The sequence below is a fragment of the Paenibacillus amylolyticus genome, from assembly GCF_003719335.1.
Classification (GTDB): Bacteria; Bacillota; Bacilli; order Paenibacillales; family Paenibacillaceae; genus Paenibacillus; species Paenibacillus amylolyticus_D.
In genome coordinates this window covers 1-115343 of sequence record NZ_RIAS01000006.1, presented here as the reverse complement: position 1 = coordinate 115343, position 115343 = coordinate 1, and the positions used below count along the sequence as shown (strand labels likewise).

Below are 115343 nucleotides of genomic sequence, written 5' to 3'. Positions count from 1 at the left end.
CAGCAATGAAGCAGTCGATGAGGAAACTCGAGCAGCCAAAAAAAGTCCCAAAGAACAAGTTGAAGAATTCGAAAATAAACTTGTAAAGATTTTTAAAGATGTATTGTCGATCCATGATGTAAACAAACATGATCGTTTCTTTGAAATAGGAGCAACTTCTATCCAATTAACGGAAATTGCTACTCAAGTAGAAGATGAATTGAACATCGTTATTCCGACATCTGACTTTTTCTCGTATCCAACGATTAATCAGTTAGCGAATTACCTCTTAGGTACTGAAAGTCAGGAAATAGATGTTAAATCGAAAACAAAGCGACAAAAGGAAGTTAATGACCTCCCGCACTTTAAGAAAAGTGATATTGCGATCATTGGAATGTCAGGTGAGTTTGCTGGAGCGGCTGATTTAGATGAATATTGGAGAATAGTTGCTACAGGGCAAGATGCGATCGGTCCATTGAGTGAGGAGAGAGCTAAGGATGCGCGTCAGTTCATTAATAGAAAGAACAACGATTTCACATTTGTTGAGGGAGGATTTCTCAAAGAAATCGATAAATTTGATTATTCATTTTTTGGAATGACACCCAAAGAAGCAGAACTTATGGACCCTAATCAACGATTATTTTTACAAACGGCCTGGCACACCCTTGAAAATGCGGGATATGGAGGAGGACAGCTATCCGGACGTCAAGTCGGTGTCTTTGTTGGGGCGTCAAAAATCGGCCAAACCTATGAGCAATTAGTAATGGAAGGTGATAACGCCTCCATAGCACAATATGCTGTTGGTAACCTTTCTTCCATCATATCAGGTCGAATTTCATATTTACTGAATTTTAAAGGGCCAGCAATAACAATCGACACGGCCTGCTCTTCTTCACTAGTAGCTGTGCATATGGCATGTGAAAGCATTATACGAGGCGAGAGTGAACTGGCTATTGCTGGAGGTGTAAGGACACTTCTCCTCCCAATCAAGTCAGGGATTGGTATGGAGTCCTCAGACGATCGAGCTAGAAGCTTCGATGATGATTCAGATGGTACGGGAACTGGAGAAGGAGTAGCCTCTATTTTGTTAAAGTCGTTGGAGCAAGCCGTTGCGGATGGGGACTATATCCACGCAGTGATCAAAGGAAGTGCAATTAATCAGGACGGAGCAACCGTAGGTATGACCGCTCCTAATACAGAATCTCAGACCAATCTTATTTTAAAAGCGTGGCAGAACGCTGAGATTGAACCAGAGACCATTTCATATATTGAAACGCATGGTACAGGTACTCCTTTAGGTGATCCTATAGAGATTAACGCGATAAGTCATGCGTTCCAGAAACATACTTCCAACAAACAGTTCTGTGGAATTGGATCAGTCAAGGCCAACATTGGACATCTTTATGAAGCAGCGGGTATTGCCAGTCTAATTAAAACCATCCTTTGTTTGCAGCATACAGAAATACCGCCACTAACCCATTTTAAAAAACCTAACCGGAACATTCATTTCTTGGGTACTCCATTGTACGTTCCGACAAATTTAACAAATTGGCAAACGAATAACATCCCTAGACGCAGTGGAGTAAGTTCGTTTGGGTTCAGTGGTACGAATTGTCATGTTGTTTTGGAAGAATACAACCGCCTGGAGCAGCCTGTTCCCACTGAAGTAGACGACTATCAATTATTTACCTTGTCAGCTAAGACTCATGACTCGTTGTACGAATTGGTGAAAAAATACACGGAATTTCTTTCGTGTAATGTTAATTACACACTAAAAGAAATTTGTTATACGGCTAATATAGGTAGAACTCATTTCCCACTGCGGATCGGTATTGTCGCGCGCACACTTGAAGAGTTGAGATCGAAACTAACAGAAGTTCTAATTGCAGGAGGACTCATTCCAAAAGAACATGTGGATGAGCAATCACTTATTCAGGATTTTTCTAAACAAGCAAGCGAGATCTTAGGCAAATATGACACCCGGACTCCAATAAACAAAAAAGATATAGAAATCTTACGTGAATGCTATATCCAAGGTGCAAATTTCGACTTGTCTAAAGGAGATTCCAAACCAAACAAAGTGCCGCTGCCTGTGTATCCGTTCATGAAAAAGAGATGCTGGGTAGAACGAACTGAAACTTCAAGAGAGAAGATGGTTCGTAATGAGGCCGTGGTGGAGGAGGATCGAAGTGTGAAAAAAACATTAAAAAATACTGCGGATCATAGAGAGCTTCTTAAAGATATATTTCAAAAAATAACTGGATTCTCCAGGGATGAGATCAACACAGACTCCCATTTCTTAGAGATGGGTATCGACTCTATTATGTTGAATCAAGTCAAAATCAGTATCATGAAACAATTCTCAGTAGATATTCCCGTAAATTTGTTATTTGAATCCGTTACTAGTTTGAACAAGTTAAATAAATATATTATGGAGCATGCTCCATTGATGGAATCAGATGATGTTCAACACTCAAAAGAAGCATCTCAAATCATAACTCCGAAAAATGTTATTAGATCAGCACCGGCAAGTCGCTCAACTGATTCAAGCTTCTTAAGTATTATGGAACAGCAAATTAATCTGTTAAATAATCACCAGAAAAATTTAAATGAGATTTTCACTCAACAATTAGATCTAATGAGAATGGAACAGGGTGGTGCTGTAGAACAGGTTTCAACATCTGTTTCGATGAACAGCAACAGTGATCGCGGAGAAATAAGCATTGAACATATTAAGGAGCATAGAGATACTACGCTTCATGCTGATCTGCAACCCAAACAAAAGGTATTTGTACCATTCCAACCTATTGTTATTCGTTCCGAAAGTGGTCTGTCTAAAGAGCAGCAGCACTTTATGGATTCTTTCATCGAAGAATATACCAAGAAAACAAAGCAGTCTAAAAAATATACACAGACTTATAGAAAAGTACATGCTAATAATCGTAATGCCTCAGGTTTTCGTTCATATATGAAAGAAATGGTATACCCCGTGATTGCAGAAAAATCAATGGGTTCGAGACTATGGGATCTGGATGGTAATGAATACATTGATCTTACGATGGGGTTTGGCGTGAATTTGTTTGGTCATAATCCCTCATTTATAACAGATGAGTTGAAAATTGAAATTAGCAGCCAACCCGCTCCTCTTGGGCCTATGTCTAATATAGCTGGTCAGGTATCCGAGCTAATACGAGAGATAACAGGATGTGAAAGGGTTGCTTTCTATAATTCTGGAACTGAAGCGATTATGGTGGCTATCCGATTGGCTAGAGCACAGAGTGGACGTTCCAAAATAGTGCTATTCTCTGGATCATATCATGGAACCTTTGACGGAGTTCTTGGCGTTGCCGATATGAATGCAGATGATGGAGAGGCGTTGCCGATGGCCCCGGGTATCCCTGAAAGTTACTTAAAGGATGTTCTCATCCTAAACTATAATAGCCCCCATGCGTTAGAAGTTTTAGAGCGATATAAAGATGAAATTGCTGCAGTGGTAGTAGAACCAATCCAGAGCCGCAGACCCGATCTACAACCTAAGGCCTTTATCCAAGAGATAAGAACCTTAACAGAGCAGTCTGGTATAGCCTTGATTTTTGATGAAGTTATCACGGGTTTTCGGATTGATATTAGGGGGTCCCAAGGATGGTATGATATCGAAGCTGATATCGCTGTCTATGGAAAAGTTGTTGGTGGTGGGATGCCAATCGGTGTCGTTGCGGGAAAATCAAAATATTTGGATGCAGTAGATGGAGGATATTGGGAATTTGGGGATGATTCCTATCCGCCTCATGCTGAGATCAAAACATTTGTAGGCGGGACATTCTGTACTCATCCGATAACAATGAAGGCGGCATTGAAAACGTTAGAGTACTTAAAGGACAGAGGGCCGGGTCTGCAAAGGGAATTAAACGAACGCACCAATAAACTTATGCATACCTTGAACGAGTTCTTTAAACAAGAAAACGTTCCTATTCATATGGTCAACTGTGGATCACTCTTCAGGTTTGTATCGTTTGTGGATATTGAACTGTTCTATTATCTAATGATCAAAAACGGCGTATACATTTGGGAGGGGCGTAACTGCTTTTTATCAACAGCACATACTGAAGAGGATATAAATAAAATTGTGCGAGCTGTATATATGAGTATATATGAGCTAAAAAGAAATACGTTCTTTCAACACCAGCCTGACCTAGACAGTCCACTAAGGGAAGTGGAAAAAACAAGTGAAGTTTACCCCGTTACAAGTGAACAAAAACAATTATGGTTTGCATCCAAAGCAAGGCAGCACCAGTCTGCTGCGTTTACTGAACGAGTAGCTCTGGAATTGAAGGGTTCTATAGATGTGGAGAAGTTAACGAAGGCCCTCCAGACCATCACGGGTAGACATGAAGCGCTTCGAACCGTTATAGACCACAGTGGAGAGCAACAAATGGTCTTAACAGATAAAAATGTAGAGATTAATACCACAGATCTTACAGCAGACCTAAGAACAGCGAAAGATCTCGTATTTAAGGAATGGATGGCTAAAGAGAGTGAGAACCAGATGGAACTTAGTCCAGACTCTACGCTGACGAAATACCACTTGCTTAAAATGGAAAAAAATTATCATATTTTTGTTATGTCTTTTCATCATATTATTGCCGATGGCTGGTCCATTTCTGTCGTTGTAGACGAACTTCATAAGTTGTATAGCGCGTATTGCAGCCATGAACATGATCTTATTGAATTACCTGCGCCGGGTCAATTTAGAGAATATCTAGATTGGCGTGAGAAGCAGTTTAATACTTTAGAACATACAAAGGCAGTACAGTATTGGAAATCAATTTTTGCAGAACCGGTTAAGAATATTGTCATTCCGTCGATTACCGAAGACATGTTAAAGAGAGAATTTCAGGGTAAAAGGATTCATTTCAAATTGGAAAAATCGGTAACTGACAAACTCAGAAAATTGAGTATTCACTCTCAGAACAGTCTTTTTGTTACTTTATTTGCTGTATATAAAGTCTTTGTCCATCGTTTAACAGGCTATTCAAAACTTGTTATAGGTATCCCTGTGTCTGGTCAGGCACAAATGCAAAATTACAATTTGATTGGGAATTGCGCAAGCGTTCTACCGGTGGTCAGTAAAGTAAACAAGGGAGGCTCTTTTAGGGATTATTTAGCATCCCTCAAAGAAGCGATAAAGGAACTAGAAGACGTGAAGAAGTTCCCATTCTCTATGTTTATTGACTCATTAAACTTTAATCATGTACCTGAATTAAATGTTTTATTTAACATGGACAGGCCGATTTCAAAAACAAAATTGCATGATCTGGATGTTAAACTCATTCCAACTCCAATTCAGTACTCCAAATATGATCTCTTCATGAATGTGATGGACGTAAACGGAGAGCTTTGGTGTGAATTAGATGTAAATACACAGCTTGTTCAGGAGCATGAGATAGATCTGTGGGTGAGTTATTTTAATGAACTTGTTTCCAAAATCACGGAAAACGAAGATTCGCATTTAGAAAACATTATCATTGACCACGAGTTAGAGCACAGGATGAAGGCGTTAGTTTCTAAGGAGCACACGTTAAATAGCTGCATATCACAACAGGATGATTCCGTTCAAGCAGTTGAATCAAACTCGGAAAATATATCGATTACTGAAGAAAAATTAACTGCAATTTGGAAAGAGATTTTATCCATTAGAAAGATTGGAGTACACGATAGTTTTTTTGAACTCGGGGGGAATTCATTACAAGCCACAACGATTTTCTCTCGAATTCATAAAGAATTTAATATATCTATTCCTTTAAGTGAATTGTTTATTTCTACAACCATTCGTGCAATGAGTAGATATATTGAAAACTGCGAAGGCTCCGATCGAACAGAATATACACCTATCCCTAGTAGAGATATACTTTTGGCGGAAAATGAAAATAAATTACTTGAACCCCATTGTTATCCTCTCTCGAACGCTCAAGAAAGAGTGTGGTTTAGGGCACAGTTTACTGGGCATGCATACGGCGACGTATATCTGTATGAATTTAAAAATGGATTGCATATCGAGATTTTTCAGCAGGCTGTAAACATCTTAATTGAGCGGCATGAAATCATGAGAACCACAATTTCCGAAGTAGGTGGAGTATTCTATCAAAAAGTTCATCATCTTTTGAAGGTTCCCTTTGAGTACGCAGATCTGGCTCATTATTCAGATGAGGAACAGCGTGAGCGTATTGCTGAAGACGCACAGAGACAGAAAATTACAGAATTTGATTTAACCGTGGAATCCTTTTACCGTATGAAATTATATCATTTAGCTGATCAACAATTTATATTTTTGCTATCAGTACATCATATTGGTCATGATGGCTGGTCCCATTATGCCTTTTTGAATGACTTGTTCAAAATATATTCCTCTTTAATTCGAGGAGAAGATCCTCATAAAATAGCTCAACCTCGTCAATATGCAGATTTTTCGTTATGGCAGCATAAGCAAATTACAACTAAACGAGTTGAGAAACAGAGGGAATATTGGAAAGAAAAGTTGCAGAGATCTGCCCCTGTCCTTCAATTGCCAGGCGATTCTGAGGAGAAGATAAAAGAACAGGAAACGATCTCAGAGATATGCAGATACACCCTCACACCCGAATTGACTAAAAAAATATATGATTTAAACGTTTCAAGTGGGAGAACTACCAATTTTATTACAGTCCTCGCTGCTTTGAAAATCTGGATGGCTCATGTAACGGATGAAACTCTCATAACGATAGGATCGACTCTTTCTGGCCGTACACATCCAGACTTGGAAGGCATGATCGGTTTATGCATTAATCCGGTTGCTATGCGTACTGAGTTATCTGGAAATCCAACAATGCAAGATGTTCTACAAAGAGTCGCAGATACATGTGTTGGAGCATACACGAACCAAGAGTATCCTTTTGATTTGGTTATGCAGGATCAGTATGTTATGCATGACCAGATTAAGTCGTTATACTCCGTATGTCTGATCGGACAAAATGCCCATACGACGAAACTTCAGAACGATGAGATTGATATTCGATTCTGCAACTTGGATGAGTTTCAGACCAAGGGAATGGATATCACGGTTGGTAATTATGAAATGGATCACAATGAAAAAACAAAATTAGATTTGTTGATTTATTTGTTTGATAATGATGATCAACTCTTGTTTGAAATCTATTATAACCACACTAAATTTTGTACAGATACGATCCAGAATTTTTTTGAGCAGATGGAGCAAGTTCTCGATCAAATGGTGAATTCCCCGAGCATGAGGTTATCACAAGTTAAGTTAAATGATGATACGTTGTTGCAGGAACTGTTCAACTAAAAAATTTACCGGCAGAGGGTGTATCTATTTCATGAACTATCTATCGAAAGAAAATGTTTCAGAAGTTCTGGAATTATCTCACATTCAAAAAGAGTATTTACAACAACATGCTGTAAACCAGCTTGTATTCGAACTCCCCTTGAATATAGACAGAAGCCAAATCCAAAGGACATGGGATACATTGGTTGAAGATTCACCTGCACTACGAACCATTTTTCGTTCTTTAAAAAATAGAACGGTACAAGTTGTACTCAAATCGATACCTATTGAATTGCATTGGATGGATAGAGAGGCTGTATCTTTGGCAGATCAACAGGTTGAGATTGAACTTGTTGCAAAAGAGTACAGAGGTGAGTTTCTTATAAGCGAAGAACCCTTGCATAGAGTAGCTATCCTTACCTTTGGACAAGCGAGAACGGTTTTAATATGGACATTTAATGTTCTGAGCATAGATATGTATAGTTGTGAGCTTTTATTTGACAAATGGATGGTGCAAGCGAAGGCGATTCAAGATAAGGACTTACGTTACGGGGATATAAAAAGTTATCTTCAATGGGAAGCAGAGCAAGATGGGAAGCCTGCTCAGGATTATTGGTCCGATAAGATGGGGCAATACTCCTTTTCAGCTCTCCAAGTGCCTGAGACTCAATCAAGTTCTGAAAACCAAAGTATATATAAAAAAATGAATGCAGACCTTCCGGAAGATCTGGTTGATTTGATTAAAGAGTGTAGCCGTCAACATAACACTTCTTTGAATAGCATAGTGTACTCTGCCTGGTTGCTCGCATTACATGTGTATACAGGAGATGTAAACGTCGCTTGCGGCTCGACTCTGACAGCAGATTTAGAAACATTCCCCACCACCGATGGGATGATAGGGTCATTTAGTCATTCTTTACCTATACAAGTCAGATTGGACTCCAGTCAGAAGTGTATCGATGTAATTCAAGATGTGGAATACCAATTGAAATCGATAAGAACTTTCGGTAGTACAACAGTTACGATGGTCAAAAATAATACTTCTTCTCAACAGGACAGATTGTTATTTGATACAAATTTAACGATTAATCATGACCGATCTATAGAGAAATCACATGGTGTTTTGTTTAAGGAGAGCCAGTCCTTTTTGGAAATCTTCATTACCATGGGGACGAAATGGAATATTGAATTTCATAATTCAAGCGGAGCATCACTGGAACAACTAGAACATATCATGCTTCATTTTCAAACCATCCTGAGAAGTGTGGTTGTAGGAATGAATCATTGTCTTGATACGTTAACTTTACTGCCAGAGACTGAGCGTAAACGCTTAGTGCATGACTTTAATCAAAGTAATATTGCTCCGTTTTCAGTTAGCCATACGGTAAATGAGATTATTGAAGAGCAAGTAAGAAGATATCCAGATAAAATTGCGGTCGTATGTAATGAGAAGTCACTGACATATCAGGAGATAAACGATAGAGCAAACCGATTGGCAGGTTGGCTTCGAGATCAACATCTCAAGCCAGATGATCTAGTAGGCATATGGGCTGATCGAAGTATAGAAATGCTAACAAGTATAGTTGCTGTGATGAAGGCAGGAGGAGCGTATGTACCACTAGATATCTCTTATCCTGATAAGCGTTTGCAGCATATTGTGGAAAATGGAAATATTTCTATTATGCTTATTGATCATCAAGCGAAAAGCCGGTATTTTGATGTTTTTCAGGATTCGAGCGAACGGCCAAAGTTTCTTACCATTCAAACAGTAGTCGAAACCATAGAGGGGGATCATCCCCTTTATCGTTTTCCAACGGATAATTTAAATGTTATTCATACCAACAACAATCTAGCAAATGTGTTTTTTACATCGGGTTCTACAGGTCAGCCCAAAGGAGCCATGATAGAACATGAGGGCATGCTTAACCATTTATATGCCAAAATCAACTTGTTGGGTTTGAATGAAGAGAGTATTGTTGCGCAGAATGCTTCCCACTGCTTTGATATCTCTGTGTGGCAATTTTTAGCCCCTCTTATGGTTGGGGGACAGGTTATTATATATCCAAATGAGGTTGCAATGGATCCTCTCCGTTTGTTGGAATCGGTATGCACATACCAAGTTAATGTACTTGAGATGGTGCCTGCAATTAGTGAATTATTTCTTCAAAGTGCAACAGAGAACCAATTCAAGCTTGAACATCTGCATTATATGATTTCAACAGGAGAAGGCCTTTCGGTTCCATTGTTGCAACGCTGGCAGAGTAGCTACCCGGATGTGAAAGTTGTTAATACATATGGGGCTACTGAATGTTCAGATGATACGTCCCATATCGTTATTGACAAGAATTATCACCATAATGACCATTATGTTGAATTAGGCAAGCCGATCCCCAATATGAAGCATTACGTATTGGATTCATGGAAACGGATGGTTCCTATCGGATGTAACGGCGAAATATATATCAGCGGAATCGGAGTAGGCAGAGGATATTTAAATGACATCGAACGTACAGGTGCTGCCTTTTTTAGTTATAAACTGCACGGAGAGGATATGCAAAAATTTTATAAAACGGGAGACTTGGGAAGATATACGCCAGAAGGCAGGCTTATGTTTATTTCAAGAAGTGATTTTCAAGTCAAAATTAGAGGCTTGCGCATTGAATTAGGTGAGATTGAGTCGGTGTTACTGAAACATGATGAGGTAAGACAAGTCATTGTGGTTGCCGAAGCAAGGGATCATGGGGAACATGAGATTGCAGCGTATCTTGTTTTAAACTCCAATATTAGTGAAAAAGAATTAAGAGACTACATGGGAGCATTATTACCCGTCTATATGATACCGCAACGAATGATGATACTGGAGGAAATGCCTCTTAACCAAAATGGAAAAATTGATAGGAAAGCCTTGCCTCTCATTGGGGATAACTCATTTTCGGAGGAACATTATGTTGCCCCGGAGGGATATTGGGAAAATACGGTTACAAAAATATGGTTCGATGTATTGGGTCTAGAAAGAATCAGCGTTGAGGCACCCTTCTTCTCATTGGGTGGAAACTCACTAAAAACGATTCAAGTTCGCTCGCGTTTTAAACAACATTTAGGGATTGATGTATCAATTAAGTCTCTTTTTGAACATCAGACGATCCGGAAGCTTGCTATCTTTCTTAATCAAACTTCCACCACTGAGGGTCATGAGCAACAAAGCATAGAGAAACTAGAGCCAGCTACATCCTATGCGATGTCGAACGCGCAACATCGGCTCTACTTTTTAAATTTGTTAGAACCACACAATCATTCATATAATATGTTAGTTTCTTTAGATTTTAAAAGGGAAATGAACCAAGCTATTTTCCAAAAAGCGGTTGTAGCCTTGGTAGATAAACATGAATCGCTTCGCACAACCTTTGTGCTCAACGATGGGGTTCCGGCTCAACGGATTACTGCCCAAGCGAACATAGAGGTGAAGTTCGAAGACATCTCAGGACTGAATCAGACTGCTCAGATGAAGAAGATTGATCAAATTGAACGCGAAGAGAAGAGCTTTTCATTTGATTTAGAACAAGGACCTTTATTCAAAGTACAAGTCACCGAAGTGTCCGTTAATCATTTTATTATTTGGATGAGTATGCACCATATCATAAGTGATTACTGGTCTTGGCAGATTATCGTTAAGGACTTAATGGAGTTGTATGAGTCTTATGAAAAGAATAATAAGTTCCCTTCTGTAAAGAATGCAACTGTGTACCATTATAAAGAATATGCGAATTGGCAGAATAAGCGATTTGAAAATGGAGAATTGCAAGGTATGAGAACCTACTGGCTTAATCAATTGACAGGGGAACTACCTACTTTAAATATGCCTATTGACTACGCAAGTTCGGTTACTTCCAATTTTAGCGCTAGTCAGGTAGACGGCTTTATTCCTAACGCTCAACTAGAGAAATTTAAAAAAATGTCATTACAACATAACACTAGTTTATTTGTGACCCTTTTATCTCTATATGGTGTGTTACTAACTAGGCTTAGCCAACAGAAGGATTTGATTATTGGCACACCAGAGGCGGGAAGACATCAAATGCAATTTGAAGACGTTGTGGGATTTTTCGTAAATAATTTAATCCTTCGAATGAACTTTGAAGGTGATCCGTCATTTTTGGATGTATTAAAGAAAAATAGAGATATGACAATAGAGGCTTATTCAAACAGTGAATATCCTTTTAATTTATTGGTTGAGGATCTGAAATTAGAGCGGGATTTTAATCGACCTACACTATACAATAGTCAATTTCAACTTATCCCATTAGAAGATGGTCTTCTGACGGATCAAATGAACATCCAATTACGTTCGACTAAAAATTATTACATGGATGTAGATCTCTCTTTATTGGCAACTGAGGTCAAGGAGGGACTCAAACTAGAGTTGCAATATAGAACGGATATCTTTAATGAAGCTACGGTAAGTCGATGGATGAATTATTTTACACATATCGTTGAATTTGTTTTGACAACTCCAACGACCAAAATTGATCATATTCCTTTAGTTACTGGTGAAGAACGAGATCTACAGCTTTATCAATGGAATCAAACTGAGCGAAAAAATTCAGGCAGGTATACTGCAATCCGGCGTTTTGAAGAGATGGTTGAGCACTATCCAAGCCGCATTGCGGTAGAGCATCATCAGGAGCAGTTTAGTTATCAGGAACTTGCCCAAAAAGTCGATCAGTGTGCGTCTGCTTTGTGTGCCAAAGGTATGAACCGAGGATCAAAGGTAGCTGTCAGTATGCGGAACTCTGCTAATCTGGTTGTATCACTTCTGGCTATCTGGAAAACCGGGGCTGCCTATGTGCCTCTAGATCCGTATTTCCCGCAAGAACGTTTAGCGTATATGTTGGCCGATTCGGACGCCCAGTTGTTACTTGTTGATAATACAACATCGGGAACGTGGGAATCCCATGACATTCCAAGCTTGAATGTACAGACTCGGTTGGCATCATCCGCGATGACCGGAGGGAGTGCCATCGTGGATCGTTCTGAGCCAGAAGGATTAGCCTATATTTTGTACACATCAGGTTCGACAGGGAAACCTAAGGGTGTGGAGATTTCACATCAAGCATTGAGCAATTTTTTAACAAGTATGTCCGAAGAGCCGGGGATGAGTAAGGAAGATCGGTTACTGTCCGTAACATCGATTTCTTTTGACATCAGTGTATTGGAGCTGTTTCTTCCTCTCACAACAGGTGCGAGAGTCCTCTTGGTAGACCGAGAGACAGCAACGGATGGCATCTCGTTATCACGTCTAATCCAAGAAAAAGAACCCACCATGATGCAGGCTACCCCGTCAACATGGCAGTTGTTACTCGCATCTGGATGGGAAGGAAGCCCGGAATTAAAGATTCTGTGCGGCGGGGAGAGCTGGTCGAGAGAGTTGGCTGGTCAATTACAGGCCCGAAGCAAGGAGCTTTGGAATATGTACGGGCCTACCGAGACAACCATTTGGTCGGCAATTCACCATGTCCGAGAACAGGAAGGAAGGATTCCTATTGGGCGCCCGATTGCCAATACCCAGATGTATGTACTGGATCGCGGCAAGGAACCGGTGCCCATTGGTGTAGCTGGTGAGCTCTATATCGGCGGAGAAGGTGTAGCGAATGGATACTGGAACCGGGGAGAACTAACGGAAGAGAAATTTGTAGACAATGTGTTTACGGGAAAGGGCAAGATGTATGGAACGGGCGATTTGGCCAGGTACAATGCGGAAGGTATTTTGGAATGTTTGGGGCGGATAGATCAGCAAGTGAAAATTAGAGGTTACCGGATTGAATTATCTGAAATTGAACACCAGCTGCTGCAACATGAAGCCGTTGAAAATGCGGTTGTAGTCTCGGTACAAGTAGGTGAAGCAGCGCAGCTAGCCGCGTACCTTGTACTCCAGCCGGGCATGTCTTGGCCTGGGCATCAGGCAATACGGCAACATTTGCAACAAACCCTTCCTGAATACATGGTGCCTGTATTGTATAGGGAAATCGAGAAATTACCGTTAACACCCAACGGGAAGATAGATCGAAAATCATTACCGATGATCATAGACTTGCAACATGATAAATCTTATGTACCTCCTCGTGATCTGCAGGAGTTAAAAATGACAAAAATCTGGGAGAAAATTTTGAAAGTCCACCCAATTAGTGTCACCACTAACTTTTTCTCGATTGGTGGACATTCCTTAAAAGCTATTCAGTTATTACATGAAATTAACGCGGAATTTGGTACGGAATTACGTCTTGCTAGCCTTTTGAAAGAGCCGACAATTGCAAGTATTTGTGCACTTTTGGGCGGGGAAAAACAAAATTTGGCTTCTTCTTATCTTATTCAACTTCAAGAAGGTGAGAATCGTTCAACAAGCCCACTAATCCTGATCCATCCCCAAGGAGGAGGCATACTTCACTATTTCCATTTGGTTAATTCATTGGGAACGTCAGAGTGTATTTACGGAATTCAAGCCCCTGGTTATGAATCGGATGAAGAGCCATTAGATAGCATAGAAGAAATGGCAGAACTCTATGTTACAGAGATCAAAAGAAAGATCCCAACTGGTCCGTATAAACTGATTGGTTGGTCTTTTGGTGGAATGGTTGCTTACGAGATGGCACGAATGTTTGAAAAGATGGGTGAGAAGATTGAATTTATTGGTTTATTTGATGTTCAGCCTCTCGACCAATCTATGAATATTTATGATGAATTTACAGAGCAAGATGCAATTATGTATTTTGCTACTTTATTCGATCTAGATCCCCTCCAATTTGACAGAACAGATAGCGAGACTGCACTAAATCTACTACTGGATGAAGCAAGGAAACGTGAGGATTGGCCGGTAGGCATGAGTTCCAAACAATTAAAACAAAAAATGAATGTGTTGGTAGCTGCGGGACAAGCGATGAGGAAATACAGATATGGCAATCCGATTAATTCTGATCTCCAGTTATTTTATGTACAAGAGGTATCTAAACATCTTCATAAGCTAATTAATCCAAGCCACTGGAAACATCGAACCAAAGGCACGTTAAGCACATTCCTTGTGCCTGGGGATCATAATACCATGGCGTTACCACCTCACGTAGACGAACTGGCTCAGATGATCATGACTTATTGGAATGAATACTCTGCAGAGGGTGGGAGGGAGACTATTGATATCGGATCTCAAAAATAATGTAATATCCAAAGAAAAGATAGGAATTGGGATGGCTTATGGTACTTTTGGAGAGTTATTACAAGGCATGACAGTGGAGAGTAACCAGGATTTTTTGGTTACTTTCCCTATCCAAAATTTCACTAAAGTCGTGTTTTGTCCTGATTCAACCCCACGATTGAAAGTCATACCGGAGTTCAAACAAAAATCAGCAAGACTGGCAACCGAAATTTTAAACATATTCAAGCTGCCGCCAGGTGGAACGATTTGTATTGAAAGTGATTTACCCGTGGGAAAAGGATTAGCAAGTTCATCTGCAGATCTGGTAGCTACTGCGAGGTCGATTGAATCCTATTATGGTATAACGATTCCCTTACAGCTACTGCAGAAGGTGATGAAAGATATTGAGCCGAGTGATGGAGTGATGTACCCGGAGGTCGTAGCTTTCTATCATAGAGAGGTCGAACTATTTGAAAAATTAGGTGTTCTTCCAAAACTTACGGTACTTGCCATAGACGAAGGCGGGGAGATTGATACGATCCAATATAATCGGAATAAAAAAGAATTTACGATCGAAGAGCGTACCCAATACACAGATTTAATGATGCAGTTAAAGTTTGCCTTTTGTAATCAAGATGTGCATTCGATCGGTCAGGTTGCAACGAGAAGTGCCCTGTTGAATCAAGAGAGGCTAGCAAAGCAAAGTATCTCACACTTACTTGAAATATCGAATAACTATAACGCATTGGGTGTTATCATCGCCCACAGCGGTACGTATATTGGTATTTTACTCTCCGATGATGAGACTGATTACAAAGACAAATTAGAAGCAATCCATGTAGATCTGAGAAACGTCTATGGAGAGGTTAAAATATTTCATTCCGTTTCTACGATTAGTAATGCGATGGACAAATAAGTGTTTTCACCAAGAAGGTGTAACAGTTCTGAGCTAGGAAAGGACGATGAATTTGGGGAAAATTAAGTTTTTACAGCCCTTAAAAAACAAGCGATTTTCTTTATTGTTTTCAGGACAATTGTTATCTGACTGTGGCAATTGGCTTGACTATATTGCCATATACACGTTACTGGTGTATACATGGCAACTTGGTCCTGATGCGGTGGCTGCTCAAGTTATTGCCGCAGGTGTCCCCTGGATATTTCTTGGGCCATTGATTAGTGTATGGGTGGATCGTTTGCCTACTAAAGTAACTCTTGTTGTATCAGATATACTTCGGGCAATCATTGTATTTTGTTTGTTTTTTACGACCTCGCTTTGGTTATTGTTAATGCTGGTTTTTCTAAAGAATTCAGTTGCTACAGCTTTTGAACCAGCAAGGATGAAAACAATTAAAAGTGTTATCCCTCATCAAGAACTTTCTCAAGCCATTTCACTTAGTCAAACTTCTGTTTATTTAATGAAAATTATTGCTCCTATTGTTGGCGGAGTAATTGCTGCTCAGACTTCCTCATCATTTATCTTTTTAATTGAAGGTGTACTCTTTCTCATCTCTTCAGTGTTACTTTCGTTTATTCCAAATGATTTGAACCAAACACAATCTGTTGATAAGCCGAAGTTTTGGAAAGAACTAACAGGTGGGATCAAACATTTAAAAACGACAGCTACACTTCTAATGGCAGTGATTCTAGTATCGGTTTCCTTGTTCTTGATTTTTCTCTTTGAAGGTCTGTTTGTATTGTGGGCCAAGGAACAACATCTGTCAGAGCAGGCTTATGGCATGCTTATCAGTGCAATTGGTCTTGGTAGCCTCGTAGGTGTATTGGGCGGGGGGAGTTGGGAGGGATGGAAGAAGAGTCCCTTATCTAGTATAAGCAGTGCTGTCTTCATTTCAGGAATTCTAGTTACTATACTTGGAATAGGCGGTATGCTGTCATTTCAGCTTCCAACTCTTGTTTGGAGTGCCATGGCATTTTGTGCGGGTGTATGTGCCGCATTCACGACTGTACCGTTCGGATATATATTACAGACAGAAACACCTTCCCATTTAATTGGGCGGGTTACCGGGAGTTCTAATGCACTTCAGAATGTATCTACGTTTCTCGCGCCATTGCTGGGTGCATCTTTGGCAGCGGCATTCTCGACTAACTTTGTATTTTTAGGAGCTGGAGTTGGTCTCGTGCTTCTTGGGGGGATCTCGACAATGACTGTACTCACCAATAAATCGAGAGATTCCTCCAATATAGAGCAGAAACAGGAGAATTATTAATTACTAGACACCTGTTTTAGATTTCATCAAACTTGAGGGTGATTGAATGGAGAGGTGCAAATATGGATACTTCCAAAACTTCTTTACTTGAGAATCAAGCCAATGAATATGAGAATTTTATTAGGAGTAACCGACATATTGTTTTAACAAGCAAGGAGCTGGATGAATTAAGTGTGATTTGTCGACTTGCACAAGTGACGCCACATGATATTTTGAAATTAACCTTTTATTTCTTATTGCAAAAATACAATTTTAATCGAGAAAATCCAGTCTATACTTTGACTGGAGGGCAACTAGAGTCAGTATGTATTGATTATGCTGACAGTGATTCTTTCAATGACATCATAAAAGGGTTTTCAGATGGAAATGTATATCGACAAACAGTAGAATTTTCACAATTAAATAAACAAAACCATAACAATTTCTTATTTGAGGATAGGGAATTCGAGGAGAATATGGAGTGGTTTTTAGCCCCAGGGATCTCTTATGATATGGTGATGAGTTACAGATTTCAGGGGATGAATCTAAACTGTTCTCTTTTGTGCGGCAAACAAACGAAACAGAGCTTGGATTTTATTAACCAGATGTTATCTCATTTTGAGAGACTATTAATAAACCTGATTGGTAATATACATAAGCCTTTTGGGAAAGTCGGCATATTAGATGAGAACGAACGCAATCGACAGTTGATCGAGTGGAATCAAACTGAGCGAAAAAATTCAGGCAGGTATACTGCAATCCGGCGTTTTGAAGAGATGGTTGAGCACTATCCAAGCCGCATTGCGGTAGAGCATCATCAGGAGCAGTTTAGTTATCAGGAACTTGCCCAAAAAGTCGATCAGTGTGCGTCTGCTTTGTGTGCCAAAGGTATGAACCGAGGATCAAAGGTAGCTGTCAGTATGCGGAACTCTGCTAATCTGGTTGTATCACTTCTGGCTATCTGGAAAACCGGGGCTGCCTATGTGCCTCTAGATCCGTATTTCCCGCAAGAACGTTTAGCGTATATGTTGGCCGATTCGGACGCCCAGTTGTTACTTGTTGATAATACAACATCGGGAACGTGGGAATCCCATGACATTCCAAGCTTGAATGTACAGACTCGGTTGGCATCATCCGCGATGACCGGAGGGAGTGCCATCGTGGATCGTTCTGAGCCAGAAGGATTAGCCTATATTTTGTACACATCAGGTTCGACAGGGAAACCTAAGGGTGTGGAGATTTCACATCAAGCATTGAGCAATTTTTTAACAAGTATGTCCGAAGAGCCGGGGATGAGTAAGGAAGATCGGTTACTGTCCGTAACATCGATTTCTTTTGACATCAGTGTATTGGAGCTGTTTCTTCCTCTCACAACAGGTGCGAGAGTCCTCTTGGTAGACCGAGAGACAGCAACGGATGGCATCTCGTTATCACGTCTAATCCAAGAAAAAGAACCCACCATGATGCAGGCTACCCCGTCAACATGGCAGTTGTTACTCGCATCTGGATGGGAAGGAAGCCCGGAATTAAAGATTCTGTGCGGCGGGGAGAGCTGGTCGAGAGAGTTGGCTGGTCAATTACAGGCCCGAAGCAAGGAGCTTTGGAATATGTACGGGCCTACCGAGACAACCATTTGGTCGGCAATTCACCATGTCCGAGAACAGGAAGGAAGGATTCCTATTGGGCGCCCGATTGCCAATACCCAGATGTATGTACTGGATCGCGGCAAGGAACCGGTGCCCATTGGTGTAGCTGGTGAGCTCTATATCGGCGGAGAAGGTGTAGCGAATGGATACTGGAACCGGGGAGAACTAACGGAAGAGAAATTTGTAGACAATGTGTTTACGGGAAAGGGCAAGATGTATGGAACGGGCGATTTGGCCAGGTACAATGCGGAAGGTATTTTGGAATGTTTGGGGCGGATAGATCAGCAAGTGAAAATTAGAGGTTACCGGATTGAATTATCTGAAATTGAACACCAGCTGCTGCAACATGAAGCCGTTGAAAATGCGGTTGTAGTCTCGGTACAAGTAGGTGAAGCAGCGCAGCTAGCCGCGTACCTTGTACTCCAGCCGGGCATGTCTTGGCCTGGGCATCAGGCAATACGGCAACATTTGCAACAAACCCTACCTGAATACATGGTGCCTGTATTGTATAGGGAAATCGAGAAATTACCGTTAACACCTAACGGGAAAATAGATCGCAAATTGCTAATGTTACAAGAAGTTCAGATAGAAGATTCAGATAGTAAAGTAATGCCTAGAAATACAGTTGAACAAATGCTCGCAGATATCTGGAAAGAAACTCTTAATCTTCAATCCGTCGGAGTGTATGATAATTTTTTTGAACTAGGGGGTCACTCTTTAGCGGCAACTAAAATGATGGTGCGTATCAATAGAATCATTCAAGGTGATTTGTCCTTGAGTGTAATCTTCAATGGGCCAACCATTGATGAAATGGCTCATTTTATTCATACTTTAGGTATTAAACCATTGGCCGAACCTGCAATTGAGACAACTTCAAAGCGAGAAAGAATAAAGCCGTCATTTGCACAAGATAGGGTGCTCTTTTTGGATCAACTACTTGAAGAGAGATACGTGTATAACGTGCCTTTTTTTATGGAGCTGGAGGGTGAACTGAATCCGCTTATTTTTGAAGAAAGCATACTTGAAATTGTGAAAAGGCATGAAGTTCTCCGTTCCGCTTTTAGTTATAATGCAGGATTCTCAGAGGTTCAAGTTCTTGAAGCTGAAATTTCGTATAAGTACCATGATTTTACAAGGTTTTCAGAGCAGCAAAAGGTTACTCAGACCGATACACTTCTTCAAGAGCTGATTTGTATGGAGTTTATATTGAATCATCCGCCTTTGTTTCATGTTTCATTAATTCGTCTAGAGAGAAAGAAATATATAATGGGTCTTGTGTTCCATCATATCATTAGTGATGATTGGTCCATTGAGTTGTTTATGAAAGAATTCTCCATGTTTTATGAAAATAAAGTGTTAAATAGAAAGAATGAAATGACTCCACTTACTATTCAATACGGAGATTATGCACTCTGGGAACAATTGCCGGTGCAATCTAAACAAATGAATGAGCATTTGGAGTATTGGAAGAAAAAGCTGAATCAGGATTGGTCTGCTCTCGCTTTACCTTCCGATCGTAAGCTTGTGAAGAAAGCATCACATAAGGGAAATGTATTTAACTTTGTTATACCTAAAAATATAACCGCAAGACTCCTGAGCCTTGGCGAGGAAAATAACAGCACAATGTACATGGTTTTACTCACGTTGTTTCAAATTTTGTGCTATAAATATTCTGGTCAATCTAAGTTTCTAATTGGATCACCTGTTAGTAACCGAAATCGAATTGAAACTGAACATGTTATAGGTTTTTTTGTGAATACGGTTATTATTTCTGCTGATGTAGGGGGAGATCCGACATTCAAGCGGCTTCTACAGGATGTACGTCAAACGGTATTGGAAGCTTTTGAACATCAAGTTCCATTGGATAAGTTAGTGGAAGTCCTGAAACAAGATCATTCCAGAGGGGATCATTCTTTAATCCAAGCAATGTTTCAAGTTGCCCCAGAAATCAGACTATCCATCGAAGGGATAGATATGCAAGAAAAATCAGTCGGGATAAATACATCCAAGTTTGATATTAGTTTAAATATGAAGATCAGTCATGAAAGTTTATATGGACAAATCAATTATCGAACAGACTTATTTAGCGAAGAGTGGATAGGCCAATTCAGCAAACATTTTCAGAAATTAATCATAAATGCCGTTGAAAACCCTGAGATTCAGATTAGTCAGTTACAACTTCTTGGTCCTGATGAGTTAAAAACAATCGCCATTCAAGCTGATGTTGAAGGAGCACACTTGGCAGGAGCGCATGTTATAGATTTATTTGAAAAACAGGTTCGTGAAACCCCTCAACATATCGCAGTAACTTATGAATTGGAAAAGATAACGTATGAACAATTAAACCAACGCGCAAATCAAATCGCACACTTTTTAATAGAGGAACAGGCAAGCAAAAAGATAGACATTGTAGGTATTTGTATAGAAAGATCGATCGATATGATTACTGTATTACTAGGAGTTTTAAAGGCAGGGATAGCTTATTTGCCCCTCGATCCGGCGATTCCTAAGCAAAGATTGCAATATCAACTTCAAGATTCGGGTGTCGAGTCTGTGTTCACTAGTGGATTCTCAGATGCATTTCTCTCGATAAAAGACGCTATACGAACAATAGATTTGGATAGCGAGTGGACTCAATCTCAATTGGGTCGTCAGCCTACAACGAATCCAGCGTGTCCTGTTGAGGGGACCGATCTAGTTTATTTGATATATACTTCAGGCTCCACAGGGTACCCTAAGGGAGTTATGGTGGAACATCGAAATCTTATGAATTACTTATCCGGTACGCAAAAATCCATTCGTTTAGAGGTGGGTTCTAGTTATGCGACAGTATCTACTCTTGCTGCTGATTTAGGGAATACGATGATATTTCATTCTTTAATTAGTGGGGGTGTGTTACATGTCATAAGCAAAGAAAGAGTGTCAGACCCTGAACAATTCGCAACCTATTTTCGTAATAATCCAGTAGATTGTTTGAAAATCGTCCCTTCACATTTGAATTTTCTATTGTCCGCTACTGAACCCAAAGATATTCTGCCTAAGCGGCGCATCGTCTTAGGGGGAGAAGCATTATTATGGGAGCAAGTGGACATCATATGGAGCTTACAACCGGAATGTGAGGTCATTAACCACTATGGTCCAACGGAAACGACAATTGGGGTGGCTACGCATACACTGAAGAAAAATATGCCTAGATACTCTTCTGCCGTTCCTTTAGGTTATCCCATAGCTAACACTGAATTCTATATATTAGACGAAGCGTTCCAACCTGTACCGAGAGGCGTTAGGGGCGAACTATATGTAGGAGGTCCTTCACTATCTCGCGGATATAGAAATCAAGATGAAATGACAGCTAAGAACTATGTTTCATTCCAGCATCATCTTCATAATAGTAAGCGGTTATACCGTACAGGAGATTGGATCAGGCAGCTCCCAGATTCTTCGGTGGAGTATTTAGGGCGGCAGGACGATCAGGTGAAAATTAGAGGTTATCGCATTGAAATACCTGAAATTGTATCGGCATATAAAAAACATCAACTTGTCCGTTCAATTGTTGTACAGATCGAGAACCATCAAACCCATGAATTAGTTGCTTATATTGTCTCTGACCATCCTGAATTATTGCAATTAGTTGAATTAAGGGATTATGGATTGCTTCATCTGCCTAATTACATGGTGCCTGCTAAATTTTATGTATTGGATGCTATTCCTCTCAACATGAATGGCAAGATAGATACATTTGCTCTAGCTAAGGCTCCAGGTATCAAAGAGCTTAAGCCACAGAGACAGAATGATAAATTCACAGAAGATGAACAAACAATCAGAAAAATATGGGCTGAAATCCTTCAATTACAGCCTGCTGAAATCGGACTCTATGACAATTTTTTTGTGTTGGGTGGACATTCTCTGTTAGCTACACAAGTCATAGCAAGCATTAGGAAGGAGTGGAGAAAGAATATTCCACTGTCTTTTATTTTTGAATATGCTACTATATTTGATTTGACGAAGAAGGTTGTGAGTACGGAGGCACCTACCATTGCTACATCTCTAGAGCAACTTGAGAAAGTTCAGACGAATGGAAAACTATCCTCTGCTCAACAAAGACTATGGTTTCTGGATCAATTGGAAGGCAACACTGCATTGTACAATGTCCCTAAGGTAATTCGGATCGAAGGCAATTTTCAGATGGATATTATGGCGAGAAGTCTAAAGAAAATTGTGAAACGTCATGAAATTTTACGTACAAGCTATGAAGAGGTGTATGGAGAACCTGTGCAAACGGTGCAAGAAGACAACGATTTACCGATCGTTGTATTGGATATGCGCAACAGAACAAATAGTATACAGTGTGGTTTAGATTATTTGAAAAATGAAGCCAAAGTTCCATTTCATTTGAAAGAGGATTCTTTAGTTCGTGCCTACATGATTCAGACCCAAGATTCCGAATTTCTGTTTATGTTAAACTTTCATCATATTGCTGTGGATGCCTGGTCACTCAGTATCATTTTTAAAGAAATTGAGTATTATTATGGCGAGCAGTTTAATGGTGGACAACGGGAGCGTCTCCTGGAACCTCTTCAATACGAGGAATTTGTAAAGTTAGAGCAGTATAAGTTAAATAACCAATATGTCAAAGAACAACTGAGGTATTGGAAAGATACATTAGAGGGCAGTAACGCTAATGTGACATTACCTACAGATCATGCGAGACCGGATAAGTTATCCACCCAAGGAGCTACGTATTATATTTCAGTTTCGAACCAATTGTACAATGAACTAATTCATTTCAGCCGATCCCAAGGTGTCAGTTTATTTACAACGACTTTATCTGCCTTTGGTGTGTTGATGTATACAATTACAGAGCAAGAAGAGATTTGTATAGGTACTCCTATAGCTAACCGGACGGATAAAGAAGTTGAGGGGATTGTGGGATTTTTCGTTAATACAATTGTCATTAAAATGGAGCTTTCTTCGAATCCATCTTTTATGCAACTCCTTAGACGTATTCAAGGAAGAACATTAGAAGCGTATGATTATGCTGATGTTTCTTTTGAACAATTAACCGAAATGTTGTTAGAAGAAAGAGATACAGCCTACTCTCCTTTCTTTCAGATGATGTTTGAAACAAGTAAAGAATTAATGTTAAATCTCCCTCACGTGGAATGCACATCTCAGCATCTAGATGCTGGTACGTCCAAATTTGATCTGAGTATCAATATAATTGAACAATCTAACAGCATGCTTATAGCACTGGAGTATAATACTGATTTGTACGATAATGAAACGATCTGTTTGTTCTCAGATAAATATATTCGGATTATGGAATCAATTATGGCGAATCCGAATCAAAGGTTAAAACAGTACAGTAGCACTGTGAATGCAATTTCAACAGAAGAACTGGATGATTTATGGAACTAGTATATGCATTGAAGGGTGTGGGAGTATGGAATGGAACGCTAGGTTCGGAGATGATCCATTTATTGCCGAACTGGCAGAGAAGCTACATGTGCATGGATATAAGGCTTTCTATGGCGAGCATTATAGTGAGAATGATATGGAGCGGTATCGCAAACAATTGTTTCCGATTTTCCAAAATGTCATGTGGGTTGAGGTGGATTCGAGCAAAAAGTATTTAATTGTAGATTATCGTGGGCGAAACACAGTGATTAAGCTCATTAATGGGATGCTGAATACTCGACGAACGCTTAAGGCTAATCAAGCGATGAATGGAATTAATAAGACGGAGACACAGCAAGAAATCACACAACTGACGCGGCTTGTACATTTACTACAGTTCGCGACATTTCGAACCTAAACACACCAAGCATATCAGATAAGTAAAATGTAGTATTAATCTTAAGCAGTCGATCCAATCTGGACCGACTGCTTTGTTGTGTATAATTATTTTATAGGAGTTGAACTTCATTTAACTTAACGTATTTTATTGTTCTTATCTGAACGAAGTCACGAAACTGCTGAACAGCGTGCGAACGTCGTATTGATATTGATGGATCGGCTCAACCGGACGGTTGATACCAAGTAAGGTATAGACGGCGATGCGTGCGGCGCGTACCGAATATTCCTCCGTGAACACCACATCATCTGGAATCTCGCAAAATTGACTGATAAATGCCAGATTTGTTGAACCTTCAGGCACGACTTGAGGGCGGTCACTGTTCAGCCTTGGCATGAATTGTGCGGTGATGTAAGGCATCATACAAGGGATACAATTGGCTGTAGCCATGATCTGCTCTTGATTCTCCTGGAAATGAAGATGGCCTATCAGTTCCTGCATAATTTCTTCACCCGTGCAATCACACATTCTTTTTTTCACATAGTCCCCTACGTTGTCAGGATATAAACCATAGCCCCAGAATACTTTGACGTGGTCAGGCTGATTCCGGAAATGCGGCTGGAAGGCCAACACTACAGACATGAACCAGCTCGAATCTTTGAATGTAACAAGGGCTCCAGTACCTGCACGGTTGCGTGTGAATTTTTCCATCAGATCAAAGAAAACGGAATCCTGAAAAGTGACGGTGAATGATTCCCATTTGGACTCGTCGACATGATCATTAAACGAAGAAGGGTTGCCCAGCATCGGTTTTTTCGCCGCAATGTTCTCCCACAGCTTCCAAGAGCTGCCCTTGCCGTTCAGTTTGGGAGCGGAAGTCATCGAACCCAGGTCAGCACCTTCGGTCATCGATCCATTCGTAACAATGACCAGATCACCCTCATGAATGTCGATCATTTCCTCGACACCGTTCCGCCGCACATGCATACTTGTAACCGTAATTCCGTCGCCCTCTTTGAAGTCCAAATCCGTAACAGTGCATTTCAGCGTGAAATCTACGCCGTACGGCTCCAAATATCGGTGCAGCGGCAGAATGATGGAGTCATATTGGTTGTAGGGCGTGCGTGTAACCCCTTCGAGCGTTTGAATTCGTGGAAACTCGTGAAAAAAGCGAAGCATATATCGTTTGAACTCCACCGCACTGTGCCAAGGCTGAAAGGCAAACGTCGTCGCCCACATGTACCAGAAGTTCGTTTGGAAAAAGTGGGGTGCAAACCAGTCGTTGATCCGCAATTTGCCCAGCGTCTCTTCAGGCGTAATGATGAGTTTGCCCATCGCCAGTCGGTCAGCCATATCAAAACCCATGGACAATACGTCTTCCACCTGACCATCGCGGTTAATTAACCGTGCATTGGAATGTGTGGGGTTAGCGTTGTCAAAGGCCGTAATTTCTTCTCTGACCGACATACCCGGATGTTCGATAGAAGGAATGGTCTCCAGCAGCTCCCACAGGTTTTCATATGCCTCATCATTGAGCATCCGTCCACCGCGAATGACGTAACCTTGTTCCGGATTACCTGCACCGTCATTACTGCCCCCGAGAATTGGCATTTCCTCAATGATGTGAATATTTTCGCCGGGGAAGTCACAGTCTCTGACCAAATAAGCCGCTCCCGCGAGGGATGCAATACCGCCGCCTACAAAATAAACCTGTTTAGAGCCATGTTCTTTTTTCACGATCAATCGCCTCCAAAAGATGGTGTGTTCTTCACATTTCCAATGTAAACCTGCACCGGGAAAGAAGGTATGATCAAAAGAAGACAGCTGTCTGTTTTTTAGTCACTTTTGGAAAAATGTCTAGTTTTAGGTCGGGAGATCGAGCGATGGCTTGATGCTAATCGTGTATACTTTATCCATATTAATAGGGCAATTTCTGAATTCCTGGTATAGGGTAATTCGCCCGATGATAGACGCGATCATAGAAAAACAAGCTGCACATCCTTAACGGGATGGCCGCTTGTTATTTGCCTTCTACGCCTTTTCAAATTTATTCGTTTCTGCTGGTATAATTTAATCGTACCTCTATTTTTGTTAATTTAACTTTTTTCTCTTATCTGCACGCTTATTCGTTCTTTTATTCTTTAATCAGTGCTGATACTTATGCTCATACTTATACAGTGCTCTGACTACATTTCCTTCAATCAGTTCGCTCAACTTGTCGATGATCTGTTTGGGTGGTTCTTTCATGTCATTCCGCATCCATTGGATAATGAGGCCCGTGAAAGCCAGCGTATAGAAATTGGCAATAAACTCTTTATCCTCTCCGCGAACCTTGACTCCGCAAGCCAGCTCATCAATGACACCCATAATCAGATCATGTGTCACTTGATAGAGATAACCATCCAGATGAGAACGTCCAAGGGATTCCAGTGTATTGCAGCAAAAGGCCTTATTATTTTCGATGTAACAGAAAATTTTGTAGAACCCTTCTGTCCAGGTATCATAACTGCGATATTCATGGATACTTTCCACCGCTTCCGTTTCGTAAATCCATCCAAGCAGGGCATAAATATCTTGAAAATGATAATAAAACGTTTGCCGGTTTACACCGCAGCCATCCACCAGATGTTTCACTGTAATTTTATTGAGAGGCATGTGTTCCATCAGGCATTTAAGTGAATGAGCCAGCGCGGTTTTGGTCAAATGGGAAGCAGACATTACCGTTCACCTCATCATTCAGATTGTAGTCATCATACGACGTTAGTTTACTACTGCAAATGTACATAAGAAGACTACCACATTTTACCTAAATATGGTATTGCAATGATCACTGCAAACACAGAAAAATAAAAACGATGACCGTTTAGGCCACCGTTTTGACGTTATTACATTATTGAAGCGAGAATAACAGCGATCGAAAGAAAACGATTCGCCACCGGAACGAACACTCACACGTGCCCTGTTTTATTCTACACATCCCTGTAAAAGCTGGATTACGTTTTTAAAACGACTTATGGGAACGCGCATAACGTAGTGGAGGGGGCGAAATCGATTCTAAAGAAGCGAAGCGCTCGCCTTTATTCCCGGATTTCTCCCTTCGGAAAGGGAAACAAAGAAATCTGGGAATAACAGCGATCGAAAGAACGATTCGCCACCGGAACGAACACTCACACGTGCCCTGTTTTATTCTCCACATCCCTGTAAAAGCTAGATTACGTTTTTAAAACGACTTATGGGAACGCGCATAACGTAGTGGAGGGGGCGAAATCGATTCTAAAGAAGCGAAGCGCTCGCCTTTATTCCCGGATTTCTCCCTTCGGAAAGGGAAACAAAGAAATCTGGGAATAACAGCGATCGAAAGAACGATTCGCCACCGGAACGTCTACACAAGCGCGCCCCACATCCGTTTTAATTGTTAAGCCAAGCTTTTCATAAATTCCACGACCGTCAGCAACCCTTTATCAAAGTTCTCCAGGTTAAAATGTTCGTTTGGTGCATGCAGATTTTCGTCTGGCAGACCAAAGCCCATCATCACGGCAGGCACGCCAAGCACGCGGGAAAGCTTCTCAACGATTGGAATGGAGCCGCCGTCCTTGGTGAATAGGGCACGCACGCCATATACTTTTTCGTAAGCGTCTGCGGCTTTTTGCAGGATCGGATCAGTCGGGTCGGTATTGAACGCAAAAGCCTTCTCAATTTGTTTGATCTGCAATGTCGCTCCTGGTTGGACGTGTGCACGCAGGTGAGCTTCGATGCTATCTAATACATGCTGCGGATCTTGGTCAGCGACAAGACGGCACGTGATTTTAGCGTGAGCTTCTTTCGGAATAACGGTTTTACTGCCCTCGCCCTGGAAACCGCCCCATACGCCGTTCAATTCGAGTGTTGGGCGGGCGCCGACACGTTCTACAAAGGAATACCCTTCCTCACCATACAATTGCTCCAGTCCGAGATCTTGACGAAGCTGTTCTTCATTGAAGCCTTGCTTCACGAATTCTTCTCTCATCCCTGGAGACAACGGCAGAACGCCATCATAGAATCCATCCACGCTCACGCGGCCTTGCTCATCGTGCAAAGATGCCAGCAGGGAGACGAGGGCATGAAGCGCATTCGGGACACCGCCGCCGAAGGAACCGGAGTGCAGGTCGGTATTGGCGGTGAACAGATCCACATGCATCGAGCACAGGCCGCGCAGGCCCGTGGAGATAGCAGGTTTTCCTTTTTCCAAAAGGGATGTATCCGAGATTAACACCATGTCTGCTCTCAGTTTGTCCGTATGATCGTTGAGATAGATTGGCAGGTTCGGACTGGAGATTTCCTCTTCGCCTTCGATGCAGAATTTCACGTTAATCGGCAACTCTTTATTTTCGGCAATCAGTGCTTCGACGGCTTTGATATGTATAAAAATTTGTCCTTTATCATCCGTTGCACCCCGGGCATACAGCTTCCCATCACGAATCGTTGGTTCGAAAGGTGGCGTCTCCCACAGGTTAAGCGGATCAACAGGTTGTACATCATAGTGTCCATAGATCAGGGCTGTTGGTTTGCCCGGTGCGTGCAGGTGGTCTGCATAAACAATGGGATGGCCAGCCGTTTGGATAATCTCGACATTTTCCATACCCGCACGTGTAAGTGCATCCGCTGCCCATTGTGCCGCACGTTGAATGTCTTCTTTATGCTCAGAAATGGCGGAAATACTTGGAATGGATAACCATTCGTTCAGTTCTGCCAGATGTTTGTCCCGGTTTTGCTCAAAATATGCTTGTTCGTTCATTGAAAAAGGCCTCCTTCAAATCTGCTTTCAATCTATTGTAATCCATTTTGCCCTGTTAATAAAACATTGGTTAAAAAATGCTTCCTAAATGCTGGGTTCCCATAAAGGGGCAAAGATGAGTTAGTGTCTGTCTCAGCATCTATTGAGATAAATTTATCCGAGTCTATGTCAGCTATGACTATACTTCATCAATTAGAAAAGTATGGTTGGACGTATAACGACCACAGAGGAGTAGCTTTTTTATCTGTTGGATCAACGTAAGCTCACTGCAATAACATCCGAGCTTTTTATTTTACCTGATCCGTTGATGGAAATACGCAGTGTTTGGATATCTAAAGCTTTTAAAGAGCGCTATTCAAATGATGCTTTTAATCGAATTAGAACTGTTTATCCTGAGGTGCGAACCCTAAGCTCACAGTGCGGAATTACGGAACATTTTCGTTTGTGAGACGGTTTAAACGTTATTTTTCGCTGTCCACTCTACACGAGTAAGTTGAGTTATTTACAAATATCTTGCTGTTATTTTTCAATGCAATACTCTGTGATCTTATGTTCTGGTTCTAAATCAGATTTCGTGTAGTCCCATCAGTGGAAGAGCACCTGTTTTTGAAGTTACACACGATATGAACACCTAGTGGCATGCTGAGTTCACTAACATTTGAGAGGGAACGGGTACAATAGCGATCCTATAGTTAATCTTTTTAAAACCTTATTGCATCAGGGTTTGTGGCTTAACTGCGTTGAGAGTACATTATGCGTAAACGACGTACATAAGGGAGCATTGGATATGGGGAAAATGAAAGGGAGTTGGTAATCAATGTAACCGTACTTCATTCATTTTAAGTGCATTGTACGGTTTTTTCGTTACCAATACAAACAATACAATAGTCTCGACCTCAGACAGCATAAGCGATCAGGGTGGATTCGTTGTGTTTGGGTTACTCTTTTTATGGATGTATTTGTTTCATCTCATCATTAGTTATCTAAATTTTGTAGTAGCAAAGATTGCAGGGATGGAACTACCAAAGAGGCTTCTAGCTTTTGAACTAGAACATCCCGTTCTGATTTTCTTTTTGTGAACAAAAGTGCTCTAACTTTTATGTTAGAGCGCTTTTATTATGTCAGTAGGGTATATTCGGAGAAGAATTCAACTGTCATTATGTACGCAACTCTTGATACATACTAGTGGAGCTTCAATATACATCGCAAAAATTAACTCCTTTGATCCATTAAGTTATTGATAGTTCTTTTTACTTATGTATTAATGAAAGAGTAAGAACAATACTTTTATATGGAGGAATATGGTGTTGCAGAAAAGACCAGCATATCAAAAATTCACTACAATTCTTGGCATTTCGTTCTTGGTACTTATTGCGTCAGTACTTATGTTGCCGAGGGTTGCGCTAGCAACAAATGAACCAGCTTATCATGAGTGGGACAAGCAACAGGAACATGTGGGATTAAGCCATCTGTGGTTTACTGATCGAGCTGCCAATGGACTCATCCCGGTTCGTCAAAACTGGAAGTGGGGATTCATCAATTATCAGGGCAAATTTGTTATTAAGCCACAGTTTCAATTAGCAAGAGATGCGTTCAATCAGGGTGTAGCAGTCGTAAATAGAAATCAGTTAATAAATAATAAAGGTAAAGTGATATTTCAGGACAAAAGCATTGAATATATTAGCTGGTTTGATTATGGGCTGGCCATCGCTAAGAAAAATGGGAAGATTGGTTACCTGAATACTAAAGGCAAATTTGTTATTTCTCCTACATATGAAGAAGGAACAGGCTTTTACAATCAAGTCGCAATGGTAAAAAAGAATGGTAAGTGGGCATTAATCAATACCAAAGGGAAATTACTAACGACATTTAACATCGAAGAAATAGATTATAGAATAGATTATCGTAAATCAGGGGTATTTCCCGTAAAGATCGATGGACTGTGGGGGAGTATGAATTATAAGGGTCAGCTCGTGGTACCTGCAGAGTTCCAAAACAAAATTGAATTTAAAGGTAATACATTAGATTGGGGGCTCCGCCGCGATAACCATAGCGCTATTGTGAGGCAAGATGGATTAATTGTTTCGTTAAATGAATATTATTCCAAGTCAGGCGAGCCACAGAGTGGACTTTGGAAAATCCAACACAATGGCGAAGGCATCGTGGATGTATCCGGGCGTATGGTTGTAGAACCTCAAAGTGACCAAAAGGTTATCCTTTCAGGAGATGGAAGTTACGCGGTAAGAGATATGAAAGATGAAAGTTCCGGGTGGACTTTTTATAAAAAGGATCAAACCCTACTATTTGAGTCCAGTTATACAGATATGCAGGCTTTTTCAGAAGATCTGGCGGCTGTGAAAGTTAATCAAAAATGGGGATATGTTTCGAAGAATGGAGACATTAAAATACCCGCTCAGTACGAAGAGGCTAATCTGTTTCAAGCGGGAAGTGCGGTCATTCGTAAGAATGGTAAGTATGGATTGATCGGAACTCGTGGTGAGTCCATATTAGCTACGAAGTACGATGAAATGATTCCACTTATTGAGCGAACGAATTACATGAATAACCAGATTGAGAAATTGACCACAAATAATCCACTATACCGAGTAAAGTTAAATAAAAGCTATGGGATTGTAGATAGTCGAGGGAACATCGTGATGGATGTGAAATACGAAATGATTGATCTTGATCGTACCGACTATTATCACGATATTGATCCGATCGCAACAGTCCAATATGCATTAAAAGCTAAAGATGGTTCAATCTCGGCATCAATCAATATTAAAACGGGTAAACGGATATTCCCAGCATATTCCATGGTAAACTACCTTGGTGACGGAATGTACAGCGGGGTTCCGGTAGGGAAGAAGAGTCAGTATGTTATTTTCAATGCAAAAGGAAAAGAAGTATTCCGCTCAGGTTTTGAAGGTTAGATCTTTTCGTTACATCAGTGTTTTGGGATTATGAGCCGTAGTATAGTTACCATGTCATTGGCTTTCATATGATTCGTTGTATGGGAGCCAAGACAAGATACCATCTCAGAACCCGGTTGAATTGGTTTAGACACACAACGCATCAAAATGAACTTGGAAAGGGAACTACATAATGAAATCCATTACTCGATTATTTTTACCGTCGGTCTTACTGCTAATTATATCTCTACTCACCGTTTTTGAAGGTAATACGTATGCTTTAGGTGCGAATGAAGACATAACTAGCTCATCCACTGTTAAAAGTGGAACTGAAAAGATTAGAGATAGGTCGACCTACATGTTTGACCAAAAAAACAAGCAAGTTACGATCCGAACCAATCGAATCAGTTTCGCTACCGGGATGCAAAAGATCAACGAATACAACTTTACCGATCCTTCTTTGCTTCCATCGTACTACGAGTTTGATTCCACAAACGGTTTCAATCATCAAGATGGTGTAGTTGTGGATACACCTAAAGGAATCAAGGCTTACACCGTTGCAGTACAAAGTACCCTGAAGGGGAAAAATGGAGTAAACATCATCTACGAGTTTGACTATTCCAACCTTACGCTCAGAAAGATAAAAGAGATCCCGACTCAGAAAAGCGTACAGCTAGATGCCGTTCAGCTCGGATTGTACTCTGTAGAGTCAGACAAAGAGGGTGTTCAATACTACTCCTTGGAAAATAACAAGCAAGTGTTGTCAGGGGGGAAACTTATCACTTCCAAGGATGTGACTGACACCACCTTTAGTCTTTCACCGGCTCCGGCCTCTCAGACATTTGGCGTCTACTGTCCTAAATACCAGTATACGAGCTGCTACAATATCGAATTTGGCGGAGTCAAAGGTAAAGCCGTTAAAGTCACTAAAAATAATGTGATCGAAGATGCAAGGCAAGCTTCTTCCAAAAGCTTCATGGCAGGAGGTACGAAAATAAAATGGAACCAGAGTAGTTTTCAGATGAACACTCCATATCAATGGAATGTGACTGCTACTCGAAATGGAAAAGCGGTATCTTTGTTTAATGGAAAGGCTTATGAGTTGGATACCTTTGTATCTCCAGGGGGAAAGTATTTAGTTATAAATGTAGATCCCTCGTATCATTTCAAACGGACACAAGCAAGTACGATATATGTTTATGATTTAAAAACGATGGTACAAGTTCAGAAATACAAATCTTCGTATAATACGAATGTCACAGGAATTCAATGGCTTTCAGATGATCTCTATATCATGGAATATTATTTTTCTAATCCTGGTGCGTATCCGCCATCTTTCTATTACATACCGGAAGGAAAACATTTTAAGATTGAGTACTCTCAATATCAAGATTGGGCAAACTATCTGGATTCCTTCACCTATGATGATCTTTTCTTTTTGACACTACCCGTTGCGGTAACGTCTGGTGAAGGGGTTCTGCATTATGAAGGACAGCCCACGTTCTATATGAATGGACTCTATTACGTTCCGCTGAAGGAGTTTATGAATGCATTCCATGTCCAGTTGGAAGAGAAGGATAAGACCTACTTGTTTAAGCGTCTTGATCGGACAAGTAAGCTAGCCGTTAGCCAAAGTAAGAGACTGATTGTTAAAGGGAAAGTATTCCTTCCACTAGGACAATGGAATAAGGAGCTAGGATTAAAAGTTGCTCAAGTCGGTATGCATTCGATGAGTTATGAGATTCTAATTAGTGACGAATTAAGAAAAACTGAAGCAGCTATGAAGGAAGAAACACCTGAGTTTCAAGCCATTCTAAAACGTCTCAAGAAGTCTGAGGACGGATCTGGTGGATTTATTGCAACAGAGACATCATTTACTCAAAAAAACTCAGATCGTGCGAGTTTTAGAGGTGTCAAGGCTGTATTAAACCATAATCGTAGTTTGAGCTTCAGTTTCTCTCCATTTGATTCATACGGCGAGAACTTACAGATATACATCACTAGTAGAGACAGTAGTAAGGTTCTTATGGAGCTACCAGTTAAGGTTACAGGAAAGGAGTATACAACTGCTGCTTTACCAGAGCGTGTATTTGAAGAGGGAATATTGACTTTTGCATTTCCTGAGCCAGACAATGAAGTTGTAGAACATTCACATTTGGGTTTTACATTAAAACTCCCTGAGTTTAGTAAAAATAGGCTTTAGGAGTAGCCGAGAGTGGCCAATCGGGAGAGGGGATTTCGAGAATATACTCTTACTCCTATAGAAAACGACGAAAGCTCTTTTCAAGATAAGGTGCCTCAACAGAGGCACCTTTTTAGGTTATTTATTTTAAATATTTTGAGTTCTGATATGAACACTAACTGATTTAACTATAGGTGAGTCCAAATTTACTATCTTTCTCTTCTCGCTTTGGATTGTCAACATTAAATCAGACAACTTTTTTATGGGCTTCCTGGCGATACTGAACAGGCATCACATATCCCAGTGTCTAAAATAACTCCAGCTGCTCGGGGCCTTCTTCCTTCTCTGGCTCGGTGCGGTCGGGGAATGGTTTGATAGGCTGATCTAGCAGTTCCATCATCATCTGGGCGTTGGTTGCAGCATCTCCGGCAGAGTTATTGTTGAAAATAACAAACACATCCTCGCTCTGCTCCTGCAACTGTTCCAGATAAACTTTCCATTCCGACAGTTCCTGTTCGTTGTAACGGTACAGATAACGTGTCTCACGCCAGTTGGGTGCGCCGTTTTGCTGCCAGCCGGATACGTTGCGTCCATGCATGCGAACGAGTGTCATCCGGGAATCCGTTGCGATGGGCACAATGGGAATAGAGCCTGGCCCTGCCTGGGGTTCATCACAGACACTATGAATCCATCCTTGCTCTTTTAGAAAATAAAGCGTGCGCTCACGCATATTGCCTGCATACCAGCTTTGGTGACGAAACTCGATTGCGCATGGAATACCTTCCATACGGAGCTTCACTTCCCGTAGTTCATTGACATTGTCCCGGTTGCATTCAAACCAGGGTGGATATTGAAACAAGGCAGCCTGCATTTTACCTGCTTCGATCACAGGTTCAAGCGATTCACGAAAAGCTTTGTACATCTCGGACGTACTGGTAAAATACGGCTTGCCACGTAGATGTCCCGTCATTCCCTGATAGGCTTTCACGATAAATGAAAATGATTCAGGCGTTTCCGCAGCCCAGCGGGCCATACGGTCGCGAGGCTGCACAGCGTAGAAGGAACTGTCTACCTCCACCGTGGAGAAATATTGTCCGTACAGACGAAGCTTGTCCTTCGCTTGGGTACGGTTTGGATAGAGATCTTCTTGATCGCCCCATCCCGTAAGTCCGATACGAATCATAAGAACACCTCCTGTTGTATGTATTTAACCGATTCGCAGGAGCATGATATATCTAACATTATATCTTGCGTTGTAAAGGCGTTCAATGAGGATGGCAGACGATCATTTTGAGTTTGGGTACTAAAGCGTTACAATAATTTGAAATGATTCTAAACAGACACCAGTTTTAGCTTAGCGTGGGGGTGGTCTGGCCAGCAAGATCTGCACAATGCGGATAAGGGTCAATGATGATATGGAGGGCGAAGATTGACATGACGGCATGGTACGAAAAAAGTTTTGGCGAAGATTATCTGCTCGTATACAAACACCGGGATGTGCATGGTGCTTATGAGGAAGTACATAAAATGATTAGCTGGCTGAAGCTTCACCCTCGTGCAGAAGTGCTTGATCTCTGCTGTGGGATGGGCAGGCACTCTCTTGCACTTGCGGACGCTGGCTTTCAGGTGACGGGAGTAGACTTGTCCGATGTGCTTCTGCGTGAAGCCAGAGAACTGGATACCGATCATCGGGTTAGATGGTGTCATGCCGACATGCGCAGAATCCCCTTGGGCGGTGGATTCGATGCTGTAGTTAACCTGTTCACTTCCTTTGGATACTTTCCCGAGGATATTGAACAATTGAAGGTTCTGCGTGCCATCCATCGAATGTTGAAGCCTGGAGGCAGTTTCATTCTTGATTTTATCAATACAGCCTATGTGCAAAAACATCTGGTGCAGCACTCTGCTCGTGAAGATGAAGGGCAACGGATTGAGGAATTTCGCAGGATACAAGACGGGTTTGTGCAAAAGGAAATACATATCACGGACATCTCTGCCGGGACTGAACCGCGAATCTATAAGGAAAGTGTCAAGCTCTACTCGCGTGAGCAACTGAGTGAAATGCTGGAGGATGCAGATCTTCAGGTCGATCAGGTTCATGGGGGTTACGATGAAGAGAAATATGATGAGCAGACTTCGCCGCGCATGATCTTTGTGGGACATCGTCCTGCCGACTAAAAGTATGTTCAGTGTGAATATCTTTAGTTCACTTAAGAATGAGAGAGGGGAAAGGCCATGAAACGTACAAGAACCGAATTTTTATCTATGCCAGAAGGGATGCACCGTATTCAAATCACGATGTCTTTTCCACTTCGATGGGTAAACAGTTATCTTTTAACCGAACCGGATGGCAAGGTGAGCATTATTGATCCAGGACCGCGTACAGCGGAGACGGAGCAGGAGTGGCATGAAGCATTGGCCGGACTCGGCTTGACCTTTCAACATATTCATCAGATTGTACTGACCCATCATCATCCTGATCATCTGGGATTGTCTGGATGGATGCAGCAGATGTCGGGTGCACCAGTGTTAATGTCAGCACGCTCCCGCCAGGAAACAGATTTTATGTGGGGAACAGGGGCCAGTATTGAAGAGAGACTGCCGGAGTACTACCTTCTTCATGGCATGCCGCAACATAAGACGGTTGAAATTAAGGAACATATGAAAACATTTATCTCACAAATTACACCGCTCCCGGAGGTAACCATCGTTGCAGATGGTGAAACCGTCCATATGGGTGGAAAAGCATGGATCGCTGTGGAAACGGGCGGACATGCCCCGGGTCATCTATCGTTCTATGCTCCTGAATCAAGAGAGATTTTGTGCGGAGATGCTGTTTTACCCCAAATTTCGCCCAATATCAGCTTGCAGCCGGGCAGTGATGCAGAACCGCTGCAATCCTACATGGATGGCTTGCGGCGTCTGAGCACTTTTACAGTGGAACGTGCATATCCGGGGCATCGAAATCCGTTTACTCGTTTTACGGAACGCACCATCGAATTGCTTGCTCACCATGAAGAGCGTCTGGCAAAACTAGCAGAACGATTGCAGGAAAGCCCTGCTCACGCATATGATGTCTGCTTGCATTTGTTTGGTGATCGGCTTGGCACACATCAATTGCGCTTTGCCATGAGCGAAACACTGGCGCATCTGCAGGAATTAGATCGGCGTGGCTTGGCGAGACAGGTACAACAGGCTGACGGCATCATTTATTTTCAACAATTAAGTAGCTAGTAGTCATAGAATGCCTATAGACACATTTGCACAGTTGTTCATAGCTATTTCCGAATCGTGATCTTATCGTTATCCCTGAGCAGGATATACCTGTTCGGGGCTTTTTTTTGTGAGAAAAAACGAAAAGCTTTAGGCACGGTTAACCGTTTATTCAGCTTCTTTTAAGCCAGGGAGCCTATCATACAACTATGAACTTCGCTATAGAAAGCAGGGATCAGCGATGACAAGACGTAAACGGAACCAATGGCGGAAATGGCAAGCTTCGGCTGCGGCTACATTAACTGTGGCTGCACTCTTTCAATATGTAAGAACCTCGGATGCATTTGACGCAGCTTATGCGGCGGCGAATGGGACAGACACTGGAATAACAGCTTCCACACGGGTGGATTCACGTGACGATGTGATGGATGAATGGTCTCCAGACGGTGCGGATCAGTACAATTGGGATACAGACGGATACTCGGTTGGGTCAAATCAGGATCAGGCCAATTCGCTGCGCTCGGGCTCTGAAAGCAATCATGGCAATTATCAGTCACGCACAGGTGCATCATGAGCCGCACAGAGCAGGCTGTACGTCCCCTCCGATTTTATTTTCACGCGATGAACACGAAGGTGGAAGTACAGTTGTTGGCAGATAGAGAACAAGCGGAACACGCCGCCTCCCTCGTCAAAAACTGGTTCGAAACACAGGAGCAGCGTTTTAGCCGTTTTGTGGCTGATAGTGAATTAACTCGTCTGAATGAGAGTCATGGATGGATCTCTGTCTCGGCTGCGATGGATGAGGTGCTCAGCTTAGCATATGGATATATCGGACAAACGGAAGGCATCTTCCAACCCAGCATCATGAAGGCTCTTCGTTCATCGGGATATGATGTAAGCTTTGAAAAGATACAGCAGCGACCATCCCAGCGACCTTTGGTGGAGCGTCTGATATCTACAATAAAATCGGAAGCGGCTGGCATGAGTGAAGAGCCGTTTGACTACAGTCGTCCAAGCTGGATACAGCGGGAAGGGAGCCGGATGGTGCATCTCGACCCGGGAACGGAGCTCGATCTTGGCGGTATTGTAAAGGGCTGGGCTGTAGAGCGTATCGCGGACTGGCTGCAGAAGAGAATGAACATTCCTGCGGGAATGATTAATGCAGGCGGTGACATTCAGGTATGGGGTACAACAGACCACCCTCATTGGACACTGGACGTAACTAACCCGTCTCCACAGACGCAAAATGTGTTGGGAGCGGTACGGTTACAACGAGGGGCTGTCGCTACATCAGGGGTTACACGTAGACAGTGGCAAGATAACAAGGGTAATAGAGCACATCATCTGATTGATCCACGGACGATGAAACCGGCAGACACAGATATTTTACAATGCACCGTCGTTGGTCAGCATGCTTCACAGTGCGAAATTATAGCCAAGACTGTATCGATCTTGGGGAGCGCAGAAGCAGTGAACTGGCTTAATCGTCATTATGACCGACATGATGTTCTCTGGATTACCGGGCAGGGAAACGTTTATTTTAGAGGGAATTCATCAACACTTGCTGAGCGCTGGCCTGGATTCGACCCGGATCATCGTTTTAGCTTGATCGAATAGGAACGAGACAAGTCTAATAGATTTGGGGGAACCGGTTATGGCACAGTGGATTGTAGATTACCTGCCAACGTGGAATATCATTCGTATCAGTGGAATTGCTGCGTATGTACTGCTTTTTGCGGGTGTGTTTCTAGGCATTGCTCAAGGGATGCCGATTGCGAAGGGGAAACCAAAAGCTGTCATGTTTGAGTGGCATACACGAACAACCTGGCTTGCCTTTGGACTTGGCATCACACATGCACTTATGCTGGTTATTGATCACTACAGCCCGTTTACCTGGAGAGAACTGCTGATTCCTTTTACAGCGTCGGTGCACCCGATTGGCACTGGACTGGGAACGTTAGCTTTCTACGGCCTGCTGATCGTGTTGTTGTCCAGTGATCTGCGCAACAAGCTGGGGCGCAAATGGTGGTTTATGTTCCACATGTTGTCTTATCCGGTATTCGCCGGGTTGTTGATTCATGGCATGGTAACGGGAAGTGACTCGGGTCATGTGCTCATGCGCCTGATGTATGTATTTACCGGAATCAGCATTATTGGTATCACGGTATTGCGTGGTCTGATGCGAGAGCGAAAAGGACCTGAGATCACGATTGGACCCAAACGGACCGAATCAGAATCGATGAAGGATCGAAAATGGGCAGAAACCTGCGGATTGGCTGTGCCTTTGGGGCAAGAGCAGCTCAAATAACTGTTGCAACCTGGGTCAGCTGCCTAGCATGCTTCTTGACATGGTGCACAACTAATCAATAAGCCATTAAATTAGCCATATGAAATAGAGAAGCGGCCTGCACAGGCCGCTTTTTTTGACTCGTTTTCCTTCGACTAATGTTCCTGCAACGTGGTTCAGGCAGATATGTACCCATGTGAAAATGAAGCAATTTCATGCCTTTGGTTGCTGTTACTGCCAATCTAAACTAAAACTAAATCTTGTCGTCGCTGACCGGTTTTTCTCCCAATGCTTCTTCAAGCTCGGATTGTTTGCGATGAGCAATACGACTGCTGGCGGCTGAAGCGATGGCACCGACAATATCGTCGAAGAACGTATGCACAGGTCCAAGGCTTTTGTCGTTGAGACGTTCCAATACCCCGGGTTTCAGCTTGTCCACATAACCGTAATTGGTAAATCCGATACTGCCATATACATTCACAATCGAGAAGGCGAGAATTTCATCTACGCCATACAGTCCTTCATCATTCTCAATCATCTCTTGCAGAGGAGAGATCAGTTGTCCTTGTTCCGCCAGCAGATCAAGCTGAATGCCGGTTAACACCGCATTTTGTACCTCGCGTTTTTTCAAAACCATCTCCACGTTCTCAATGCATTCTTCCATCGTCAGTCCAGGATAGTACTTTTTCTGAAGCAACATGACCAGTTCTGCGATCTCAGGGATCGTGACGCCCCGTTTGTGCAACCATTCCCTTGTGGCTTCGGCAACTTTGCGGCTATTCAGACTGTAAGGGATTTTTTCCTGCTCCGGATGTTCCATGGGCGAATCCTCCTCTGGTGTAAATATAAATTGAACGAAGAGGTTTACACGGGAACACTTCGATGACAGAATAACCTTGAGAGTAGCGGTTATCCCCGGATTTTTTTGATTCCTATTTTCAAAGGGGGAAATCCGGTGATAAGCGTATGCTTTAAAAGTAGCTTTCTTGCAGAAAGCTTTAGGCGACAGCTCCGCTTTTCCAGGTTTTTTCTGTCCTCTCCGTTAACGTGTAAAAATTCATTCAAGTTATATATCGATGATTGTATACATCTAACTTACATACGTTATTAACCGTATTGCGTTGCTTTTATGTTGGTATCACAAGAAGATTGCCAGATTGGGTAAGAACTTGTGCAAAAAGTAGTTATTTTTTGAACGAAGGCTCGTATACATGGTAGTACAAACTGTAAAAATGATGAGGGGGAACGTGATCATGAGAAAAATCCCATCTTTACGTAAGGCATCGGCAGCGGCATTGCTTGGCATTCCTGTCGTATTATCTGGTTGTGGAATGTTCGGTGCCCAATCTTCAGAAGCGATTGATCCGCCGCCGCGTATTCAGGAAGCCGCTATGATTCAGGCCGCTGAAGGTGATGGAAAGCTCGCAACGCTTCCGCTCACGACGGTGTATTTGCAGGACCAGCAAGGTATGCTTGCTCCAGTCTCGTTAACCCTTCCATCCGGAACCGATGTAAGCAGCCCGAAGACAGCTTTGGATACATTAGTTACAGGCGGAGCATATGCTGGAATGTTACCTGAAGGATTCAAGGGTGTATTGCCACAGGGAACGGTAGTGCAGAATGTAACCATTCACTCCGATGACAAGCTGGCTGTTGTCGAGTTCTCGGGTAACTTTGCCAAATACGATGCCAAAGATGAGCGTAAAATGCTGGAAGCCGTGACATGGACGCTGACAGGTACGCCTGAGATTAACAATGTACAGATTTGGGTGGATGGCAAAAAGCTGAGCCAAATGCCTGTCAACAGTACACCTTTGCCGGAGCCGCTGAATCGTGCAGTAGGCATTAATCTGGATTTAGGTGAGTCCTTCACAACGAACAGCAGTCCGGTGACGGTTTATTTTTCAGCCGCTTCTCCTGCTGGTGTGCAGTATTATGTTCCTGTTACACGGCTTGTGGCTCCAGGTGGAGACCGCGTTCAGGCCGCTTTAAACGAATTGATTAAGGGGCCAGCCAAGGACGGAGAACTGGAAGAAGTGATGACAGGTGGAACGGAGTTACAGTCCGTTAAGACGTCTGAAGATGGAACGGTGACGGTTGCACTGAAGGATGATATGTTCACGGAAGGGGATATTGTACCTAGTGAGTTGTTGCAGTCCGTTGTCCTGACAACCGCAGAGAATACAGTCAGCAAAGATGCCAAAGTGCAGATTGAATGGAACGGGCAAAAAACGGTCAAAGGTGATGATAACCGGGATTACAGTGCGCCAGTGTCCAAGCCGGAATACATTAACGAAATCCCGATTTAACAGATAAGAGAGCACCGAGGGTGCTTTTAACTGAACTCTTTGGTAAAATATAAAGGATTGTTGTTAAAGAGAACAAGTTCAACATTACAGGATGCTTAAGTCGTAGGAGGCAGAAAATATGAGATCTAACGGACGAACTAGCGAACAGCTGCGCCCGATGAATTTAACAATTAACACGAATAAATACGCCGAGGGCTCCGTATTGATTGAAGTCGGTGATACAAAGGTAATCTGTACGGCAACGGTGGAGGAACGTGTTCCGCCTTTTATGAAAGGGCAGGGCAAGGGCTGGGTTACAGCGGAATACTCCATGCTTCCGCGTGCCACGCACACTCGTAACCAGCGTGAAGCGAATCGCGGCAAACTGACAGGACGCACAATGGAGATTCAACGTCTGATCGGCCGTGCTCTTCGTTCGGTCGTGAATTTGCAGGCACTTGGGGAGCGTACCATTACGCTGGACTGTGATGTTATTCAGGCAGATGGTGGCACACGCACAACGTCCATTACCGGTTCATTTGTGGCACTCGCGCTCGCTGTGAACAAAATTTCGCAGCAACATAAACTGCAGGTGTTCCCGATCACAGATTTCCTTGCTTCCGTGAGCGTAGGTGTTGTCGGAGAACAGCCGGTACTGGATCTGAATTATGATGAGGACTCCAAAGCCAAAGTGGACATGAACCTGGTGATGACGGGAAGCGGGAAATACGTGGAACTTCAGGGAACAGGTGAAGAAGCACCATTTGACCGTCGTGAATTGAATGCGATGCTGGAACTTGGCGAACAGGGAATTTTGGAAATGATCGAGCGGCAAAAAGAAGCCCTTGGACCGATCGCGCTGAAGATTGGTTCACGTGGATTGGGTGAGGCTTAAGATGAGTCTGGACAGCCCGGTTATCATTGTTGCCACCCGCAATGCAGGAAAAGTGCGTGAATTCGCGCATGCTTTTGCTCCACTGGGCAAAGAGGTCAAAAGCATGTTTGATTATCCAGAACTTCCGGATGTTGTGGAAGATGGTGTTACCTTTGCCGAGAACGCGTGGAAAAAAGCAAAGACCGTCGGTGATGCGCTTGGGCTACCTGTTCTGGCAGACGATTCAGGACTTTGTGTAGATTTGCTGAATGGAGAACCGGGTGTATATTCCGCAAGATATGCTGGTGCAGGTGCGACTGATACCCAGAACAATGCCAAGCTATTGGATGCACTTGCTGCGTTAAAGTCTGGTGAGGATTCCCAGCAACCGCTGTTAAGTCCTGCACAATTTGTGTGCGCACTTGTGTTATACGATCCAGCAAGCGGAGACAAGTATGAAGCCGAAGGTTCGGCTGATGGCTGGATTACAGCTGATGCTGCAGGCGAAGGCGGTTTTGGATATGATCCGCTCTTCTATGTGCCGGAATATGAGAAGACGATGGCAGAACTTACGTTGGAACAAAAACAAGCGATCAGTCATCGGGGTCATGCACTGCGAGCACTCGTTTCCCGCTTGAAAGCATAAAAGGCGAGGTTGGCTACATGCTTCGCTAGTGTGCTGAATCGATTGACTTTCTTTATTGCATGAAGCAAGCAAGAGAAGCATTGAATTCATCAAGGCGTTAATGGAAACAACTTTCATTCCTGTGGGATAAGGTTGTCACTCTGTTAACGTCTTTTTGATATGCGTTGTTGAGCTAATCAAGTGTGGTCCTTCCATGTACCTAGATATCATGACTGATAAAGGATTTCAGATATGGGGAACATGCGTTCTTTTTCCTATACCGAACAGGAGGTGGTTTGCACGATTGGGAATGGCATTGGGACTGGGGTTGGAAGAAGTTGCAAGTCAGCCCGGGTATGGGTTAACATTCAGATTAGTGAAAGATGATACACCTTATACGGGAGGGATTTGGCATGCAAGAAGTGAAGCTGGTTGTAAATTACGATGACTATGAAGAAGGTATACGAATGGAGACACTTCTTCAAGATTTGGCAGCGAAACCGGAAGCGGCTACGCTGGAAAGTTTGATCATTGGAGATTGGGGACAAGCTTATGAAAATTCTCCGCAGGAATTCAAAGATACGTTAATTCAGCTTGCACCAAGTTTTCCGGCTCTAAAACAATTGTTTATCGGAGATATGGAGTCCGAAGAATGTGAAATTTCATGGATTGTTCAGACGAATCTAGCGCCAATCCTGCATGCCTTTCCTAATCTGACTTCCTTTGTAATCCAAGGGAGCAGCGGACTGGAACTTGAACCTCTGAAGCATAACAAGCTGGAAGAATTAGTGATTATCTGTGGCGGTCTGCCGAAAAAAGTGTTACATTCCATTGCTGCGGCTGAATTGCCTGAATTGCGCAAGCTCGAACTGTATCTGGGTGTGGAAGATTACGGGTTTAACGGTTCATTAGAGGACGTATTGCCTTTGATTGAAAAAGGGCGTTTTCCTAAACTGGAGTACCTTGGCCTGAAGAACAGCGAAATACAGGATGAGATCGCAAAGGCTGTTGCAGATGCACCGATTCTGGATCAAATTCAGGTGCTTGATCTTTCGGATGGAACGTTATCTGATGAAGGTGCAGAAGCGCTGATTGCCAGCGATAAAATTAAACAGTTGAAATATCTGGACTTAAGCTATCACTTCATGACGGATGAAGTCATGGAGCGTTTTAATCAATTGGGCATATCCGTGGATGTTAGTGATCAGCAGGAAAGTGATGAAGATGACTGGCGTTTCCCGATGGTGACAGAGTAAACGATGTTGAAGTTGGATGAAAAGCCTTTGTTATTAATCGGCAATCCGGATAATCGGCGTACAGCAGGTCTACAAGAAGCCAGGAAACGAATGGGCATGAAACCTGCGGCCGTGTTGGCTTATGAGAAGTTGCTCCAAACCTGGAGACATGGCGGCAGTCTGGCTGAACTTGTTCCATCGATCTCGCCTAGCCTGCTTATCCGACTGGATGCTCCCGGAGAACATTGGGAGGTAGAGCGGGGCCTGTTGCATCTCGGGGCTGTCGACTACGAAGGCTTTGGCGGTATAGTATTGAGCAATCCATCGACGAGCTTTGAGAGCTCGAATCTTAGCGTGCCGAATGACCTGACATCTTCGATGAATCAGGCAACACGGGAATCTTTCTCCGCCGAAGCAGCGCTCACATTAGAGCAACAATGGGGCAGAATTTACGCACCTGCCCAATGGTTCAGGGGCTGGAAGGCTTGTCTTGACCGAATTGCCCGAGAAGCGCGTGAAGTATGGCCTGATGTGCAATTCTGGAATGATCCTGATGAGATTGGCATGATGTTTGATAAAAGACAATGCCAGCTTCACCTCACGCGTCACGGGATTTCAGTGCCACCGATATTACCTTCTTCCGAGCCAATTCAGTGCTGGGAACAGTTGCGAGCGGCGATGGATGCATCACGGATGCATCGTGTTTTTGTCAAGCTTGCCTGTGGCTCGGCTGCTTCTGGTGTGGTTGCATATCAGGTGAATCCGCGAACAGGTGCGGAGATCGCTGTGACAACCGTAGGTATGGAGACGACCCAGGGGCGAACGCTCTTTTACAATGAGGGTAAACTGCAAAGGTATACCCATCTTGAAGAAATTCGTACGCTATTGGACTGGCTTTGTGCTGAAGGGGCTCAAATTGAACGGTGGATGCCCAAAGCAACGCTGAATCAACGCGCTTATGATATTCGTCAACTTGTAGCGGCGGGGCAGGCTGGTCATGCGGTGATGCGTCTTAGCAATACCCCAATCACGAATCTTCATCTGCGGAATGAGCGCATGCTGCCAGCAGAAGCTGGTCTGCCCGAGCCACATATGTCGATTATCCAGAGAGCAGCTCAGGATACGATGCTGACTTTCCCCAATTCATGGTCGGCAGGCATTGATGTGATGCTTACCAGCGGCATGGAACCACGAGCATATGTGCTGGATGTGAACCCGTTCGGAGACTTGTTATACCGAGTCAAACATCAAGAATTGACCCCGTATGAATGGGAAATGAAGCTTTTGCGAAAGGAGCCTGTCAGACATGCCTGATATGAACACCATTGTAGGCTCCCATGATATATTGATGATTACACTGGATACGCTGCGATATGATGTTGCCAAGCTGGAAGAGCAGCACTGCCCCAATCTATGTGGCTCCGGTTCGTGGGAGAAACGGCATACCCCGGGGAGCTTTACGTATGCTGCTCACCATGCTTTTTTTGGCGGTTTTATGCCTACACCTGCAAATACAGACAAAGCATCGCATATCCGGTTGTTCCATTCTCGAAATACTGGACTTCAAACCCATCCTCATACTTGGTTGTTTGATACACCAGATATCGTGTCCGGATTTGCCGCTGAGGGGTATCGAACGATCTGTATCGGTGGCGTTATATTTTTTACGAAAAAAAATCCTCTCGCCAAAGTCCTGCCTGGTTATTTTCAGCAAAGTTATTGGCGCATGAATTTTGGGGTTACCAATCCAAGGTCAACAGAGAATCAAGTCAACCATGCCTTAAAGCTGCTTAATCAGATGGAGCCAGATGAGAAACTTTTTCTTTTCATGAACGTTTCCGCTATTCACGGCCCCAACCGATACTTCGTTGAGGGAGCCCGAGAGGACTCGGTAGAGACGCAAAGAGCTGCATTGCGATATGTGGACAAGGCGTTAGGACCTTTGTTTGAAGCGATGAGAAAGCGAGAACGGCCAACGTTCTGTCTTGCTTTTTCTGACCATGGCACTGCCTATGGTGAGGATGGGTATCACGGACACCGACTGGCGCATGATGTTGTTTGGACGGTGCCGTATCGTGAATTTATTTTATAAGGAGGGAAGCCGATGAGTGAGTATGCAGAGCGAGCTACAGCAGGTGCCACACAGTCTGGCTCCAATCCAGCAACAAGTCTTCGTGATGTGCTGACATTCCCGTATCGTTCCTATCTGTACTCTTACCCGCATAAGACGGCATATCGTGAATTGAATCCGCCTATTCCGCTTCAATCTCTGTGGGAGAAGGAAGACACGGAAACTTATTTTTTATACATGCACATCCCTTTTTGCGCTGCACGTTGCGGGTTTTGTAATCTGTTCACACTGCCGGACAAGCGGCAGGACAGCCATGAACAGTATGTTGACGCACTTGAACGTCAAGCGAAGCAGTGGGCGCCAGTGACTTCACGTAGACCGTATTCGAGGTTTGCAATTGGTGGGGGAACCCCCACATTGTTGAATGAGACACAGCTAAGCCGTCTGTTTGACATTGCTGAACATACGATGGGACTAGATGCGTCGCAAGCTTCTATATCGGTGGAGACATCCCCTGACACCGTTACGGATGGGAAATTAAGCATCTTGAAGGAACGACGCGTGGATCGGGTGAGTATGGGAATTCAGAGCTTTATTGAAGCAGAGGCATCCGCCATCTATCGTCCGCAAAAACCACAAGAGGTAGAACGTGCTCTGGAGAAGTTGGTTCGTCATGATTTTCCGCTGTTGAATCTGGATCTGATCTATGGTTTACCGGGACAAACGGAGGAGACATGGATTTATTCCCTTGAACGTGTGCTGGCTTATGATCCGGGGGAAGTATTTATTTATCCTTTATATACACGGGAAAATACGATCGTAAAGCCAGAGGATATTCAGCGTCAAGGACCCGATATTCGGATGCAACTGTACAAAGCTGCACGTGAACTTTTAAAAAGCAAAGGGTACACGCAATATTCGATGAGAAGATTTGCGAAGGAGCAGTCTTCTGCCAAACCACTGTTACCATACAGTTGTCAGGAAGAAGGCATGGTCGGTCTGGGATGTGGTGCCCGCTCCTATACGAGCGAGGTTCATTATGCATCTAAATATGGTGTGACCTATAAGGCTACACAAAGCATTATTGCTGATTATGTGAGCACCGAGCGTTATGATGTGGCTGATTATGGCATTGTGTTAAGCCGTGAAGAGCAGAAACGTCGATTTATATTAAAAGCATTGCTGCATCGGGAGGGACTTATGTTGTCTGCTTACCAAGAGAGGTTTGGCACTCATGTGATGTCTGACTACCCGTGGCTGAACGAATTGTTGGTAGAAGAGATGGCATGCTTCGATGTCGAAGAAAATGAGCAAGTACTGCGTTTGAAAGAGAATGGACTTGGATATTCCGATGCCATTGGAGACTGGCTTATTTCTGCGGATATTCGGGAGCAGATGGAAGGATTTGTTTTCTCATGAGAGCAACCTTGTATTACCGGGGGAAGTTGTCATCCTGTAACTATGACTGCCCTTATTGTCCGTTTAGCAAAACAGTGGATTCCAAAGAAACGTTAAATGTGGATGAACAGCAACTACGCCAGTTTGTAAGCTGGGTGAGAGAACAGGAGATTCATGGGCATCGTTTTTCGATCTTTTTTAACCCCTACGGAGAAGCGTTGGTGAGGCGCTGGTATCGGGAAGCGATGATTGAATTGTCACATATGACTCACGTGGATAAGGTGGCGATTCAGACCAACCTTTCTGTGAAACTGGATTGGGCAAGTGAGTTGCATGTAGACAAAGCTGCTTTCTGGGCGACGTATCACCCTCGTGAGACCAAAGAGGCTTCATTTGTGAACCAATGTATGACATTACGTCAGATGGGGCTGTCTTTTAGCGTCGGCACGGTTGGACTACGTAGTGCATTTCCGGCCATAGTATCCATGAGGAGTGCCTTGCCTGACGATGTATATATGTGGATCAATGCGTTCAAAGATCGGCGGAACTATTACACCCCTGACGAAATCAAGTTTCTCAAGGACATTGACCCGTTCTTTGAGGGGAATTTGCAGGACTACGACAGTTTGGGCAAGCGCTGCGCAGCGGGCACGGATGTGTTTTATGTTCAAGGCTCGGGTCATGTAAAAAGATGTTATAAGGATCGACGCATCATTGGTCATCTCTATCGTGATGGCTTGCAGGCTTTGGCTAAAGACCGACCTTGTGGTATGAAAAAATGCGGTTGTTACATCGGGTATATTCATATGCAGGATTCCCCGTTCAGAGAAACATTTGGCACAGGACTGCTAGAGCGGAATCCCAGCTTCATTCATCAATAAACTCATCTTTCAGTAAGTACTTGTTTCAAACCGTAAGGTTGGTTTCAAGTGTACTGGAAGGTGTGTTTTTTTATTTTTCGTAATGAAGGAATGATTCGTAAATCCTAGTAAATGGGTCTTGACTTTTTTTATTGTAAATTCAAAATATTTTTTGATTCAAGTTTTAGTGGTTTTGGGTTAGTATTAATTAGGAATAAAGACCTGTTTATTAAATAATAAATATAATTATTATATTGATATATATTTAATTGGTGGGTCTTTAGACTTATTGTAGGAGGTGGATATGCAAAAATATAAACTATCTTACATACTTGTATTGAAATTCGGGAGGAATTCAACGTGAAAAGGATATCCATCAGTCAAAAATTACTTATCGGTTTTTCATCCGTTTTAGTGTTGTTGATAACGGTTACAGCTATTTCATACGTTCAATTTGTAAGTTTAGAGAAAACGTTCACCAATTTAATCAATGATAGAACAAGCAAATTGCTTAAAATCAAAAATATGACGATTGACCTTAAATCACAACAAGTGGCTCTGAGGAATTACATAATGCAACCTGGACAGGAGAATGAGGATGCATTTCAGCAATCGTATGAAGATTACATAAAATTGAGCGAAGATTTAAAAGCGACAGTTACGAGTTCCAATATGAAGCAATATCTGGTAGACTCCGGCGAACTGATGAGTCAATATTATGATATCTCAAAAAACGTAATGTCTTTGACCAAGCAAGGGAAGGTGGAAGAAATTTCCCGGTTAATGGAGAATACCGTTCCGCCGCTTATAACGGAATTTGAAAACATTGTTGAGTCGATGGAAAATCATCAGCAAAAAGCAATGGATGAAGGGATCGCTGCGGCCAATGTCCAGACAGCTACGGTTCTTCGACTAATCAGCATTCTGGGTATCGTCTCTATTCTTATTGGCTTAGCAATCGCAATGGTCATCGGCCGAATGATCTCAAAACCGGTGCAGGCTGTTGCACAAGCCGCCAGCCGCATTGCGGAAGGTGACTTAACAGGGGAACCAATGAAGGTTCGTAACAAAGACGAAATCGGGGAGATGGCTGAAGCATTTAATGTGATGTCTGTCAATTTGCGTAACCTGATTCATCAGGTGAATGATGGTGCAGAACGTGTAGCAGCTTCGTCGGAAGAATTAACAGCTAGTACTGAACAGACGGTTATAGCTAATGAACAAGTAGCTACTACGATGGGCGAGATCGCAACAGGAATGGATGCGCAGGTTCGCATGGTCAGCGAAGGATTCCAGACGATGAATGAACTGGCAACCGGTTTCCGGCAAGTGGCTGAAAATACAACCGTTGTTTCCGAGCAGGCTGCTGAAGCCTCCGCCCAGGCGATATCAGGTAGTGAATCCATTCGCTCAGCGGTTGGGCAGATGAATTCCATTCAGAACACGGTTTCGAGCCTTGCGGGAGTTATCGGAGAGCTCAGTAAGCACTCGACAGATATTGTGAAAATGGTTGACGCGATCTCGGAAATATCTGCCCAAACGAATCTGTTATCTCTTAATGCAGCCATTGAAGCAGCGAGAGCTGGAGAGCATGGAAGAGGGTTTCAGGTTGTGGCTACCGAGGTTCGTAAATTGTCAGAGCAATCTGCACGGTCTGCGGGAGAAATCGTCGGACTTGTTTCCTCCATTGAGACAGGCATGAGAAATGCTGCGCATTCGATGAGGGTGGTATCATCTGAAGTGCAAGAAGGGATTCAATTAGTGCACCAGGCAGGATCTACTTTTGACGAGATTCGAACTTCAGTAAGTGGTGTTGCGGGACAAGCGCAGGAGGTGTCTGCTTCCATTGAACAGATGAATGCTGGTGTAGAGCAGATTAATGTGTCAATGAAATCAATCATGGACGTAACGGAGAACGCGGCTGCGGGCACGGAAGAAGTAAGTGCAACAACCGAAGAGCAATTGTCCGCAATGCAAGAGATTGCATCGGCTGCGAATGATCTTTCATCTATGGCGGAGATGTTGCAGCAGTCTGTAGCTCGGTTTAAAGTTTCTTAATGAAGAAATAGGTGAATATGTGAAATGCCCCGGCACCATGTTAATGGTACGGGGCATTTTTGTTTGAGGTTTTTGTGGCTGATCACTCTCATTAATGGGGTAGCTTGCAGAGCAGTATGGTGATTAAAGTTGTACGCGAAGAGAGGTGGAATGAATTTGTTTATCGGATCGCAACGTTATATGTCTTCAGCCAGCTATTGATTTGAGTCAGATAAGCAAACAACTGTGGCCCTGACATTAATTGTCCAAACCACGGCAGATTGGATGAGGCATCTGGTGAAGAGGCGAGATTCCGAATCTGTACTTTGTCGATTAGAGGCAGGATCGGCGATGTTGGATCATCCAGTATTTCAAGCACTTGCTGCTTCACTGCCGCAAGATACTGAGGATTATGTGTTTTGGGATATGGACTTTTTTTACGATACAGCACATCGTCAGGCAGGACGCCTTCAAGTGCTTTTCGCAAAATACCTTTCTCTCTTCCCCCTGTAATTTTCATTTCCCAGGGAATGTTAAACACATATTGGATCAGCCGATGATCGCAATAAGGGACACGTACTTCCAAACCAGCACCCATACTCATCCGGTCTTTGCGATCCAGCAGTGTAGGCATGAAGCGGGTGATATTTAAGTAAGACATCACGCGCATCTGAGCTGTTTTCCCCGTTTCCCCTTCTAATAGTGGAACCTCTGCTACGGCATCCGAATATCGGTCTGCAAGGTAATCGAGCGGTCTGATCCATTCCCGAATGTCTGGGGATAACAGCCCTGCTCGCATGTCGGGTGCTACAGACCAAGGGAATGTACCAGAGTTCAGCATTTCATCACGGTGAAACCATGGGTACCCGCCAAATACCTCGTCAGCAGCTTCGCCGGAGATGGCGACAGTTGCTCCTTTTTTGATCTCTTTACAGAACAGATACAAAGACGAATCAACGTCTGCCATACCCGGCAAATCTCTTACCAGCATGGCTTGAGTCAGTGCGTGAACGAGTTCACCATTTTCAATTTCGATCCAGCGATGATCGGTTTTGAGCTCATCCACCATCCGCTGAATCCATGGGCCATCTGCCCCGGGCTGAAACGAATGAGCTTGAAAGTGTTTTGCATTATCCACATAATCAACCGAATACGTACTCACTTGACCTTGCCCTGTCCGGTTGTAATAATCAACAGCCAGAGCAGATAAGGCACTGGAGTCAAGGCCGCCGGATAAAAGAGAGCATACAGGAACATCAGAAGCTAACTGGCGTTCCAGCGTATCCTGTAACAGACGGCGTACTTCAGCTGCGGTCTCTTCCAGATTATGTTCGTGTTGGACGGATTCCAGCTTCCAATAGGCATAGGTCTTGATCCCATTACGGCTGTATATCATGGCGTGAGCGGGCTTCAGTTCATGAAGTGAAGAGTACACACCATGTCCTGGTGTCCGTGCAGGTCCGACAATAAATACTTCGGCGAGTCCTTCGGGGCCTACTGCGGCTTCCACATCTGGATGAAGGAGCAACGCTTTGGGTTCCGAACCAAATACAAGTGTATCCTGTGCATTACTGTAAAACAGAGGTTTGACGCCCAGGCGGTCACGAGCCATGAAGACCTGCTCTCTTCCGCCGTCCCATATCGCAAAAGCAAAGATACCGTTAAATTTTTCAACACACACCGGTCCCCATTCAATGTACGAGGCGAGCAGAACTTCTGTGTCACATTGGGTACGGAAATGGTGCCCACGCTGAAGCAGCTCTTTTTTCAATTCGGGTGCATTGTATAGTTCTCCGTTATACACAACGGTATAGGAGGTGTCTCCTTGTAACGCATGCATGGGCTGTGCCCCGTTCTCCGGGTCCATTACGCTGAGGCGGCGATGTCCAAAAGCACAGGGGTTGGAAATCCATGTACCCGAAGCGTCGGGGCCACGGTTCGATAAGCTATTCGTCATCCGCACGAGCAACTCCGATTCCTGTGTCAAATCCCGATTCCACTGTACGAAGCCGGTTATACCGCACATGGTTTGTTCATCCTTTCTTGATCGAGTCATTCATCCGTATGTTGCCAAAAATCGAAAGTAGCTAGCAAATGTTGTCTTTTTCGTCAGAGGTCGTAACAAATATATGCCGAATGCAGGCATAAAATGTCTGTCCTCTTCGGAAACTACATGTAGGGATAACAGCCTTAAGCTGCCTGTGAAGGGGAGTACATGCAATGGACAGGATCAATTATTATGTGTCTGTCATGGGCCGCTCTGTCATACCAGATCCAGCTGTAACGTCGTATGAATGGGTGATTCAGGCAACACCGCAGGAAGCCGAACATTTGCTGGGATTGCTTTATCTTATGCAGGAAAAGGAAGAAGAAGCTTTTCCAGGAATGGTATTTCCTTGGCCGGACACGCCGGAACATGATGTGAATCGTGCTTATGAAACTGTTTTGCAACAGGTATACGGGGAAATTTACCGGTTGGGAACGCCAGAGACCAGACATCAGATCGAACAAACGACATGAGCAGGGCGAGCAACATGATTGGAATGAAGCAATTGCAGATGATCAGAACAAAAGGAGAAGATGACGATGTATGCCATTCAGGATGCCAAAATACGCAGATTAACGGAAGTGGATGGGTTATCTTGTGCAGAGGTTGAAGTACAACCCGGCAACGCGGGAGATCCATCATTACTTGTATATGTAGCCTCGAATCAGCCAGGTAATGAACTGCAAGTGGTACGTATTGTGCGCAACCACTCGGATAGAGCCATTGACTGGTATAACAACAACATGCATACTGCTTTTGAAGATGCGACGGAAACGGCATTTGAAAATAGCGAGGGAATTACGGCAGAAGAGGATAAAGCTCAGTTTCAAAGTAATTTGTTTGCTTTTGGCTTGCTTGGCCCCACGCTGCAGCGGTATTTGGTTGGTCAGGGATAATCAGATACCACACTCGCGCGAGTGATTAGGGTTCTGCAAAAATCTCAAGTAACATAAAGCAGCGAAACGTATGTAGAGTTAAAGCATATTGATGATGGACAAACCCGCTGTAACAACACAGCGGGTTTGTTTGTGATAGGCCATACATATTTTGATATCCAAGTGCTAGTCTTAGTAATATTCACGCAGAACCTGAATTCCTTTCACCACATTGTATACAAAACTCAAGCCGTAGATGACAAAGAACAGAACGACAAACCCGATCGCTGATCCTAAACTGTGGGCTGTCACGAAGAAATACAGCAACGGGATCGCCGCAAGGAAAGGAAAGACATGGGAGAAAAGTGCTCGCTTCGCATGTCCTGCAATGTATTCATCTCTGGCCACAACCCATACGATAATGGGAAACAGAAACGGGGCGAAGAAAATGCTGAAATAGGATAGTGATGATAAAAGTTGTCTCATTAATATTCTCTCCTTCAATAGAATTTAATAACGTATGTATGCAACAGATTACCCAGATGGGAGGAGGCTGAATAAGTATACACCTGGTAACGATACACGTGCAGATATATGTACAGGTAAAGATACGGTACAGACGCGGGCACAAACACAGATACAGATACAGAATGGGTGGCGGGAGAATGTACATAAATAGACATTGTTTCAGATACATATATACATGATTTAGCAACGTCTTGTTGCGTGTTATATTGCTGATGTTCCAGCCGGATTTAGCAGGTGCTATCGATAATAGTCTTTATTTCTTCAATATTACCTCAAAAAGATTACCTTATTCGGCTTTTTGTCTAAGTATACCTACTCATACGATGCTGGTTGTTATTAGGATGTATTATTAATTTTTAATAAAACTATTGCTAAAAATAGAAATCGGAGTATAATAGAGATCGTGCCGAATTTTATTATACATATTTGTCTCAGTAGCTCAGCAGGATAGAGCAACGGCCTTCTAAGCCGTCGGTCGGGGGTTCGAATCCCTCCTGGGACGTCAAACAAGAAGCTTCCTTCGGGAAGCTTTTTTGCGTTCTAGGGATGAGAACCCCCAAAGGTTCGTCGTTGAAACATTAGTTTCGCCGAGGCATTGCTCATCAAGGTATTTGATTCATTAGCTATGACCTCGTGACTTTGGCTACAGGGAGCAAGCCGTTCCTAAGAAGTATTAAGCCATTTTACAATTAAATCAGCCCCTCGCTCGACTCCCCAAAATCCTAACGATCACGAGAGAAGCTATTTGCCCCATTTGTGGGGTTTTGAAATTGTAACGATCACCAGAGAGTTTATTTACTCGATTGCGTGCATCTTTTGTACTTCTTCCTCTTGTACTGTAGCTCTATATATTTGTTTATAACATCATCTCTTTTTTTCTTACTTGTTAAAAGGTATGAAGCATGAGATGTAGAGATTTCTCCCTCATCAAGCGAAGGTTCTGGTTATGCTGACAGCACTGTTATTTGATTGTTTTTTCCTATAAGTTAAATAGATTATATATATTTTATCAATAAGTGTATTTGTGCCACAATGAGGATATTAACAGTGAAAGCGACGGTGAAGTGGATGAAATCAATTAATCAGTGGCATGCGGAAGCGTATGACAATCAACTGGCTTTTGTATCGGAGTATGGAAAAAGTCTCATTCCCTGGCTTCGTCCGACAGAAGGAGAATCTATTCTTGACCTTGGCTGTGGAACCGGTGATTTAACGCATGAGATTTCCCAATACGGGGTAGCGGTGACTGGTATAGATGCTTCCTCAGACATGATTGCTCAAGCAAGGAAAAAGTTCCCGGAATTGGAGTTTTGGGAAGCGGATGGTCAGGAGTTCAAGACAGAGCGTCAGTATGATGCAGTCTTTTCTAACGCTGCATTGCATTGGATGCGCAAGCCTCGAAATGTTGTAGACGGTGTGTGGCATGCCCTGAAGCCTGGAGGGCGATTTGTGGCTGAGTTTGGCGGTAAAGGAAATGTGCAGATCATCGTTAACGCACTGGAGGAAGTGCTGGAACGGCATACTGGAATCAAGGCTTCCGAACGTAATCCATGGTATTTTCCGACGATTGCACAATACAGCACTCTTTTGGAAGACAGAGGCTTTGTGGTTCGACAGGCCTATCACTATGACCGCCCTACCAAACTAGCAGATGGAGAGGAGGGAATCATAGGCTGGTTGGCCCATTTTGGGGATGACTATTTCGAGGGATGCAGCTCTGAGCAGGTAAAGGAATGGTGTCAGGAGATTAGCGAGATCGTGATTCCTAAGCTGTGGAAAAACGATGCGATCTATGCGGATTACAAACGTCTTCGTATTGAAGCGTTCAAACCCGAAGTTTAAACATTGAATAACTTAAAGTTAATGTTATATGAATTCAAATCGCTTAACGGGCAACATTTCTCTCCCGTGTTCACGTCATTTAAAATAGTTTCAATCCAATGGATTCTGAACATCGCCAATAAAAATCATAGAAAACCATGCCTTTCTTACGTTCAGAAAAGCATGGTTTTTTCTTATTTTCATGCTGGGAATTTTAAATTTAAATATCCAAACGACAAAAATATACAAATGCGAATATTCACCCTACTAAAGACCCATATAAGTAATTTCTATATCATAATGTAAGTATTTAGAAGGAATTTGTGATATTTTGGTAGAATAATTTACCAGGGGTCAAACATCTTGCAGATTGGCGGTGAACTTGGTCGAAAGTATTGCAGTGCTTCTGGCAGCAAGATCCCATTGGTGAGGCATCTACACGAAGAAGGAGGGCATAGCCTTGAATAAACGATTGATTTCTATGTTAATGAGTGTCCTTATGGTTTTTTCCCTTATCCTGCCTACAGCTGGAGCTGCTTCTGCGGACTCCGCAATTCAACTGGATAACACATTAAACAGCACCAAAGCAAAGCAAATGAGAGAAGTGCTTGCCAGTAGGGAAGCTCGAATCGCTGCCGATCCAGTTTTGGATAAAAGCCTGAATGGTCTTGGCGGAGAGAACACACGAGTCATTGTTGAGCTTTCTAACAAACCTGTTGCTGTAGCTCAAGGCGAATCAACCCTCTCAGGAAGATCATTTACCTCCTCCATGGAAACAAAGGCTGTGACTCAAGTTGAAGACCAACAACAGTCATTTGTACATATCCTCACTCAGAAAAAAATCAAACACGAAGTGCTGGACAACTATGCATATGCTCTTAATGGTGTAGCCCTTGAAATAAAAGGGAACCAATTGGGACAATTGCTTCAAATACCAGGTGTAGTCAGTGTATATCCTGACTATGAAGTGACGCTTGCGCCTGACACAGGCGAAGTGAATCCACACATGAAAGATACAGCCCCTTTTATCGGAGCTCCTGAAGTATGGGATTTGGGGTATAAAGGAAAAGGTGTGAAAGTTGGCGTTATTGATACCGGGATTGACTACAATCACCCGAATCTGCACGATGCTTATAAAGGCGGATGGGATTTTGTAGACAACGATGATGATCCGTATGAAGCGACCTATCAGGAATGGAAAGCATCAGGCCAGCCTGAGCTTAATGAAAGAGGAAGCTCTTATTATACTTCTCACGGTACACACGTTTCGGGTACGGTCGCTGCTCGTGAAGCGGGAGACTATGGGGTTGTCGGGATTGCTCCTGAAGCGGATATTTATGCTTACCGTGTTTTAGGGCCTTATGGCAATGGACAGACGTCTTGGGTACTCGGTGGAATTGACCGCTCAGTAGCGGACGGAATGGATGTCATCAACCTGTCACTTGGTGCTGAAAATAATGATCCGAGCTATGTCACTTCGGTTGCATTGAACAACGCGATGCTGTCTGGTGTAACTGCGGTTGTATCCAGTGGTAACAGTGGCCCTAATCGTTATACTTTGGGTTCGCCGGGTGCATCCGCTATGGCAATTACCGTAGGTAACTCTACAGGGCCTAGTCAGGTCATCACGGCGAATACACATTTCTGGATTGGTGAAGAAGGTGGGGAAACGGCGCCTGAGCAACAGCCAGCTCCAGAAAATGAGCAAACTCCAGAATTGGGGAATGCACCTGAAACGCAGGAACCAGTCGTTACGCCGGTGACCGCACCAGAAAGTGGAGCGGAAGCGACTACACCGGGAGACGAAGTGGGAGATGCAACATCTGCACAGCCTGAATCTGATCAAGCTGAGGGCCCGGCAGCAAATGCTGGCAATGAAACAGCGGACGAAGTGACCCCTTTAGCTGTTACCGAATCTGTATATCGTCTGGATGTGATGGGCTGGAGTCTTGCTGCTGATCCTCAAGCGGTTTTGACAGATCGATATGACGTTGAATTTGCAGCTTTGGGTAAACCTGCTGATTTCGAAGGTAAAGATTTCACAGGCAAAGTTGCGTTGATTCAACGCGGGGAACTTGCTTTTGTCGAAAAAATTGCAAATGCCAAAGCGGCAGGAGCCGTGGCTGTTATTGTGTATAACAATATTCCCGGCCCGATTGGCGTAAGTCTTGGTGATAACTTCGACCTGATTCCGACACTGAGCATGTCGAAGGAAGATGGTGAAGTCGTTAAAGCTCAATTAGACGCGGGGCAACCTGTTGAAGTAAGCTTCAGTGATTTTGAGCGCAGTCAGACACCTGGGGATGAGATGAGTTCTTCCAGTTCCCGTGGGCCTGCAAAAGTAACATTGGATATCAAACCGGATGTTGTTGCACCGGGCTCCAACATTTTGTCCACCATTCCTGCTTACGGCAAAGATGAGCCAGGAGCCGATTATGCCCAAGCGTATGATCGCAAAAGTGGAACAAGTATGGCTGCACCGCATGTAGCGGGTCTGGCTGCACTGTTGCTTGAAAAGCACCCGGACTGGACGCCTTTTGATGTTAAGGTTGCTTTGATGAATAACGCCAAAATCATGGACACAGCTAAATATGACGTGTTTGATCAAGGTGCAGGCCGCATTCAAGCGGTAAAATCGATTGATCCTGCCGCTTTTGTTAAAGTCATGGATGTGACCCAGTATACCGAGAGTGGATCGGTTGTTGAGAAAGAAAACATCACAGGAAGCATTAACTACGGTAACTTCTTAAGTACGGATGAAAAAACAGTAAGCAAAACGATCAAGGTTCAGGCCTTGAACGGAAGCGGCGGCGAGTACACGGTGAATGTGAATCCGACTCGTACCGTGCCTGGGGTATCTGTTTCCGTGGATAAAACTTCATTCACTTTGAATGGAGAAGAAGAACTCGCCGTAACAGTTACGGTTCCTCGTGGTGTTACTGCATTAACTGAGGCACAGGGCTACATTGAAATTACGAATGGAACCAACACGTTTACAGTACCGTATGTGGCTCACTTTAATGTGACTTCAAGCGGTGTGAAATATATTGAAACGGTAAAAGGAACTGCGAAAAATCCGTTCTATTATCCGTTGAAGGCAGACGGTTCGCTGGATACGTTGAACGTTGCAATGGAATTCCATAATCCAATGACGTTTGCACTGATTGAAATTTATAACGGCCTCGACCCTGAGGGTGGTTACTATCAAGACGGATACATTGGCTCAATCTTTGGCAATTACTATAACTTCAACGCAAATGCCAGATACACGCTGGCTTGGGATGGTCAGTATTCGGATTACACAACGGAAGCAGTCACCGAACTTGCAGATGGCGTGTATACCGTAGATATCACAACCATCGGCACGGATGGCAAGACCTATAAGGAAGATACACCTCCGTTTTTGGTTAAAAAGACAGCTCCCGCAGTAACTGCTCCGCAATCATTGGAGTTCAAAGCGGAGGATGCTGTTGTAATTGACGGTACGGTGGATGACCTGTATTTCCGTGCTGCGCCTGCACTGGCTAAAGGCTGGAGCATTACGCTCGATCCGACGACAGCACTCAAAGCATCCTACGTGGTGAAAAAAGAAGATGGCTCAACGTTGAAAGAAGGCACGTTTAATGTTCAGGCAGACGGCAGCTTCCAATATACGTTGGAGGGTGTTGAAGGCGGCACGTACACCGTGGAAACGACGGTAAAAGACGAGCAAGGTCTTGCTGGTACGGCTATCACTACCATAACAGTGGAATCTGCACAGACTGAACCTGAAACACCGGCTACGAAAGCACCTGGAACACCTACGTTGTCCCACAATAACGGCTTTGTGAACGGTCTGTTAGGGGGCGACTACACGGTGTCCATGAACATGTGGTGGGGTGAGAATGCGACGAGTTACAAGTTGTATGAGGATGGCGTGTTGGTTGATTCGCAAAAATTGACCTACAATGCACCTTGGGCTCAGTTCGCTCAAACGAAAATTAAAGGTAAAACCAATGGCACCTACACGTATGTTGCCGAGCTGGCCAATGATAAGGGGGTAACGCGCAGTCAGATGCTGACTGTACGGGTAACCGATGCTTTGCCTGGCAAAGCAGTACTCTCTCATGATAACTGGGATATGGACGGCAACTACAAAGTGATGATGAACTTGTGGTGGGGAACAAACGCAACCGCGTACCGTCTCTATGAGAATGATGAGTTGATTGATACACAGTCACTCAAAGCGACAACACCACTGCCTCAATTTGCTATAACTGCAGTAAAAGGCAAAGCATCTGGTACGTATGCGTACCGTGCCGAGCTGGTTAACGCTGCGGGGGTGACAACCACCAATACCATTACGGTGAAGGTGAAGTAAAGGCAGTGAGAGCGTATTGTCTGGAAAAGTTAAACCCTCGTCCGTCCTGGCATAGCCAGTGACCAAGACGACATCTAGATATGAAAAACGGCTTCCCCTGTTAAGCGTACAGGTGGAGGCCGTTTCTTGTTGTTTGCTTACAGGGAGGGATCGAGATCCGTTCTCCTGGTGGTATGAGGTATCTCAGGAAATACGCCTGGGTGGTAAGTGGAATAATGTTTATTTATCCATATATAATTGGTGAATTGTAGCATTTGTCCATTCATTTCAAATTCTTCTTCACTAGTCACCGTATGCTTGAACCCATTCTGCATTAAAACTTTTTGAGATGCTATATTGTGGGTGGTCGTTTTGGCATGGACTTCCTTTATATCTAAATCAATGATTGTATGGAGTAATAATTGTAAAGCTTTTTTCGCGATGCCTTTCCCGATGTGGATTTTTCCTACTCTATAGCCGAGAAATCCTATTTTATTTGAAAAGTTGATATCCACTAAATTTATTCTTCCAAGAATAGAATGATGTTCATCTTTTATTAAATAAAAATAGGAGAGCCCTTCAGCTTGTTCATCAAGCAACAGTTCATTTCTTGCTCTAAAACTCTCAGGTCTGTAATAATCATCTCCTCGAGATGGTATCATTTCCTCAAAAAAAGTTCTGTTTTCAACTTCAAACTTATGTAGGTTTTCAAAGTCTGCATCTTTTAACTTCTCAATTACTAATTTCATGATTCCTTCTCCAATCAACTTAAAGTTAATCACTACAAGGTTGCTTATGTAAATTAAATATAGGCTATGATGTGAATAAATGTTGACCCTTAACTTCTATTTTATAGAAATTATGTCTTTTATAATTAGTATAACACTCTTGTATGGTAAAAGAACATCAGGGTATGTTTTCTTGTAAAGAACTCAATCAGAGCGTGTTTTTTGAGTAAGTATTGCCTCGCAAGTCCCGGCTTAGCCAGTGACCAAGACGGTATCTAGATATGAAAAAGGCCTCCTCCTGTTAAGTGTACAGGAGGAGGCCTTTTCTTGTTGTTTGCTTCCAGGGAAGGATAGATATCCGATATCCTGGTGGACTTTTTTCATAAAACTAAGAAACGGTTCGATCTTTGCTCGCCTGAAGTCCTGTCATAAGCAGCCCGATCGCGAGAAGTACCTGAATGAGCAGTGGAAGTGTCCATCCTTTCGTCCAGTCGTGCATTAAACCGAACAGTAAAGGGCCGCCTGCTGCAAGCATGTACCCAAAGGATTGAGCCATTCCGGAAAGACTTGCAGCCTCTCGCGCATGACTTGTGCGAAGAACAAAAAACATCGTGACCAGACCAAAGGAGGCCCCGGCACCAATTCCGGCTAGCGCAACTCCGATGGTGACGAGAACAGGCGCATCGCTGAATAGTAACGCATATCCGATGATGAGACACAAACACGTTATGGTGGTGAGCAACCGTTGATCTCGTGTTTTTCCAGCCAGAATCGGCACGATAAAGGTAGCAGGTACACTAACCATTTGCATCAGAGACAACATCCAGCCAGCTGAAGCCGCACTGAAACCTTGATCCGCCAGAATCTCGGGAAGCCAAGTTATCGTTGTATAGAAGATTAACGACTGAATGCCCATGAACAACGTCACGAACCAGGCGAGAGAAGAAGTCCGTAAACGTGTGGGTGCGTTCTCGCTCTGGGAAGTGACATAGAGCATCTGTTTGCGCCCTCTCCGTGCCTGCGGAAGCCATAGAAAGACAGCCAGTAGGGATAGACACGCCCACACGCCTAAGGAAGCCCGCCAACCAAGCGAAGAGGCTTCTGCCACGGGTACACTAATACCCGAAGAGATTGAGGCAAACATATTCATCGAAACAGAATACAGTCCGGTGATGATGCCGACTCGTAACGGGAAATCACGTTTGATCAGACTTGGCAGGAGTACATTGCTAAGGGCGATACCGCATCCAAGAAGTGCCGTTCCCGCATAAAGAGCAAGCACGGAAGGGAGTAAGCGCAAGGTGATTCCGCTGGTAACAATAATGACAGCAAGCAGGAGGGCGGTCTCCAGCCCAAAACGTTTGGCAAGGCGCGGGGCAAAAGGAGAGACAGCTGCAAAAGCGATCAAAGGCAGCGACGTTAGTAATCCAGCCATCGTATGTCCGATGCCGGTGTCTGAACGGATTAATTCCACGACGGGACCGGTGGCTGTGATGGGTGACCGCATCGTAGCAGCGATAACAATTATTCCGGCGAGTAACAACCCGAATGTTTGAGATGTTTGTTGAGACGGTTGTTCTCCCCCGGAAGGAGCAGAATGCTGTAGTTGTGTAGTAGGTGAGGGCATCATTAATCTCCTGTTTCCAAATAAATATGTAAAGCGAATTACTGAACCAAACAAAGTACAGCTTCTATAGGAAGTTGATATGTATGGATTGGTACAATATTCATTAAACAAGCATAACATTGTGTGTCATATGGGGCAATGGAAAGCAAAACTTAACAAATGTTTGCTCTTATTGATAGTTTACATTGACATTACTAGTTGGACTAAGTGTGGTGACAGATGACTTTTAGGATTATGTGAAGTACTTTGCGCGAACCGCCCCCTGTCATAACTAGGGCAATTGTGATGGAGCTGGAGTGAAATCGTAAGGATTGAGCAAGAAAATGAGATGTAATACTAACGAAGGCGTCGAGAGGTGGATAATAGAGAGTTAGGCTGGGGAAATGTAGGAAATGATATGCTGTGACCGGAGAGAGAGGAACTGAGTGTGTAAAAGGTATCTCGTGTAAGGTAATTTTAGAAGGGAAAATAAAACTTAGTCATACCGTTATTTATCTTGTGCTCACATGGATCACAGAGAATTTGGAAATGACTCAATATGGACACTGTTTTCTAACGATCACCAGAAACCTTATTTGGAGGAAAAAGAACCTTTTCAAATTCTAACGATCCTCAGGAACGCTATTTAGACAATTTAGCGCGAAAAAGCACAAAGTAAGCACGAAATCGATGAAATAAGCTCTCTGGTGATCGTAAGAAAATTAGAACGGCGAAAATGGGGCAAATAAGCTTCCTAGTGATCGTTAGAATTTTTGGCATGGTGGGGAGGTGGGGTGACCTAACTGCAAAATGGCTTGTTAGCTTTCAGAAACGGCTTGCTCCTTTCGTCAAAGCCTTAAGGGTAGAGCAGACGAAGCGAATACTTACCAACCAAGGCCAAGCGAAGCTGATGCTCCGGCGAACCTATGGGGTCTCCCATCCCCAGAACGCAAAAAAGCTCCCCGAAGGAAGCTTCCTTTTTTGACGTCCCAGGAGGGATTCGAACCCCCGACCGACGGCTTAGAAGGCCGTTGCTCTATCCTGCTGAGCTACTGAGACATAGAAATTTTTCAAGCAAAAATGATTTTATCACAAATAAAAAGATATATCAAATGTTTTATTTTAGGCTTGTTTTCATATATGATATTTGGCGGCCGCAACGTTTTTTTCTTTCTAATTAAGGTTATGTTAGAATATCAGAAGAAATCAGAAAATAGATCCATATTTCCTTGATATATATCTATTCACGGCCGATTCGGGCTGGAGATTCAGGAACAGAGGAGGTGCTCCTATCAAGGAATCCACAACCCCGGAAACCGAGCACAACAATAAAATTGTGCTGTTTCCAAAAACGCTGGACTATTACCAAATACAGCTGACAGTTATGCTTGAAAATGAACGTTACGGTGAAGCAATGGACTTGCTTCGCTTTTTGTTGCAATGCCAAGGGCAGGAAGAACGCCACTATGACGAGTGGAGGGCGTTGCTGGAGTGGCTGCAGGCTGCTTTCCCTCAATATGAAGAATTAGAAATGCAGACCATTCGAGAAGAAGAGGAAGAAGACATCAGCGAGGAAGAAATGGCAAGGCAACACGCCATATCGAAACTTGCTCAGGACGATGGTTACGCAGATAAGCTGCTCCGGACGGTTATGGAAGGCCCGCTATCTGAACAGACGATGCTGGCTCTCGAGCAACTGGCATTTTTGGACGTTCCGAAGGTGGATGAAGAACTGATTGGGTGGCTGCAAACGAAGGTGCTTCATCCTCTATTACAGTTCAGAGTCATGCAAACCCTGCGTCGTCGAGGAGTACAAGACATCATTCATTTCACTAGAGGTGACGAAGAAGTAGAGGTTGATATCGCTAGCGTTCCACTTAAACCGGAAGAATTCCCACTTCAGATTGTGCAGATTCTGGAACGGGTGGCAGACCAGACGGAGGTTCATGAACCTACGCTCTTTTATTTTGCCCAGGAACTGTGGATACAATATGTTATGGCGGTCTATGGAACACGGGATTACCAATCCATGCTTGAGCAAAATGATGCGATGACGGACATTTGGGCGGCTGCGCTACATATGACGGTTGCAGACAGTCTGGGAGGCTCGCACGATGAGGAAAACACGCGCTCGATGTACGCTGTGACAGGTGCAATGAGGTTTCGACTGGAGCAGGCGTATCGCTCTATGAAACAGTTTGTTTCCGCCGGTTTGGACGGTCATTAAGAGACGGAAACGTTTACCTTAAACCGTATCAAGGGATTCCCCTTGAAAAAGAATGTAAACTTGTTTATACTAAAATGGTTATTTTGTGCGTGATCGCCTACGTGAACATGTGAATTTTGGAGGGGAAAGTATACAATGAAAGCAACTTGGGAAAAGATAGAGAAGAACCTTGGGGTTCTTGAGGTTGAAGTCGGTGCAGAGCGCGTAACAGAAGCACTCGACAAAGCTTTTAATAAAGTAGTAAAACAAGCGAACGTGCCTGGATTCCGTAAAGGTAAAGTGCCGCGTCCAATCTTCGAAGCTCGTTTCGGAGTGGAAAGCCTTTATCAAGAAGCAATCGACATCTTGCTTCCAGAAGCTTACACAGAAGCGATTGATCAAACGGATATCTTCCCAGTGGATCGTCCTGACGTAGACATCGAGCAATTCGGTAAAGGACAATCCTTCAAATTTAAAGCGAAAGTAACTGTGAAACCAGAAGTTACCCTGGGTAACTATAAAGGAATCGAAGTTGCTGTAGCTAAAGGTGAAGTAACGGATGCAGAAGTTGCAGAAGAGCTGGAGCGTTTGCAACAGCGTCATGCTGAACTGGTTGTAGTTGACGAAGGTGCTGCAGCGAACGGCGATGTTGCTGTAATCGACTTCGACGGTTCTGTTGATGGTGTACCTTTCGAAGGTGGACAAGCTGAGCGTTATTCCTTGGAACTGGGTTCCAACACATTCATTCCAGGTTTTGAAGAGCAAGTAGTGGGTCTGTCCACTGGCGACTTCAAAGACGTGGAAGTGACTTTCCCAGAGAGCTACCATGCAACAGAGCTGGCTGGCAAACAAGCAGTATTCAAAGTGAAAGTTCATGAAATCAAACGCAAACAACTTCCAGAATTGGATGACGAGTTTGCTAAAGATGTTAGCGAATTTGATACTCTGGAAGAGTACAAAGCTGACCTCAAAACACAACTGGAATCCCGTAAAGCAGATGAGTTCAAAGCTGCACAGGAAAATGCAGTTGTAGAAAAAGTAGCTGAAAACGCTGAAGTGGACATCCCTGCAGCAATGGTTGACAGTGAAGTACAGAACATGATGCGCGATTTTGACAACCGTCTTCGCAGCCAAGGCATGAACCTTGAAATGTTCATGAGCTTCTCCGGTCAGACTCAAGCTGACTTGAGAGCACAAATGCAAGACGATGCTTCGAAACGTGTTCGCAACAACCTGGTGCTTGAAGCAGTAGGTAAAGCGGAAAACATCGAAGTTTCTGATGAAGAAGTGAACCAAGAACTCGAGAAAATGGCTGAATCTTACAAGCGTCCTGCTGAAGAGATCCGTGGCATCCTCGAAGGTAACGGTTCCCTGGAAAGCCTTCGTGATGAAGTTAAATTGCGCAAAACAATCGATGTTCTCGTTGAGAACAGCAAAGTTGTTGAGCCAGTTGAAGCTCCAGCCGAAGAAGTTGCTGCAGAAGCTGACGAAAAATAAGACAGGCTGTGTGATTTCGACAGCTATATAAACGATAAGGCACGTGAGTCATTGCGTGCCTTATTTTTAAATTGCGACATCCATTTTATAGAAAAATGAGTGTTGATATGGATTCTCATTCATTTTATTGCAAGGTGCCCATTTTCCGTTGATTTCAAACCTTTGTTCTTGGACGGAAATAAAAAAATACCAAGACGGCATAGGATGGATGTAATTTGCACATACATAGAAAACATGGTTAAATATGATCAGGCTACATCGTAAACATCCCTAAAATAACGTGTTTTCTGAAAAATGACATTGTCAAAGGAACATGTTAAAATGATTTTGGGTTTGCTTTACAGTCAGCCTATGTCTAATTACATGTAGAAAAGAGGTTGGTCTCATGAGTCTGGTGCCAATGGTTGTTGAACAAACCAATCGAGGCGAGCGTTCTTACGATATATATTCACGTTTGCTGAAGGATCGCATTATTTTTCTGACCAGTGCGATTGATGACGATGTAGCCAATCTTGTCATAGCTCAGCTTTTGTTTTTGGCAGCCGACGATCCTGAGAAGGATATCAGCTTGTATATTAATTCACCTGGTGGTTCTGTAACGGCAGGGATGGGTATATACGATACGATGCAATTTATCAAGCCGGATGTATCTACCATTTGCGTAGGCATGGCAGCAAGCATGGGCTCTCTATTGCTGACCGCAGGCGCTCCAGGCAAAAGATATGCGCTTACGAACAGTGAAGTGATGATTCATCAGCCGCTTGGCGGCGTTCAAGGACAGGCTGCGGATATCAAAATCCACGCAGAATGGATCATTAAAACTCGTCAGAAACTGAATCAAATATATGTTGATCGTACAGGTCAGCCCCTTGATAAAATTGAGCGGGACACAGACCGTGACTTTTTCATGAGTGCGGAAGAAGCAAAAACGTACGGCATTATTGACCAGGTGCTCAGCAGACCGATCAATTCCTAAAGGGGTGGTTTCATGTTTAAATTTAACGATGAGAAAGGGCAGCTGAAATGCTCTTTTTGCGGTAAATCTCAGGAGCAGGTTCGCAAGCTGGTCGCTGGACCAGGCGTATACATCTGTGATGAATGTATTGAACTTTGCACCGAAATCGTAGAGGAAGAACTCGGTCATGATGAAGAAGTAGACCTGAAAGATATTCCGAAACCAAAAGAAATTCGTGATATTCTTGATCAATATGTTATTGGTCAGGAACAAGCGAAAAAATCTTTGTCTGTAGCAGTGTACAACCACTACAAACGGATTAATACACAAAGCAAGATTGAAGATGTAGAGCTGTCGAAGAGTAACATTTTGCTGTTAGGACCTACGGGTTCCGGTAAAACGTTGCTTGCACAAACGATGGCGAAAATTCTGAACGTTCCTTTTGCTATTGCGGATGCAACTTCATTGACAGAAGCGGGATACGTGGGTGAGGATGTCGAGAACATTCTGCTTAAGCTGATCCAGGCGGCTGACTATGATGTAGAAAAAGCAGAACGCGGCATTATCTATATTGATGAGATTGATAAAGTAGCACGTAAATCGGAGAACCCTTCCATTACGCGTGACGTATCCGGTGAAGGTGTTCAGCAAGCTTTGCTGAAAATTCTTGAAGGTACAGTTGCTTCAGTGCCGCCACAAGGTGGTCGCAAGCATCCACATCAAGAGTTCATTCAGATTGATACAACTAATATTTTGTTCATCTGCGGTGGTGCCTTTGATGGTCTGGAGCAAATGATCAAACGCCGGATCGGTAAAAAAGTCATTGGCTTTAACGCCGCTACGGAGCAAAAAGATCTGAAACCGGGTGAATACCTTGGTATGGTATTGCCGGAAGACTTGCTGAAATTCGGTTTGATTCCGGAATTCGTAGGCCGTCTGCCAGTAATCTCTACGTTGGAGCCATTGGATGAAGATACGTTGGTACGGATTCTGTCCGAACCGAAAAATGCGCTGACGAAGCAGTACCAAAAACTGCTTGAGCTAGATAATGTCAATCTGGTGTTTGAACCGGGTGCATTGCTGGCGATTGCCAAAGAAGCGATCAAGCGTAATACGGGTGCACGTGGTTTGCGTGCGATCATTGAAGGGATCATGCTCGAAATTATGTATGAAGTGCCTTCACGTGAAGACGTGACCAGCTGTGTCATTACGGAAGAAGTTGTTGAGAAAAAAGTTGTGCCTGAACTTGGCCAATCAAAGGACGATAAGCAGGAAGAGAGTGCCTAATGGGTACTGCTTCAGCTGAGCTTTGAAATATAGACTTGTCAGTTCTCCACTTGGGCAGAAGGCTTATATATGGTCTTTTGTCAGAGTGGAGCTTTGACGTTGTGGGGAGAGAAATCACTCATGTATTTAAGACAAGACACCCGTCCCGTAAAAGTAGGGAACTTGACCATTGGTGGCAGTAACGAAGTTATTATTCAAAGTATGTGTACGACCAAAACAGCTGACGTTGAAGCGACAGTTGCAGAGATTTTGCGATTGGAAGAGGCTGGATGCCAGGTGGTACGTGTAACAGTGAATAATGAGGAAGCTGCGGCTGCGATTAAGGAAATCAAGAAGCGAATTCACATCCCGCTCGTGGCAGACATACATTTTAACTACAAGCTCGCCTTGCTTGCTATCGAGAATGGTATTGATAAAGTTCGGATCAATCCAGGCAACATCGGTAAACGTGCTAAAGTGGAAGAGGTTGTCAAAGCGTGCAAGGAAAAGGGTATTCCGATTCGGATCGGGGTAAACGCGGGTTCACTAGAGAATCATCTGCTTGAAAAGTATGGCTATCCTACAGCAGATGCTATGGTCGAAAGTGCGTTATTCCACATTGGCATTTTGGAAGAGCTGGATTTCCACGATATCATCGTTTCACTCAAAGCGTCCGATGTACCGATGGCCATTGAAGCTTATACGAAGGCAGCTCAGATTATTCCGTATCCGTTGCACCTCGGCATTACAGAAGCGGGCACATTGTTCTCGGGCACAATCAAAAGTTCCGCGGGTATGGGCGCACTGCTCTCTATGGGAATTGGTTCAACGATGCGTATCTCGCTTAGTGCCGATCCGGTTGAAGAGATTAAAGTTGCGCGCGATCTGCTCAAAACGTTTGGACTGATTTCCAATGCAGCTACATTGATCTCTTGCCCAACTTGCGGGCGTCTGGATATTGACCTCTTCTCGATCGCCAACGAAGTGGAAGAGTATATCTCCAAGCTTAAGGTACCGATCAAAGTATCTGTACTGGGCTGCGCGGTAAATGGTCCAGGAGAAGCCAAAGAAGCGGATATTGGCATTGCGGGTGCCCGTGGAGAAGGTCTTTTATTCCGTCATGGCAAAATGATCCGTAAAGTGCCGGAAGAGATCATGGTAGAGGAATTGAAAAAAGAAATCGACAAAATTGTTGAAGCGTATGAAGAAACAGGGGTTATCCCTGGACGTTCGCACTAATTTTTTTATGTACAAGTGTTCTCCATAAGAAATGGTTCCTATCTTATCCAAATGATAGTGATACGTTTAAATAGGTGAAATGTGGAAGCCTGTCATACGTGGCGGGCTTTTTGCATGCTCAGGAACAAATTCTCAAGCACAAATTCGGCTTGTTCCGTTTACGTCTCGCTGAAAAGGCTATACTACCAAGTATTAGCATGATTACAGATGAGAAGAAGGATAGAACAGGAGGATGTTGAGATATGGGTGAGTTTGGCATGATATTCATGTTGATACAGTTATTTTTTGGCGTGGTGATCGGGTTATACTTCTGGAATTTGCTTCGAGGCCAGAAAACGAATCGAACTGCTGTTGAGCGTGAATCACGAAAAGAACTGGAGAAGCTGCGAAAGCTGCGTTCGATATCACTGACGAAGCCACTGGCGGAGAAGACGCGTCCAGCCACCATTAACGATATTGTTGGGCAAAAAGACGGACTACGCGCGCTCAAGGCTGCTTTATGTAGTGCCAATCCGCAGCATGTGATTATATATGGCCCGCCGGGAGTAGGGAAAACGGCAGCCGCAAGGGTAGTGTTAGAAGAAGCGAAGAAAAACCCGACTTCTCCCTTCAAAGCCGATGCTAAATTTACGGAGCTGGATGCCACAACGGCTCGTTTTGATGAGCGAGGTATTGCGGATCCCTTGATTGGTTCCGTTCATGATCCGATCTATCAGGGAGCAGGAGCTATGGGCGTGGCAGGAATCCCTCAACCAAAGCCAGGTGCGGTGACGAAAGCGCATGGTGGTATGCTTTTTATTGATGAAATTGGAGAATTACATTCCATTCAGATGAATAAACTGCTCAAAGTGCTGGAAGACCGCAAGGTCTTTTTGGAAAGTGCGTACTATAACTCGGAAGACACGCATACTCCTGCTTATATCCACGATATTTTCCAGAATGGGTTGCCTGCTGATTTTCGTCTGGTTGGGGCGACGACACGTTCCCCGCATGAGCTTCCTCCTGCCTTACGTTCACGGTGTATGGAGGTCTATTTCCGTCCATTGTTACCGGAGGAGATTGGAAAAATTGCGGAAGATGCTGTTCAGAAAATCGGGTTCAGTCCTTGTCCGGAAGCCGTGGATGTAGTCAAACGATATGCGACCAATGGGCGCGAAGCGGTGAACATCATTCAGCTAGCTGCTGGACTTGCACTCACGGAAAAGCGTGAGACACTTCAGGCTTCTGATGTCGAGTGGGTTGCTGGAAGCAGTCAGATCCAGCCAAGGCCGGATCGTAAGGTTCCTTCCAAGCCGCAGGTCGGTTTTGTCAATGGCCTTGCCGTTTACGGACCGAACATGGGTACTATTTTGGAGATTGAGGTGTCAGCGGTTCCTGCACCAAAAGACCAGGGCCGCATCAACATCACAGGCGTGGTGGATGAGGAAGAGATTGGAGGCGGTTCCCGTACACTTCGGCGGAAAAGTATGGCTAAAGGCTCGGTTGAAAATGTGTTAACCGTCTTAAAAGCGATGGGCATCCGCACGAGTGATTATGATTTACATGTGAATTTTCCGGGAGGTACGCCGATTGATGGTCCATCGGCCGGAATTGCCATGGCTACAGCAATCGCTTCAGCCATTCAAGGACGCCCTGTAGACCATGAGCTTGCAATGACAGGCGAGATCAGTATTCATGGCCGGGTTAAACCGATTGGCGGTGTACTGGCGAAGGTGGAGGCGGCTTTTCAGGCGGGGGCGAAGACGGTCATTATACCGGCGGAGAATTGGCAGTCCATTTTTGATAATCTGGATGGGTTGCGGGTGATCCCTGTAGATACGGTCCAGGATGTATTCCGTGAAGTCTTTGGCTGGGAACCGGGAGCGCAGCAAGTGGAACAGCAGGTAGTTGCAGAAGAGACTGCGTTACCTAAACCGGAGATCTTTCCTCCGGCATCCGCCTCTTTTTTACGGGCAGAGTCACCTCGTCCAGGTCCAGTTACAGATTCGGGGAGCTGCTAAGCACTTCCCTTCATTGGTTTTTTATGTGAACATTTGATAGAATAATGAATGACTACAACCTGAGAGCCATTGGAGGTGCGAAAGCGATGGGACCGAGCAAAGCGAAAGGTCGTCGTTTTCCTTTACTGCCTTTAAGAGGACTTCTCGTCTACCCGAGTATGGTACTGCATCTCGATGTGGGCCGGGAGAAATCGGTCAAGGCTTTAGAAAAAGCGATGGTAGAAGAACATTTGATTCTCCTATGTTCTCAAGCCGAGGTAAATATTGAGGAACCTACACGAGAGGATATTTTCCGCATTGGAACGGTAGCTAAGGTAAGACAGATGTTGAAGCTGCCCAACGGAACGATCCGAGTACTTGTGGAAGGCTTGGAACGGGCTGAAATTATTGAATATACGGACAACGAAGAATACTATGAGGTGCTGGCGCTGGAACTGCCTGAGGAAGAGAACGCTCATCCTGAGACAGATGCCCTCATGCGTACCGTTCTGAACCAGTTCGAGAATTATATCAATCTGTCCAAAAAAGTAACCCCCGAGACACTGGCCGCTGTGTCTGACATTGAAGAACCTGGGCGTCTTGCGGACGTCATTACAAGCCACTTGTCTTTGAAAATCAAGGACAAACAGGAAATTCTGGAGACCATCGACGTTCGGGAACGTCTGGAGAAATTGCTGGACATCCTGAACAATGAGCGTGAAGTGCTGGAGCTTGAACGCAAGATCAGCCAGCGTGTGAAGAAACAGATGGAGAAAACCCAGAAAGAGTATTATTTGCGTGAGCAGATGAAGGCGATTCAGAAGGAACTCGGTGAAAAAGAGGGTCGTGCGGGCGAAGTGGAAGAACTTCGTAATCAGATGGAAAGTCTGGGCCTGCCGGACAAGGTAAAAGAGAAGGTCGAGAAGGAAATTGATCGACTGGAGAAAATGCCCGCAAGCTCTGCAGAGGGTGGTGTCATCCGCAACTATGTGGATTGGCTGCTTGCTCTACCTTGGAGCCAGATGACGGATGATGATCTGGATATCCAAAAGGCCGAAGATGTACTTAACGCGGATCATTACGGTCTGGAGAAGCCCAAGGAACGTGTACTGGAGTATCTGGCTGTACAGAAGCTTGTCAAAAAGCTCAAAGGTCCAATCCTCTGTCTGGTTGGCCCGCCAGGAGTAGGTAAAACCTCTCTTGCCCGTTCGATCGCAAGATCACTGGGTCGGGAGTTTGTACGTATCTCTCTCGGTGGCGTGAGGGATGAAGCAGAGATTCGTGGACACCGCCGTACCTACGTAGGTGCGATGCCTGGACGTATCATTCAGGGGATGAAAACAGCAGGATCACTTAACCCTGTATTTTTGCTGGATGAGATCGACAAAATGGCTTCCGACTTCCGCGGAGACCCTTCGGCTGCATTGCTGGAGGTGCTAGATCCGGAGCAGAACAATACGTTTAGTGATCACTTTGTGGAGTTGCCTTTTGACTTATCCAACGTTATGTTCATAACTACAGCGAACACGGTGCACAACATTCCGCGTCCGTTATTAGATCGCATGGAAATGCTGAATATTCCGGGTTACACCGAGCTGGAGAAGTTGCAAATATCCAAAAACTATTTGTTACCCAAACAGAAGAAAGATCACGGTCTCGAAGAAGACCAGCTGGAAGTTCCGGAGGACAGCTTGTTAAAAGTCATTCGTGAGTATACGCGTGAATCAGGTGTAAGGAATTTGGAACAGCAAATGGCATCGCTTTGCCGGAAGGCGGCTAAAAATATCGTTTCCGGCGTAGAGGGTCAGATTGTGATCTTGGCAGATGATGTCAAAGACTATCTCGGCCCGGGCAAATTCCGCTATGGAATGGCTGAGCTGGAAGACCAGATTGGTACGGTGACCGGGCTGGCATGGACTGAAGTGGGTGGTGACACGCTTGTGATCGAAGTAACTGTGGTGCCGGGAACAGGCAAACTGACGCTTACAGGTAAGCTGGGAGATGTCATGAAAGAATCGGCTCAGGCGGCCTTCAGTTATACACGTTCGAAAGCAGCACAGCTGGGCATTGCGTCTGATTTTCATGAGAAGAACGACATTCACATCCACGTACCGGAAGGTGCCATCCCTAAAGACGGCCCATCAGCCGGTATTACGATGGCAACGGCCTTGATTTCAGCGCTGACGAATAAACATGTGTCGAAAGACATTGCTATGACAGGTGAAATTACACTACGCGGACGGGTGTTGCCGATCGGCGGCTTGAAAGAAAAGTCACTTGCAGCCCACCGTGCGGGTTACAAAAAAATATTGTTACCTAAGGACAACGAAAGGGATCTGCGCGACATTCCGGATAGCATCAAGGAAGATGTGGAATTTGTGCCCGTAGCTCATATGGATCAGGTGTTGCAGCATGCTCTTGTGGAACAGGCAGGCATTCATCTGTAATCTACACGTATCCGCAAAGATTAAATGGAGAGTAGACCGTTCGGCGGGGGCTTCGGCGTCCGCTGGAACGGTTTTTTTCGTGATAATCTGATGTTTTTCGGGTACAAAAGTTGTTTTTTGGGTACACGAGAGGTTTTTTTTGATATGATAGAAGGAATGATGGCATAATACGGGATGAAAATGTGGAAATGTTATGCTTGTAAGACAGGAGTTCAAGAGAGGAAAGATGCAATTTGAAAGTCAATCAATCTGAATTTATAATTAGTGCCGTTCGGCCTGAACAATATCCAGATGATGGCCTGCCGGAGATTGCCCTGGCGGGGCGCTCCAACGTGGGTAAGTCATCACTGATCAACCGTTTGATCAGCCGTAAAAATCTGGCGCGTACAAGTGCTACGCCGGGTAAGACCCAGCAACTTAATTATTATAAGATCAATCAGGATCTGTATTTTGTCGATTTTCCGGGTTATGGGTACGCTAAGGTATCCAAAGAGCAACGTTTTGCCTGGGGTAAAATGATGGAAAAGTACTTGCTACAGCGCGATGAATTGAAGCTTGTCATGCAGATGGTGGACATGAGACATGAGCCGTCCAAGGAAGACAAGATGATGAATGAATGGCTACGCCATCATGGTCTGCCGCTGGTCGTTGTGGCTACGAAGATGGACAAGATCCCCAAGACACGTAGAGCCAAACACATTAAAGTTATCAAAGAAGCACTCGGTCTTCGCTCAGGCGACTTGTTTGTTCCTTTTTCATCCGAAGAAGGTCTGGGCAAGGAAGAGCTGTGGGATATTATTACTCGCCACGCCCGTATAGACAAATATGCACCAGTTGAAGATGAAGCGGATCACGAGACTGTAGAAACGGTTCAAACAGCTGAAGACGACAATTGATAATATTTAATATTTGAAAAACACATCATGTTTCCCGCACCTAGATAGTCATGGAATGATTCCATGACTATTTGTTATAAGCAGTCTTGAACAGGTTTGCAAAAATCTCCGTTTTCTCAAATATTCACTATTCGTTCCATATAACGAATAACGACGTACATTGGTGAGACACTACAATATATCACAATGCATATGATAATCATCATGTTGATTTCATAAACATTTCATAAAAATGGGCGAGGGATGGATGTGATATGTGATATAATTAACTATGTCAATCTGAATTGGATAGAGATATACAGTAAGCACTTTGATTGGAAATTTATTAGGCAGGTGAACTTGCAATGCACATCGTTGTTGTTGGTTTGAATTATCGCACGGCGCCTGTAGAGGTCAGAGAACGATTCACATTTGCAGAAAAGGACTTGTCTGAAGCGCTGCAGCAGCTCAAGCTGACCAAGAGTGTATTGGAAGGTGTAATCGTAGCCACTTGTAATCGTACGGAATTGTACGTTGTGGTCGACCGTCTTCACATGTGCGGTTATTTTATTCGAACTTTTATGGAGCAGTGGTTTAACGTTCCGCGGGAAGAATTTACGCAACACTTATATATATACGAGGATGATCAAGCCATGCGCCATCTGTTCCGGGTCATTTGCGGACTGGATTCGATGGTCATTGGAGAGACTCAGATTCTCGGCCAAGTGAAACAGGCTTTTTTTAAAGCACAGGAAGAGAAAGCAACCGGAACTTGGTTTAACAAATTGTTTAAACAGGCAGTTACCTTGGGCAAGAGGGCACATTCGGAAACTTCCATTGGGGAGAGTGCCGTTTCGGTCAGCTATGCTGCGGTAGAACTGGGCAAGCGGATTTTTGGTATGTTCACAGACAAGAAGGTGCTAATTTTGGGTGCCGGCAAAATGAGTGAGCTTACGGTTAAACATCTGTATGCCAACGGTGCATCTGAAGTTATTGTGGCCAACCGGACGCTCGCCAGAGCCGAGGAGCTTGCCAGCAAATTCCGGGGAACGCCGTGTACGATGGATCAGGCCATTACGAGACTGGGTGAAGTAGACATCGTCATCAGCTCTACAGGAGCAGAACGTTATATTCTCGATGCAGGTATTGTTCGGGAAAGCATGAAGCGCCGGCAAGCACGCCCGCTGTTCCTGATTGATATTGCCGTACCACGCGATATTGATCCGGCAATTGGCGAGATCTCCAACGTATTCCTCTACGATATCGATGATCTGGAGGGTATTGTGGAGAGCAATCTGGAGATGCGTAAGGTGGAAGCTGCGAAGATTGAGAGAATGATTGAGCTGGAGATGGAAGATTATTACCAGTGGCTCAGAACACTCGGCGTACGCCCAGTTATTCGGGCATTGCAGGAGAAAGGCGTATCCATTCATGAAGAGACGATGGATAGCCTGTTCAACAAGCTTCCAGAGCTGGATGAGCATCAGCGTAAAGTCATTCGTCGGTTGACCAAAAGCATTGTCAACCAAATGACAACCGATCCGATCAATCGGATCAAGGAAATGGCAGGTACGAAGCAAGGTGATGAAGCACTGCGCATGTTTACGCAGATTTTCGCGCTGGAGGATGCAGTGGAAATGGCTGCAGAAAAAGTGAATCAGAGTGATGCAACAGCTCTGGGCAAACCAGCGATTCACCTTAACGAAAACCGGCAAGACCCCGTGCCGGCTTATGTCCCGGCAGGCGTATAAGGCAGGTGGGCAACTTGACCCTTGCTGAACAAGTCTATGAAGCTTTAATTTATATGTATGCCCTGAGCCTACTGTTCTATTTCTCGGACTGCATTCGACGCAATGCGGGGGCGAAGCGGACAGGCACAGGGTTTCTTGTTGTTGTTTGGGGATTGCAAGTGACCCATGTTATCATGCGAATGTGGGCTGAAGGTCACTTCCCGATCTATACTACATTTGATTTTTTGTTTATTTTTTCTTTCAGCATTGTGCTGATGTCATTGATTATGACCCGGGTTCAACGCTCGGAGTTTGTTATCCTGCTACTCAACATCGTTGGATTCTCGGTAACGGTTCTGAACCGGTTATGGTTTACAGCGGGCGAAATCTCATTGCACAACTGGCAGACGGTTCACGGTTTGTTAATTATGCACATTACACTGGCTAATCTGGGCTTTGCAGCTTTAACGGTTGCTTCGGTGTTTGCGCTGTTGTACCTGTTCTTACATCATAAGTTGAAAAACAAAAAATGGAATGATACGGTACGGCGTTTGCCTAGCCTGGAGGTCATTGGAAAATATATGGATGGTGCCACATTGATTGGTACTCCGCTTCTGGGAGTATCGGTTGTGCTGGCTGTGTTGTCCATCGTTGCGGAACGACGGTGGCATCTGTTGCTCGATCTGAAGGTGATTGCAACGGGTCTCGCGATTGCCATTTATGTTGGTTATTTCGTAGTCAAGAGAAGAAAGCAATTTTCGATGATGATCATGTCCAGATGGACATTGATTGGATATGCGCTTGTCATCATCAGCTTTTTATCCAATGCGTATTCAGCGTTTCATCGCTGGACGGGAGAGTGAGGGTATGGAACATTACACGCCGATTTATGTAAATACTTCAGACAAATCTGTGCTCGTGATCGGTGGAGGACGTGTTGCTGAGCGTAAAGTAAGAGGATTGTTGCAGACTGAGGCCCGAATTACGGTCGTCAGCCCTCTGCTTACGCCCACTCTCGAACAATTGCATCAGGAATCCCGAATCGAGTGGATAGCCCGGTCCTACCGCAATGGAGATTTGCGGGGGGCCTTTCTCGTATATGCAGCAACAGACGATCTGCATGTTAACCATGCCGTAGTCCAAGAAGCCGAAGCTGGGGCAATACTGGTTAACGATGCGATGTCTTCCGGTAATAGCAGTTTTATTACCCCGAGTGTGGTCAGACGAGGGCGGTTAAGCATTGCCATCTCGACGGCCGGTGCAGGACCTGCGGCGGCGGCCGAGATTCGTGCTTTGCTTGAACAACAGTTTGGAGATGAATACGAGACGTATCTTGATTTTTTGCATCAGATGAGAATGGAAATCAAATCTCGCGGATTGCCTCCAACTGTAAGAAGTACGCTACTGCGCCGTTTAACGGAAATGGACATTTTGGATACGATACGCACGGGTCAGTTTCAGTGGTGGAGCGAAGAAAAAATCGGGAACTGGATATCCCGTAATCAGGAGGAAATGTAGATATGCGTACAATTAAAGTGGGCAGCAGACAAAGTGCTCTGGCGTTAACCCAGACCGGATATGTGATTCAGGATTTACGCAATATTTGTGATCGTGAAGGTTTAGCTTTTGACTTTGAGGTACATAAGATCGTGACAAAGGGAGATCTCATTCTGGATGTAACCTTATCCAAAGTGGGTGGTAAAGGCTTGTTTGTTAAAGAGATTGAACAGGCGATGCTCGATCGCACTATTGATATGGCTGTGCACAGTATGAAGGACATGCCTTCCGAGCTTCCTGAAGGGCTTGTTAACGGTGCAGTTCCCCGTCGAGCCGATCCTCGGGATGCGTTAGTCTCTCGCGGCGGGCTTACGCTGGATCAACTGCCAGAGGGTGCACGGGTTGGAACAAGCAGTCTTCGTAGATCAAGCCAGTTGAAGTCGTACCGACCTGATCTTCAGCTGGAATCTATTCGTGGCAATATCGACTCACGTCTGCGAAAGCTCGAAACCGAAGGACTGGACGCCATTATTTTGGCAGCGGCAGGCTTGTATCGGATGGGCTGGGAGGATCGGATTACCGAATATTTGTCTGAGGAAGCCTGCCTTCCGGCTGTGGGCCAAGGCGCTCTTGGCATTGAGTGCCGTGAGGATGACGAGGAGCTACTACATTTGCTCACCCTCTATAACGATCCAGCAACAGCTGCGCCGGTCATGGCAGAGCGTCGTTTCCTGAGTGTGTTAAACGGAGGGTGTCAGGTGCCTATTGGCGCACATGCGGTGTGGTTGCCGGAAGATGATTCCCTGAACAGTGAAAACAAGTTACAATTAACGGGAATGGTTGGGATGCCGGATGGCAGACTGATTTTGAAGGAAACATTGAGCGGTAAAGATCCGGTTCGCCTGGGAGAAGAAGTGGCTTGGAGATTAATTGATCGCGGGGCTGAACAGATACTGGCAGAAGTTAGGGGATGAAGGCATGGCGGGGAAAGTCTTTTTGGTAGGTGCGGGTCCTGGGGATGCAAGGCTGATTACGGTAAAAGGTTGGGAGAGCATAGGCAAGGCTGACGCCGTGGTTTATGATCGACTCGCGAGTCCACGATTGTTGAAACTGATGAAACCCGGTGCAGTCAAAATTTATGTAGGGAAACGACCGGATCGACATACGATGAAGCAGGAAGAGATTAACCAGCTACTTGTGGATCTGGCGCTTGAAGGCAAAGTGGTTGTGCGTTTGAAAGGCGGAGATCCGACCATATTCGGACGGGTAGGAGAAGAAGCAGAGTTGCTGCACAAAAACGGCATTCCGTTTGAGATTGTACCTGGTGTAACCGCAGCAATCAGCGTGCCTGCTTATGCGGGGATTCCGGTGACACATCGGGATTATGCTTCTTCCATCTCAATCATTACCGGACACGAAAGCCCGGACAAGCTGGACCGCAGTATTCAATGGGATAAAGTAACGAACGCTACGGGCACACTGGTGTTTATGATGGGTGTTGCCAAGATTGGTTATATCAGTGAACAACTCATTCGTCATGGCCGTCCTGCTAGTACACCGGTAGCACTTGTACGTTGGGGAACTCGGGCGGAACAGGATACCATCACGGGAACGCTGGAGGATATCGAAGCCAAAGTCATTGCGGCGAATTTTCAGCCACCAGCCGTCATCGTCGTTGGAGATGTGGTCAACCAGCGGGAGCAATTGAAATGGGCAGAGGTGCTGCCGCTGTTTGGCAAACGAATTCTGGTTACCCGTGCCCGTAGTCAGGCGAGTGAACTGGTGAATCGCATTGAAGAACTCGGTGGTGAACCCTATGAGTTCCCGGTCATAGAGACGGTTATGCCATCCTGCGAATCTTCCAAACAAAGTGTCAAAGATGCACTGCATGCGTTAAATACGTTTGATTGGGTCTTTTTCACAAGTGTCAATGGCGTGGAGTTTTTCTTCCGTCATTTGGAAAACGAAGGCAAGGACATTCGCTCGCTTCATCGTGCAAGAATTGCGGCAGTAGGACCATCTACGGCAGAAGCGCTGCGCAAGCACGGTATTGCACCTGAAGTTGTCAAAGGGCCCTTTCAAGCGGAAGGCATGCTTGAAGCGTTTGAAAGTGAGTTGAAGGCAGGCCAGAACGTGCTGATTCCACACGGGGACCTCGCACGGTCGTGGTTGCCGGAGCAATTGAGAGAACGAGGACTGCACGTTACCGAGGCGATCATCTATGACACCATTCTTGCAGGGGAGGACGATGACGAATTACTCAAACTGCTTGAAGAGGGCGGTATTCATGCGGTGACCTTTACCAGCTCATCTACTGTGAAGAACTTCATGAAGATGCTGAAACGAATGGGTGTGGAAGATCCGTTGCCGTTGCTGAAGGGAGTAGAGGTTGCGTGTATTGGTCCGGTTACTGCCAAGACTGCAGAGGCTGCCGGGCTGGAGGTCACTTTGATGGCGAAGGAAGCCACAATGACTAGCCTGATCGATGTTTTGTGTGAGTGGAAACGTGCTGGCAGTGTCAGTGCTGTCAACAATTAAGGTGGATTAGCTGCGGCTGAATATGTGAAGCGTGCTGAATTCGAGAAGAACCAGCGCGCTTCCCTTTTTACAAAATGAAATTTTAGGAGGTATAGGGTAGATGGGTTTTCCAATCGTACGTCATCGCCGTTTACGTCAATCGACAGGCATTCGCAACATGGTGAGAGAGACACACTTGACTGTGGATGATTTTATTCAACCGATCTATGTCACATACGGTGAAAATGTAAAGTCCGAGATTAAATCAATGCCGGGTGTATTTCGTTTCTCCCTTGACCGTCTGCGGGAAGAAGTCAAAGAAATTGCAGAGCTTGGCATTCCGGCTGTACTGCTGTTCGGGATTCCGGAAACAAAAGACAGTGTGGGTTCATCCGGTTTTGCAGAGGATGGCATTGTGCAGGAAGCAACGAGATTGATCAAATCCTGGTATCCCGAATTGCTGGTGATTGCAGACACTTGTCTATGTGAATTCACCGATCATGGTCACTGCGGCGTGGTTCATACTACGGAGATTGATGGACATATCTGCGGCGATGTTCTGAATGACGAGTCCTTGGAGCTGCTTGTGAAAACGGCAGTATCGCAAGCCAAGGCAGGCGCAGATATTATCGCACCTTCAAATATGATGGATGGATTTGTACAGGCCATTCGTGCGGGGTTGGATGAGAATGGATTTAATCATATTCCGATTATGTCTTATTCCGTCAAATACGCTTCAGCATTCTATGGCCCATTCCGTGAAGCAGCAGATTCCACACCGCAATTCGGTGACCGGAAATCCTATCAGATGGACCCGGCGAATGCTCGAGAAGCGTTGCGCGAAGCGGAGACGGATGTGCTGGAGGGGGCGGACATGCTGATGGTGAAACCATCGCTATCCTATCTCGATATTATGCGTACCATCAAGGATCAGTTTGATCTTCCGCTCGTGGCTTACAATGTAAGCGGGGAGTATGCAATGGTAAAGGCAGCGGCAATTCAAGGATGGATTGATGAGAAAAAAGTAGCCATGGAGATCTTACTTAGCATGAAACGTGCTGGAGCAGATATGATTATTACGTATTACGCTAAAGATGCATCAAGGTGGCTGGCTGAAAAGTAAACCAATGACTACCAACGAGTAACTATAAATCGTTTGTATTTATACAAATAAAACCCATAGGCCTTGCTTTTTTAAGAGACAGATGCAGCAGACTATATAAGTTGAACGGCTCAGTTTACACTGAAACGGAGAGGACAGAAAAAAACTGGAAATTCGGAGTGTCCGTGTAAACATCTTTAGTTCAACTTATCTAGTCATTAATTGCATTGCTCTCTCTGCAAGCAAGGCCTTTACTTTAAGGAGGATGTTCATGACTGCACAACAAGGCAATCGTCGCAAGGATGAGCGCTCACGCAGCGCATTTGAGGAAGCCAAGCAGTACATACCTGGAGGGGTGAACAGTCCGGTTCGGGCGTTCAAATCCGTCGGACTCACGCCGATCTATGCCCAGCGCGGTGAGGGCTCCAAAATTTACGATATTGATGGCAATGTGTTCATCGATTACGTAGGTTCATGGGGACCGCTAATTATGGGACATGCTCATCCTGAAGTTGTGGAAGCACTCCGGGAGACAGCTCTTAAAGGCACAAGCTTTGGTGCGCCAACCCTGCTTGAGACAGAGATGGCGAAGCTGGTGTGTGAGCGTGTGCCTTCCATCGATATCGTGCGCATGGTGAATTCCGGTACGGAAGCAACGATGAGTGCCATTCGATTGGCGCGCGGGGTTACGGGACGCAGTAAGATTTTGAAATTTGAAGGTTCCTACCATGGTCATGCAGACAGTTTACTGATCAAAGCTGGATCAGGGGTAGCCACCCTGGGATTGCCGGACAGTCCTGGAGTGCCTGAAGGTGTGGCTTTAAATACCATCACCGTTCCTTACAATGATTTGCAGTCCGTGCGTCTTGCGTTTGAACGATTTGGAGAAGAAATTGCGGGTGTGATCGTGGAGCCGGTTGCTGGTAATATGGGTGTCGTACCTCCAGCTGCTGGTTTTCTGGAAGGATTGCGTAGTGTGACCACGGAGTATGGAAGCCTGCTAATCTTTGATGAGGTTATGACGGGGTTCCGTGTAGGACTTCACTGTGCACAAGGTCGATTTGGCGTTACACCGGATTTAACGTGTCTGGGTAAAGTCATCGGCGGTGGTCTTCCTGTAGGAGCATATGGCGGTCGCCGGGATCTTATGGAACAGATTGCACCGACAGGTCCAATCTATCAGGCTGGTACACTAAGTGGTAATCCGCTGGCTATGGCCGCAGGTTACACGACACTGAAACTTTTGACACCGGAAGTTTATGATCGTCTAGAGATGTTGTCTGCACGTTTGCAGGCTGGATTCGAAAAAAATGCAGCAGAAGCAGGTGTGGCGGTAACGATTAACCGTGTCGGTTCAATGGTGTGCCCATTCTTCAGTGCCGTACCGGTAACGAATTATGATATTGCCAAAGAAAGCAATTTGGATCAGTTCCGCCGTTATTTTGCAGCGATGATTGATCAAGGCGTTAGCGTGGCGCCGTCCCAGTATGAAGGGATGTTTGTGTCCGGTGTGCATACGGAGCAGGATATCGAGGATACCATTGAGGCCAACCGTAAGGCTTTGCAGTCGCTATGAGTATAAAAAGCTGGAAACGTCGCGGTCAATGGCTTGAGCTGATGCCAGGCAAGGCGGTGACTGGAAAAGAGGACAGACAAGCTGCTGCTGAACAGTGGCTCCTGTCTGAACTCGAGTTCCCGGAGAAGCTGCTGCGCCAGCTCAAGGCAACCCAGGGAGTACAGCTAGCAGGGGACCGGCTTCGGCTGGCCCTTTTTGCTGTGCAACCGCTGGGTGTGGAGCCACGCTGGGCTGATCTGGATGTACTGTATGAGGATGATTTCTGTCTCGTCGTGCACAAACCGGCTGGGATGAAGCTTCATCCGGATGGAGGCCGTGAAGAACAGGTCATTACGCTGGATCATGCGGTAGCTTCGTATTATGAGATCAATGGGATCGAGACCAGTGTGCGTCATGTTCATCGTCTGGATGAAGATACAACCGGCCCTGTTATATATGCCAAAAATGCTTTTGCGCTCGCCAAACTGGATGAAGCGATGCGCCGGAAAGCGATCGATCGTCAGTATGTTGCCATCACAGGCGGACAAGTACCCAGTGATCTCCGCAGGATTGATGCACCGATCGGTAAAGACAGGCATCACAAGCAACGCAGACGTGTCTCCGAAGGAGGGCAGGATGCGATTACTCATGTCGACATCGTGCATGTATGGGACAGGGCAACACTCGTACGTCTGAAGCTGGAAACGGGGCGTACACATCAGATTCGCGTGCACCTCAGCTATGCCGGTCATCCTCTGATTGGTGACAAATTGTATGGGGGGCGCTCCGACATCATTGGCAGGCAGGCATTGCATGGCGAAGTGCTGAGCTTTAACCATCCTTTAACCGGAGTTTTAATTAAAGTACAAGACCCGTGGCCAGCGGATTTTGAACAATTGGCAGCGAGGGAGAGTCATAGCGTAGAAGGACAGACCTGATCTAGATCTAGTGGGTCTGTTTTTTTTGTTTTCGGCTTCCTCGGCTCTCCAAAAATGCAGTAACCATAACGGATTTTTTCAACAAAGGTGGCATGCCCACCCCGGTTCAGGCATATAGATGGGTAACGAAGGATTGGACCATGGATCAGTCCCATGAGAAGGATCATGGTGAACATATGCCGAAAGGAGGACGCCACCTTTGTTGAATCAACCATATGGTTTGCGGTTCGATATTTATGAGCGCGTTCATTTGTCTGAGGGAGTGCCTGCCATTGAGGAATTGGAGGAAATTGAACTCTATCCGCGTATTCAGGTGATTGGACAGGACGACCATGCCACCTTGAGGGGGCATCTGTTACTTACAGGAACGTACCGGGGGGAGAGCGAGGATTCGGAGGAGTTAAAGCATTTTATTCCAGTCGAAATTACCGTGCCATTAAACCGGGTTAGATCCATTGATGATATTTCAATTGAGATTGAAAATTTTGATGTAGACCTGTTATCCAGCCGAAGTCTGAATATTACAGGTGTACTGTCCCTACGAGGGATTGAAGGTTTCCCGGTAGAAGAGCCACAAGTGTGGTCAGCAGATGAATTCACGGTTGTTCATTCTCACGAGGCTCAGCCTGACAGCAGGGAGAACGAATGGAGTCAGACCGAGCAGTCCGAGCTGTCGGAACAAACCGGGTTGCGTAACGAAGAGCAAGAGCTGGTGAATGCGGCTGAGCTTGTCGCATATGGTTCTCCGGAATCTGCTGATTTGTCTCCAAGAATGGAACAGCAATCAGGATATGAAGAATTATCGCAAGCTTACTGGAATCAATCATCCGCCGAGCCGTTAACATCTGATGTTGCTTCAACGAATGAATCGGATGAAAATAGATTGCCTGATTCGAATGAGGAGATTTTACCCTCACAGGAAGAAGTCCCTTCTCCAATCTCGTCATTCATGGCTGAAACGGCTGACAGATTAGCTTCTTATCCTGAAGCGGAGCCATTGCTTCCGATAGAGGATGAAACCTCTGCATGGTCTGAACCTTCGGTAAATAGTGTATCCGAAAATTCAGGATCATGGAGTTCAGAGGCTTCTGAGCAAGCGCGTTCTGAAGCGACATGGAAACCTCTAGAAGAGAACACGCCTGAGGTATGGCACTTTGAAGAAGCACGGTCAGGTGGTTCGCAAGGAGAACAGTTCACTTCGAATGCTTCGGCACAGCCGCAGACTGAGAACTGGCAAGATGTATTTGCTGCATCTGAAACGGCTCAGCCCGAAGAAGATCGGCCTTCACTGGAAGTGGCAGAGGAAGCCACGCTGTTACAGAATGAGGAATCTCTCCCAGAAGCGATAGCTGAGGCGGAAGACAAGCCGGAGCTTAAGGTTGCTTTTGGTAGCAAGAAAGAATCATCACGAAGAGAAGAAGAAGGCGTGGGCATTTCTTCCCTATTATCATCCGGTCGGGCCGTGCGTGAAGTTGAGGGTGAGCGCAGTGAGGAGATCTCAGATGGAGTCGTTCCGTTAGAGGATCGTCAGGCAGAAGATGTGGAGTGGAAAAATCTGTTTCTGGGTACGATTGTGGATCAGACGCCTTTCCGAAAAGTCAAACTGTGCATCGTACAGCGCGAAGAAACACTCGATGCCATTGCAGACAGGTATCAGCTTAGCACCAGAGAACTTCAATTATATAATCGATTGACTGAACAGGTTGTTGAAGAAGGACAGATTCTATACATTCCTTAGTCACTCAGTTCAGCATACCGTATTATATCGAAACAGCCCGTAATTCCTGATAGGGATTGCGGGTTGTACTTGTTTTTCAACATGATGATTATCAAATATCCTCGTTCCGCTGTTGTCAGGTTGACTATCACGCACGAGCAAGGTATGATGTGTTTAGGATTTTTTGAATAATGACGTGGATCGGGAGTAGTAGACAGTATGACCTTTCAGAGAGTGGGATCGATGCGCTGTGAGATTCCGCAGGAACCAACTGATCGAAGTCGCCCGGGAGTTGCCTGTTTGAGTACTGGAGGTGGATGTAATACATTCATTAACCTCGGAGGTAGGATAGGCCGGTCGCAGCCGTTATCTGCTTGAAGTGTCACGCCATCAGATTCAGAGCACGAACCATAATCTCTGTTATCAGCGTGAAACAAAGGTGGTACCGCGAAAGCTAACCTTTCGTCCTTTGATGGATGAAAGGTTTTTTTGTTTTTTTAGCGATGAAGATGACGTAACGGAGGAATGACACATGTCTGAACAAAAAAAAGCAACAGCTGAAATGCCGACGACTTACGATCCGAAGGCGGCAGAAGATAAATGGTACTCCACCTGGACGGAGCGCGGGTATTTCCAGGCGGGTAAACGCAAGGATGCCGAGCCATATACCATTGTAATTCCACCCCCGAACGTAACGGGTATGCTTCACATTGGTCATGCACTTGACTTTACCCTGCAGGATATCCTTATTCGTACAAAACGGATGCAGGGATATGACGCACTTTGGCTGCCAGGTTCTGACCACGCAGGAATTGCAACCCAGACGAAAGTGGAACAGAAGCTTCGTGAAGAGGGATTGACACGTTATGATCTTGGACGTGAGAAGTTTCTGGAGAAAGTGTGGGATTGGAAAGACCAGTACGCTACAACGATTCGTCAGCAATGGGGCAAAATGGGGTTGTCTCTCGACTACTCCCGTGAACGTTTTACGCTGGATGAGGGTCTGTCCAAAGCGGTGCGTAAAGTATTTGTGCAGTTATATGAGAAAGGTCTCATTTATCGCGGGAAACGCATCATTAACTGGGATCCGGTGAATCGTACAGCGCTCTCGGATATTGAGGTTGAATATAAAGAAGTCCAAGGTCATCTCTATCATCTGCGTTATCCGCTCAAAGACGGGAGTGGTCACATTACTGTGGCAACGACACGTCCTGAAACGATGCTGGGTGATACGGCTGTTGCCGTTCATCCTAAAGATGAGCGTTATGCAGACATGATCGGTAAAACACTGGTACTGCCAATCATCGGTCGTGAGATTCCAGTCATTGCCGATGACTACGTAGACAAAGAGTTCGGCAGCGGTGCAGTGAAGATCACACCTGCGCATGATCCGAACGACTTTGAAGTAGGTTTACGTCATGACTTGCCTCAAATTACCGTTATGGATGAAAGTGGAACAATGAATGCTGAAGCTGGCAAATATCAGGGGCTGGATCGTAGCGACTGCCGCAAACAGATTGTGGCAGATTTGAAAGAGCAAGGTGTCCTGATTAACATTGAAGATCATATGCATCAGGTTGGACATAGTGAGCGCACGGGAGCAGTAGTAGAGCCATACTTGTCCACACAATGGTTCGTAGAGATGAAACCACTCGCGGAGAGAGCAATCAAAAAGCAGCAAAGCGGCGAAGGTGTTAACTTTGTTCCGGATCGCTTTGAGAAAACGTATCTGAATTGGATTGAGAACGTTCGTGACTGGTGTATTTCCCGTCAACTTTGGTGGGGACATCGTATTCCTGCCTGGTACGACGAAGAAACAGGTGAAGTGATTGTATCCGCGGAAGATCCAACAACATTGCCTGAATATGCAGGGCGCAAGTTGAAACAGGATGAGGACGTTCTGGATACGTGGTTTAGCTCGGCATTATGGCCGTTTTCTACATTAGGCTGGCCTGAAAATACAGATGACCTGAAGCGTTATTATCCAACAAATGTACTCGTTACAGGTTATGACATTATTTATTTCTGGGTGGCGCGTATGATCTTCACTGCCCTGGAGTTTACGGATGAAATTCCGTTCAAGGATGTGTTGATGCATGGTCTTGTGCGTGATGCTGATGGACGTAAAATGTCTAAGTCTCTTGGGAACGGTGTAGACCCGCTGGATGTTATCGAGAAGTACGGTGCAGATGCAATGCGTTACATGATCTCGACCAGCAGTACACCGGGACAGGATTTGCGTTTCCGCTGGGAGCGGGTGGAGCAGGCACGTAACTTTGCAAACAAAATCTGGAATGCTTCCCGCTTCGCGTTGATGAATCTGGAAGGTTTCACTTATGCAGATCGTGACATCAGCGGCGAGCTTGGCACAGCGGATTATTGGATTTTGCACCGCCTGAACGAAACTTCCCGAGATATTACGCGTCTAATCGATGCGTATGAGTTTGGGGAAACAGGTCGTGTATTGTACAACTTTATCTGGGATGATCTGTGTGACTGGTATATCGAATTCGCCAAGCTGTCATTCTACGGAGAAGATCCGGTTGCCAAGAAGAAAACACAATCGGTGCTGGCTTATGTTCTGGATCAGACCATGCGCCTGATTCATCCGTTCATGCCGTACATCTCTGAAGAGATCTGGCAACATCTGCCTCATGAAGGAGAAACGATTACACTTGCTTCCTGGCCAGTATACGACCCTGCGCTGGAGAATCCGGGAGCTGTTGCGGAGATGAACCTGCTGATGGATACCATTCGTGCTGTTCGGAACATCCGTGCCGAAGTGAATGTGCCGATGAGCAAAAAGATCGAATTAATGGTCAAAGCGAACAGTGATGAGGCATCTAGTATTATCGAACGCAACAGTCATTACATCAAACGTTTCTGTAATACATCCGAATTCGAGAGCGGAATGGATCTGAGTTCACCAGACAAAGCCATGACAGCGATCATCACGGGAGCAGAATTGTACTTGCCGCTCGCAGGTCTGATTGATATTGAGCAGGAAGTCGCTCGCCTGGAGAAAGAACTTCAGAACCTTGAAGGTGAAGTACTCCGCGTGGAGAAAAAACTGGCGAATGAAGGATTCGTAGCGAAGGCTCCGGCTAAAGTTATCGAGGAAGAACGCGCCAAACAAGCGGATTATTCGGATAAACGGGATAAAGTCATCGCACGAATCAAAGAGCTCAAGGGGTAATACCTAAAAGGGTCGGATGGAACGCTTTTGGCGCCATCCGGCTGCTTTTTTCAATCTTCAATCAAACAGGGAACCGAAGGTGAATCAGATGACGGAATTAAACGGGACAGATAAAGCTACTCCTTTACAGACGTATGACGAGGCCGTGGACTGGATCAATGGCCTTATTCCTTTTGGTATCAGGCCTGGGCTTGAACGTATCGAGAGCCTGATGTCACAGCTTGGCAATCCGCACCAACGGCTCAAATTCATTCATGTCGCGGGAACGAACGGTAAAGGTTCGACTTGCGCTTTTTTGACGTCAGTACTGCTCCAAGCGGGATATGACGTTGGAACGTATACATCACCTTATATCACCAAGTTTACAAACCGTTTTCAATATAACGGTGAAGACATCCCAGAAGAGACATTGTTAAAACTGTCGAATCGTTTGCGTCCTCTCGTGACAGAGATGGCATCAACACCGCTCGGATCACCAACGATGTTTGAAGTATCGACGGCATTAGCACTGCTATATTATGCGGAGGTCTGTTATCCCGATATTGTAGTATGGGAGACTGGGCTTGGGGGAAGGATGGACGTAACGAATATTGTCACTCCCGTTGTGTCCGTCATCACCAATATCGGAATGGATCATACGGATGTGCTTGGAGATACTGTTGAGCAGATTGCATGGGAAAAGGCAGGCATTATTAAGCCAGGAGTACCTGTGGTGACTTGTGCCGTACAACCTGAAGCCATAAAGGTTATTCAGGAGAGGGCGAAGCAACTGCGGTCCACGGTATATTTGGCTGGAGATCAATTTTCCTACCGAAGACTGGAAAGCGGTAAGGAGGGGCAAAGCCTTCAATTTACCGGTCCATTCCGAGATCTCCATATTCACATTCGCATGCAAGGTGTATACCAATGTGATAATGCTGTTGCAGCATTAATGTCTCTCGAATTATTAAGACAATATATGGCATTTATGCTGGATGAAGACGATATTAAACTTGGTTTTCAGAATGCCTTCTGGGCAGGACGATTTGAGAAAGTCAGTGACAATCCTCTGATTGTCCTCGATGGAGCTCATAATCCCGAAGGGGCAGAGTCGCTTGCCAAGAGTATTATCGACGGTTATCCCCAAAAAAAGTTAATTTTGATGATGGGTATGCTGGCGAATAAGCATCACGAAGCATATTTGCAGCATATACTGCCACTAGTGGATACGCTGATCCTGACCGAGCCAGATTTCCGCCGTAAAATGGCTGCAACCGAATTGTTGCAGATTGTCGAACGGGTACGTCCCGCCATTGCGAAGCAGGAACTGGATATCATCGTCGAGCCGAATTGGGCAAAGGCACTTGATCTATTGAAGTCACGGACGGAAGCGGAGGATCTGGGGGTGGTTTCCGGCACGCTTTATCTGATTGCGGACGTGCGGGCGGCCCTTTTGCATCAAACCGATTCTGAAAAAGGTTGGTGAAAGTTTTGTTAAACACATCGGAACATGTTCATTTTATAGGGATTGGCGGTTATGGCATGAGTGCCATCGCCCGGGTTATGCTGGAGATGGGATATACCGTTACCGGATCGGATGTCGCTTCACAGGAGTTGACAGAGAAGTTGGCAGCCAAAGGGGCGAAAATATATATTGGACATACCGCGGAGCATGTGAACGGAGCGGACCTTGTCGTTTACTCTACAGCAGCTCCTGCGGATAATGTGGAACGTGTAGCTGCGGAACAGCTAAACATACCTATCCTTCATCGCGCTCAAATGCTGGCACGTTTGTTAAACGAGCGCAAAGGCGTGGCCGTTGCAGGTGCGCATGGCAAAACGACAACGTCTTCCATGATTGCACTGGTTATGGAGCAATGTGAAATAGATCCGACCTATATTATTGGTGGAGAGATCATGAATTTGGGGACGAATGCCAAAGCAGGTCAAGGTGAGTGGGTTGTCGCGGAAGCGGACGAGAGCGATGGATCTTTTTTACAGTACCATCCTTGGCTTGGCATCGTAACGAACATTGAAGCTGACCATCTAGAGAATTATAACAGCGACTTCGAGGAACTAAAGAAAGCCTATGTACAGTTCCTCAGCCAGATCCGTCCAGAGGGCACAGCCATCGTATGCGCTGATGATGAAAATGTGCAGGCTATTTTGCCACATCTCAAGTCTCGCATTACAACTTACGGTATCGAGCAGGCTGCTGATTACACAGCTACAGATATCGTTCTCGGGGATCGCCGTATCTCTTTCACCATGAATCATCGAGGTACAGCTATGGGCACAGTGGAGTTGTCAGTACCAGGTAAGCACAACGTCTACAATGCGATGGCTACGGTTATTACCTGTCTCGAAGCAGGCATTCCGTTTGAGAAGATTACAGCAGCTATCGTGCAATTCCATGGGGCGAAACGCAGATTTCAGGTGTTGGGTGAGGCGCGTGATATGCTGATTATTGACGATTACGCTCACCACCCTACAGAAATTGAAGCTACAATCAGTGCGGCAAAAGCGACAGGTAAACGGATTATTGCCGTATTCCAGCCGCAGCGTTATACACGGACATTTTTCCTGCTGGATGCGTTCAGCCGGGCATTTGCCGAGGCGGATGAGGTGTTGATTACCGATATCTATTCTCCTGCCGGTGAAAAGCAAATCGAAGGTGTGCACTCCGCTAGACTAGTTGAACTGATCGTACAGAACAGCAACGCATCCGCAAGATACCTGCCGACCAAAGAGGAAGTTGTAGCTGATCTGCAGCCGCGGTTACAGCCAGGAGATCTTGTGCTTACGATGGGTGCAGGGGATATTTGGAAAGTGGGCGATATACTCGCCAAAGGTTTGAAATAGTTTTGTAATTTCTAAAAATGATACAGGTTGAACTTAGGGATCAAAAAGTCTGAGGACTATCGCTACGATCCTGGTGATTTCTTATCGGAGTGTATGTTCCATGAATCTTTTGATCAACGGCTACCGTACTTAAAACGTCTGTCTCCTTCATGGAGTCAGGCGTTTTTGTGCTTGAATTTGAACTTGATTAGTGAAACCTAAGATTTAATCATTCCGTGGAATGTTATCCTCCATCTCAACATATAGATGATATAAATGGGACAAAGGAGAGGGTACGGGTGAGCAACGCCAGAATGACGTTTCGCTTCGGAGATCAGGAGTCGGACAAGCTGGGGAACCAGGAGATGCCTGCATCTAGTACGCTGGTCACAATGAACGGAAACTTGTCTAATACGGTACAGACGCTGCCGAATCCTGAACCAGACAAGAACAACAGGGCAGTATCATCATGGACAGCAGAGGACATGCCTGTGGACTGGGGAGGAACGATTCTAGCAGACGCTTCCCGTTCTGGATCGGATCGTTTGAAACACACGGATTCACTGAACTACCGGACTTCAGACCTGGATGCGGATTTTGATCATCGTTCGACTTATACAGACAGTGCCTCAGATCGGAATGCACAGTATGATCCATATGAATATGAATCTGAATCTGAAAGAAGTGAAGATCTGGATCAGGGCCATAACTGGATGATCGAATCAGAGAACTATTCGTATAAACGAAATCGTCCTCCCAGAGGCTGGAAAATGATTGGGTCTGTTTCAGGGGCATTGGTAACCGGAGCGCTGTTCGGTATGGTTATTTTGTCCTTTTTTAATAAAGAGAGCGCGGTGAAACCGGATCAAATGCTTCCTGTAAATCAGAGCATTTCTACTGTGTCAGGTCAGGAAGGGGAGGCCGGAACAGCAGGTCAACTTGCTATCTCATATGCAGGTGGTACATATTATGCCCTACAATATGGGGTATTCAGTTCCCCGGAACGAGCGGAACAAGCGAAGCTTGAACTCACCCAAACGGGTTTAGCTGCAAGTTCGGACCCAGACGATGGCAATCGTGTCTATGCTGGCATATCTTCGGATCGTGAGGAGGCCAAGCTCCTCAGTACCAGACTAAAGTCTCAGGGAGTCGAACTGTATGTCAAAGAGATCGTTAATCCGACGGTGGATCCGGCGATCTTTGGTAACAAGCAGGAGGACGTTGCTCTTTTCTTCAAAAATAGCTCCGCTCTTGTTGATCAGCTATCAACACTCTCGATCCAGCAATTGGGTCAGTCAGTACAAGCGGCCATATCACCAGAGATGATGGCATCCCTACAGACTCAGCATCAAACGTGGTTGACTGGTATAAAGATCCTTGCGCCTGGCATGGCGGTAGACGTTCAACCGGTTGTGTCCGGCATGGAGAAATCGATGAACAGTGCGATAACAGCCATTGCCGAGTATAATAAAAATCCGGACGCTGTTCACATGTGGGCGGTACAGTCTGATTTGATGGAGTATGTGCTCCAACAGAAAAAGTGGCTTGAGTCAATAAAGCAATAAAGCTCCCTTTCCCATAACAACGTCCCAAAACTCCTATCCGGCAAGGAACTGGAAATAGTTCCCCCTGCCGGATTTGTGTTTGTATTGACGTACAAAACCCCGTATAATAATGTGGGTGTCAAAAAATGGCGAGGGAAGATTAACCGATGAAAAAAAACTTCGGCGTGTTATTATTGTTTCTACTGCTTGGCTGGATGGCCGGAGCGTGGATCGCCAAGGCACTGCAGCCTGTTAAGGCTGTAGCCTTTTTAACCAAGGTCACGACGATTCGCTGGTCGCCCCAGGCTGATCTCGATATTTTCAGTTATGACCTTTCATTTCAATTTCAAATGAGCCTCCTGAGTCTGATTGGTATTATTGCGGCTGTGTGGCTGTATCGAAGACTGTAGGAGAATGACGAATGTTGACCAAAAAATAAACTAGTGACATCTATTATTGTGATTCGGACAGGTGTTGCCGTAGTATAAGGAGCCGTTAATGTCGAATAACACAGAACAGCGCCCGATTATTCTGGCCTCCACATCGCCGCGGCGCAAGGAACTGATCGCGTCACTCCATTTAGCGTTTGAAGTTATACCAAGTTATGCCGATGAGAATACACCATCAGATTGGACCCCAGAGCAGACAGTGCAAGAACTGGCTCTGCGCAAGGCGCTCGCTGTGTATCGTGGACTAGAAGGCAGCAGTAAGGATGCCATTATTGTCGGCAGTGATACCGTTGTTGTGCTTGACAACGAGATTCTGGGCAAGCCAGTGGATGAGTCTGATGCTGAGCAGATGTTGTCACGTCTGCAAGGACGGGAACATCGTGTGTTTACGGGTGTCGCCTGTATTGATGCAGCTACCGGACATTCGGTGGTGCATTATCGTCAGACGGATGTAACGATGAAGGAACTGTCTGAAGCTACGATCCGTGCTTACGTGAAGACGGGAGAACCTTCGGACAAAGCAGGGTCATATGCTATTCAAGGCATTGGCGCTTCACTGATCGACCGCATTGAAGGATGTTATTTTAATGTGGTAGGCTTGCCACTATCTTTGCTTAGTGACATGCTGGAGGGATTTGGCGTGTACGTGTTGCCACAAACGTAATCAAAACGGATGCTGTGAAAAGAGGGAATGTATGGAGTCGCCTCAATATATGATGCGCGACATCCCCCAGGAAGATCGCCCGAGAGAACGCATGATGGAATATGGGGCGGGCGCCTTGAGTCATACCGAATTGCTTGCCATATTACTTCGAACAGGAACGAGACAGGAATCCGCAATGCATATGGCACAGCGGATACTGAATGAAGCAGGTGGCATCCGTTCGTTGATGGATCTGAGCCTTGAAGAGATGACAGCTATGAAGGGCATTGGACAAGCGAAAGCGGTGCAGCTTAAAGCAGGCATTGAACTGGGACATCGAATTGCCAAGAGTCGGCTTGCTCCTTCGACATCGATCCGTACACCACGTGATGCTGCGGATATTCTAATGGAACAACTGCGTTATTTGCAGAAAGAACATTTTGTATGTCTTTTTTTGAATAGCAAAAATCATATCATAGCTCAGGAAACACTCTCCATGGGCAGCCTTAATGCTTCAATTGTACATCCGCGTGAAGTATTTCGTGCCGCTATCAAATGCAGCAGTGCCTCAATTGTGTGTGCACATAACCATCCCAGCGGTGATCCAACGCCCAGTCCGGAAGATATTCAGATAACTAAAAGACTGATTGAAGCCGGCGCAATCGTTGGCATTGACGTTCTGGATCACCTTGTTATTGGTGATGGAACATACGTAAGTTTGAAGGAGAAGGGCTTGGTATAATATAATGGTTGGCGTTGATGTTTTCCTATGAATGATAACGGACGTGTCCGTCAAAGATAGGTTCACTTTACTTTACAGATTCAGATTCAAAATACTACATGCGAATATTAGCTCCACGGTTTCGTGGGAATGAAAGTTATGCTCTTGCAATGAAACAGGAGCAGTAATATGAGGCAGAAAAGGAGAATACGTCATGTTTGGTGGTTTTACGAAAGATTTGGGTATTGATTTGGGGACAGCGAATACGCTGGTTTATGTACGTGGAAAAGGAATTGTGGTGCGCGAGCCGTCGGTTGTTGCACTGCGTACGGATACAAAAAGCATCGAAGCTGTGGGTGAGTCCGCTAAAAAAATGATCGGACGTACACCTGGCAACATTCGTGCCATTCGTCCAATGAAAGATGGCGTAATTGCTGACTTCGACACTACAGCAACGATGATTAAATACTTTATTCGTCAGGCACAGAAGCAACGCTCTATGTTTCAGCGTCATCCAAACGTGATGGTATGTGTACCATCCGGAATTACAGCAGTGGAGCAACGTGCGGTTGAAGATGCTACGAAACAGGCGGGAGCACGTGAGGCTTACACGATCGAAGAACCATTTGCAGCCGCTATTGGCGCAGATCTGCCCGTATGGGAACCGACAGGCAGTATGGTCGTTGATATTGGCGGCGGTACAACTGAAGTGGCTGTCATTTCTTTAGGTGGTATCGTAACTAGCCGTTCAGTGCGTGTAGCAGGTGACGAGATGGATGAATCCGTAATTCAATACATCAAACGCCAATACAATCTGATGATCGGTGAACGTACATCCGAACAGTTGAAGATGGATATCGGCTCCGCTATGCCGCTGGAGCAAGTGGAAACGATGGAAATTCGTGGACGTGATCTGGTAACAGGTCTGCCGAAGACCATTACCATTACTTCTGATGAGATCAGCGAAGCTCTGGCAGACACCGTGAATGCTATTGTTGAAGCAGTAAAAGTAACACTTGAAAAATGCCCTCCTGAGCTTGCAGCAGACATTATGGATCGTGGAATTGTCCTGACAGGCGGCGGAGCTCTGCTTCGCAATCTGGATAAGCTGCTTGCTGGTGAGACAGGAATGCCTGTCATTGTTGCGGAGAACCCGCTGGATTGTGTAGCAATCGGGACAGGTAAAGCATTGGAGAATATTCATATGTTTAAAAGCAGAAGCAGTTCAGCAGTTCGTTCCAAGCGTTAATGAATTGCTTGCCGTCTAATCCCTGATTGGGCGGCAACACTTCAAGGTAGAGTACCCGGATATTCCGGGAGAGCTATAACCCGCTTAACAGGGGAGGATCGATTGATATTCTCGCAGAGACTTCAGGTCTGATGTCTCCCCACCGGGCTGGGCTCGGAAGAGAATAATGGATGTTAGAGGGTGTTGGAACTGTTTAAACTGCTTGGCAACAAAAGACTTTTTGTTTTGCTGGTGGGCCTTGTTACATTTATCGCGCTGATGGGCTTTACGCTTAGTCCGCGAGCCAATTTATCCTGGCCGGAGAAATTCCTGAAGGATTCAGTTGGATTTGTACAATACGTATTTTACAAGCCCGCTTCTTATGTAGCGGGCTTTTTCAAAGATGTGGCGAACATGCGTGCGGTGTACCAGGAAAATGAAGAGCTTCGCATCGCGATGGGACACTATACACGTGACCGATTGAAATACAATGATCTGGAGCAGACAAACTTACAGCTCCAGAAGATGCTTAACTTTACAAGAGAGCAACAGGAACGTTATAACTATGGTTCTCGAATTGCGCAAGTTATCAGTGCCAATTCAGACCCGAACAGTAGAACGATCAACATAGACATCGGAGAGAACGCAGGCATCAAACCGGGTATGGCCGTTACTTCACAGGAAGGACTGGTTGGGGTGATCAGCCATGTCAGTTCGTATACATCAACGGTAAACTTGCTAACTTCGATGGATGCCAATGACCCAACATCGAATGCGATTGCAGCTACGGCTGTGGGCAAAGAGAAAGTGTTTGGCATGATCGAAAGTTATGATCCGAAGAGCGGCATGTTGAAGATGACCAAGATAGCAGAGGATTCTAATATCGCAAAAGATGATGAAATCATCTCTTCTGGTATAATTAATAATTTTCCAAAGTACATGCGTATTGGTAAAGTGAAGAGCATTGAGAAAAGCGAGTATGGTCTGACGAAGACAGCTACTATCGAGCCATATGCGAATTTTCTCGATTGGAAACAGCTGATTGTAATCATTCCGCCTGAGGTTAAAGAATAATGGTCACGCGCAAACAGGTTTTGTTTCTGCTACTGTTCGTTCTGTTTATTGCCGAGGATACGATTCTGCCACAATTGATTCCTTCGGCTTGGCAAATGCGTATTTCAGCCAATCTGGTTTATATCGTTATTTTATTTTTTGCTGTGTATCATCACAGGCATACAGCCCTTGTGCTCGGCATATTATTTGGACTCTTGCATGACGTCGTCTTCTACGGGGAGATGATCGGGCCCTACGGATTCTCCATGGGATTATCTGCTTATATGATGGGACTCATATTTCAAGCACCGCGTGCACCAATGCCTATCATGGTTTCGGTTGTCCTGCTTGGTAGTTTGCTGAATGATACGATGTTATTTTTCTTATACAAGCTTTTCCAGCTCAATCATGTGACTTTTGACTGGGCACTGATCGAATACATGATCCCTAATTTGTTTGTTCACTTTGTGTTTACCCTGATCATTTATGTGCCTCTGCGCAAACAGCTGGAGAAGATCGGCACACCTAAAAGTAAAGCAGATGAAGCTTCCTGATGACATTTATGGAGCAAGAAGCAGGAACTTGGGAACCGGGGCACGAAATGTAATGAGATGGGAGGGACAGGCTTATGACGGTAAAATCGAATCACGTAACGATTAAAGGCATCCGAGACGGCTTGGTTTTCCTGTTGGACGATCAATGTGAATTCGAGGAATTGCTCTATGAGCTCCGCTATAAGCTGGAACACAGCCATCAAAACATTTTGACCGGACCGATTGTTCATGTGGATATCAAGCTGGGAGCGCGAGAAGTTACGGAAGATCAGAAAGAAGAGATTCTGGATACATTGAAGCAAAAAGGGAATCTACTGATCCGATCCTTTGACTCGCCTGCACTTGTACAGGAGGTCAAAGGTCCCCCGCCGATTGTGACGATGTGCGGCATGGTACGATCAGGTCAGGTGCTTCATCATGAGGGGAATCTCCTGTTTCTCGGAGATATCAATCCAGGGGGCACGGTGACGTGTACTGGGGATATATATGTTTTGGGTTCACTCAGAGGTATGGCTCATGCTGGAATCAGCGGGGACGAAGAGGCTATTATTGCAGCATCGGTATTTGCACCAACACAGTTGCGTATTGCTGATGTGATCAGTCGTCCTCCGGATGAATGGGAGAGCCATGAAACCGGAATGGAATTTGCTTATTTGCAGGACAATCAGATGCAGATCGACAAGATGAGCAATATCGTTCGGTTGCGCCGAGATTTTAATGTGTTTAAAGGAGTGTAGCTCATGGGAGAGGCGATCGTGATCACTTCGGGTAAAGGCGGTGTGGGTAAGACGACCACCTCGGCAAACATCGGGACAGCCCTGGCGCTGCTTGGCAAAAAGGTTTGTCTGGTCGATACCGATATCGGCCTTCGTAATCTGGATGTTGTGATGGGACTCGAGAACCGCATTATTTACGATCTGTGCGATGTTGCGGACGGCCGTTGCCGTCTAAATCAGGCATTAGTCAAAGACAAGCGTTTTGAAGAATTATACATGTTGCCTGCAGCGCAGACGAGAGACAAAAACTCTGTATCGCCAGAACAGGTGAAAGATATCATCCTGGAACTTAAAAAAGATTTTGAATACGTCATTATTGACTGCCCGGCAGGGATTGAGCAGGGATTCAAAAATGCGGTAGCAGGAGCAGATCAGGCCATCGTGGTCACTACACCGGAAAATGCAGCAGTGCGTGATGCGGATCGTGTCATCGGCTTGCTCGAGAGTTCACATATTCAGTCTCCTAAGCTGGTGGTGAACCGGATTCGCAACAATATGGTGAAGTCAGGTGACATGCTTGATATCGATGGTATTTTACAAGTACTTAACATCGACCTGATTGGCATCGTGCCGGATGATGAACTTGTCATCAAGGCTGCTAATTCAGGCGAACCTACAGTGATGAACCCGGATTCACTTGCTGCTATTGCTTATCGTAATATTGCAAGACGAATTTTGGGAGACACCGTTCCTTTAATGCAGATGGAGCAGAAGAAGGGCGCATTTTCTCGTTTCAAGAAATTTTTTGGAATGGGCTAAAGGATATGTATAGCGTGAAACAAATTTAGTTAAATAGAAATTTTAAAAAAACAGCCGGGACAGCGTGTCCGGCTGTTTTTTTGTGTATACTTCGTATACTCACTGCTCACAAGCTTTATTTTGGTTTATTGCATGCGTCAGCTGTTTGGTAAACTGCCGTAGTGACACTCCCACACGACAACATTCCAGCTGTGAAGATAAAGCTCTATTTACGGTTCAGTTCGTATGGAGGCTTGTTCATATTCTTTGCTGTTGATTCATAGGATGTAGTAAACAAGCCTCAGTGGGAGGACATGGTATGAATACAAAACAAAGAATCAAACAGAGAAGAGAAGAACGGATTCGGCGGCTTATGGATGGGGCAGTGCACGAAGTGTTACAAGAACAAAAGCCGGCTTTTCGATGGGATAGTGGAAGAGAAAGAGACCAAGGCAGTGAGAGAGAGAGAAATATAGACATAAGTATAGATGGAAGTAAAGATCAAGGCAGAAATAGAGAGCATGATGAACCGAACCGGCATAAGCCGTTTGCTTTTGTAGAGGAACCAGCGGAAAGAGACCCGGAATGGCTGTGGAAGAAGGAAAACGGACATTTCGGCCCTACAGGACGTTCTGGTTTTAATTTGTTTCGATCGCTACTGCGGCGTACGGTAGTTAGTGCAGTACTATTTGTAGGCGTGTGGGGACTGTTTCAATTAAATGCATCATGGACAATAGCACCCAAAACCGTTATTGCTGATGTACTTCATAACGATATGGATTTTGCTGCGGCTACGGCATGGTATGAACGGAATTTCGGTGGGACACCTTCTTTCCTGCCAGTGCTTGGACATACCACCGATGTAGTGAACGGCTCAGGAATCAAGCATCTTCTCGGAAAGCCGATTTCAGGTACGGTTGTTCAGCCATTTGCTTTAAGTATGAAGGGGATCGAGATTGTTCCAGATGCCGCTACTACAGGAGGGCTCGTGCAAGTCGTCAGCTCAGGTGCCGGGCGTGTGCTTGAGGTTCTGGGGGATGTAGCCAGCGGATATACAGTCGTTATCCAGCACGCTGGCAAGGTGACTGCCATATACGGCCGAATGAACGAGAGTGACGTCCAGGTGAACGATTGGGTCGAAGCGGGGAATGTGTTGGGAAGTTTAAAAGGTGGAAGTACGGATCAGCCTGCTACGCTTTATTTTGCGATAAAAGAAGGAGAAGAGTACGTAGACCCTGCGGAAGTTGTTGCCCTTGATTAGGGTGTGGGGAGTGCGAATCTCGCTTCACCCGTTTTTTGTCATCATCATGATGACTTCCCTGCTAACTGGACATTTTATTGAACTAATCACGCTGTTTGCCATCGTATTTATTCATGAATGCGGACATGCTGCTGCGGCGGCCCTTCTGGGCTGCCGTGTACTATCTATACAGATGCTTCCCTTTGGGGGAGTGGCTGTGATTGAAGATGGAGGCAAACTGACGGCTTACCGCGAGATTGTCATAGCCTTGGCAGGACCGTTGCAGAACATTCTGATGGTTGGCATAGTACTGCTTCTGAGGCGATTTCAGTTGGGGGACCCACTCTTTCTGGATTATATCATCCAAGCCAACCTGCTCATTGCTTTGTTTAATCTGTTGCCTGTACTGCCACTGGATGGGGGGAAAATCGTTCAGGCGATTGTCAGCCTGTGGGCTCCTTACTATACTACGCTCATGTGGACTTATCGCATCAGTATCCTGTGTAGCGCAGGGGTTATTTTGGTTGCGATTAGCAAGTGGATTTCCGGCGATTACGGGCTTCCGTTGAACCTTTTATTAATAGGCCTTTTTTTGTTTTACTCCAACTTTACGGATTATCGGAACGTGCCTTACCGTTTCATCCGTTTTCTGATGAACCGGGAAGCCGTTTTTGTCCGGTATGCAGCTACAGGTGGCTTAGCCCAACCAATAATCTCGTTCCCAGCGAAACCTTTGGACACTATTTTGCGTCTATTAAAAAGGGAAAGGTACCATATGGTATACGTGATGAATAAGCAGGGACGTATCCTGGCAGTTTTGCCTGAACAGCGTGTGATCGGTTCTTATTTTCAACAAAATACCGATAAATTGTGAAAGCCTGCTGATGAACCTGTTCTCAAACGGGGTAATACATCTATGATAATTATTGCCCATAATATGAAATGGATGTGGATGAATTGAAGGGTCTTCTAGAGGTGAAGCCATGAAACAAATGATTGTACATAATGAACATAACCTCATGCAAATGGTGCTTCTGGAAGAAGGCAAAGCTGTGGAATTCACGGCAGAGCGTACACGTGCGCGCGGACTGCTGGGTTCCTTTTTCAAGGGAAGGGTAGTGAATGTGTTACCGGGTATGCAGGCTGCCTTTGTGGATATTGGTCAGAGAAAAAATGCGTTCCTGTATGTGGATGATGTGCTTCATCCCCATCTGGAGAAGCAACCCAAAATAAAACCTTCCATCTCGGAGTTGCTGCGTCCGGGTCAGGAATTAATTGTACAGGTTCTGAAGGAACCGGTCGGAAGCAAAGGAGCCCGGGTGACGACTCATTATTCACTTCCGGGCCGCTGGCTTGTTTACATGCCTGTAGCGGGTTATGTGGCTGTTTCCAAAAAGATTGCCCGGGAGGGAGATCGTTCCCGCCTCAAAGCGATGGGAGAGCAGTTGCTCCGGGCCGAAGAAGGACTGATTATTCGTACCGTATCTGCGGAAGAGCCGCATGAGGCCATTCAGACTGATTTGGAGACGTTGCGCGCTCAGTGGCTTCTGATTCGAGAAAAAGCAGACAGTTTGCCTTCTCCAAGCTTGCTACACCAGGACCAAAGCATGATTCAGCGAGTGATTAGAGATGTGTACACTCCTGGTAGTGACGAGGTGATCACGGATAGTGAAGAACAAGCTCGCGTAATACAGACGTTGCTTGAAGAGATTTGTCCAGGGCATGTGCCTCGAGTTCAAGTGTATTCCGGAACGGAATCCATCTTTGATGCTTACGGGGTGCAAGAACAGCTGAACAAAGATTTTGCACGCAAAGTTTGGCTGCCCGGAGGTGGATATATCGTTATTGATCATACCGAAGCGCTGACAGTGATTGATGTGAATACAGGCAAGTATACCGGAGCAGGTGGAGACAGCTTGGAAGAGACGGTAACCGAAACCAACATGCAGGCTGCAGTTGAGATTGCTCGGTTAATGCGACTGCGGGATATTGGCGGCATGATTATCGTTGACTTCATCGATATGGAAGAGGCGTCGAATCGGTATGATGTAGCGTCTGTGCTGGAGCAGGCGCTGCGCAAGGATCGAACCAAAGCTTTTGTGATGGGATGGACGAAGCTTGGATTGCTTGAACTGACTCGTAAAAAAGTAAGAGAAGAGAGCACCTTGCCCTACGTAGAGGCTTGTTCTTCCTGTCATGGCACGGGGAAAAGATATATTTCACCTTTGCATTGATTTTTAATATACTGCGTGATATAATCATCAAGTATGTGTTTAGCCTATTGGTCTTGCACATGCTGTAACCGCACTGACCAGGTTTAAGAACAGTTCCGCAAGGCATTGTCACCTGAGAACGGGCGAGTCTGAGACATGAGGAGGTGCAAGGCAAATGTACGCAATTATTGAAACAGGCGGCAAACAGTACAAAGTCCAAGAGGGCGATGTTCTGTTCATCGAGAAATTGAATGCGAACGACGGCGAAAGCGTAACGTTCGACCGTGTCCTGGCTGTATCTAACGATCAAGGTTTGACAGCAGGTACACCATTGGTTTCCGGAGCTACTGTAACGGCTAAGGTTGAGAAACATGGCAAAGGTCAAAAGGTTGTTGTATACAAATACAAACCGAAAAAGAACTACCATGTGAAGCAAGGTCACCGTCAACCGTACACTAAAGTAACTATCGAAAAAATCAAAGCGTAAGAAGGTGCGATAAGTGATTATCGTTCAAATCTTTCGTGATAAGGACGGGAACATCGAACGCTTTTCTATTGAAGGGCATGCCAATTTTGCCAAGCGTGGAGAAGATATCGTATGTGCCGGGGTATCTGCTGTTACAGTAGGTACAGTGAACTCGATTGAGGCATTAACTGGTGTCGAGATGGATGCCAAGATGAAGAATGGCTTTTTAAGCGGTTCTTTACCGATGCTGGCAAAAGGGGAAACTTTTTCTCAGGTACAGTTGTTGCTCGAATCCATGGTAGTTATGCTCTCTAATATTGCAGAGTCATACGGGAAGTATATTCAAATACAGCAACACAAATAAGCAAAGAAGGAGGAAAACCAATCATGTTGAAATTAAATCTTCAGTTGTTCGCATCGAAAAAAGGTGTAGGTTCCACGAAGAACGGACGTGACAGTAATGCACAACGTCTGGGTGTTAAACGTGCAGATGGCCAAACTGTAACTGGTGGTAGCATTCTCGTTCGCCAACGCGGAACGAAAATTCACCCAGGAACAAACGTGGGTATCGGTAAAGATGACACTTTGTTCGCGAAAATCGACGGCGTTGTTAAATTCGAACGTTGGGGTCGCGATCGTAAAAAAGTAAGCATCTACCCTGTAGACGTTGCTCCAGTAGCAGCTGCAGTAGAAGCTTAATATCGGCATTCCGCCTAAGGAGCCTTCGGCATTTTTGCCGGAGGTTTTTTGCATTCTGCGACTATTCGATAATGAACTGGCAGAAAAGACATGTTATACTTGGTTACGGTGGGTTGAAACCAACCGAGTTTGGTAGAACGGGGAGAAGCCATGAAATCCTGGAAAAGAGTGCCGTGGATTGCGGCATGTTCACTTGTGATTCCTTTGGTTTTCGTTATGTTGTATCCGGCGCCTTTTGCGAGCGCTGTGTGCGCATTTTGGTCCGTCGCAGTGATGTTAGTATCAGGATATGCGATGAAAAAGCAGGCGGAGGCGGAACGCAGAATCATCATTCAATCCATGGAAAAAACAGCAATAGCTTCATTAAATCATCATCGGCATGACTGGATGAACGATCTCCAAGTGTTATATGGATATCTTAGGCTGGGCAAACTTGATAAATCCCTGCAATGTGTGGAAAGAATAAAAGAGCGGGTAACGGAAGAAAGCCGGATATCTAAATTAGGTATACCTTCTCTCGTCTTTTATTTGCAATCTTTTCGGGCCAGTGGAGCTGCACTGGAATTGCATGTGGAAGTAGAAGAAGAGCTGCAGCTCAGTGCTCTGGTCTCTCCCGAGGATGGCGAGTCGCTTACGGGGGCGATTGCGGATGCAATTCGGGCCTATCAGTATGGCGGTGGCCGGTCGTCTTGGGGAGAGGTGCGCAAACTGACCTTGAACTTCGGACAGGATCATGGAGATGTCGTCGTCCGTTTGGACGGAGATCAGACCCCAGATCCAGAAACGCTGCGGCAATTAACAGCTGTACTCAAAGGTAAAAAAGTCAGAACGGAGCAGCTTCCGTCTGGGGATACGTTTGTACAATTCAGAATGCCTTGTGGAATATAGGAAGAAGGGGTAACCAATGTTTGTTGATAAAGCGAAGATTTATGTAAAAGCAGGAGATGGAGGAGACGGCATCGTCTCTTTCCGTCGTGAGAAATATGTACCGGAGGGTGGCCCTGCCGGCGGCGATGGCGGCCGGGGAGCCGATATTATTTTCCGGGTAGATGAAGGTCTGCGGACATTAATGGACTTTCGTTACCAGCGTCACTTCAAAGCTCCACGTGGAGAAAAGGGACGTAACAAAAGCCAGCATGGTGCAAATGCAGAGAACATGATTGTGCGTATCCCGCCGGGCACGACTATTGTGGATGAAGACAGCGGGGAAGTATTAGCTGATCTAACGCGACATGGTCAGCAGGTGGTTGTAGCCAAAGGTGGCCGCGGCGGTCGGGGTAACATTCGCTTTGCAACGCCAAGAAATCCGGCACCTGAGCTTGCCGAGAATGGTGAGGAAGGCGAAGAGCGTTATATCGTGCTTGAGCTTAAAGTCATGGCGGATGTGGGACTAGTCGGGTTCCCGAGTGTGGGTAAATCTACGTTGCTGTCCGTTGTATCTGCTGCCAAGCCGAAGATTGGGGCATACCACTTTACAACCATTACACCTAACTTGGGTGTCGTTGATGTGGGTGAGGGCCGCGGTTTTGTTATGGCCGATTTGCCGGGGCTAATTGAAGGGGCACATGAGGGTATTGGACTTGGACATGAGTTCCTGCGACATGTTGAGCGGACAAGGGTTATTATTCATGTTGTAGACATGTCTGGTTCAGAAGGGCGCGATCCTTTCGAAGACTGGCAGAAAATTAACGATGAGCTGAGACTATACAATCCTGCCCTAGCCGAGAGACCGCAGGTTGTAGCTGCGAACAAAATGGATATGCCGGATTCTGAAGCCAATCTGGAGCAGTTCTTGCAACAGGTTCGTGAAGTGAAGCCAGATATCGAAGTGATGCCTATTTCCTCTCTGACCCGTCAAGGTATTCAGGAACTGTTGTACCGAGCGGCTGATCTGTTGGATCAGATTCCAGATGAGCCTGAGGTAGAAGAAGTAGCCGACCTCTCCGAGCGTAAAGTATACAGTTTGGAGAAAAAAGAGGACGAAGGTTTCCGCATTGTGCGTGAGAACGATACATTCATTGTGGAAAGTGCCAAGATTGATCGCATGATGAAACGGATGCAGTTGAATTCACACGAGGCTATTCTGAAGCTGGCACGTACACTTCGTTACATGGGTGTGGATGATGAGCTTCGTAAACGCGGTGCCGTGGAAGGCACGATTGTGCGTATTGGAGATTTCGAGTTTGAATTTGTGGAAAGCAGCAGTTACTACTAAGCTGCTAGGCCAAAAAAATTCTTTAAACATCATCGGCTGATGGTTGCTAAATAAAATGAGAAACGCAGCGAAACGGGAAGTTACCGTGGTGCTGCGTTTTTTTTTGTTTGTTTTCTGACATGATGGAGGCATTAGCCTGTATACTGTGGGAAACAGTTTTTGAAAAATAGACATGTTACGTATTGCCCTTTTGGGATTCATCCTATATAATGTCCACTATATGAATACATGAGTCTTTGAGGAGAGGACGTTCTGTGAATGAACGCTATTACTTAGTACGGGAAGATATTTTGCCTGAAGCTGTGGTAAAAACGATGCAGGTGAAAGAGTTGCTTGCTTCCGGGGATGTCAAAACAGTGCATGAGGCCGTCGAACAGGTCGGATTAAGCCGAAGTGCCTTTTACAAGTACAAAGATGGAATTCATCTGATCAATCAGCTGGAGCGTGAACGTATCGTAACGATCTCGATTGACCTGGAGCATCAGTCCGGTATTCTGTCTCGCGTGCTTGGACATTTTGCAGGTTATGGAGCCAACGTACTTACGATTAATCAGAGTATTCCACTTCAGGGCCGAGCCAATGTTGTCATTTCCGTGGAAACGACGCATCTGCATGGAGAGATTGGTGAAATGCTGGACCGAATGCAAGATATGCCTGGAGTGAAGCGTACACGGATTGTAGGTCAAGGTTGATCGGACTTTGAGAATATAGGATTAGACAATAGGGGGTAGGTCGTTAGTGAAACCGGTAAAAGTCGGATTGTTGGGCCTGGGCACGGTTGGAACGGGCGTTGTCCGAATTGTGGAAGGGAATCAGGAGGATCTTAGCAGCCAGGTGGGGTCGCCAATTATCATTGAGAAGATTGCGGTGAAGAACACGGAGAAGGATCGTGTTATTCCCATTGACCGGGCGAAGCTGACAGAGGACCCTTGGGAAGTCATTCGTCACCCGGACATTGATGTTATCGTTGAAGTGATGGGCGGCATCGATCAGACGAAAGAATATATTCTTGAAGCACTGGAACGTGGGAAGCATATCGTAACAGCGAATAAGGATCTTATGGCATTGCACGGTTCAGAGATTTTGGCTAAAGCACAGGAAAAGCAATGCGATGTGTTTTATGAAGCCAGTGTGGCTGGAGGCATCCCGATCATCCGCACGCTGATTGAAGGTTTCTCTTCGGACCGGATCACTCGAATTATGGGGATTGTGAACGGCACAACGAACTATATTTTGACGAAAATGAGTCAGGAAGGCGCATCCTATGAAGAGGTGCTTGCAGAAGCACAAGCTTTAGGGTATGCGGAAACAGACCCGACATCAGATGTGGAAGGACTCGATGCTGCTCGTAAAATGGCAATCTTGGGCACCCTCGGTTTCCGTACGAATGTGGAATTGAAGGATGTTGCCGTTAAGGGGATCTCCGCTGTCACGCGTGAAGATATCACGTATGCTAAAAGATTAGGGTATGAGTTGAAGCTGCTTGGTATCGCAGACCGTATCGGTGATGAGATTACGATTAGTGTGCAACCAACGATGGTGAGAAAGAACCACCCAATCGCATCGGTAAACGGTGTGTTCAACGCCGTGTATGTGCACGGTGAGGCGGTAGGCGAGACGATGTTTTACGGAGCAGGGGCGGGTGAAATGCCAACAGCGACTTCCGTAGTTGCTGACATTGTTGCCGTAACGAAAAACCTCAAGCTTGGGGTGAACGGAGTAAAAGCGATCGTACCGTATAAAAAGAAGAGACTTCAGAGTGATGAGCAGATTTTTTCGAAAAATTTCATATTACTGCACGTGGACGACAAAGCAGGGGTGCTGGCGCAGATTACGCAAATTTTTGCCGAGTATGAAGTCAGTCTCGCTTCCGTTGTGCAACAGCCGAATGAGCACAATCCTGACGCTGAGATCATTATCGTTACGCATAATGCAAGTAAGGCCAGCATGGACAAAGTACTCAAGCATTTTGAATCACTTAACGTGATTCGCCGGATTAAGAGTGTTTATCGCGTAGAAGGCTAGTTATTAAGTCATTTTAAAATATAATTAGTTTAAAATTTTTCTTATGTAAGCAAATCATCAATTCATAAATCTAGATCACTAAACCTAAAGGAGTTTACCCACAATGAGATATCAAGGATTATTGCAAACGTACAAAGAACACCTTCCAGTCAATGAAAATACGCCGCAGCTTACACTTCAAGAAGGAAATACGCCACTGATTCATGCAGAGAATCTGTCGAAGGAACTCGGTTTGAATCTGTATTTCAAATATGAAGGACTGAATCCCACAGGTTCTTTCAAGGACCGCGGAATGGTTATGGCTGTTGCCAAAGCGATGGAAGAAGGCAGCCGTACAATTATGTGTGCATCTACTGGTAATACATCCGCAGCTGCTGCAGCCTATGCCGCACGTGGTGGGTTGAATTGTATCGTGTTGATTCCAAATAACAATATTGCACTGGGTAAACTCGCTCAAGCGATGATCTATGGTGCCAAAGTCATCGCGATCAATGGTAACTTTGACCGTGCCCTTGAAATTGTACGTGAAATTACGGCTAAACATCCGATTACACTTGTAAACTCTGTGAATCCATACCGGATTGAAGGACAGAAGACAGCTGCTTTTGAATTGGTTGAGCAATTGGGAGATGCACCGGACGTTCTGGCTATTCCGGTTGGTAATGCGGGTAACATTTCAGCATACTGGAAAGGCTTTAAAGAGTATAACGAGGCAGGGAAATCCAACACATTGCCGCGCATGGTTGGGTTCGAGGCAGAAGGAGCTATGGCAATTGTTAAAGGAGAACCAATCCTTGAGCCAGAAACTGTAGCTACAGCGATTCGAATCGGTAACCCTGCCAGCTGGAAAACAGCAGTGGCTGCAGCGGAAGAGTCCGGTGGTCAGATTAACTATGTTACGGATGACGAGATTTTGGCGGCATACCGCACCATTGCGGCACGTGAAGGGGTATTTGCTGAACCGGCTTCTGCTGCATCTGTGGCTGGTGTGTACAAATTGCATCGTGAAGGCTACTTCAAAGGTGGAGAAACGGTTGTATGCGTGTTAACAGGTAACGGACTGAAAGATCCGAATGTGGCGATTAAGACAGCTGCTGTGGAGCCGCTGGTGGTTGAAGATACAGAAGAGGCAGTTATGGCAGCTATTGCCCAACTGGAGCAACGGTCTGTATGAGCTTGCGTGAAAAAGTAACCGTAAAAATCCCGGCAAGCACAGCCAATCTGGGTCCAGGGTTTGATACCCTGGGCATGGCCTTGTCTTTGTATGCCTGGCTTGAGATTAAACCGGCATCACAGACCACATTTCACCTGTATGGAGACCATCTGACGGGCTTGCCTTCGGATAAATCAAATCTGATTTTTGAAGTGGCGCAAATGGTATTTGATGAGGCTGGGGTCTCTGTACCTGAGCTTGAAATTTCGATGTATTCAGATATCCCCCTTACTCGGGGACTTGGAAGCAGTGCTTCGGCAATTGTTGGTGCGCTGGTTGGTGCCAATGCATTGATCGGCAGCCCATTGTCTAACGATAAACTGCTGGATTTGGCGACAGCTTTGGAGAAACATCCGGATAATGTTGGTGCATCATTATATGGCGGAATCATTACAGCAGCTTGGGATGGTCAATGCGTCGACTACCTTCGTATCGAGCCTCATCAGGATTTGCAGACTTTGGTTATCGTGCCAGACTTCCAGCTATCTACTTCCAAAGCACGGAACGTTATTCCACAGCAATTTGGTATGTCTGATGTCGTACACAACGTAAGCCGTTCTTCATTGCTTGTTGCTGCTTTAGCCAGTGGCAGGCTGGATATGATTCAAAAGGCAATGTCCGATCGAATTCACCAGCCGTATCGTGCCTCGTTGGTACCCGGCATGACGGAGATTTTAGAACGTGCTACTGAACATGGTGCGCTGGGTGCTGCGCTAAGCGGAGCTGGACCAACTGTGCTTACACTGGTGGATCGACACGATATCCGCAAAGATGAACTGGAACAATATTTAATGGGTATCATGAAGCAGGAGGGGATCACGGCCTCTGCCTTGTGGCTGGACCCGGATCTGGACGGAGCCCTCATACTGCCGGATCAAGATGAACGTCCTTTTTTGGACAGGATCAAAGGGGAAGTTAACGCATGAAACGAATTGCAGTGTTACCAGAAGGTTCAGTCTCACACGAAGCAATCGATTTTCTTTTCAATGGGGAAGCACTCGATTTACAACATTCCAAACTCATTTCGGACATTTTTCGTGCGGTGGATAGCGGGAGTGTACAGTACAGTGTGATTCCAATTGAAAATACAATTGAAGGTTCCGTTAGCCTGCATATGGACTGGCTTGTGAATGAGGTGGATATCCCCATGCAAGCGGAGTGGGTCTACCCTTCCATTCAGAATGTTATCGGACACGGGAACGAATTTGTCACAGGCGATGGCACATATGATTTTGGTAAAATTACTAAGATTCTATCCCATCCCGTGGCCATCCCACAGTGTCAGAATTTTATTCGGCAGCATTCACCCGATGCAGATCTCGAAGGCGTGAACAGCACAGCTGAAGCAGTGGAAATTGTGAAGAAAAATCCAGGAAAGGGCTGGGTTGCAATCGGTACGAAGCTCGCGGCTCAAAAGCATGGTCTCGATATCATGGCGGAACGTGTGACGGATCATGACAATAACTACACCCGTTTTGTACTGATTGGCCATGAACCCGTCAGCATTCCGCGTGAAGCAGACCATGTGAAGACAAGCTTGCTTGTAACATTGCCTGAGGATGCACCGGGTGCACTCCATCAGGTGTTGTCGGCTTTTGCCTGGAGAAAGCTGAACTTGACTCGTCTTGAATCCCGTCCAACGAAAAAACGTTTGGGTAGCTACTATTTTTACATTGATGTCATTGAAACGGTTGATTCCGTATTGCTCACGGCAGCTATGGCCGAAATCGAGGCTTTGAATTGTCAGGTACGTGTTCTTGGAAGTTATCCATGTTATACATACCCTTCACGGAAATAACCGGATAGTGGTTGGATGATGCAAAGAGATCTTCCGGCATCTATGTGAAATTAGAGAGTTTTTTTGTTAGTTATGATGTAAAATGGACAGGTTCATTATGTTTCGGAATATAGGAAATGCATATTTAATGGAGGTGCAGTTAGTCATGTCAGAACAATGGATCTATTTGGATGGTCAGTATGTAACCAAGGAAAATGCAAAAGTTTCGGTATATGACCATGGATTTTTGTATGGAGATGGGATTTTTGAAGGTATTCGGATTTACAATGGCAATATTTTCAGATGTAAGGCTCACTTGGATCGCTTGTATGATTCGGCAAAATCCATCAGTTTGAACATTCCGCTGTCTTACGATGAGATGCTTGAAGTGATGGCTGAAACGGTGCGCCGCAACGATATGCGTAACGGTTATATTCGTCTGATCGTTTCGCGCGGACCAGGGAACCTGGGTCTTGACCCGACACGTTGCCCTAAAGCTTCCGTGATCATTATTGTGGAACAGCTAGCGATCTACCCGGAAGAAGCTTATCTTACAGGATTGAAGGCCGTTTCCGTATCCCAGCGTCGTAACATCCCGGATGCGTTGAATCCGAAGATTAAATCCCTCAACTATCTGAACAACATCCTTGTCAAGTTGCAATCGAACTTTTCGGGTGCAGGTGAGGCTATTATGCTGAACTCCCAAGGCTACGTAACCGAGGGTTCAAGCGACAACATTTTCATTATCAAAAACGGTGTGGTTTACACTCCTCCTTGTTACCTTGGAGCACTCGAAGGCATTACCCGTCAAGCGATTATCGATCTGTGCGGGGAGCTGGGTATTGAGTTAAAAGAAGTACCCTTCACGCTTCATGATGTGTACATTGCAGACGAAGTGTTTTTCACAGGAACAGCTGCTGAAGTTATTGCGGCTTGTGAAGTGGATGGCAGAACGATTGGTTCTGGTGTAGCGGGTCCGGTTACATTAAAATTACTTGAAGCTTTCCGCCAGATTGTCGACAAAGACGGTTACAAGGTGTGGGAATAAATGGATATGTCGAATTGAATAAATAACAGGAATTCTCCTTGTCCGATAAAATGTAGCATGCCTAGTGCATGTGGGATTTTAGAAGGCGGGAGGATTTTTTTTGTTCAAATGATGTCATTAGCCCGGTTGCTGCATAGGATGTAGTAACGGTATGGGCGAATGTACTGCCCAAGTATGACGTCTAGGAGGTTAGTTCCCTGTGAAAATACACATGGTGAAAAAAGGCGACACCTTATATCTGCTGTCCCAAAAATACAATGTCGCACTGGACAAATTGATTGCGGCCAACCCGCAGATTGCAGATCCCGACAAGTTGGATATTGGGATGAAGGTCAAAATCCCTGCACAGCCGGTAACACCAAAGCCAGAGGGTGTACTGCACAGTCACAAGGTAGTACAAGGAGATTCGTTATGGAAGTTGTCACAAGCTTGGGGAGTTCCGCTGAAAGACATGATCAATGCGAATCCGCAGTTGAAGAACCCAAATGCTCTACTGGTTGGAGAGACCGTCTATATTCCTTCCATGCATACACAAGGTAATCAGGCCGCGAATACTCAAATGGGGAATATGGGCGCGCAAGAAAAGTTATCACCTGAAGGCAAAGAGTATACGGGTGTAAAAGAAGGAACGGAACCTGTCGTGCCATCTCCTCCACCTCAAGCGGTTGAAACGCCAGTCCCTGTTCCAGCCCCAGCGCCTGTTACCCCCGCTAAGCCTAATATTATGCCTGAATTGGAGGCTTTACCGCAATTACCAGTAATGCCTGAAATGAAGCCTGAGAAGATAACAGACAAGAAAGAGGAGATGAAGCCGGAGGTTCAAGTCCAACCTGTAACCGAAGCGAAAAAACCTCAAATGCCCAATCTTTCACCTGAGGTGATGCCTCTGCCTGTAATGCCTAACATCGAACCGGATGTGAATGTTGCGCCAACAGTCAAGGAACCATGTGGTTGTGGTCAAAAAATGCTCCATGCTCCGATGGAACATCCTTATATGCAGGTGCCTGTACCTGCACAAGAGGTATACGCTGTTCAGCAAAACAACATGTACACGGCAGGGATGGTTAATAACTCTCCATTCCCTGGTGTTCAGGATGTTGGTGCCTATAGTATGGGTAGCATGCCAAATAGCCCATGGACGGGAGCTGAACAAACTTATAATCACAATAACGTAATGCCAAATATATCTCCTGAGATGACGAATAATGCATTTCCAATTTCACCAGCAGCTCAGATAAACAGTCCTTTCCCAAGTGTAGCAGCTGCAACGAACCAGATGAATAATCAACCGCCATTTATTTCCCCATACTCTATGCTTCCGTATCCTCCGTGCGGATGTGGATCGCATATGAATGCTCCTCAATATACTTATCCTACGTATGGTTATCAGGAACCGACTTGGGGCATGTATGGTCACCCGAATGGCATGCCACCTGAAATGTCAACTTCTGTCATGCCGAATCATCCAATGGAATATGCTTATCAAAATCCGTATCCAGCTCAAAATATGGTTCCTCCATCTCCGCTCGGTGCTTTTGGGGAGATGTATCCATCCGAAGTTCATGGCTCCAATAGTGGGAAAAAGGGAGGACGTGAAAACGCGAACTTAAGCCAGGCATCTTTTGAAGAGGCGGGTGCTGAACTCGAGGTGAAACCGAAGTCAACTCCAACTAAAAATGGAACGGCAAAGCGAAGAACAAGTAAAACACCTGCGAAAAGTAAATCAAAGGTAGCTGTATCTGGGAAATCTACTAGAGAAAACAGGACGTCAACAAATTCACAAAAACCAGCCAAGAAACGTCGTAATCCCTGGATTCAACATTAAGATGGTTCAAAGCAGAACATGATATAGAGTGATGGTTGTTGCGAAAAGGTCAGTTCAACATATTAGAACTGACCTTTTCGCTTGCGTAGTTAGATTGATAAAAAGAAGATGTGTCTGAAATAATGGAGGTGTCGAATAAACAAAAATATTGCAGATAACGTTTGAAAGCCCGTTCGATATTATGTTATAATATGTATGCGCTTTAATTTTGGGTTGGAAGTAGCTTTCAATTGAAGTGTACTTGCAGACCTTTAAGAAAATTAAACGTATTATTAAAAAACTCTTGCATTAATTTTGGCCGTGTGTTACATTATTTAAGTCGCCGCTGAAACTTAGCGAAGACGAGAATGAAGTAACACAATCGTGTTTGATCTTTGAAAACTGAACAACGAGTGAGTAAACATTCTGCTTGCAGAATGAACAAATGAGATTTTTAATCTCGTCAGATTCAAAATGAGCTTATCGCTCTTTTCAATACTTTATTGGAGAGTTTGATCCTGGCTCAGGACGAACGCTGGCGGCATGCCTAATACATGCAAGTCGAGCGGACTTG

At 45.0% G+C, this 115343-nt stretch carries 79 protein-coding genes, 2 tRNA genes, 1 rRNA gene and 2 other annotated features (1 of these 84 running past the window's edge); of the genes, 72 read left to right on the top strand and 10 right to left on the bottom strand.

All coding sequences use genetic code 11. The annotated features are described in order from the left end of the window. The 6 genes from EC604_RS13130 to EC604_RS13105 form a co-directional block, all read left to right on the top strand. Positions 1 to 7321, top strand: the 3' portion of a protein-coding gene (locus EC604_RS13130; RefSeq protein WP_205127930.1) for an aminotransferase class III-fold pyridoxal phosphate-dependent enzyme. The gene continues 1694 nt to the left of window position 1, outside the view; only the last 7321 of its 9015 coding nucleotides appear in the window; its start codon lies off the left edge, out of view; the stop codon is at positions 7319 to 7321. 31 nt (positions 7322 to 7352) lie between these two features. Then, positions 7353 to 14504: a non-ribosomal peptide synthetase gene (locus EC604_RS13125; RefSeq protein ID WP_161556924.1), complete on the top strand. Its 7152-nt coding sequence runs from the start codon at positions 7353 to 7355 to the stop codon at positions 14502 to 14504. Then, positions 14482 to 15399: a kinase gene (locus EC604_RS13120; protein ID WP_240036847.1), complete on the top strand. Its 918-nt coding sequence runs from the start codon at positions 14482 to 14484 to the stop codon at positions 15397 to 15399. The genes EC604_RS13125 and EC604_RS13120 overlap by 23 nt, the downstream gene beginning before the upstream one ends. A 46-nt stretch (positions 15400 to 15445) precedes the next feature. Then, the gene (locus EC604_RS13115; protein ID WP_123064604.1) at positions 15446 to 16708 is read left to right on the top strand and encodes an MFS transporter; all 1263 of its coding nucleotides are present in this window, start codon (positions 15446 to 15448) and stop codon (positions 16706 to 16708) included. A 62-nt stretch (positions 16709 to 16770) separates the two neighbouring features. Then, positions 16771 to 23751 (top strand): non-ribosomal peptide synthetase, encoded by a 6981-nt coding sequence (locus tag EC604_RS13110; RefSeq protein ID WP_123064603.1) that lies wholly within the window; start codon positions 16771 to 16773, stop codon positions 23749 to 23751. Positions 23752 to 23776: 25 nt separating this feature from the next. After that, positions 23777 to 24148: a hypothetical protein gene (locus EC604_RS13105; RefSeq protein ID WP_123064602.1), complete on the top strand. Its 372-nt coding sequence runs from the start codon at positions 23777 to 23779 to the stop codon at positions 24146 to 24148. 135 nt (positions 24149 to 24283) lie between these two features. On the opposite strand, the gene EC604_RS13100 is transcribed toward EC604_RS13105, so the two are convergent. From EC604_RS13100 to EC604_RS13090, 3 genes are all read right to left on the bottom strand, one after another. Then, positions 24284 to 25864, bottom strand: a complete 1581-nt coding sequence (locus EC604_RS13100; protein WP_123064601.1) for an oleate hydratase — start codon at positions 25862 to 25864, stop codon at positions 24284 to 24286. A gap of 408 nt (positions 25865 to 26272) precedes the next feature. Beyond that, on the bottom strand, positions 26273 to 26845 hold the full coding sequence (locus EC604_RS13095; RefSeq protein WP_123064600.1) for a TetR-like C-terminal domain-containing protein: 573 nt from the start codon (positions 26843 to 26845) through the stop codon (positions 26273 to 26275). A gap of 697 nt (positions 26846 to 27542) precedes the next feature. Then, on the bottom strand, positions 27543 to 28901 hold the full coding sequence (locus EC604_RS13090) for a dipeptidase (protein WP_123064599.1): 1359 nt from the start codon (positions 28899 to 28901) through the stop codon (positions 27543 to 27545). Positions 28902 to 30208: 1307 nt separating this feature from the next. Here EC604_RS13090 and EC604_RS13085 point away from each other — a divergent pair. Both EC604_RS13085 and EC604_RS13080 read left to right on the top strand, forming a co-directional pair. Next, a complete protein-coding gene (locus EC604_RS13085) occupies positions 30209 to 31834 on the top strand; it encodes a WG repeat-containing protein (RefSeq protein WP_161556923.1) in 1626 nt (541 codons plus the stop codon). Positions 31835 to 32006: 172 nt separating this feature from the next. Further along, positions 32007 to 34016 (top strand): hypothetical protein, encoded by a 2010-nt coding sequence (locus EC604_RS13080; RefSeq protein ID WP_123064597.1) that lies wholly within the window; start codon positions 32007 to 32009, stop codon positions 34014 to 34016. 286 nt (positions 34017 to 34302) lie between these two features. On the opposite strand, the gene EC604_RS13075 is transcribed toward EC604_RS13080, so the two are convergent. Further along, positions 34303 to 35178: a DUF72 domain-containing protein gene (locus EC604_RS13075; RefSeq protein ID WP_123064596.1), complete on the bottom strand. Its 876-nt coding sequence runs from the start codon at positions 35176 to 35178 to the stop codon at positions 34303 to 34305. 251 nt (positions 35179 to 35429) lie between these two features. Here EC604_RS13075 and EC604_RS13070 point away from each other — a divergent pair, with 251 nt between their 5' ends. From EC604_RS13070 to EC604_RS13050, 5 genes are all read left to right on the top strand, one after another. Further along, positions 35430 to 36173, top strand: a complete 744-nt coding sequence (locus tag EC604_RS13070; protein ID WP_123064595.1) for a class I SAM-dependent methyltransferase — start codon at positions 35430 to 35432, stop codon at positions 36171 to 36173. 57 nt (positions 36174 to 36230) lie between these two features. Further along, the gene (locus tag EC604_RS13065) at positions 36231 to 37229 is read left to right on the top strand and encodes an MBL fold metallo-hydrolase (RefSeq protein ID WP_123064594.1); all 999 of its coding nucleotides are present in this window, start codon (positions 36231 to 36233) and stop codon (positions 37227 to 37229) included. 220 nt (positions 37230 to 37449) lie between these two features. Beyond that, positions 37450 to 37782: a hypothetical protein gene (locus EC604_RS13060; RefSeq protein WP_123064593.1), complete on the top strand. Its 333-nt coding sequence runs from the start codon at positions 37450 to 37452 to the stop codon at positions 37780 to 37782. Beyond that, positions 37779 to 38825, top strand: a complete 1047-nt coding sequence (locus EC604_RS13055) for an FAD:protein FMN transferase (RefSeq protein WP_123064592.1) — start codon at positions 37779 to 37781, stop codon at positions 38823 to 38825. The genes EC604_RS13060 and EC604_RS13055 overlap by 4 nt, the downstream gene beginning before the upstream one ends. Positions 38826 to 38862: 37 nt before the next feature. After that, positions 38863 to 39516, top strand: a complete 654-nt coding sequence (locus EC604_RS13050; RefSeq protein ID WP_123064591.1) for a ferric reductase-like transmembrane domain-containing protein — start codon at positions 38863 to 38865, stop codon at positions 39514 to 39516. 232 nt (positions 39517 to 39748) lie between these two features. Here the strand turns inward: EC604_RS13050 and EC604_RS13045 are convergent, their stop codons facing one another. After that, positions 39749 to 40315 carry a phosphatidylglycerophosphatase A family protein gene (locus EC604_RS13045; RefSeq protein WP_123064590.1) on the bottom strand — a complete coding sequence of 189 codons (567 nt, stop codon included), beginning with the start codon at positions 40313 to 40315 and terminating at the stop codon, positions 39749 to 39751. Between the two features lie 433 nt (positions 40316 to 40748). Here EC604_RS13045 and EC604_RS13040 point away from each other — a divergent pair, with 433 nt between their 5' ends. The 9 genes from EC604_RS13040 (at position 40749) to EC604_RS13000 (ending at position 50904) form a co-directional block, all read left to right on the top strand. Continuing rightward, on the top strand, positions 40749 to 41804 hold the full coding sequence (locus EC604_RS13040; protein ID WP_123064589.1) for a GerMN domain-containing protein: 1056 nt from the start codon (positions 40749 to 40751) through the stop codon (positions 41802 to 41804). A gap of 118 nt (positions 41805 to 41922) precedes the next feature. After that, positions 41923 to 42678, top strand: a complete 756-nt coding sequence (rph, locus tag EC604_RS13035) for a ribonuclease PH (RefSeq protein WP_123064588.1) — start codon at positions 41923 to 41925, stop codon at positions 42676 to 42678. A 1-nt stretch (position 42679) separates the two neighbouring features. Continuing rightward, positions 42680 to 43303 carry an XTP/dITP diphosphatase gene (locus tag EC604_RS13030; protein ID WP_123064587.1) on the top strand — a complete coding sequence of 208 codons (624 nt, stop codon included), beginning with the start codon at positions 42680 to 42682 and terminating at the stop codon, positions 43301 to 43303. Between the two features lie 392 nt (positions 43304 to 43695). Further along, positions 43696 to 44538 carry an STM4015 family protein gene (locus EC604_RS13025; RefSeq protein ID WP_123064586.1) on the top strand — a complete coding sequence of 281 codons (843 nt, stop codon included), beginning with the start codon at positions 43696 to 43698 and terminating at the stop codon, positions 44536 to 44538. 3 nt (positions 44539 to 44541) lie between these two features. Continuing rightward, positions 44542 to 45831 (top strand): STM4014 family protein, encoded by a 1290-nt coding sequence (locus tag EC604_RS13020; protein ID WP_123064585.1) that lies wholly within the window; start codon positions 44542 to 44544, stop codon positions 45829 to 45831. Next, a complete protein-coding gene (locus EC604_RS13015; protein ID WP_123064584.1) occupies positions 45824 to 46609 on the top strand; it encodes an STM4013/SEN3800 family hydrolase in 786 nt (261 codons plus the stop codon). The genes EC604_RS13020 and EC604_RS13015 overlap by 8 nt, the downstream gene beginning before the upstream one ends. A 12-nt stretch (positions 46610 to 46621) precedes the next feature. After that, complete coding sequence (locus tag EC604_RS13010; RefSeq protein ID WP_123064583.1) at positions 46622 to 48007, top strand: STM4012 family radical SAM protein; 1386 nt, start codon at positions 46622 to 46624, stop codon at positions 48005 to 48007. Further along, positions 48004 to 48867, top strand: a complete 864-nt coding sequence (locus EC604_RS13005) for an STM4011 family radical SAM protein (protein ID WP_123064582.1) — start codon at positions 48004 to 48006, stop codon at positions 48865 to 48867. Before EC604_RS13010 ends, EC604_RS13005 begins: the two co-directional genes overlap by 4 nt. Positions 48868 to 49206: 339 nt before the next feature. After that, the gene (locus tag EC604_RS13000) at positions 49207 to 50904 is read left to right on the top strand and encodes a methyl-accepting chemotaxis protein (protein ID WP_123064581.1); all 1698 of its coding nucleotides are present in this window, start codon (positions 49207 to 49209) and stop codon (positions 50902 to 50904) included. A 160-nt stretch (positions 50905 to 51064) separates the two neighbouring features. Here EC604_RS13000 and asnB read toward each other — a convergent pair whose 3' ends face one another. Beyond that, positions 51065 to 52909, bottom strand: a complete 1845-nt coding sequence (gene asnB, locus EC604_RS12995; RefSeq protein WP_123064580.1) for an asparagine synthase (glutamine-hydrolyzing) — start codon at positions 52907 to 52909, stop codon at positions 51065 to 51067. A 194-nt stretch (positions 52910 to 53103) separates the two neighbouring features. On the opposite strand from asnB, the gene EC604_RS12990 reads away from it, so the two are divergent. Then, entirely contained in the window at positions 53104 to 53403 is a 300-nt protein-coding gene (locus EC604_RS12990; RefSeq protein ID WP_123064579.1) for a hypothetical protein, read from the top strand. 66 nt (positions 53404 to 53469) lie between these two features. Further along, a complete protein-coding gene (locus EC604_RS12985) occupies positions 53470 to 53826 on the top strand; it encodes a hypothetical protein (protein ID WP_123064578.1) in 357 nt (118 codons plus the stop codon). A 171-nt stretch (positions 53827 to 53997) separates the two neighbouring features. Here EC604_RS12985 and EC604_RS12980 read toward each other — a convergent pair whose 3' ends face one another. Beyond that, the gene (locus tag EC604_RS12980) at positions 53998 to 54291 is read right to left on the bottom strand and encodes a DUF4870 domain-containing protein (RefSeq protein WP_123064577.1); all 294 of its coding nucleotides are present in this window, start codon (positions 54289 to 54291) and stop codon (positions 53998 to 54000) included. A gap of 470 nt (positions 54292 to 54761) precedes the next feature. Here EC604_RS12980 and EC604_RS12975 point away from each other — a divergent pair. From EC604_RS12975 to EC604_RS12965, 3 genes are all read left to right on the top strand, one after another. After that, positions 54762 to 54835, top strand: a tRNA-Arg gene (locus EC604_RS12975). 566 nt (positions 54836 to 55401) lie between these two features. Then, positions 55402 to 56175 (top strand): class I SAM-dependent methyltransferase, encoded by a 774-nt coding sequence (locus EC604_RS12970; protein WP_123064755.1) that lies wholly within the window; start codon positions 55402 to 55404, stop codon positions 56173 to 56175. 439 nt (positions 56176 to 56614) lie between these two features. Beyond that, positions 56615 to 60514 carry a S8 family serine peptidase gene (locus tag EC604_RS12965; RefSeq protein ID WP_123064576.1) on the top strand — a complete coding sequence of 1300 codons (3900 nt, stop codon included), beginning with the start codon at positions 56615 to 56617 and terminating at the stop codon, positions 60512 to 60514. A 137-nt stretch (positions 60515 to 60651) separates the two neighbouring features. Here EC604_RS12965 and EC604_RS12960 read toward each other — a convergent pair whose 3' ends face one another. From EC604_RS12960 to EC604_RS12945, 3 genes are all read right to left on the bottom strand, one after another. Beyond that, entirely contained in the window at positions 60652 to 61242 is a 591-nt protein-coding gene (locus tag EC604_RS12960; protein ID WP_123064575.1) for a GNAT family N-acetyltransferase, read from the bottom strand. Between the two features lie 367 nt (positions 61243 to 61609). Then, positions 61610 to 62848, bottom strand: a complete 1239-nt coding sequence (locus EC604_RS12955; RefSeq protein ID WP_123064574.1) for a CynX/NimT family MFS transporter — start codon at positions 62846 to 62848, stop codon at positions 61610 to 61612. Positions 62849 to 63812: 964 nt separating this feature from the next. Next, positions 63813 to 63886, bottom strand: a tRNA-Arg gene (locus EC604_RS12945). A 277-nt stretch (positions 63887 to 64163) separates the two neighbouring features. Between EC604_RS12945 and EC604_RS12940 the strand changes: the two genes are divergently transcribed. The 45 genes from EC604_RS12940 to EC604_RS12720 form a co-directional block, all read left to right on the top strand. After that, the gene (locus EC604_RS12940; protein ID WP_429352010.1) at positions 64164 to 65054 is read left to right on the top strand and encodes a hypothetical protein; all 891 of its coding nucleotides are present in this window, start codon (positions 64164 to 64166) and stop codon (positions 65052 to 65054) included. A gap of 135 nt (positions 65055 to 65189) precedes the next feature. Next, positions 65190 to 66530: a trigger factor gene (gene tig, locus EC604_RS12935; RefSeq protein WP_123064571.1), complete on the top strand. Its 1341-nt coding sequence runs from the start codon at positions 65190 to 65192 to the stop codon at positions 66528 to 66530. A 385-nt stretch (positions 66531 to 66915) separates the two neighbouring features. Beyond that, positions 66916 to 67506, top strand: coding sequence for an ATP-dependent Clp endopeptidase proteolytic subunit ClpP (gene clpP / locus EC604_RS12930; protein ID WP_090919143.1), 591 nt, complete (start codon positions 66916 to 66918; stop codon positions 67504 to 67506). A gap of 12 nt (positions 67507 to 67518) precedes the next feature. Next, positions 67519 to 68772, top strand: coding sequence for an ATP-dependent protease ATP-binding subunit ClpX (gene clpX, locus EC604_RS12925; protein WP_090919142.1), 1254 nt, complete (start codon positions 67519 to 67521; stop codon positions 68770 to 68772). 120 nt (positions 68773 to 68892) lie between these two features. Further along, positions 68893 to 69990, top strand: coding sequence for a flavodoxin-dependent (E)-4-hydroxy-3-methylbut-2-enyl-diphosphate synthase (ispG, locus tag EC604_RS12920; RefSeq protein WP_123064570.1), 1098 nt, complete (start codon positions 68893 to 68895; stop codon positions 69988 to 69990). Positions 69991 to 70232: 242 nt separating this feature from the next. Further along, the gene (gene lonB, locus EC604_RS12915; protein ID WP_123064569.1) at positions 70233 to 71990 is read left to right on the top strand and encodes an ATP-dependent protease LonB; all 1758 of its coding nucleotides are present in this window, start codon (positions 70233 to 70235) and stop codon (positions 71988 to 71990) included. Between the two features lie 86 nt (positions 71991 to 72076). Continuing rightward, positions 72077 to 74416 (top strand): endopeptidase La, encoded by a 2340-nt coding sequence (lon, locus tag EC604_RS12910; protein ID WP_123064568.1) that lies wholly within the window; start codon positions 72077 to 72079, stop codon positions 74414 to 74416. 233 nt (positions 74417 to 74649) lie between these two features. Next, the gene (gene yihA / locus EC604_RS12905; protein ID WP_123064567.1) at positions 74650 to 75312 is read left to right on the top strand and encodes a ribosome biogenesis GTP-binding protein YihA/YsxC; all 663 of its coding nucleotides are present in this window, start codon (positions 74650 to 74652) and stop codon (positions 75310 to 75312) included. A 344-nt stretch (positions 75313 to 75656) separates the two neighbouring features. Then, positions 75657 to 77042, top strand: coding sequence for a glutamyl-tRNA reductase (hemA, locus tag EC604_RS12900; protein WP_123064566.1), 1386 nt, complete (start codon positions 75657 to 75659; stop codon positions 77040 to 77042). A 14-nt stretch (positions 77043 to 77056) separates the two neighbouring features. After that, positions 77057 to 77884, top strand: coding sequence for a cytochrome c biogenesis protein CcsA (gene ccsA, locus EC604_RS12895; RefSeq protein ID WP_429352031.1), 828 nt, complete (start codon positions 77057 to 77059; stop codon positions 77882 to 77884). Between the two features lie 4 nt (positions 77885 to 77888). Then, positions 77889 to 78539 (top strand): precorrin-2 dehydrogenase/sirohydrochlorin ferrochelatase family protein, encoded by a 651-nt coding sequence (locus EC604_RS12890; RefSeq protein WP_123064565.1) that lies wholly within the window; start codon positions 77889 to 77891, stop codon positions 78537 to 78539. Between the two features lie 2 nt (positions 78540 to 78541). Continuing rightward, positions 78542 to 79492, top strand: a complete 951-nt coding sequence (gene hemC, locus EC604_RS12885) for a hydroxymethylbilane synthase (RefSeq protein ID WP_123064564.1) — start codon at positions 78542 to 78544, stop codon at positions 79490 to 79492. A gap of 4 nt (positions 79493 to 79496) precedes the next feature. After that, positions 79497 to 81056, top strand: a complete 1560-nt coding sequence (gene cobA / locus EC604_RS12880) for a uroporphyrinogen-III C-methyltransferase (RefSeq protein ID WP_123064563.1) — start codon at positions 79497 to 79499, stop codon at positions 81054 to 81056. Positions 81057 to 81156: 100 nt separating this feature from the next. Beyond that, entirely contained in the window at positions 81157 to 82158 is a 1002-nt protein-coding gene (gene hemB, locus EC604_RS12875; protein WP_123064562.1) for a porphobilinogen synthase, read from the top strand. A gap of 250 nt (positions 82159 to 82408) precedes the next feature. Continuing rightward, complete coding sequence (gene hemL, locus EC604_RS12870; protein WP_123064561.1) at positions 82409 to 83713, top strand: glutamate-1-semialdehyde 2,1-aminomutase; 1305 nt, start codon at positions 82409 to 82411, stop codon at positions 83711 to 83713. Then, a complete protein-coding gene (locus EC604_RS12865) occupies positions 83710 to 84630 on the top strand; it encodes an RluA family pseudouridine synthase (protein ID WP_123064560.1) in 921 nt (306 codons plus the stop codon). Before hemL ends, EC604_RS12865 begins: the two co-directional genes overlap by 4 nt. Before the next feature lie 199 nt (positions 84631 to 84829). Then, the gene (locus EC604_RS12860) at positions 84830 to 86368 is read left to right on the top strand and encodes a LysM peptidoglycan-binding domain-containing protein (RefSeq protein ID WP_123064559.1); all 1539 of its coding nucleotides are present in this window, start codon (positions 84830 to 84832) and stop codon (positions 86366 to 86368) included. Between the two features lie 167 nt (positions 86369 to 86535). Next, positions 86536 to 86820, top strand: a binding site (T-box leader). Positions 86821 to 86879: 59 nt separating this feature from the next. After that, the gene (locus EC604_RS12855; protein WP_123064558.1) at positions 86880 to 89543 is read left to right on the top strand and encodes a valine--tRNA ligase; all 2664 of its coding nucleotides are present in this window, start codon (positions 86880 to 86882) and stop codon (positions 89541 to 89543) included. Positions 89544 to 89631: 88 nt separating this feature from the next. Further along, a complete protein-coding gene (locus EC604_RS12850; protein WP_123064753.1) occupies positions 89632 to 91008 on the top strand; it encodes a bifunctional folylpolyglutamate synthase/dihydrofolate synthase in 1377 nt (458 codons plus the stop codon). Positions 91009 to 91064: 56 nt separating this feature from the next. Next, positions 91065 to 92384 carry a UDP-N-acetylmuramate--L-alanine ligase gene (gene murC, locus EC604_RS12845; protein ID WP_240036866.1) on the top strand — a complete coding sequence of 440 codons (1320 nt, stop codon included), beginning with the start codon at positions 91065 to 91067 and terminating at the stop codon, positions 92382 to 92384. A 278-nt stretch (positions 92385 to 92662) separates the two neighbouring features. Continuing rightward, positions 92663 to 93928 (top strand): SPOR domain-containing protein, encoded by a 1266-nt coding sequence (locus tag EC604_RS12840; RefSeq protein WP_123064556.1) that lies wholly within the window; start codon positions 92663 to 92665, stop codon positions 93926 to 93928. A gap of 146 nt (positions 93929 to 94074) precedes the next feature. Continuing rightward, positions 94075 to 94317, top strand: coding sequence for a DUF4321 domain-containing protein (locus EC604_RS12835; protein WP_090919108.1), 243 nt, complete (start codon positions 94075 to 94077; stop codon positions 94315 to 94317). An 88-nt stretch (positions 94318 to 94405) separates the two neighbouring features. After that, positions 94406 to 95020, top strand: coding sequence for a Maf family protein (locus EC604_RS12830; RefSeq protein ID WP_123064555.1), 615 nt, complete (start codon positions 94406 to 94408; stop codon positions 95018 to 95020). A gap of 31 nt (positions 95021 to 95051) precedes the next feature. Continuing rightward, on the top strand, positions 95052 to 95741 hold the full coding sequence (gene radC / locus EC604_RS12825; protein ID WP_123064554.1) for a RadC family protein: 690 nt from the start codon (positions 95052 to 95054) through the stop codon (positions 95739 to 95741). Positions 95742 to 95934: 193 nt separating this feature from the next. After that, positions 95935 to 96969, top strand: a complete 1035-nt coding sequence (locus tag EC604_RS12820) for a rod shape-determining protein (RefSeq protein ID WP_090919103.1) — start codon at positions 95935 to 95937, stop codon at positions 96967 to 96969. 180 nt (positions 96970 to 97149) lie between these two features. Then, positions 97150 to 98022 (top strand): rod shape-determining protein MreC, encoded by an 873-nt coding sequence (gene mreC / locus EC604_RS12815; protein ID WP_123064553.1) that lies wholly within the window; start codon positions 97150 to 97152, stop codon positions 98020 to 98022. Further along, on the top strand, positions 98022 to 98555 hold the full coding sequence (locus EC604_RS12810; protein WP_123064552.1) for a rod shape-determining protein MreD: 534 nt from the start codon (positions 98022 to 98024) through the stop codon (positions 98553 to 98555). Before mreC ends, EC604_RS12810 begins: the two co-directional genes overlap by 1 nt. A 74-nt stretch (positions 98556 to 98629) precedes the next feature. Then, a complete protein-coding gene (gene minC, locus EC604_RS12805) occupies positions 98630 to 99292 on the top strand; it encodes a septum site-determining protein MinC (RefSeq protein WP_123064551.1) in 663 nt (220 codons plus the stop codon). A 3-nt stretch (positions 99293 to 99295) separates the two neighbouring features. After that, a complete protein-coding gene (gene minD / locus EC604_RS12800) occupies positions 99296 to 100090 on the top strand; it encodes a septum site-determining protein MinD (RefSeq protein ID WP_090919093.1) in 795 nt (264 codons plus the stop codon). A gap of 298 nt (positions 100091 to 100388) precedes the next feature. Continuing rightward, a complete protein-coding gene (locus EC604_RS12795) occupies positions 100389 to 101330 on the top strand; it encodes a M23 family metallopeptidase (RefSeq protein WP_123064550.1) in 942 nt (313 codons plus the stop codon). Continuing rightward, positions 101323 to 102183, top strand: a complete 861-nt coding sequence (locus EC604_RS12790; RefSeq protein WP_123064549.1) for a M50 family metallopeptidase — start codon at positions 101323 to 101325, stop codon at positions 102181 to 102183. The genes EC604_RS12795 and EC604_RS12790 overlap by 8 nt, the downstream gene beginning before the upstream one ends. Positions 102184 to 102292: 109 nt before the next feature. After that, positions 102293 to 103543, top strand: a complete 1251-nt coding sequence (locus EC604_RS12785; RefSeq protein ID WP_123064548.1) for an Rne/Rng family ribonuclease — start codon at positions 102293 to 102295, stop codon at positions 103541 to 103543. 56 nt (positions 103544 to 103599) lie between these two features. Further along, positions 103600 to 103683: a sequence feature (ribosomal protein L21 leader region), on the top strand. Positions 103684 to 103697: 14 nt separating this feature from the next. Then, the gene (gene rplU, locus EC604_RS12780) at positions 103698 to 104009 is read left to right on the top strand and encodes a 50S ribosomal protein L21 (protein ID WP_090919085.1); all 312 of its coding nucleotides are present in this window, start codon (positions 103698 to 103700) and stop codon (positions 104007 to 104009) included. Positions 104010 to 104022: 13 nt separating this feature from the next. Next, positions 104023 to 104352, top strand: a complete 330-nt coding sequence (locus tag EC604_RS12775) for a ribosomal-processing cysteine protease Prp (protein ID WP_123064547.1) — start codon at positions 104023 to 104025, stop codon at positions 104350 to 104352. 23 nt (positions 104353 to 104375) lie between these two features. Next, on the top strand, positions 104376 to 104687 hold the full coding sequence (rpmA, locus tag EC604_RS12770) for a 50S ribosomal protein L27 (protein ID WP_110898889.1): 312 nt from the start codon (positions 104376 to 104378) through the stop codon (positions 104685 to 104687). A gap of 150 nt (positions 104688 to 104837) precedes the next feature. Then, positions 104838 to 105575 carry a Spo0B domain-containing protein gene (locus EC604_RS12765; RefSeq protein ID WP_123064546.1) on the top strand — a complete coding sequence of 246 codons (738 nt, stop codon included), beginning with the start codon at positions 104838 to 104840 and terminating at the stop codon, positions 105573 to 105575. A gap of 16 nt (positions 105576 to 105591) precedes the next feature. Beyond that, the gene (gene obgE, locus EC604_RS12760) at positions 105592 to 106902 is read left to right on the top strand and encodes a GTPase ObgE (protein WP_123064545.1); all 1311 of its coding nucleotides are present in this window, start codon (positions 105592 to 105594) and stop codon (positions 106900 to 106902) included. A 254-nt stretch (positions 106903 to 107156) separates the two neighbouring features. Next, the gene (locus EC604_RS12755) at positions 107157 to 107594 is read left to right on the top strand and encodes an ACT domain-containing protein (protein WP_110898886.1); all 438 of its coding nucleotides are present in this window, start codon (positions 107157 to 107159) and stop codon (positions 107592 to 107594) included. Between the two features lie 46 nt (positions 107595 to 107640). Continuing rightward, entirely contained in the window at positions 107641 to 108927 is a 1287-nt protein-coding gene (locus EC604_RS12750; RefSeq protein WP_123064544.1) for a homoserine dehydrogenase, read from the top strand. A 103-nt stretch (positions 108928 to 109030) separates the two neighbouring features. Next, positions 109031 to 110101, top strand: a complete 1071-nt coding sequence (gene thrC, locus EC604_RS12745; protein WP_123064543.1) for a threonine synthase — start codon at positions 109031 to 109033, stop codon at positions 110099 to 110101. Beyond that, a complete protein-coding gene (thrB, locus tag EC604_RS12740) occupies positions 110098 to 111066 on the top strand; it encodes a homoserine kinase (RefSeq protein ID WP_123064542.1) in 969 nt (322 codons plus the stop codon). Before thrC ends, thrB begins: the two co-directional genes overlap by 4 nt. Beyond that, positions 111063 to 111938, top strand: a complete 876-nt coding sequence (gene pheA / locus EC604_RS12735; RefSeq protein ID WP_123064541.1) for a prephenate dehydratase — start codon at positions 111063 to 111065, stop codon at positions 111936 to 111938. Before thrB ends, pheA begins: the two co-directional genes overlap by 4 nt. A gap of 145 nt (positions 111939 to 112083) precedes the next feature. Then, on the top strand, positions 112084 to 112965 hold the full coding sequence (gene ilvE, locus EC604_RS12730; protein ID WP_123064540.1) for a branched-chain-amino-acid transaminase: 882 nt from the start codon (positions 112084 to 112086) through the stop codon (positions 112963 to 112965). Positions 112966 to 113164: 199 nt separating this feature from the next. Beyond that, the gene (locus EC604_RS12725; RefSeq protein WP_123064539.1) at positions 113165 to 114790 is read left to right on the top strand and encodes a LysM peptidoglycan-binding domain-containing protein; all 1626 of its coding nucleotides are present in this window, start codon (positions 113165 to 113167) and stop codon (positions 114788 to 114790) included. Positions 114791 to 115269: 479 nt separating this feature from the next. Then, positions 115270 to 115343, top strand: a 16S ribosomal RNA gene (locus tag EC604_RS12720); the annotation flags it as partial.

Excerpts from the sequence above, each read along its gene's own strand:
- EC604_RS12795 (WP_123064550.1), top strand. The coding sequence starts at position 100,389 with ATGAATACAAAACAAAGAATCAAACAGAGAAGAGAAGAACGGATTCGG.
- EC604_RS13125 (WP_161556924.1), top strand. The coding sequence starts at position 7,353 with ATGAACTATCTATCGAAAGAAAATGTTTCAGAAGTTCTGGAATTATCT.
- EC604_RS13055 (WP_123064592.1), top strand. The coding sequence starts at position 37,779 with ATGAGCCGCACAGAGCAGGCTGTACGTCCCCTCCGATTTTATTTTCAC.
- EC604_RS12970 (WP_123064755.1), top strand. The coding sequence starts at position 55,402 with ATGAAATCAATTAATCAGTGGCATGCGGAAGCGTATGACAATCAACTG.
- EC604_RS13025 (WP_123064586.1), top strand. The coding sequence starts at position 43,696 with ATGCAAGAAGTGAAGCTGGTTGTAAATTACGATGACTATGAAGAAGGT.
- pheA (WP_123064541.1), top strand. The coding sequence starts at position 111,063 with ATGAAACGAATTGCAGTGTTACCAGAAGGTTCAGTCTCACACGAAGCA.
- EC604_RS13045 (WP_123064590.1), bottom strand. The coding sequence starts at position 40,315 with ATGGAACATCCGGAGCAGGAAAAAATCCCTTACAGTCTGAATAGCCGC.
- EC604_RS13015 (WP_123064584.1), top strand. The coding sequence starts at position 45,824 with ATGCCTGATATGAACACCATTGTAGGCTCCCATGATATATTGATGATT.
- EC604_RS12990 (WP_123064579.1), top strand. The coding sequence starts at position 53,104 with ATGGACAGGATCAATTATTATGTGTCTGTCATGGGCCGCTCTGTCATA.
- EC604_RS12835 (WP_090919108.1), top strand. The coding sequence starts at position 94,075 with ATGAAAAAAAACTTCGGCGTGTTATTATTGTTTCTACTGCTTGGCTGG.
- EC604_RS13065 (WP_123064594.1), top strand. The coding sequence starts at position 36,231 with ATGAAACGTACAAGAACCGAATTTTTATCTATGCCAGAAGGGATGCAC.
- EC604_RS13110 (WP_123064603.1), top strand. The coding sequence starts at position 16,771 with ATGGATACTTCCAAAACTTCTTTACTTGAGAATCAAGCCAATGAATAT.
- EC604_RS12955 (WP_123064574.1), bottom strand. The coding sequence starts at position 62,848 with ATGCCCTCACCTACTACACAACTACAGCATTCTGCTCCTTCCGGGGGA.
- EC604_RS12980 (WP_123064577.1), bottom strand. The coding sequence starts at position 54,291 with ATGAGACAACTTTTATCATCACTATCCTATTTCAGCATTTTCTTCGCC.
- EC604_RS13020 (WP_123064585.1), top strand. The coding sequence starts at position 44,542 with ATGTTGAAGTTGGATGAAAAGCCTTTGTTATTAATCGGCAATCCGGAT.
- EC604_RS13105 (WP_123064602.1), top strand. The coding sequence starts at position 23,777 with ATGGAATGGAACGCTAGGTTCGGAGATGATCCATTTATTGCCGAACTG.
- EC604_RS13070 (WP_123064595.1), top strand. The coding sequence starts at position 35,430 with ATGACGGCATGGTACGAAAAAAGTTTTGGCGAAGATTATCTGCTCGTA.
- EC604_RS13005 (WP_123064582.1), top strand. The coding sequence starts at position 48,004 with ATGAGAGCAACCTTGTATTACCGGGGGAAGTTGTCATCCTGTAACTAT.
- EC604_RS12960 (WP_123064575.1), bottom strand. The coding sequence starts at position 61,242 with ATGAAATTAGTAATTGAGAAGTTAAAAGATGCAGACTTTGAAAACCTA.
- asnB (WP_123064580.1), bottom strand. The coding sequence starts at position 52,909 with ATGTGCGGTATAACCGGCTTCGTACAGTGGAATCGGGATTTGACACAG.
- EC604_RS12830 (WP_123064555.1), top strand. The coding sequence starts at position 94,406 with ATGTCGAATAACACAGAACAGCGCCCGATTATTCTGGCCTCCACATCG.
- EC604_RS12785 (WP_123064548.1), top strand. The coding sequence starts at position 102,293 with ATGAAACAAATGATTGTACATAATGAACATAACCTCATGCAAATGGTG.
- EC604_RS12810 (WP_123064552.1), top strand. The coding sequence starts at position 98,022 with ATGGTCACGCGCAAACAGGTTTTGTTTCTGCTACTGTTCGTTCTGTTT.
- hemB (WP_123064562.1), top strand. The coding sequence starts at position 81,157 with ATGGGTTTTCCAATCGTACGTCATCGCCGTTTACGTCAATCGACAGGC.
- thrB (WP_123064542.1), top strand. The coding sequence starts at position 110,098 with ATGAGCTTGCGTGAAAAAGTAACCGTAAAAATCCCGGCAAGCACAGCC.
- EC604_RS13040 (WP_123064589.1), top strand. The coding sequence starts at position 40,749 with ATGAGAAAAATCCCATCTTTACGTAAGGCATCGGCAGCGGCATTGCTT.
- ilvE (WP_123064540.1), top strand. The coding sequence starts at position 112,084 with ATGTCAGAACAATGGATCTATTTGGATGGTCAGTATGTAACCAAGGAA.
- minC (WP_123064551.1), top strand. The coding sequence starts at position 98,630 with ATGACGGTAAAATCGAATCACGTAACGATTAAAGGCATCCGAGACGGC.
- EC604_RS13050 (WP_123064591.1), top strand. The coding sequence starts at position 38,863 with ATGGCACAGTGGATTGTAGATTACCTGCCAACGTGGAATATCATTCGT.
- rpmA (WP_110898889.1), top strand. The coding sequence starts at position 104,376 with ATGTTGAAATTAAATCTTCAGTTGTTCGCATCGAAAAAAGGTGTAGGT.
- hemC (WP_123064564.1), top strand. The coding sequence starts at position 78,542 with ATGCGTACAATTAAAGTGGGCAGCAGACAAAGTGCTCTGGCGTTAACC.
- lonB (WP_123064569.1), top strand. The coding sequence starts at position 70,233 with ATGGGTGAGTTTGGCATGATATTCATGTTGATACAGTTATTTTTTGGC.
- rplU (WP_090919085.1), top strand. The coding sequence starts at position 103,698 with ATGTACGCAATTATTGAAACAGGCGGCAAACAGTACAAAGTCCAAGAG.
- clpP (WP_090919143.1), top strand. The coding sequence starts at position 66,916 with ATGAGTCTGGTGCCAATGGTTGTTGAACAAACCAATCGAGGCGAGCGT.
- ispG (WP_123064570.1), top strand. The coding sequence starts at position 68,893 with ATGTATTTAAGACAAGACACCCGTCCCGTAAAAGTAGGGAACTTGACC.
- minD (WP_090919093.1), top strand. The coding sequence starts at position 99,296 with ATGGGAGAGGCGATCGTGATCACTTCGGGTAAAGGCGGTGTGGGTAAG.
- radC (WP_123064554.1), top strand. The coding sequence starts at position 95,052 with ATGGAGTCGCCTCAATATATGATGCGCGACATCCCCCAGGAAGATCGC.
- EC604_RS13060 (WP_123064593.1), top strand. The coding sequence starts at position 37,450 with ATGACAAGACGTAAACGGAACCAATGGCGGAAATGGCAAGCTTCGGCT.
- EC604_RS13075 (WP_123064596.1), bottom strand. The coding sequence starts at position 35,178 with ATGATTCGTATCGGACTTACGGGATGGGGCGATCAAGAAGATCTCTAT.
- EC604_RS12985 (WP_123064578.1), top strand. The coding sequence starts at position 53,470 with ATGTATGCCATTCAGGATGCCAAAATACGCAGATTAACGGAAGTGGAT.
- EC604_RS13010 (WP_123064583.1), top strand. The coding sequence starts at position 46,622 with ATGAGTGAGTATGCAGAGCGAGCTACAGCAGGTGCCACACAGTCTGGC.
- cobA (WP_123064563.1), top strand. The coding sequence starts at position 79,497 with ATGGCGGGGAAAGTCTTTTTGGTAGGTGCGGGTCCTGGGGATGCAAGG.
- EC604_RS12820 (WP_090919103.1), top strand. The coding sequence starts at position 95,935 with ATGTTTGGTGGTTTTACGAAAGATTTGGGTATTGATTTGGGGACAGCG.
- thrC (WP_123064543.1), top strand. The coding sequence starts at position 109,031 with ATGAGATATCAAGGATTATTGCAAACGTACAAAGAACACCTTCCAGTC.
- EC604_RS13115 (WP_123064604.1), top strand. The coding sequence starts at position 15,446 with ATGAATTTGGGGAAAATTAAGTTTTTACAGCCCTTAAAAAACAAGCGA.
- hemA (WP_123064566.1), top strand. The coding sequence starts at position 75,657 with ATGCACATCGTTGTTGTTGGTTTGAATTATCGCACGGCGCCTGTAGAG.
- rph (WP_123064588.1), top strand. The coding sequence starts at position 41,923 with ATGAGATCTAACGGACGAACTAGCGAACAGCTGCGCCCGATGAATTTA.
- clpX (WP_090919142.1), top strand. The coding sequence starts at position 67,519 with ATGTTTAAATTTAACGATGAGAAAGGGCAGCTGAAATGCTCTTTTTGC.
- EC604_RS13030 (WP_123064587.1), top strand. The coding sequence starts at position 42,680 with ATGAGTCTGGACAGCCCGGTTATCATTGTTGCCACCCGCAATGCAGGA.
- hemL (WP_123064561.1), top strand. The coding sequence starts at position 82,409 with ATGACTGCACAACAAGGCAATCGTCGCAAGGATGAGCGCTCACGCAGC.
- EC604_RS12890 (WP_123064565.1), top strand. The coding sequence starts at position 77,889 with ATGGAACATTACACGCCGATTTATGTAAATACTTCAGACAAATCTGTG.
- murC (WP_240036866.1), top strand. The coding sequence starts at position 91,065 with ATGAGTGCCATCGCCCGGGTTATGCTGGAGATGGGATATACCGTTACC.
- EC604_RS12765 (WP_123064546.1), top strand. The coding sequence starts at position 104,838 with ATGAAATCCTGGAAAAGAGTGCCGTGGATTGCGGCATGTTCACTTGTG.
- obgE (WP_123064545.1), top strand. The coding sequence starts at position 105,592 with ATGTTTGTTGATAAAGCGAAGATTTATGTAAAAGCAGGAGATGGAGGA.
- tig (WP_123064571.1), top strand. The coding sequence starts at position 65,190 with ATGAAAGCAACTTGGGAAAAGATAGAGAAGAACCTTGGGGTTCTTGAG.
- lon (WP_123064568.1), top strand. The coding sequence starts at position 72,077 with ATGGGACCGAGCAAAGCGAAAGGTCGTCGTTTTCCTTTACTGCCTTTA.
- EC604_RS13080 (WP_123064597.1), top strand. The coding sequence starts at position 32,007 with ATGAAATCCATTACTCGATTATTTTTACCGTCGGTCTTACTGCTAATT.
- EC604_RS12850 (WP_123064753.1), top strand. The coding sequence starts at position 89,632 with ATGACGGAATTAAACGGGACAGATAAAGCTACTCCTTTACAGACGTAT.
- EC604_RS13095 (WP_123064600.1), bottom strand. The coding sequence starts at position 26,845 with ATGTCTGCTTCCCATTTGACCAAAACCGCGCTGGCTCATTCACTTAAA.
- EC604_RS12865 (WP_123064560.1), top strand. The coding sequence starts at position 83,710 with ATGAGTATAAAAAGCTGGAAACGTCGCGGTCAATGGCTTGAGCTGATG.
- EC604_RS12855 (WP_123064558.1), top strand. The coding sequence starts at position 86,880 with ATGTCTGAACAAAAAAAAGCAACAGCTGAAATGCCGACGACTTACGAT.
- EC604_RS13090 (WP_123064599.1), bottom strand. The coding sequence starts at position 28,901 with ATGAACGAACAAGCATATTTTGAGCAAAACCGGGACAAACATCTGGCA.